Below are 114,101 nucleotides of genomic sequence, written 5' to 3'. Positions count from 1 at the left end.
CGGCTGGTATATCGCGCAGGGCGAAAGTCATTTCCTGGCCGGCAGCGCATTCGACACCATCATGCTCATCGCGGCCGGCCCGGTCACCGCCATACCCCTGGTTCTCTATGCGTTCGGCGCGAAGGGTCTGCGGCTTTCCACCATCGGCGTGCTGCAATATCTGGTGCCGACACTGATCTTCGTGATCGCGGTGTTCGTCTTCGGCGAGCCTTTTGCCCTGCCGCAGCTCATCGCCTTCGCGCTGATCTGGCTGGCGTTGATCATCTACACCTGGACGCTTTTTGCGGAGCGCCGCACGCTGGCGGCGGCGCGAACGTGATCAGACCCGTTCAGCCGCCATCCTTCCAGCGAACCCTGTAAAGGTCGAAACGGCGGTCACGCAGATTGCGCACCGCTCCTTGCGCGCGTGCCCACTGTACAGTCCCGATATTGAGATCGGCAACGGTGACCATCTCGACATTCTCACTCGCTTCAGCCGCGATGCCGTCGCGCGCGAACGGCATGTCGCAAGGCGTCAGGATCGCCGACTGCGCATAGTTGATGTCGAGGTTGTCGACATTGGAGAGATTGCCCGTGATGCCGGACGTGACGACGTAGCACTGGTTTTCGATCGCGCGAGCGGCACTGCAATAGCGCACCCGAAGATGGCCGTGCCGCGTGTCCGTGCAATAAGGCACGAACAGAATACGCGCCCCCTGATCGGCAAGACGGCGCGCGAGTTCGGGAAATTCCGAATCATAGCAGACCATCACGCCGATCGGGCCGCAATCGGTATCGATCACATCGATCTCGTCGCCGCCGACGATACCCCAGTATTCGCGCTCGTCGGGCGTTGGATGCAGCTTTTCCTGCGCGTGGATCGTCCCGTCGCGCAGAAAGACGTAGGACACGTTCTGGATATCGCCATCGTCGGCGATCGTCGGATGCGACCCGCCGATGATGTTGATGTTCGAGCCGAGCGCCAGCGCCTGCATGCGCTCGATGAACTCAGGCGTATACTCGCTCAGCCGCTTGATCGCTTCCGAGGGCGGGCGCTCCGGCTCGCTCGATAGAAGGATCAGGGTGAAAAGCTCGGGAAAGACGACGAAGTCCGAGCCGTAGTCGGCGGCCACCTCCACGAAATAGCGCACATGATCGAAGAACTCGTCATGGTCCTTGACCTTTCGCGCGCCGATCTGAACCGTCGAAACACGCACGGTGTCGCGCCCGCGCTGGGAAAGCGGTTGGGTTGCCGCCTCCGGATCGTAATACGGATTGCGCCAGAGCATCAGCGCGGCATGGCCCCCCGAGGCCTTGTCGTCCGGATGATAGTTCTTGAGCACCCGTTCGGGTTCGAATCCGAGCCGCATCTGGAAGCTTGCGACCGGATCGATGATGTCGCGGTTCTTCACGGCAGCCAGATAGTCGTCCGGCTTGGGGAATTTTCGCTTGTTGCGCCGATAGCCGGGCAGGCGTCCGCCGAAGGCGATGCCCTTCAGGTCCATCTGCTCGCACAGCCGCTGGCGGACTTCATAAAGGCGCTTGCCTATGCGCGCGCGCCGCCGCCCGGGATCGACGCATACCTCGACGCCGTAAAGCCAATCGCCCTTGCCGTTGTGCCGGCTGGCATAACCGCCGCCGGTGATGTCGTCCCAGGTGTGCTGGCGGAAGATCTGCCGCTCGGCCAGTTGCAGCGTTGCCGCATAGCCGACAATCTGATCGTCGAAGACGGCCACGAACTGCCCGTCGGGAAAAGCATTGATCTGGCCCCGGATGATGCCGGGCAGATACGGCTGTTCTTCGGGATAAACGCGCGACGTCAGCGCCAGGATCTGCGGAATGTCCCGTGTCGTGGCGTTCCTGACTTCAAGGATGGGTTTCTTGGCAAGGGTCGTCATTGCGGATCGAGGCTGCCTGTGCGTTCGCATTTTCAGAAGAAGACGTCCGGACGGATGCCGGCCGGCGCGGGAAATTCCGTTCCGATGTAACGAATTTAGGACTCACCGGCACGGCCGGCAACCGCACTGGCCAAAGCCATTACATCCGTTCGATGATGCGGCTCTCGCCGCTGCCGCCGTTCGAGGCGGCTGCAGCGATGATGGCCGGCACGATATCATCGACTTTGGAGATGACGAGCGGCTTGACGAGGTGGGCCGTATGCAAAAAGCCTTCCGCTGACATATGGTCCATCAATCGCACGAGCGGGTCCCAGAAGCCGCCGATATCGGCAAGCACCATCGGCTTTGTGTGACGGCCGAGTTGGGCCCATGTCATGATCTCGACGATTTCTTCCAGTGTCCCGATCCCGCCGGGAAGCGTCACGAACGCGTCGGAACGCTCGAACATCGTGTGCTTGCGCTGGTGCATGTCGGCGGTGACGACCAATTCGTCCAATTGGCCGAGGGCGTGCTTGGTCGCTTCCTTCTCCATGAGAAACTCGGGAATGATGCCGGTCACCGCGCCGCCGCCGCTCATGACGCCGTCGGCGACGGCGCCCATGACGCCGCGCGTGCCGCCACCGTAGACGAGCCGCATGCCGTGCGCGGCGATCGCGCGTCCGAGAGCCTTGCCGGCGGCCCGATAGGCCTCGTCGCGGCCCGGCTGCGATCCGCAATAGACACAGATCGAACGAATCTCTTTGAAGGTCTGGCTCATATGAGCGAGGAAGCATTCGCGCGCGGTCTGCGTCAAGCCGACAGTGCGGCAAATCGCTTATCTTCGAACGGCGCGTGTTTTCCCAAATTGGGACAGGGAAATGCCTGAAAACCGGCTTTTCGCGGGGTGGCACGATACTTGTTACCGATTGGTAAACTCGGTAGTTTGTAGCGTTAATGAACGGGATCGGGGCCCGTTTTGGAGATATTCAATGAATCAGGGAAACGCCGGTCTGCTGGCGCTTTGTATTCTCTTGGGGGGAATTGCCTTCGGTGTGCTGTTCGTTGCGCCGCGCTTCATGGGCGCGAACGAAGCGACGGTCGAGACAAACGAGCGTGCTGCGACCGTGCCGGAGGAGACGACCGAGCCGGCCAGTGAGGCCGCCGATGTCGGACCGGAGCGGACCACCCAGAAGCAGGGCCGTGCCGCCGAGAGCGACGATGGCACCGGGTCGGAAGATGACGCTGTCGCGGACGTTGCGCAGGACGAGCCCGGCCTGACGGACCTGTCGCAATTGGCCGCGTCGGGCAAAACCGATCGTGCCGGCCAACCGGCCGACGGCCCGGCATTCGACGTGCTTCGTGTAGAGCCGGACGGCTCGGCGGTGATCGCCGGCCGGGCGGACCCCGGCAAGCGCCTCGACGTGATGAACGGCAGCGACGTGATTGACTCGACCAAGGTCGGGCCAAGCGGCGATTTCGCGATCGTGCTCAAGGACCGTCTGGCGCCCGGCGACTATCAGTTGACCTTGCGGGTGACGGGAGAGACGGGAACCAGCGAAACGTCCGAAGAGGTCGCAACGATCACCATCCCCGCCGATCGCGGCGGAGACCTGCTTGCCATGGTGACGAAGCCCGGTGAGGCGAGCCGCATTGTTGCAGCGCCGGATCGCTCGGGTGGCGATGCACCCGCGCCAGCGCAGGCCCCCGGTGGGTCGCAAGGGCCGGCGGCCGATGAGCGTTCCTTAGAGGGTGAGCAGGGCGAGATGCCCGCGCAAGGCGACGCTCCAGCCCCGGCAGGCTCGCAAGAGGGAATTCAAGAGGACATCGCATCGCGCGTCATGGCCGACGACGACGCTTCCCCTGATGAGATGGCCGAGCCGGAAAACGACGAAGCGGGCGCGCCGGAAGTGGCCGCGGCGCAGACCGACGCGGACGGTGAGGCGTCAGCGAGCGCGGCAGGGTCCTCGGGTGCCGCTTCTGCAGCGGATGGGAACCGCGAAGCAGGTGTTCGGATCGAGGCCGTTGAGGTCGAGGTCGATCGCCTCTTCGTCACCGGATCGGCGCCGACGGGTGGCACGGTCCGGGTCTACGCCAACGATGCGCTGGTGGGCGACGATGCCGTGGGCGAGGGGGGCCGCTTCCTCGTGGAGGGCCGCGTGCCTCTCGATGTCGGCGAACACGATATTCGCGCTGATTTCATCGACGATGGGCGAGTGGTCGCCCGCGCCATCGTGCCGTTCCATCGACCGGAGGGGCAGAGTGCCGCCGCGGTTGCCGCGCTTGAGGATGACGCAGTTCTCTCGCTTGCCACTCCGGTGGACGAGCCAGGCGAGGGCGAGCGTTCCGAAGCGTCCAGCGTGCCACGTTCGGATGACGAGGGAACCCCTACGACGAGCGCGAGCGCCGACGATGCCGCGATCGTTCCGGCTGACGGGGAGGCTGAAGAGGCACGCGTCGCAGCCTCCCCCACCACTGCCGATCGATCCGCAGCAGAACCACGGGAGCCTGATGTGTCGGAGCCGTCGGCGAACTCGGTCGAGGAGGCAGTCGATTCCATCGAAACGGAAGTCGCCGTGGCCCCGGTCGGTGCCGAATCGAGCGACGAGACCACCCCCGAGGAGCCCGTGACGGTTCAACAAGAGGCTCTGCAGCCCACCGACGCATCTGTGATCATCCGGCGCGGCGACACGCTCTGGCAGATATCGCGGCGGGTTTATGGGCAGGGCGTGCGGTACACCACGATCTACATGGCCAATCAGGAGCAGATCGCTGATCCCGACCGAATCCTGCCCGGACAGATATTCTCCGTGCCGGATGAGGCACTGGAGAATGCCGAAGAACTCCACCGCCAGCGCATGCTGAGTGACCGCTGAGCGCATCGACGTCCAGCACGGCCATTGCCCGGTAAGCTTTCATCGTATATCGTCGATATACGATGAAAGCTGCCTCGCTCGATGATGAAGCCGATGCGGTCTCCGCGCGCAGGTTGCAGGCGCTAGGGCATCCGGCGCGGCTGCGCATCCTTCGCCTGCTGTCACGTCGCGACGCCTGCTGCTGCAAGGATGTGGTTGGCGAAATCGGGCTGGCGCAGTCGACCGTGTCGCAACATCTGAAATGCCTGGTCGAAGCCGGGCTGGTGCGCTATCGCCCGGACCGGCAGGCCTCGCGTTACAGCCTCGACCGCCACGCGCTCTCCGATCTCTCCCGCATCGTCGGAACATTGCTGGAAGACCGTGGGACCGCTGCGAGCGGCAAAGACAACGCAAAGTGAAAGACGAGAACGTGGCGGGCAAGAAAGTCTCGGCTGACGCCGGAAACCCTATCGGTACATTGCGCAACCTCTGGCCCTATATGTGGCCGTCGGCAAGACCGGACCTGAAGGCTCGGGTGGTATGGGCGACGGGCTACCTCGTCCTGTCCAAGCTTGTGCTGATCCTGGTGCCCTATTTTTTCAAATGGGCAACCGATGCGCTGAACGGATCGCTGGAACTGCCGGGCTTCGTCCCGCAGATTCTGCTTGGCGGCGTCGCGCTCGTCGTTGCCTACAATGTCGCGCGGATCGTCCAGTGGGGTTTCAACCAGCTCCGCGACGCATTGTTTGCCAGCGTCGGCCAATACGCGGTGCGCCAGCTTGCCTTCAAGACGTTTGTGCACATGCACCGCCTGTCGCTGCGCTTCCATCTGGAACGGCGCACCGGAGGGCTTTCGCGCATTATCGAACGCGGCACCAAGGGCATCGAGACGATCGTTCGCTTCACGATCCTCAACACCGTGCCGACGCTTCTCGAATTCGCGCTCGTGGCCGTCATCTTCGCCTTTGCCTTCGGCTTCTCCTACTTTCTCGTCACGGCACTGACCGTTCTGGTCTACATCTGGTTCACGGTGAAGGCGAGCGATTGGCGCATCGGCATTCGCCGGGCGATGAACGATTCCGATACCGAGGCCAACACCAAGGCGATCGACTCGCTTCTGAATTTCGAGACCGTCAAGTATTTCGGCAACGAGGCCATGGAGGCGGAGCGCTTCGATCAGTCGATGGAACGTTATGAGCGCTCCGCGACGCAGGTCTGGACGTCGCTCGGCTGGCTGAACTTCGGGCAAGGCCTGATCTTCGGCATCGGCATGACCATCATGATGGTGCTGTCGGCGCTGGCGCTCAGCCGCGGCGAGCAGACCATCGGCGATTTCGTTTTCGTCAACGCCATGCTGATGCAGCTTTCCGTGCCGCTCAATTTCATAGGCTTTGTCTACCGCGAGATACGGCAGGGGCTGACGGACATCGAGCAGATGTTCGACCTCTTGGAAGTGGGACCGGAAGTGGAGGACGCGGAGCATGCCAGGCCGCTCGCCATCGATCGTGGTGCAATCCGCTTCGACAACGTGCACTTTGCCTATGACCCGCAGCGCCCGATCCTGAAAGGCATTTCTTTCCAGGTGCCCGCCGGCAAGACGGTCGCCATCGTCGGACCGTCGGGGGCAGGCAAGTCGACCATTTCGCGTCTGCTCTATCGCTTTTACGACATCCAGTCCGGCGCGATCACCGTCGACGGCGAAGATGTGCGAGAGGTCACGCAGGCCTCGCTGCGCGCTGCCATCGGCATGGTGCCGCAGGACACGGTGTTGTTCAACGATACCATCGCCTACAATATCCGTTACGGTCGCCCTTCGGCCGGCCGCGAGGAAGTGGTCCGCGCCGCTGAACTTGCGCAGATCGGCCCGTTGATCGCCTCGTTGCCGCACGGCTATGAGACGATGGTCGGCGAACGTGGCCTGAAGCTCTCGGGCGGGGAAAAACAGCGCGTGGCGATCGCGCGCACGCTGCTGAAGGCGCCGCCAATCCTGATCCTTGACGAGGCCACCTCTGCGCTCGATACGGCCACAGAGCAGGAAATCCAGGCCTCGCTCGATTTCGTCTCGAAGGGCCGCACGACGCTCGTCATCGCGCATCGCCTTTCGACGGTCATCAGTGCAGACGAGATTATCGTCTTGCAGGACGGCCATATTGCCGAACGCGGAACCCATTCGGCCCTGATCGTCAAAGGCGGGCTGTATGCCGCGATGTGGGACCGTCAGCGTGAAGCGATCGAGGCGGAAGAAAAGCTGAACAAGGTCCGTGAGGAAGACGAAATGGGCATCGTCGTGCGCCGTCGAACGCCCGAAGTCACCTGATCGGAACCGTCCGCCTTCCGCCTCGTTGCCGTAGCACGTGCGAAGCGGTAGAGAGCATGCGAACAGCGGAGAACAGCAATTCATGACCATTTGGCACAGCATCCGGAACGCACTCGTGCCGGTTCGCCGTGAAGGTTATCCCTTTATCGCAGCTTTTTTCATCGCCACGCTCGTCCTCGGCCTGATCGCTGATTGGCTGTTCTGGATCGGTCTGATCCTGACAGCATGGTGTGCTTATTTCTTCCGTGACCCCGAGCGCTTCACGCCCGTCGATGATGATCTGGTGGTGAGCCCGGCCGACGGACGGGTCTCGGCCGTCACGCGCGTCCAGCCGCCCGCCGAACTGGGGCTCGGCGCAGAGCCGATGCTGCGGATCTCGGTCTTCATGAACGTTTTCGACTGCCACGTGAACCGCGCGCCTGTCGCCGGTCTTGTCACGCGGGTGGTGTATCGCAAGGGCAACTTCATGAACGCCGAGCTCGACAAGGCCAGCAGCGAGAACGAGCGCAACGGCATCGTGCTGGAGACGCTTCACGGGGCGGTCGGTGTGGTGCAGATCGCTGGGCTGGTCGCCCGCCGCATCCTGTGCTGGAGCGAAGAGGACGAGCGGCTCGATGCCGGGCAGCGCTTCGGCCTCATCCGCTTTGGCTCCCGCCTCGACGTCTTCCTGCCGGATGGCGCGACACCGCGGGTCGCCGTCGGCCAGACCGCAATCGCCGGAGAGACGGTCATCGCCGCATTCAACGCCTCCAGGGGCCCGGTGGTAACACGCCGCGACTGAGCGAACAGGATGGTTTGATGGACGACACATCGCGAGATGACCGCAGGGACGACGACTTTCTCGATACCCCGTTCTCGTCTTTTGATCTGAACGGTGAGGACGACGAAGAGGTCGATGAAGGCCGCGGCCCGCGCCTTAGCGAAATCTCGTTCCGCATGATGATCCCGACGATCATCACCATTTTGGCGATTTGCGCCGGCCTGACCGGCATACGCCTGGCATTCGAAGGCCGTGTGGAACTGGCGGTCGTCATGGTGTTGATCGCAGCGTTTCTGGACGGTGTTGATGGCCGGGTGGCACGGCTGATGAAATCCTCGTCGCGCTTCGGCGCGCAGATGGATTCGCTCGCCGACATCATCAACTTCGGTGTTGCCCCAGCGCTCGTTCTCTACGCCTTCCTGCTGGACCAGTTGCGTTCGCTCGGCTGGATCGCGGCGCTGATCTACGTTCTGGCGGCCGCATTGCGCCTTGCCCGCTTCAACGTGATGGACGAACGACCGAAAGCGAAGTGGCAGTCCAATTATTTTGTCGGCGTGCCCGCGCCATTCGGGGCCATGCTGGTGCTTCTACCGGTCTATCTCGGGCATCTCGGCATAGAGCCGGGCTCGACCTTCGCCGCTTTGGCGAGCATCTACACGCTCTTGATCGCTTTTCTGCTGGTCAGCCGGCTGCCGGTGTTTTCAGGCAAGTCCATTGGCCGCGTGCGGCGCGATCTCGTGCTCCCGGTCCTTTTCGCCATCGCGATCTATGTCGGGCTCCTGATGAGCTTCAGCTGGATGACGCTGACGATCACGACCCTCGTCTACCTGGCCTCGCTGCCCATGGGCTATCGCGCATGGAAGAAGCGCTATGGGCGGGAGGCGGACGGCGGGATCGCGTCACCTTCAACCCCGCATACCGAAGGTTTCTGACCGAGCCCGCTCATTCCGCCGCCTCGCGGTGATGATGGATCGGTGCGTCGTCTTCCTTCTCGCGCTCGGGCGGTTGAGCCGCCGCTTCCGGCGTGCGCCGGACATGCCGGGTCAAAGAGCCGGCGGCCCGCCAGGTGCGCCCGACATTTGAGGGCAGGGCCAGCATGACCGGTATGAACACCAGCGTGAGCAGCGTCGAGAACGCCAGGCCCGAAATAATCGCCGTGGAAAGCTGGACCCACCAGATCGCGGTAATTCCGCCCACCACGATCGTCTGCGAGAAGAAATCCATATTGATCTGAAGTGCCATCGGCACGAGGCCCAGGATCGTCGTGCCGGTTGTCAGCATGATCGGCCGAAGACGCTGCGCAGCCGTTTTGATCACCGCTTCGCGCATGTCTGTGACGCCTTCTTCCTTGAGACGGTTGAAGGTGTCGATCAGGATGATGGCATTGTTGACCACGATACCGGCAAGCGCGACGACGCCGGTCCCGGTCATGATGATCGAGAAGGTCTGCCCCGTGACCAGCATGCCGGTCAGAACGCCGGTGATCGCCATGATCACCGTCGAGAGCGTCAGAAACGTTTGGTAGAACGAGTTGAACTGGGTCAACAGGATGATGAACATCATGAACAGCGCGCCGAGTGCGGCCCGCCCGAGAAACGCCTCCGATTCCTTTTGCTCTTCATCCGCGCCGCGGAATGTCAGTTGCACGTTCTCCGGCCATTCCTGTGCCTCAAGCCACTCGTCCACGATGCGCACGCCGTCATCGGCAGTCGCCGCGCGTCCCTGATACTGAGCGCCCTCGACAAGGCTTGCCTTGATGTCCATGGCGTAGAGACCGTCGCGCCGGGTGATCGACGAGACCTTCTGCTCGGCGGTTCGGGTGATGAAGTTGGAAAGCGGAACCTGCCCGTTGGCCGTTCTCAGCTTCAGAGCCTCGAACTGGTCAAGCGTTCGCTGCTCTTCCGGCAGACGCGCACGGATTTCCACCTCGTCATCGGAATCGTCGGGCCTGTACTTTCCGATCAGCACGCCATTGGTGACGAGCTGGATCATTCCGCCGACTTCCTGAATGCTGGCGTTGTATCGTCCGGCCTGTTCGCGATCGACAGTCAACTGCCATTCGATGCCGGGCAGGGGGCGACCATCCTCCTGGTCAGTGAAGATATCGATCGTATCGACATGCTCGCGGATGCGTCCGACGGTTTCGACCATCGTGTCGTAATTGGTCGACTTCACTTCGAGGCGAAGATCCTTGCCGGTCGGCGGACCGCCCTCGATCTTGCGGACCTCCACCTTGATGCCGCCGAGATCGGCCGTCCGCACGCGGATGTCCTCGAAGATTTCGCTGGCGCGGCGGCGGCAGCAATAGTCCGCCAGTTCGATCTGCAGCTCGCCGATGGCATCGGCCGGCTTGTCCTGCACGCCGCCGAGCGGACTGCTTGCCCCGGCACCACCGCCTGGCGCAGTCGCTTTCATCACGACGTTGTCCACGCCTTCGACCTGCAGAACCTCGGCTTCGACTTCGCCGACCAGATCGCGGATGTCGTTAGCCGACAGATTGCCGCGCGCTGAGACAAGCACGATGGCAACATCCGGTTCTTCTTCGATGAAGAACTCCACGCCAGCATTGTTCTCGCCGAAATACATGAAGGTGCCGATGGTGAGGCCGATGATGGCGACGATGACGGCGACGTTGCCCACCAGATTTCCGGCGACAAGGTTGAGGAAACGGGCGTAAACGCCGGTTAAGCCGGTGATACGATGGATTTCGAGCTTGGAGCCCGCCGAAAGCATGACGGCTTGCGCGTCGGGTTCATGAACGGCGGGACGTCGGCGCGAGGCCACCAGGCGGAAGAGCCACGCCGCTCCGAGGAAAACGATACCGAAAATCGCAGCGGTAACGAGACCGACCCCGGCGCCGACGGCCTGGCCCGGCCCGAAATGATAGGCAGCCGCGACGCAGCCTGCCGCAACGAGGCCGAAGAACGATGCGCCATGACGCGAGATGGCGGCCGCCAGCCGTGCGATCAGCGCGCCCGTCACTGGAAGGAAGATCAAGGCCGTCAGCAGGGATGCCGACAGCACGATGATCACCATGCGCGGCAGATACGCCATGAACTCGCCGGGCACGCCGGGCCACAAGAGCAGCGGCAGAAATGCAGCGAGCGTGGTCGCGGTCGAGGAGACCACCGGCCAGAACATCAGCCGCGCGGAGCGCTTGTATGCCTCGTCCGGGTGCATCCCCTCGGCGATCTTCCGGTCGGCATACTCGGTCACGACGATGGCCGAGTCGACCAGCATGCCCACCGTGAGCACCAGGCCGAACATGACCATCATGTTCGCGACCATGCCGAGCGCGCCGACGATCATGAAGGCGATCATGAACGAGGTCGGAATCGCCAGGCCGACCAGAAGCCCGGAACGGATGCCGAGCGAGGCGACGACACAGATCATGACGAGCACGATGGCAGTCAGGATCGACGATTCCAGCGAACCCAGAACTTCGTAGATGAAGGAGGATTGATCGAGCAGATAATCGACCTTCACCGTTTCCGGCCATTCGCGCGTATAGGCCTCGACGACTGTCCGCACCTCATCATTGTTCGAGATGATGTTGGTGCCGTTTCGCTTGACGACGTCGATTGAGATCGCCGGATTGCCGTTGACGCGGGTGAAGGAGGACGGCTCCTTGTATGTGCGTTTGATCTCGGCGACATCGCCAAGCGTGACGACGCCTTCCTCGTTCTGCTTGATCGCGATCGAATAGACGTCTTCTGCCGTTTCGATAAGGCCGGGAAGCTTGACGTTGAAGCGTCCTTCGCCATTGTCGAGAAAGCCGGCGGGCACAAGCTGATTGTTGCGATTGAGCGCGTTGAGAAGCTCGTCCTGCGTGATGTCGTAGGACTCCAGCCGCATCAGATCGAGCTCGACCTCCAGCAATTCCTCGCGATCGCCGCTGATATTGGCTTCGCGCACCGTGGAGATCGATTCCAGTTCGTCGGCCAGCCCCTGTGCGAGCGTCGTCAGCGTGCGCTCGGGCACCTGGCCGGAAAGCGTGACGACGATGGTGGGCATCAGAGCGAAGCTCGTTTCGCTGACCACCGGCTCGTCCGCGTCTTCCGGCAGTTCTGCAGCGGCCTGGTCCACCTTGTCGCGAATATCCGCGAGAACGATTTCCTTTTCCGTATCGACGGTGAATTCCAGGACGATCGTCGCATTGCCCTCCGACGCGATCGCCGTGAGCTCCTTCAGCCCGTCAATACCGCGCAGGGCCGTTTCCATAGGGCGCACCAAAAGACGCTCGGCGTCGCGGGGTGAAATGCCCTGCTGGGGGATGTTGACGAAATAGACCGGAACATCGACGTCCGGGTTGGCTTCCTTGGGCACGTTGACGTAGGCCATGATCCCCGCGACGATCATGACGAGCATCAAGGCGACGACCGTCTTCGGTCGTTCCAGAATCGCATCGAGGGCGTTGATCATGACCGCGCCTCGTACGATGCGGCCTCAGCGGCTTCGCCTGCTTCGCTGTCAGCGCGGACCGGCTGAACGGTCTGGCCGCTCTCGACATAATCCTGCCCGACCGTGATCACCCGCATTCCGGGCTCCAGCCCGGTCAGCCATACACCTTCGCTGGTCTGGGCCTGGATCTCGACCGGTACGAATTCCACCTCATCGTCCTTGCCGATGGCGCGCAGGCCGATCGTGCCGTCGTCGGCCAGCGTCAGCCACGACGACTTCACGCGATAGGCGGGCGCGCTCTCAAGCGGAATTCGCGCTGAGGCCGTGATCCCGTCACGCAGCTTGCCATCCGAATTCTCGATAGCGATTTCGATCATGAATGTCCGGGTCTGCGGGTCCGCCGAGCGGGCCACATAACGGATCGTTCCGTCACGCGTTTCGCCAGAGACGAGCGTCACCGTCGCCGAATCCCCGGTGGTGAGTGCCCCCACGCGCCGTTCCGAAACCTGGCCGATGAAGAGCATCGGGTCCGTATCGATCAGCGTAACGCAAACGTCGCCCGTGGCGAGATTGTCGCCAACTTCCACGATCGGATCCTGCACGATCCCATCGGTCGTTGCCTTGATCTGCGTCCGCTCCAGTTCCTGCCGGGCCGCGTCGAGTTCGGCCTTGGCACTGTCGCGGGCCGCCCGCAACGCGTTGAGCTGGGTGGAGGAGGCAAAGCCGCGCTGCTGCAACTGCTCGTTCGCGTCGAAGTCGAACTGCGCCTGGGTCAGCGCGGCCTCTGCCTGGGCAAGCGCGCTTTCGCGGGTGCCCTGATCGAGCCGGCAGACGAGGTCGCCGGCCTTGACAGCATCACCCTTGTCGACCAGCCGCTCGCGCACCGTGCCGGTCGTTTCAGCCCGCACGGACACGATCGTGTCGGCCGCGGTGCGCCCGCGCAGCGTGAGGGCGTCGACCCGCTCTTCGGGCTGGAGCGTGGCATAGCGAACCTTGAAGATCGCATCCTCGCTGGCCTGCCGTTCTGCTGGCGGCGGCGTTGCCTCAGCGGAATCAGCCTGTCCGCCGATCATTACGTCGCCGGTTGCCATCCACCCGATGACGGCGCCGGCGAAAACCATCGCGGCGATGTGGGATCCACGAATCCGAAAGGCCATGACGGCACTCCTGTCATTCAGCGGCCTGCGCGGATTGGGAGGTATCCCGCGCAAGGGCCTGCAATTCGTTTCGGCGCTGTTTCAGGTAGTCGAGATTGAAGCTCATGCAGGCCTTGCCGTAGTCGGCGATCCAGTTCGTGCCGGCGTGCTCGGTGCAGGTCGACGCCTCGCGGATCTGGGTGAGCTCAGCTTCCAGCTGCTTGACGCGAACGTCGATTGCGCGCGTCAACGTTTCCTCGTCGAGCATGTCGGCGCACATGGCGATCAGCAGGAATTCCGATTTGAAGACATCCGGCTTTGGCGGCGACGACAGCCAGTCGCAAAGCTCGCCATGTCCCTTTTCGGTGATCGAATAGACCTTGCGCGCCGGCTTGCCGGCCTCCCTTTCCTCACGGGCGGTGACGCAGCCATCCTTCTCAAGGCGTGTCAGGGCCGGATAGATCGAGCCATAGCTGGCATCGATGAAATAGGAAAAGCGCGACTCCGTCGCCATTTTCTTGATTTCATAGCCCGTCGCATCGCCGAAATTCAGAATGGTGAGGCAAAGAGTGCGGATGTTCATCTGGCCGGATAACCCCTGTCCGGGACACATTCATGCGTCCCTATATATTCGTTCGCTATATGCTGACATTACATATATCGAACGAGAATATATTGCAACGGCATAGGTCGCCGCTGCTGCTTCGAAAATCGCATTGCCTTGATCGTCAAATGAAAAAACCCGCGCCGGATGGACGCGGGTTGATCATTCAGGGTGCTGCCGGGCGCCTATTCGGGCTCGCGGTATCGCAGCATCCGATCTTCGCGTACGTCGTATAGCATCCCGGTTTCCGTCAACGCCGGGTCTGCGAGTTTGATGATCTTTGCCGCGACGTCCCGTGGATCGGGCAGGGTATCGGGATTCTCGCCTGGAACGGCCTGCGCCCGCATCGCCGTGCGAGTGGCGCCCGGGTTGACGCAGTTGATGCGAACCGCGGTGTTGACGAGTTCGTTGGCCCATATGCGCGCCAGCGCCTCGATCGCGGCCTTCGATGCGGCATAGCCGCCCCAGAACGGCCGGCAGGAATGGGCAACGCCCGATGACAGGAAGATGGCCCGGCCGGCATCAGACGCACGGATGAGCGGCTCCACGCTGCGCATCAACCGCCAGGTGGCGTTGACGTTGAGCGTCATCACTTTCTCGAAATCCTTTGCCTTGATGTGGCCGATCGGCGAAATCGTGCCGAGCACTCCAGCATTTGCGACGAGCACGTCAAGCTTGCCCCACCGCTCGTGGATGGAGCCGCCGAGTGCATCGATTGCTTTCATGTCGGTCAGATCGAGGGGGACGAGCGTTGCGCTGGCGCCCACGGCCTTGATGTCGTCATCCAGATCCTCAAGCCCTCCGACCGTGCGCGCGACAGCGATGATATGCGCCCCGCGTCTGGCCAGTTCCAGCGCGATGAAATAGCCAATGCCGCGAGAGGCGCCGGTCACCAGCGCGGTGCGGCCCGAAAGGTCGAACATGAAGGGTCCTTATCCGTTGTTGGCGAGCAGCGACAGCGTGCGCACGTTGTCGACCGCATCCTGGTCGGTCAGCCGCGTCGGGTAATCGCCCGTGAAGCAGGCATCGCAGAACTGCGGCGCTTCGGCGTTGCGACCGGGTTCGGCGACGGCGCGGTAAAGCCCGTCGATCGAAAGAAAGGCGAGCGAATCCACGCGGATGAACTCGGCCATCTCCTCGATCGACATGCGCGATGCAAGCAGTTTGGCCTTCTCCGGTGTGTCAACGCCATAAAAGCATGACGACATCGTCGGCGGCGAAGCGATGCGCATGTGTACCTCGCGCGCTCCGGCCTCGCGCACCATCTGGACGATCTTCTGTGACGTGGTTCCGCGCACGATCGAATCGTCAACGAGGATCACGCGCTTGCCTTCCAGCATCCGCTTGTTGGCATTGTGCTTCAGCTTGACGCCCATGTGGCGGATCGCGGCCGTGGGCTGGATGAACGTGCGACCGACATAGTGATTGCGGATGATGCCGAGTTCGAAGGGAATACCGGAGCCCTGCGCGAAGCCGATCGCCGCGGGCACGCCGGAATCGGGAACCGGAACGACGACATCGGCTTCGATCGGGCTTTCCGCAGCAAGTTCCTCACCGATCCGCTTTCGCGCCTCGTACACATTGCGACCCTCGATCATGGAATCGGGGCGGGCGAAATAGACATACTCGAAAATGCAGAACCGGGGCCGGCTCTTCTCGAAGGGGAAATGGCTTTCGATGCCTTTCTCCGTCACCACGACGACCTCGCCGGGCTTGACGTCGCGCACGAAGCGGGCACCGATGATGTCCAGCGCGCAGGTCTCCGACGCAAGGATATAGGCGCCGTCGAGATCGCCGATGACCAGTGGCCGGATGCCAAGTGGATCGCGCGCCCCGATCATCTTCTTTTCCGAGAGGCCGACAAGCGAAAACGCGCCTTCGAGCTGCGTGATCGCGTCGATGAACTTGTCGATGAGCTGCGTGCCGCTCGATACCGCGATCAGGTGAAGGATCGTTTCGGTGTCGGACGTGGATGAGAAGATGGCACCGCGCTTCTGCAACTGCTTCTGCAACGTCATGGCATTGGTGATGTTGCCGTTGTGCGCAACGGCAAATCCGCCGCCCGCGAACTCGGCGAAGAATGGCTGAACGTTACGCAGACCTTCGCCGCCCGTCGTGGAGTAGCGCGTATGACCGATTGCGCGATTGCCTTGGAGCCGATCGATCACCGATTGCTTCGTGAACGTATCGCCGATCAATCCGACATGGCGCTCTATGAAGAACTGCCGCCCGTCATAGGCGACGATACCGGCCGCCTCCTGTCCGCGGTGTTGGAGGGCGTGCAGCCCGAGCGTGACAACGGCGGAGGCCTCCGGCTTGCCGAATATCCCGAAGACGCCGCATTCGTCGCGGAAGGCATCGGATTCCGATTGGTCTGGCTGAACGGTCGCTGCAGACAAGTCTGCCATGGCTTCGGCCTTTGTGTGTTTTGCCCCTTATACGGGGCGGGTGCATCGTCGATGCGACAACGCGGGGGCTCCCCCGCGCCATCAGGTCGTCTTTGTCCTAGTTGCCGGCGGCACCTGGGTCGGCGGGCGTAGCCTCCTGGCCTTCGGCTTCGCCGGCGCTGCCGCCGCGCAGCCGGTCGAGGATGGTGGCGTCTGCATCTTCCGGCAACATGTTGACGAGCTGGTCACCAAGCTGGTCGAGCAGCGGCTTCGATTTCGCCTCGGTCACCCATGGCGGCTGGCGCGGCTCGTCGACGAGCCAATTGAAGAAGAGCATGCCAACGACCACCAGCAGCACGCCGCGCGCAGCGCCGAAGACGAATCCGAGCGTCCGGTCGAGCGCGCCGATGCGGCTGTCGATGATGAAATCAGCGATGCGCATCGTGATGAAGGAAACGATGATGAGCGCCACGAGAAAGATGACGGCGGCCGATCCGATCGTCGCGACCGTTGCGCTCGTCGTGTAGTCGGAGGCGAACGGTACGAGCAGCGGATAGAACGTATAGGCCGCGAAGGCGGCTGCGATCCATGACGCGACCGAAAGAACCTCGCGGGAAAAGCCGCGCACCATTGCCAAGACGGCGGAAAACAGGGTTATCCCGATCAGGATTCCGTCGAGAATGGTAATTGGCATGCGATTGCTACTCCAGGAGCGCCGCGCGGGTCGCCGCGTTGTTGTCGTGACGAAGACGCGCTTGGCACCTAAGCGTCGTCGTCTGATCCTTGTGTGGCCTTGGCCCCCGCGATCTGAACGACCAGATCGGCCAGCGCCTCCACCTCAGTCAAGCTCTTCGTCGTGCGCGCCGGCATGTCGGCTGACGCTGACGGCAGAACGGCCCGCTGAAACCCCAGTTTTTCGGCTTCTTTAAGGCGCTGAGCGGTATGGGCCACTGGCCGCACGGCACCCGAGAGGCTGATTTCGCCGAAATAGACGCAATCGGCCGGAAGGGCAAGGCCGGCCAGCGATGAAACGAGGGCCGAAGCGACGGCCAGGTCGGCGGCCGGCTCGCTGATCCGGTATCCGCCGGCGATATTGAGATAGACGTCGTGCTGAGCCAGACGGACACCGCAATGCGCCTCCAGCACGGCCAGTATCATCGACAGTCGCGCTGAATCCCACCCGACGACGGCGCGTCGCGGCGTGCCCAGCGGTGAGGGGGCAACCAGCGCTTGCACTTCCACTAGGATCGGGCGCGTCCCCTCCATGCCGGCGAAGACCGCCGCTCCGGGCGATTTCTCGTTTCGCTCGCCGAGAAAGAGTTCGGATGGATTTGCCACTTCGCGCAGCCCCTTGTCGGACATCTCGAACACGCCGATCTCATCGGTCGGGCCGAAGCGGTTCTTGACCGTGCGCAGGATGCGATAGTGGTGTCCGCGATCGCCTTCGAAATAAAGCACCGCGTCGACCATGTGCTCGACCACCCTTGGACCGGCGATCTGTCCGTCCTTGGTGACGTGACCGACCAGCACCACCGTGGCGCCGGTCTGTTTGGCGAATCGGATCAGCGCCTGCACCCCGACACGCACCTGGGTCACCGTGCCCGGCGCGCTTTCGGCCAGATCACTCCAAAGGGTCTGGATGGAATCGATGATGACCAGATCGGGACGCTTGCCTTCCGAGAGCGTTGCGAGGATGTCCTCGACATTGGTTTCCGCGGCAAGCAGGACGTCGGTATCGGCTGCCCCGAGGCGCTGGGCCCGCAACCGCACCTGTGCCACCGCCTCTTCGCCGGAGACATAGATGATACGGTGACCGCCGCGCGACAGCGCCGCTGCGGCCTGCATCAGCATCGTCGACTTGCCGATACCCGGATCGCCGCCAATGAGCAGGGCCGAGCCTCGCACGAAGCCGCCGCCGGTGGCGCGATCGAGCTCGTTCATGCCGGTCGGGATTCGCGGTGCCTCCTCGATCTCGCCCGAAAGTGAAGTGAGTGCGACCGGGCGCCCTTTCTTCGGGGAACGGCCTGGACCGCCGCCAATGCCGGCCTGAGGATCATCCTCGATGATGGTGTTCCATTCCCCGCACCCGTCGCAGCGGCCGGCCCAGCGCGTGTGAACGGTCCCGCAGTTCTGGCAGACGAATTGGGTGCGGGGTTTGGCCATGTCTGTCGGTCTTTCGGAGAAGGCTGCGGAATCGGCTTCTTTCGACTAGCATAGGCAAACGGGCGAGCGACAGGGCGCGCCCATGCAGTCATTGAGGAGAAACGCCGTGCCCCCGTACATTTCCCGCCGCACGTTTCTCGAAGCCTGGTTGTCTGCCCCCATTCTGATCGCGGCCGGCAGGGTCGAGGCGCAGGGTCTTGCGCCGACACCGGGCTGCGGCGAAACGGATGCGGTCACGCCGGCCCAGACGGAGGGTCCGTTCTTCACGCCCGTCACGCCGCAGAAGCGGAATTTTCGCGCGGACGGGGCCGGTCGCCCGGTTGCGCTCCATGGTTTTGTGGTCGACACCGCCTGCCGGCCGCTCAGCGGCATCAACGTCGATCTCTGGCATGCCGACGACGCTGGCAGGTATGACAACGAGACCTACCGGTTTCGCGGCCACCAGGTGAGCGACGCGAACGGTCGCTACATCTTCGAGACGATCGTTCCCGGCCTCTATCCCGGCCGCACACGGCACTTTCACGTCAAGGTGGGCAATGAAGCTGCCAGCCTGCTGACAACCCAGCTCTATTTCCCCGGCGATCCCGCCAATCGATCCGACGGCATCTTCGATGCCCGCCTTGTGATGGACATGAGCGAGGCAGCTGACGGCTTGCTCGCGCGGTTCGATTTCGTGTTGGCGTGAAGAACGCGCCGAACCGTCAGACCTTGCCGGCCTCGGGCCCCCTGTCACGGTAGTAGTAGTTCGCACCCTTGCCGAGGATGAGGCCGCGGATGGCCTTGCGCAACCGTTCCGATCGGCGCAGCGGATCCACTGTCGCGGCGGCCATCTGCATCGCAAGGATTTTCACCTCGTCCCATACGCGATGGACGCCAGGCGCCTTCTGGGGCAGGCCCCGCCGCCGCAGCATCGAATTGGCGACGTAAAGATGGTTGCGCCGCCGCACCGCCTTGCTCTTCCACGTAATCGCCAGCGAGATCGAATAGCTGCCTTTTGTCTTTACGTAATGCGGCCAGAGATAGGGGATGAACAGGCCGTCGCCGGGTTCGAGATGATTGTGCATGCCGCGATCCTCATAAGCGGGATCGAACGTCATGTTGCGGTGCTGCGTCAGCGCGTGCTCGATCTGGTCTTCCGAAACGATGGCGCGATCCTCGTTGTCGTAGACGTTGAACTGCTTGTCGCCGTGGATCTGGACAAAGAAATTGTCCTCGCCATCGACATGGAAAGGCGTCGTGGAGTCAGGCGACGAGACGAAGAGGAAACCCTGGATGTCTGAAAAGCCGGCGGCCATGATGCTGGAATGGCCCCGAGCGCGGGCAACGGACAGAAGGCCCTCCTCAAGAAGCGCACGATAGGCCGGCAGACATTCGATGCGCTTCAGCACCATCCAGGCGCCCGCCGTCTCGATCCGGGCGATCACCGCATCCGGAGACAGGTCGACGAGTGGCGTGGTCGAGGGGTCCTGCGTGATGCCGACCTTGCCGGAATTGTATTCGATTCGGTCGCCGGGCAGCTGTTGCACCAGTTCCAGAATGGCGGGAAGCGTCAGCCTCGGGTCCGCGGCGAGTGAATGCGCGATCCGGAAGGGACGCGCGGGAAAGTGGCTGCGAAATTCTTGATTCTGAACGTGAAGCGTGCCGGTCATCGCGCTGTTCTCCCGTGAACTTGGCGGCTTGAAGACAGAATGGAAAGCGCGGCCTTGGCGGCCCGCTTCAAGAGACCGCGCGTGTCGAAGGCCGCCATGCATATGCGTGGAACGATGCCCTTGCGCGTCGGCAGATAGAGATCACAGATGTCGATGCGATCCTTCCAGATATGATCGATCATCGGGTGGTCGGCGATCGCCACGGAATCGGTGAGGCGAACCTGCGGATCGGCCATGAGGTGACGCGTCAGTTCCACCGTCAGTTGAACCCCTGGCGACATGCGCATGTGGTCTTCGTCGTAAGCGGTCTTGAAGAAGAAGGCGTGGTCGGCCGAGCGAAAGACGATGCCCGATGCGACCGGCTTCTCTTCCAGCAGCAATTCGCAGATCTCCAGGCGCCCCTCGGCGCCGAACGCCTTGCAGGCCGACCGGATGTAGGCGGCATCGCCATCGTTTCGGCCGAGCGCGGTGCCTGTGTCGCCCTTCCAACCGCTCGCTTCGAGAGTCAGGAAGCGCTCCAGCGCGTCATCGAGTTCGGCGGGCGTGCGTGACACACGCCACTCAACCGTGCCCTGATCCTCCAGGCGATGGCGCTGGCGACGCAGTTCCTTGAGTTTCTTCGCGCCGAGACCCCCGCGCAGGTAATTTTCGCTGTCGCCCTTGGCGGAAAGTGCGGCGCGCTGGTGGAGATTGCGCCGTGTGGCGCGCATGCCCCGCGCGGCAAGAGCTTCGCCGAACGCCTTTGCGACTGGGCCGTCGCTTCGCACCAAGGGCAGGGCGATCATTGCAACGCCAGCCTCGCGCGCCATGTCGATCATCGCTCCTGCAATGGCGACGGTATCGTCCCCGCCGATCAGCGGCGTTCCAAGCGGAATATAGGGCTGTCCGATGACAAGGGCGGGAATGGGCAAGAAGAGTGCGGCCCAGGCGCCGACGAGCGGCAGCATCCCGGCCAGCATTCCATCGCGACCGCGAACCGTTACCGCCTTTGCCGGCTTCGCCCTGGAGGCATGGCTATGCAAGGCCAGATAGTGGCTCGGCGAGAGAAAGGCATTGGGTTCGACCGCGCGTTCGCTCAACCAACGCCATTCGATAGCGTCGACCTTGTCGAGGGGGCGCAGATCGGACCGCAGTGGCTCCGGCGGCATGGTGGTTCCGGACGCCAACTGCCCCAAATCATGTGCAAGATACATCGTCCAGCCGCCTTTCACCTAGCTCATGCAGTGCTGATGCTGAGAGGGAAAGTAGAGCGGTCGAACGGGCGCGGCAACTCGCTAGTAAATAGATGGTAAATGCGCGGAATTGATTAAAGTTTAACTGAAAATATTGTCAATTTTCAATGTACTGACGGGCATATCGATCACCGAGGGATGTCAGTATTTCATACCCGATGGTGCCGGCCGCTCGCGCCACGGTATCGAGCGGTAGCTGGTGCCCGAACAGCTCGATGAAATCTCCGACCGCAACATCCGGGCCGACATCGGTGACGTCAAACATTGTCAGGTCCATCGTGATCCGTCCGAAAATGGGCACGTGGCGGCCTGCAAGGTGTCCGACCGGTCGCTCGCCGCTGAGCCGGCGCAGGGGTATCGCCGCCCCGGACAGGCTGCGCAGATAACCATCGGCGTAGCCGACCGCAGCCGTGGCAATGACGCTGTCGCGCGCGAGTGGCGTGGCGCCGTAGCTGACACAGCCGCCATGAGGCACGCGCCTGAGCTGCAAGATGCGCGCCTTTGCGCTCGCCACCGGCTTCATCGGATTGGCGACACCCTCAACGCAGTCTCCGCCATAAAGCGCAATCCCCGGACGTGTTAGATCGCCAACATAAGAGCGGCCGAGGAATATGCCGGCCGAATTGCACAGGCTTGATTCGATCTCTGCAAAGCCTTCCATAACCGTCTGGAAAGATTGCAGCTGTTTCGCATTCAGAGCGTGCGAGGGCTCGTCCGCGCAGGCCAGGTGGCTCATGATCAGTTCCGGGGAGAACCGGCTCTGGCATCGCCCCTCCGCGGCCAGCGCGCATGCTTCGGCCGGGGAAACGCCGAGCCGGTTCATGCCGGTATCGACTTGAAGGGCGAAGGGCAGGGAACCGGCCACGGCGCAATGATCGCGCCAGGAGTGCACCTGCTCGAGGGATGCCAGAACCGGGATCAATCCGGCCGCTGACAGCGTGACCTCAAGCCCTGGATAAAGACCATTGAGGACGAAAATGCGCGCTTGCGGTGCTTCGGCCCTCGCGGCGACACCCTCTTGCGCCGTGGCGGTGAAGAAGTCGCGGCAGCCGGCCTGGTAAAGCGCGCGCACGACCGGCGCGATTCCCAATCCGTAGCCGTTCGCCTTGACCACCGCGGAGGTGCGTGCCGGCCGCGACCTGAGCGCCATGAAGCGCCAGTTTTCGACCAGCGCCGCAAGATCGATCGTGAGCCGCAGCGCGCTCGGGATCTCCTGAACGCCGCTCACTCGTGACTGTACTGAAGATAGGATGAATCGGCCAGATCCGCGAAGCGGGTGAACTCCGACTGGAAGCCCAGCGTGACGGTGCCCGTTGGCCCATGCCGCTGCTTGGCGATGATGACGTCGGCCATGCCTTTGACCTTCAACATCTTTTCTTCCCAGGCGAGATACTGCTCATCCTTGAAGTCGCTGGCGACCTGATCGGGTGAGCGCCGCGGCTCCTGATTCTGGACATAGTATTCCTCGCGGAACACGAAAAGCACAACGTCCGCGTCCTGTTCGATCGAGCCGGATTCACGAAGGTCGGAAAGCTGCGGGCGCTTGTCCTCGCGGCTTTCCACCTGGCGCGACAGCTGGGACAGCGCGATGATCGGAACATTCAATTCCTTGCCAAGTGCCTTCAGCCCCGTCGTGATCTCGGTGATTTCCTGCACGCGGTTCTCGCCGGCCTTCTTCGAACCGGTCATCAGCTGGACGTAGTCGACCACCAGCACATCGAGCCCGCGCTGACGCTTCAGTCGCCGCGCGCGTGCCGCGAGCTGGGCGATCGAGATGCCGCCGGTCTGATCGATATAGAGCGGGATCTTCTGCATCATCTGCGAGCAGGCGACCAGCTTCTCAAAATCCGCTTCGTTGATGGCGCCGCGCCGAATCTTCGAAGACGAGATTTCCGTTTGTTCCGAAATGATACGTGTGGCCAGCTGCTCGGCCGACATTTCCAGCGAGTAGAAACCGACCACACCGCCATTCGCCGTCTTCTGCGAACCGTCCGGCATGATTTCGCCGGGCTGATAGGCTTGCGCGATGTTGAAGGCGATGTTGGTGGCGAGAGATGTCTTGCCCATGCCTGGACGGCCGGCAAGGATGATCAGGTCCGAATGCTGCAGCCCGCCCATCTTGAGGTCAAGCGAATGGATGCCGGTCGAGACCCCCGAAAGGCCGCCATCGCGCTGATAGGCAGCCCCGGCCATGTCAATGGCCAACGCCACGGCGTCGTTGAACGACTGGAAGCCGCCGTCGTATCGTCCGGTCTCCGCCAGTTCGAAGAGCCGCCGCTCGGCATCCTCGATCTGTCCCTGCGGTGGCATGTCGAGCGGTGCATCGAAGGCGATGTTGACCATGTCCTCGCCGATGGTGATCAGTGCCCGGCGCAAGGCAAGATCGTAGATCGCGCGGCCGTAGTCCTCAGCATTGATGATCGTCACGGCTTCGGAGGCGAGGCGGGCCAGATACTGTGCAACGGTCAGCTCGCCGACCTTCTCGTCGGCCGGCAGGAAGGTCTTGATGGTGACGGGATTGGCCGTCTTGCCCATGCGGATGATGTCGCCGGCGACCTCGTAGATCTTTCGATGCAACGGCTCGAAGAGGTGAACCGGCTTGAGGAAGTCCGATACCCGGTAAAAGGCGTCGTTGTTGACCAGAATGGCGCCAAGCAGCGCCTGCTCGGCTTCGATATTGTTCGGCGCCTCGCGATAATGCGCCTGCGCGCTACCTGCTTCCGTCAGTTTCCGTACGACTTCGTTCATCGGCTTTGCCGCCACCCCACCTTCATCTCGGCCCCTAGCTACAGATGTGGCCCCGCCATGGCGACCTTCATTCACGCCTTGTGAGTCTTATCCCCACCGTCCACACGCAAAAATGAGTCCGTCCGCTCGACGGCATTGACCGATCGCGATTGTAGCTGATTCGCCGCCAAGCGCGGTGGCTCCGCTGGAGTTGGCGGTAACGCATGGTCGGGATCGTCTAGCACGCATGTCTGCGATGCTGGCCTCGCGGCGCGGCGAGGTCACGCTCGTCGTCCAGCATGTAATCGCGCGTCACAGGCACCGCCGCCGCATCGTGAGCCAGCTGAATCTGGAAGACCATGAGGCGCTGCCAGCGGAATGCCGATTCCGACGCGGCGAGATAGAACTCCCACATCCGGCAGAAGCGTTCGTCATAAAGCAGCTTGGCTTCGTTCCGCCGTGCCATGAACCGCTCTCGCCAGTGTCGAAGCGTGTCGGCGTAATGCTGCCTCAGAATTTCGATGTCGGTGACGTAAAGACCCGAGCGTTCGATGGCGGGCAGAACTTCCGAAAGGCTCGGAATATGGCCTCCGGGAAAGATGTGGCGGGCAATGAAGGGGTTGGTCCACGAAGGCACGTCGGCACGGCCGATCGCATGAAGCAGCATGATGCCGTCCCGTCTCAAAAGCCGCGCGCAGGCTTTGAAATAGGCGTCGTAATTACCAACACCGACATGCTCGAACATGCCCACCGAAACAATTCGGTCGAATTGTTCCTCGATCGTGCGAAAGTCGCGCAGCAGAAATCGGATACTGCGCTTTATGTGCGCGGGAATGCGGTCGTTCGAATAGAGATGCTGCTCGTCCGAAAGCGTGATGCCGGTGACGTCGGCGTCGAAGGTTTGTGCCATGTAAAGCCCCAGCCCGCCCCACCCCGAGCCGATGTCGAGCAGTTTGAGGCCGGGGTGCTTCATATTGAGCTTTGCGGCGATATGGTCCTTCTTGGCATGCTGGGCTTCCTCCAGGTCCATCTCGGGCCTTCGGAAATAGGCGCAGGAATACTGCCGGTCCTCATCGAGGAAGAGATCGTAAAGCGCAGTGGAGAGGTCGTAATGGTGCTGGACGTTGCGGCGCGCGCGTTGGAGCGTGTTGAGTTGGCGGAGTTGCCGCGTGCTTTGCCGAAATCGGTTCAGCGCGCGCATCCATGGCGCAGTGCTCGTCGCATAAGGGCCGGCATTCATGAAGATCAGTTCGAGAAGGCCAAACATGTCCCCCTCGACCATATCGACTTCGCCGTCCATGTAGCATTCGCCCAGCTTCAGCGCCGGATCGAGAGCGATGGCCCACGCGGCGTGGTTGCTGTTAAAGCGAAGATGAAGGGGCTGGCCCGTGCCGTCCCCGAACTGTTGGGTGCGACGGTCGGCATCGGTGATGCGCAATGTGCCTCTGGAAATGAGGCGTGTTGCCAGACTTTTGATCAAAGGGTTCATGGCGATCCCTTTTTACGCTGCTAACTGTCAAAAATTATTCGCCAATTTGTTGGAATTTTCAATAGAAAAACGGCGCCGGACAGAATCCGGCGCCGCCATGGCAAGCACTTTCTGAAATGCGGCGAAGTCAGCCCTTGTCTTCGTCGCCTTCGTCTTCCTGCGCATCGGCTTCTTCTTCGCCTGCACCTTCGTCTTCAACGTTGTACTCGGCGTCTGGATCGAAGAAGCCATCAGCGGGCAGAGAATCGTCGACGCCGTAGATTGCGTCGGCGGACGTCAGCGTTTCACCGGCGGACTGACGCTCGGCTTCGTCGGCGGAGCGTGCCACATTCAGCTCGATCTCGACGTTGACTTCGCCGTGCAGGGCCAGAACGACCTTGTGCAGGCCGATGGCCTTGATCGGCTGATTGAGCTCGACCTGGTTGCGGCCGACGGAGAAGCCTTCCTCGGCGAGGATCGCGACGATGTCGCGCGCGGCGACCGAACCGTAGAGCTGGCCGGTCTCGCCGGCCGAGCGAACGACGACGAAGCTCTTGCCTTCGAGCTTGTCCGCGATCGTCTGCGCTTCCGACTTGCGCTCTTCATTGCGCGCCTCGAGCTGCGAGCGTTCGGCTTCGAAGCGCTTCTTGTTGTTGTCGTTGGCGCGCAGCGCCTTGCCCTGCGGCAGGAGATAGTTGCGCGCATAGCCGTCCTTGACCTTGACGGTGTCGCCCATCTGGCCGAGCCGGCCGATGCGTTCGAGAAGAATGACGTCCATGATGTTGGTCCTTTCGGTTTGTCTGAGGCAGTCAGTGGTTGTCGTTGTCTGGCGGCCGTTTGGTCTGGCTGACCGGGACGGCCCGCGCCGTGTCGAACATTCCGGAAATCAGGAAGAACACGATCGGCAAGGTGAACAGCAGCACGGCGAGATAGGCGCCCCACAGGACAAGCGGGCGCCAGGGTTTGCCCCGCGTGCGGTGGTGTACGATCGCAAACCCCGCCAGCGTGAAGCCTGCCGCGAAGGCGCCGCAGACCACCGCGCCGATAAGTCCGGCGACGCCTCCGAAGAAGGTGGCGGCTAGGCCGACGCCGAAAATGTAGAGGCTGGTGCGCGACATGCGCAGGCTGGCCGGCAGATCATCCTTGGGCCGCCGTGCCCGTCCGGATATCCGCACGATCGCCAATGCGATATAGAGGCTGGCAAACAGCAGCATCACCCAAAGCGCGCCCTGCACGACCGGCAAGGCGGTCAGGAAGAAGCGCTCATATGCGGCCTGTTCGTCGGCGCCGACGGTGAAGTCGGCGCTTTGTTGCTGCATGATGGCAAAGAATTGTTCGACGACATCGGCGATCATCGCCTCGCCATAGCCCATGACGACGCCGACGATGACGAGGCCCGCGACCACCAGCAGGCAAAGCTGCTGGAGGATGTCCGACATCGGGTACCAGGCAACGCCGCCCTCAGGTCCGCCGAGCTCTTCGGCCGGACGCCCGAGATTGGCAAGATGGCCGATCCAGGCGGCGGGAGCCAGTGTCGTGGCGATGAAGGTGAGGCCGGCGAGCGGCGACAGCGCTGCCGAGACGATCCCGCCAGCGATGGCGGCGGCCACGAAGCCGGCGGTGTTCGACCAGCCGAGACTTGCGATCAGGATGGGAAGCGTCGCCGTCGCGAAAAGGACGATCGACAATGCGGTCGGCTCGCCGGCGCTGATCGACAGCAGCGCCGCGGCGGCACCGGCCAGAATGCCCACCATCAATGCAGAGGAATTGACGTTCATTTTCAATCGCTGTCCTGCCGCTTTGAGCAGTTAGGGAAAGGCCGCGCCTGTCCCAACTCGGGTTTGTCGATGTCGCCGATCGCGCCGATCGCGAAAGGCCCGTCATCCGGTGCCCGTATGGACGCCGGATGACCGATTGTCGAAATTACTTCAGGACGTAAGGCAGCAGGCCGAGGAACCGAGCGCGCTTGATCGCCTTGGCGAGCTCGCGCTGCTTCTTCTGGCTGACGGCCGTGATGCGCGAGGGCACGATCTTGCCGCGCTCGGAAATGTAGCGCTGCAGCAGACGAACGTCCTTGTAGTCGATCTTGGGCGCGTTTGCGCCTGAGAACGGGCAGGTCTTGCGGCGGCGATGAAACGGCCGGCGCGTCGGGATCTGGTTGATATCGACCATGATCTCTTCTCCTTACGAGCGGTCTTCGCGGGGACGACGCGGACGGTCGTCGCGATCGCCACGGCGCGGGCGGTCGTCGCGGTCACGCTTCTGCATCATCGCGGAGGGGCCTTCCTCGTGCGCTTCGACGCGGATCGTCATGTAGCGCAGGATGTCCTCGTTGATCCGCATCTGGCGTTCCATTTCGGTGATGGCGGCAGCGGGTGCCTCGATATCCATCAGCGCGTAATGGGCCTTGCGGTTCTTGTTGATGCGATAGGTGAGGGACTTCAGTCCCCAATTTTCTACACGCCCGACCTTGCCGCCATGCTCTTCGATCAGTCCCTTGAATTGTTCAACGAGACCATCGACCTGCTGGGCGGACACATCCTGCCGGGCAAGGAATACATGTTCATAGAGAGCCATGATTGACTTGCCTTTCTTTTCTAGTTCACCCGATGATCGGCGGCTAAGCCTCAACGACTTGTCCAGGATCGGTACGATCCGAGAAAGGCGCCGGAACGGTCGAGAGCGGAGACACGGGAGGCCAAGAAAGTTCTCTTTCCAGCCGGCTTTCGCGAGCGAAAACCGACCCTCCGTTCAGCCACCAGCCAGATGACCGGGTGTTGCGAACAGCGCGCTTATACGGATTTCGCAGTGAAAGGCAAGCGCTTCGGGAATATGCAGGGGGCGTTGCCTCGAAATAATGCCTGTGTCAGAAGCCTCCACCAGAAAAGCAACCATCAGCGGGTATAGACGCATCATGGCCATCGCGTTCACATTTCCAGGTCAGGGCAGCCAGGTTGTCGGTATGGGCAGGGATCTTGCCGACGCCTATAGCGAGGCGCGCGACGTCTTCAACGAGGTCGACGAGGCGCTCGGACAGAAACTGTCGGCGATCATGTTCGACGGCCCGGAAAGCGAACTGACGCTGACCGCCAACGCCCAGCCGGCCCTGATGGCGGTGTCGATGGCGGTCGTGCGCATTCTGGAAGCCGGCGGCTTCTCGATCCATGACAAGGTGGGATATGTCGCGGGCCATTCGCTTGGTGAATATTCCGCGCTTTGCGCCGCCGGGACCTTCACGGTAGCAGATACGGCACGTCTCCTGAGAACGCGTGGTGACGCGATGCAGGCGGCAGTTCCCGTCGGAGAGGGCGCCATGGCGGCGATCATCGGGCTGGAGCACGAAGCGGTCGAATCGATATGCGAGAAGGCGGCGTCAAACGGCGTCTGCCAGATTGCCAACGACAATGGCGGTGGACAACTGGTGATCTCGGGCGGCAAGGCGGCCGTGGAGCGTGCGGCGGAGTTGGCCAAGGATGCTGGCGCAAAGCGCGCACTGTTGCTGCCCGTTTCCGCGCCGTTCCATTCGGCGCTGATGACACCGGCCGCCGATGCCATGCGCGAGGCGCTTGATAAGGTGGAAATGAAGGAGCCCGTGGTGCCGCTGATCGCCAATGTGCGCGCTGCCCCCGTGGCCGATCCGCGCATCATCGCAGACCTTCTTGTCGAGCAGGTCACCGGGCAGGTCCGCTGGCGCGAAACGGTCGAGTGGTTTGCCGCCAACGAGACGACAACGCTTTATGAGGTCGGGGCAGGCAAGGTTCTGACCGGCTTGGCGCGCCGCATCAACCGTGATCTGGAAGGCAAGCCATTGGGCACGCCGGCTGAAATCGACGCATTTCTCGCCAACCCGCCCGAGATGCCGACCGCACCGGCCAATGCGCCGGATTTCGAATAGCCGCCAGCGACGAAAAGGAATTCATCATGTTCGACCTTACTGGACGCAAGGCTCTCGTCACCGGCGCATCGGGCGGCATCGGCGAGGCCATCGCCCGGATGCTGCATGCTCAGGGCGCCACCGTCGGACTCCACGGGACCCGAGCCGAGAAGCTCGAGGCCCTTGCCAGCGAGCTCTCCGAGCGCGTCAAGGTGTTCCCGGCCGACCTTGCCGACCGCGATGCGGTGAAGGCGCTTGGTGAGAGCGCGGAGAAGGACTTGGAAGGCGTCGATATCCTGGTCAACAACGCCGGCATTACCAAGGACGGCCTTTTCGTCCGCATGTCCGACGACGACTGGGACAAGGTGCTGGAAGTCAATCTCACGGCCGTTTTCCGGCTGACGCGCGAATTGACCCATCCGATGATGCGTCGGCGTCATGGCCGCATCATCAACATCACATCTGTCGTTGGCGTGACGGGAAATCCCGGGCAGGCAAATTATTGCGCGTCCAAGGCCGGAATGATCGGCTTCTCCAAATCGCTCGCGCAGGAGATCGCCAGCCGGAATGTCACGGTCAACTGCGTGGCACCGGGTTTCATTGAATCGGCAATGACCGAAAAGCTCAACGATAAGCAGAAGGATGCGATCCTGTCGGCCATCCCCTCCAAGCGGATGGGCAAGGGAGACGAGGTGGCATCGGCCGTCGCCTATCTGGCCTCGCAGGAAGCCGCCTATGTCACGGGGCAGACGATTCACGTCAATGGCGGCATGGCGATGATCTGACGAATACAGGCGTCTTTTCGCGTCGAGCGCGCCGAATGAGGGCTTTCAGGCGTTCTGAAAGCGTGTTATGGCGCGCTTCCATCCGTCGGGGCTGCCGGACGATACCGGTGAAGGACGAGCCAAGTGTTCGTTTCTGCAATCCACAGCAAACGACGATCGAACGGGCGCCATTGGTGAATTTGGCACCCGCAACTTGATTAGAGCCGTTGCTGCCATTAACGAGGCGGGGACGAAACGAGAAGGTCGAGGAAACCGACATGAGTGATATCGCAGATCGCGTGAAGAAGATCGTTGTCGAACATCTGGGCGTCGAAGCCGAAAAAGTGACGGAAGGTGCCAGCTTCATCGATGATCTGGGCGCGGACAGCCTTGATACGGTCGAACTGGTCATGGCGTTCGAAGAAGAATTCGGTGTCGAGATCCCCGACGACGCGGCCGACACAATCCTGACCGTCGGTGACGCGATCAAGTACATCGAGAAGTCTCAGGCCTGATACGTCAGGCATGGTCGGGTTCCGCCGCTGCTGCTGACATCGGCGGCGGAGATCGTCGTTGGACGATATGGCCCGCTCGCAGCGCCCTCCGGCAACTCATTTGAAGGCGGATCGACAGGCGATGAGACGCGTTGTTGTGACTGGTACGGGAATGGTTTCGCCGCTGGCTAGCGGGACCGAGGCTACCTGGAAACGGCTTGTCGAAGGCCGGAACGCGGCGCGCCGCATCACCGAATTCGAGGTGGATGACCTTCCCGCCCAAATCGCGTGCCGCATACCGGTTGGCGATGGATCCGATGGCACCTTCAACGCCGATCAGTGGATGGAGCCGAAGGATCAGCGCAAGGTCGATCCCTACATCGTCTATGCGGTCGCCGCTGCCGATCAGGCCCTGGCCGACGCCGGCTGGAAGCCGGAGACGGATGAGGACCAGATCGCAACGGGCGTCCTGATCGGGTCCGGCATCGGCGGTATCGAAGGCATCGTGGAAGCCGGTTATACGCTGCGTGATCGCGGTCCGCGTCGGATTTCGCCGTTCTTCATCCCAGGACGTCTGATCAATCTTGCGTCAGGTCAGGTTTCCATCAAGCACAAGCTGCGTGGGCCGAACCATTCCGTGGTGACGGCGTGCTCGACCGGCGCCCATGCGATCGGCGACGCGGCACGGCTGATCGCGCTCGGCGATGCCGATGTGATGGTGGCCGGCGGCACCGAATCCCCGGTGAGCCGCATTTCGCTTGCCGGGTTTGCCGCATGCAAGGCGCTGTCGACTCAGCACAATGACGATCCGCAGCGAGCGTCCCGGCCTTATGATGCCGACCGCGACGGCTTCGTGATGGGAGAGGGCGCCGGCATCGTGGTGCTGGAAGAGCTCGAACACGCAAGGGCGCGCGGCGCGAACATCCTGGCCGAGATCATCGGTTACGGACTGTCCGGCGATGCCTACCACATCACCGCGCCGTCCGAAGACGGAGAGGGTGCCTTCCGCTGCATGACCATGGCGCTGAAGCGGGCCGGCATCGCGCCGTCCGATATCGACTACATCAACGCTCATGGCACCTCCACGATGGCGGACACGATAGAACTCGGCGCCGTGGAGCGTCTGGTCGGTGGTTCCGCTTCGAACGTGGTGATGTCGTCGACCAAGTCGGCGATCGGCCATCTTCTCGGCGCTGCCGGTGCTGTAGAGGCGATCTTCTCGATGTTGGCGATCCGTGACAACATCGCGCCGCCGACGCTCAATCTCGACAATCCGGCTCGCGAGACGGCGGTCGACCTGGCGCCCCACAAGGCGCGGGAAAAGCAGATCGACGTCGCGTTGTCGAATTCCTTCGGGTTCGGCGGCACGAACGCCTCGCTGGTGATGCGCCGTTACGCGGCGTGACAAGCACCGCGCAAGCCACGGGCACTATCCCGCTTTTGACACATTGCTCGCGTTAAGAGCGTTGACGATATCGGCTATTGAAGGTTGGACGTGAGCACAAGCGATCAGGAACACACGAACATGTCCCATCGCGATGCAACGGAGGGTGAGCGTGGCCCGATCATCCCGAAATCGGCAAACGAAGCGCTGAGACCGGAAAAGGCGCCGCAGCCGCCCCGCCGCTCAAGGCGCGCTCGCAGCCAGCCGGTCATCTTCATGAACTTTGTCATGTCCCTGGTCGTGATCTGCGTTCTCGGCGCCGGCGCCATCCTCTATTTCGGCAAGCTCGAATACGACTCGCCAGGCCCCCTGGCACAGAACACCACATTCGAGGTGCGGGAAGGCGCGGGCCTGATCGAGATCGCCAATTCGCTGGAGCGCCGCAACATCGTTTCCGACGCGCGGATATTCCGCTACGGCACGGAAGCGGTGATCGGCGACGATACGCTGAAGCATGGCGAATACGAGATACGCGCCAACGCATCCATGCGCGAGATCATGGATCTGTTCCGCTCGGGCCAGGGCATTCAGTATGCTGTGACCGTTCCGGAAGGACTGACCGTCCACCAGATTTTCGAGCGCCTTGCAGAGCATGAGCAGCTGACCGGGGATCTGCCGGAGACCATGCCGGCCGAGGGTTCCCTCATGCCAAATACCTACAATTTCCGTCGCGGGACGACGCGCCAGGAAGTGCTCGATCAGATGGCGGCGGCCCAGCAGGAGGCCATCGATCAGGTATGGGAGCGGCGCGACGAGGGCCTGCCCATCGAGACCAAAGAGGAGTTCGTCACCCTCGCTTCGATCGTGGAGAAGGAAACCGGTCTTGCGGATGAGCGGCCACGGGTTGCCGCCGTTTTCATCAACCGCCTGCGTGAAGGCATGCGTCTGCAATCGGACCCGACCATTATCTACGGCATGTTCGGCGGCGAGGGGCGGCCGGCTGATCGGCCCATCTACCGCTCCGACATCGACACGCCGACGGATTACAACACCTATACCATCGATGGCTTGCCGCCCGGCCCGATTGCCAATCCGGGACGCGCCGCACTCGAAGCGGTGGCAAATCCTTCGGAAACCGATGATCTTTATTTCGTTGCCGACGGCACCGGCGGGCATGCCTTCGCTCGCACGCTCGATGAGCACAACGAGAATGTTGCGCGTTGGCGCCGCATTCGCGCCGAGCAGGAGGCCGCCGCTGCTGCGGAAGGCGAGGCGGATTCGGGCCAAGGCGAGGACGACGCGGCCCAATCGGAAGAATTCGCGCCGATGGACGATGGCGAAGGCGAGTATGAGGGCGAGGTGGCCGAGTAGACGGCGTACGCCCTGAACGCCGACGCGGGGGCAGAAATCGATCGACAACGGGCTGGGACCAGACGCATGACGCTGCAATCGATGACCGGCTTTGCCCGGAGCGAGGGAACTGCCGGCAGCGTGCGGTGGGTCTGGGAGATTCGTTCCGTCAACGGCAAGGGGCTTGATACGCGGCTTCGCTTGCCGAATGGCTGCGAGCGGCTGGAGCCAGCCGTGCGATCTGCTGCTGCGGCGCGCTTTGCACGCGGGAACATGCAGCTTTCTCTCGGCCTCGGCGGGCTGCAGTCGGCCGGTGTTCCCGTCATCAACGAAGAGGCGCTCGCGGTTGTCCTGAAGCTCGTGGATACCCTGAAATCACGCATCGAGGCCGCACCGCCGACCCTCGACGGATTGCTCAACATTCGCGGCATCGTCGAACTGCGCGAGCCGGAAGAGACGGATGAACAGCGGGCCGCGTTTGACACGGCTGTTCTGGAAGGTCTGCAGCAAGCCTTGGACGGACTGGCCGAGATGCGCGCTGCCGAGGGCGAAGCGCTGAAGACCGTGCTTGAGGGCCATCTGGCGACGATAGAGACGATCACGCAGACCATCGACCAGGATCCATCGCGCCAACCTGAGACCATACGTGAAAGGCTCGCCACCCAAGTAGCGCTGCTGACGGACAACCCAACGCTCGATATGGATCGCCTGCACATGGAGGCCGTGCTTCTGGCGGCAAAGGCTGATCTGCGCGAAGAGCTCGACCGGCTCCATGCCCATGTCGCGCAAGGTCGTGCCTTGCTGGCCAAAGGCGGGGCAGTGGGGCGGCGCCTCGACTTCCTGGCACAGGAATTCAATCGCGAAACCAATACGATCTGTTCCAAGTCGAATGCAGCGTCCGTGACGGCGAAAGGCATGGAACTGAAAGTGATCGTCGACCAGTTTCGCGAGCAGGTCCAGAATCTGGAATAGGACGAAATTCATGGCCGAAACGCTTCTTCCCTCGTCGGCGATCGCGCGGCGCGGTCTCATGCTGGTTCTTTCGTCGCCCTCGGGCGCCGGCAAATCGACCATCGCCAGAAATCTGCTCGAGACTGATCCGGGCCTGTCGCTGTCGGTGAGTGTCACGACGCGCAAGCGCCGTGCGAGCGAAATCGAGGGCGTCCACTATCACTTCATCTCGCAGCGCGAGTTCGAGCGTCTGAGGGACACCGATGCGTTGCTCGAATGGGCCGAGGTGCACGGCAATTTCTACGGAACACCCCGCGAGGCCGTCGAGGTGGCAATGTCCGAGGGCCGTGACATGCTGTTCGATATCGACTGGCAGGGTGCCCAGCAGTTGCAGGAGAAGATGCGGGCCGATGTCGTGTCGGTCTTCATCCTGCCGCCGACGATGGCCGAACTGAAGGCCCGGCTGCATCGCCGTGCCGAAGACACCGAAGACGTGATCGCAACGCGCCTCGACAATTCCCGCGCCGAGATCGAGCATTGGCGCGAGTACGACTATGTGGTCGTCAACGACGATCTCGACCGGGCCTTCCCGGCTGTCCAGGCGATTGTCAAGGCCGAGCGACTGCGCCGCGACCGGCGTCCCGGCCTGTTCGATTTCGTCAGCACTCTGCTCGGTCAGGCAGATTAGCCGAAGCTTTTGATCTTGAAACGAATTGGGCCGGCTGGCTCGCTTGCGTCGAATGGTCAACGATTCCAGGACGCAACCAGGCGCGCGAGCGTGCAGAACTCCTCGATCGACAGCGTCTCCGCACGCCGCGTGGGATCGATTGCGGCCTTGGTCAGAAGTTCTTCGCCACCGAGCGCCTTGAGACTCTGGCGCAGCATCTTTCGGCGCTGGCCGAAGGCCGCCTGCGTCACGCGGGCAAGGACAGGGCCTTCGCATGCGACGGGGTCGGCTCGCGGCACGAGGTGCACGACGGAAGATGTGACCTTGGGCGGTGGCGTGAAAGCCTGCGGCGGAACGTCGAAGACGATCCGCGCCTCCGTGCGCCATCCCGCAAGGACGCCGAGCCGGCCATAGGCACTGTCCCCGGGGCGTGCCACGATCCGCTCGGCCACCTCGCGCTGGAACATCAACGTCAAGGATTGGTAGGCCGGCGGCCAGGGCTCGACCGTCAGCCAATTGACCAGCAGTTGCGTGCCAACATTGTAGGGCAGGTTGGCGACAATCTTGACCGGTCCGGCAATGCCATCGTCATAGCCATGGGTGAGCGCGTCGCCTTCGATCACGCGCAGACGTCCGGGATAGTGAGCGCCGACCTCGGCCAATGCCGGAAGGCATCGGGCATCGCGTTCGATCGCGATGACAGACCCGGCATCGAGCGCGAGCAGTGCCCGCGTCAGCCCGCCGGGTCCGGGCCCGACCTCGATCACCGTTACGCCGTTGAGGAGGCCTGCCGCGCGGGCGATCTTCTGCGTGAGGTTGAGATCGAGCAGGAAATTCTGGCCGAGCGCCTTCTTTGCGTCGAGACCATGCGTGGCGATCACGTCGCGCAGCGGCGGCAGTCCGTCGATTGCACTCATCGCGGCGCCGTCATCGTATCGGCCATGCGCAGCGCCGCTATAAGACTGTCGTCGCGCGCAACGCCCTTGCCGGCGATGTCGAAGGCTGTACCATGATCGGGCGAGGTGCGCACGAACGGCAGACCGAGCGTCACATTCACCGTGTCGTCGAAGCCGAGGGCCTTGGCCGGAATGAGCGCCTGGTCGTGATACATGCAGATGGCCGCGTCATAGGTGGCGCGGGCCGCATCATGAAACATGGTGTCTGCGGGCAACGGTCCGCGCGCATCGATCCCGGCGCCCCTGAGTGCGGCAACGGCCGGCGCGATGATCTCGATATCCTCTCGTCCCATCGCCCCATTCTCTCCGGCATGTGGATTGAGCCCGGAGACCACCAGGCGAGGGTTCTCGATGCCGAACCGTCCGGCAAGGTCGCGCGCCACGATCAAACCCGTCTCGACAATGTCGCTCTCGCTCAGCGAACCGGCAACATCGCGCAGCGCAATGTGGATGGTCACGGGAACCGCGCGCAGCTTTGGCCCAGCCAGCATCATGACAGGACGAATGACATCGCCCGTCGCGCGATGCGCGCGATCGGCAAGGAATTCCGTGTGGCCAGGAAAGGCAAAGCCTTCGTCGTAAAGCACAGATTTCGAGATCGGGTTCGTCACAACGGCTCTTGCCTGACCGGACAGTGCCAGATCGACCGCCGTCTCTATCGCTTCGATGACCGCGCGCGCGTTCTTGCCATCAGGTTGCCCGGCTATGCCGGGCGCTGTGGCCTCAAGCGGGACCACAGGCAGGTGAGTCGCGAAGTCTTGGGTGCTGCGTTCGAGAGTGGTTGCGATCAGCGGAATGTCGAACCCGAGAGCAGCCGCGCGCCGTTCCAGGCAGGCCGCGTCGCCCAGAACGCAGAAGGGCGCAATGCCGGAGCGATCGCGCTTCAGCCAAGCACTGAATGTGATGTCAGGACCGATACCGGCTGGATCGCCCATCGTGAGAACGAGGGGAGCAGAAGGATTGTCTTCAGCCATGCATCGACGCCGACTGTCAGCGATAGCTGACGGCCGCCTTTTCCTTCAGCTCCGCCAGGAACTTGTCCGCATTGTCGCGCATCGTCTGGTTTTCCTGGTCTTCCGCGCGAAAGACCATTTCCGCGGCCAGGTCGTCCGACACCTGTTGAGCCGAGCAGATCGCGATGAATTCGGCGCCGCGCTCGGTCGCCCGCACGGGGGTAGTCCCGCCTTGTGACGTCGCTTCGATCTGTTCCTTCCAGTCGGCAGGCAATTCCGGCTGCATGACGCGGCCGAGGTCGCGCACCGACACGTCGCGCAGCTGCGCGGCAAACTGGCGGGTGCTGCCACAGTCGGTGAAACGTCCGCGCATCTGTTCCGCCTCGCGCTGGCGCTGGCCGAGAATCGCGCTGCGCCGATCGTCGGGCACGACGAAGATCACCTGCTGGAGGACGTATTCCGTCGTCGTTGGCTTTTCGCCGCGTTCCAGCATCCGAGAGACCAGATCCTCCTGGCTCATGCCGCCGGAATTCTGCTGCGAGTAGCGTGCGCTGACCACCCGAGGCCAGGTCATCTGCGCGCGGACGAATCGGCGGAAATGGTCGATACCGACACCGGCGCGGTTCAAGACTTCCTGCAGTTGCGCCTGGGACAGATTGTTGTCGTCGGCAAATCGCTGAACGGACTGGTCGACCTGGTCGTCGCCGACGACGGCGCCGATGCGTTGCGCTTCCTGCATCTGGATGGCTTCGTCGACGAGCTGTTCCCGCGCCTTTGCATTGAGATCGCCGCCGGTGCGCTGCAGGCGAAGAAATGCCGCCCGGCGCTGCACGTCGCCCGTCGTGATCGCCTGGTTGTTGACGACGATCGCCACTTCGCTGGCCGCCTGGACGGGCGAGGCCACCAATGGTGCGGAAAGCGCAACACTCGCGGCCAGTACCAGGCCCGTCATCGTGGTGCGCAGAAGGTTGCGGTTATTCTTGCGTGTCGTCATCATCTCGCTCCAAGCACGAGGTCCGCCTATGCGGATACCGTGAACAGCCATCTTGTCGTTCATGGACCGACAATATCGATACTGCGGGGTCGATTAAAGGGTATTGCCGGCTCCATGCGCGAAACATGGGGCGATTTCAAGGCCTCGACGCCGGTTCGACGGCGCGGCGTCGTCAATCGTTGAACGCAATGTCGCCGAGTGTTCTGAAGCTGAGCGATGCACCGATGCTCCAGTCCGGTCCCGACAGGTCACGCCGATCACGTTCCTCAATGTAGGCAATGCGGAACGAGAAGCATTCGTCGTCATAGCCAAGGCCGATGGATGCGTCGGTCAAGACATGCTCACGCGCGTCGTAGGAGGCAGCGCCGAAGACGCTCCAATTGTCGGTGACGCGCAGCGAAGCATCGCCTCGCACCTCATAGCGGTCACGATCGTAGCTGTATTCCGGCTGGGCGCGAACGAACGTCATGCCGGCCCCGACGCTCAACCTGTCGTTGGCATAGCGAGCGGCGACATCGGCCCGGTCGACATCGAAAGTGTCCTTGTCGAAGCGTGCTCCGGCCCGCAGCGCGATGTTGTTGGGCATCTGGACGCCGACCTGGCCGACGAAATCCGACACATCCGTTTCCAGCCCGGAATTGGCACCCGCATTGACGAAGTCGTCTGTCGCAAAAGAGTTTTCGCCGGCCAGATGGTAGGATTGGCCGACGATCGCGTTCAATCGATAGCCGTTGTCGAACGTGCCTGTGTATCGGAAGCCGACATTGGCCCGCGTGCCGCCTTCGATCCGATCGTAGCCCGAGAACTTGTCACGCTCGAAAAGCGATGTGGCGTCGAAGACGAAACTCTGCGCGTCCTCGTTGGGCAGGCCGCCCGAAAGGGGTTCGTTCGGCCGCACGAACAGTTGGGCGACCGGTTCGATGACGTGCGAGCTGGTCGCCGTTGTCGCAAGGATCGGATAGCTCGCCTCGACACCGGCAGTCACCATCGACCGGGACTGAAAATCGTCGTCCGAGCCGCCGACCGAGGCGAGCGCTGCCGTCTGCTCAAGGTCGTTGGCGTGGAGATCGCCGCGCAGGGCGGCAAGCGGGGTGATGATGATCCCCGCATCGGTGGTGATCCGACGGCGCCACTCCACCTCGCCGGTCAGCCGATTGTTCCAGCCGTCGACCCCGCGCAGCCGGTCGCGCCGGTCGTCCGTGAAGTCGAAGAATTCCTCACGCTCGCGCGAAAGGCTCGTCAGGTTGACATCCAGCGTGGTCTCGCCGCCGAAGATCGGCTGGTCGAGCGTATAGGCATAGTCGATCGTCGGATGAACGATCGGCTGGACCTCTTCGTCGAAATTGTCGGGGAAGGGGGTCTGGATATCGAAGTAGAAGCCCCGCATGTCGAAATAATTTCGATCGTTGAGGCCGGTCAGATAGATTTCCGAAATCTCTTCCTCTTCGGCGAAGCCATCGATCCGGTATGTCTCGCCGAAGTTCTTGTCCGACTGCAGTGTCAGGTCCCAGCCGAATGTCCAGCGCGAATTGATCTCGAAGCGACCGGTCGAATTGACCAGACCGCGCAGGTCTTCGTCCCAGTCCACGGTGCGCTCGTCGAATTCTTCCGGGGACATCTGGTAGATGCCGGCGGCCCGCAAGGTCACGTCGCCATTGCTGAACCGGCGGCGGAATTCCGCTTCCGTCAGAAATCCCTGATTGGAATATCCGGTGACCGATACGGTCGCGTCCATGTGCGGCGACAACGCGAAATAATAGGGAACGGTCACGCCGAGGCCGAGATCGTCCGCATAGGACGCGGATGGAAAGAGAAAGCCGGACTGCCGCTTCTTCTGGTAATCGGGCACGACGAGATAGGGCAGGTAGGCGATCGGCCGGCCGAACAGTTCGAACCGCGCGCCTTCCAGTCGAATCGTCTGGTTCTCGCCGTTCTGGATGACGCGCCGAGCCTTGATCTGCCAGAGCGGCGGACGTTCGGGGTTCTCTTCGCAGACCTCGCACGCGGTGTAGACACCGTTGTTGAGGGTGGTCTCCGTGCCGCCGGTCCGCTCGGCGCTCTCGGCGACAAGCCGGGTGTTGTCGGGCGTCTCGATGCGCAGGGCATTGACGAAGCCGTCACCGAAATCGTCGGTGATGTCCAGTTCCTCGGCATAGATCCGATTGCCGTCCGGCTCGATCAACTCGATGTTGCCGACTGCGTAGAGCCGCCCCGTCTGCTGGTCGTACTCGACCCGGTCGGCGACCATCTGGTAGCCGCCATAGTCGATCTGGACTGCGCCGGACGCGACGACGCGCTCTTCGTCGAGATTGTAGGTGAGTTCTTCGGAGGTCAGCAGCAGGTTGCCTTCGGGCTGCTCGCGTTCGGCAAGCGCCGGTTCCTGCGCGTGAAGACCGTGCGTGAGGGCCATGCCCGACAGCAACAGCACGGACGCCGCCACGCTTGCGCGCAACGCCGACACCCGTCGTTTCTGTCCAAGCCGGAGCACCACGCCCACTAGCCGTCCTCCTTGTGAAGAAGAACCGTCACGCCGAGCGCGAAGGCGACCACGACTGGAAGCCACGCTGCAACGAATGCCGGAATTGCCCCTGAAGCCCCGAAAGTTCTCACCAACACGGAGACGACATAAAGCATGAACCCTGCGACGATGCCACCCAAAATGACCGTGCTTGCCTGCCCGAACCGTACGAATTGGAGGGACACTGTTGCAGCAATGACAACCATTGCGGCGAGCAGGAAAGGTCTGGCCAGAAGAATTTGAAATTGTGTGGAAAACTGCGCTGCGGAAAACCCGAGTGAACGCGCGACTTCGACCTTCTCCGGAAGCGCCCAGATCGATACCGATTCCGGGTCCGTCAGACGCTCCTGGACATAGGCGGGACGAACGCTCGTTGGCACGTCCAGATTGCCCACCTGCTCCGGCTGGGCCCCGGCGCGATAGCGCGTCGCATTCTCCACCTGCCAGAAGCCGTCGCGGAGCGTCGCGCGTTCGGCCTCGATGCGCGAATCGACCGATCCTTCTTCGTCGAAGAAGATCATGGTGATGCCGTTCATGATCAGGCCGCCGTCGAGCGCGTGGTTCGCACCGATGATCATTTCCTGCTCGCCGCTCTTCTGGCGCAGCCACGGCACGATGTTGTCGGTCGAGGGCGCAGCGTTCTGGCTGAAGATTGTCGTTTCGAGCAATTGGGCCTGGGAGAAGCCGGCGGACGCCAGCGGATTGAAGACAGCCACGGCGAAGACGCCGACGCTCAGCGCCGCTGCACAGATCGGCATCATGAACTGCCAGACCGAGACACCGACCGAGCGCACCACCACAAGCTCGTGGCGCCTATTGAGGCTGATCAACACACCGATCGCCGTGAACAGCGCGGCGAAGGGCAGGGTCTGTTCGGCAAAGGCCGGCGCGCGGTAGAGCGCCAGGAGCATCACGTCGAAAACCGAGAACGCCTCGATATCGGGCACTCGCTCGATCAGCAGTGTGAAGTCGATGATGAGGATCAGTGCCACGATCCCCAGCATCAGTGCGGCGATGGATTTGAGGTACCGAAAATAAAAGTAGAGGCTGAGGGTGCGGCCCATCATGACGCAGCCCCCGAACCGCCGCGCCGACTGCCGATACGATGAAGGTTGTCGGCAATTCGTCCAAATGGGCGCAATGCGGTGGACGCCGCTGCCGGCATGCCAGGCGCGCGATCGGTGGCCAGCAGGAATCCGATGGCCGCCACGGCAACAATCGGGACGGCGTAGAGTGAGAATATCCCGAGCAGGGATCCTGTAGCCATGTCCTGCGTCGTGTAGACGAGCAGGAAATAGCCCATGCCAAGAGCCATCGCATTGCCGGTCAGCGCAAAGCTCACCTGGCGTGCGGTCCTGACTTCCCCCGCAAGAAGCAAGGCGATCATCGCGAAGACGACCGGCAGCGTCCAACTCGTCATGCGTTTGTGGAACTCCGCCGTGAACTCCAGCGGATTTTCCTGATAGCGCGGGTTTTCAGGGTCGGGATTGAGAAGGTACGCCGTCGTCTGATCTTTCGGATAGACAATGTACGCCTCGGCCGTCGGTGCGAATGCAGACAGGTCGAATGCGTAGGAATTGAACTTGACGATGGATACAGCGCCGTCATCCGTATCCTTCTGGTGCAGTTCGCCGTCGCGCATGAACAGCAGTTGCCGTCCGTAATCGTCCTCGACGATCGAGGCTTCCGTGGCGAAATAGGACAGTTCGACATCTGTTTCGCGCCGATCGGAGATGAAGAGCCCGCCGAACCCGCCATTGGGCAGACGTTCGGCGATATGCACGGTCAGCCCCGAATCGATCGTCTGGAACGTGCCTTCCTGAAGCAGCGATGTCAGAAGATTGGCGCGAACATCGGCGACAAAGGTGCGGAATTCCTGCCGGCTATAGGGCGTCACGCCATTTTCCAGCGCGAACGAGGCGAGACCGGCGATGAGCGCCAGCAGCAGGACGGGCTTGATGGTCAGCCGTTTCGGCCCGCCGGACGCCTTGATGACCGCGAGCTCGGAATCGGAGTTCATCGCCTTGAATATCTGAACGGTCGCCAGAAGCAGCGCGAACGGCATGATCAGCGGTACGACGGATGGAATGAGCAGCGTCGCGACGTAAAGAAAGCTCACCATGGTGGAGCCGCTGTCCGTGGCGATATTCAGCCGGTTCAGCCCCTGAACGATCCAGACGATCGCCGTAATCGCCGTCAGCATGCCCACGAACGAGACAGCGACACGCCTGAAGATGTACCACTCGATGAGCTTCATGAGGCACGTTTTTCATCACTCGTCGCGCATTTGCAAGCCGCGCGTCATTGTCGATATTTCGGCACGGACGGCGGTCGTTGAACGCTTTAAGAGCGCTTCTCGTCCCCGGAACACCTTCATGGTGCGGGTCGGGGGATAGTGAGCCGAAATGGCTAAAGATGGGCAAAGAAATTTGGTTAACGAAGTGTTGATGCCGATCGCCGCCCGCCGTCGGACGGGTAGTGTTGGACGGCATGCGCGCCTGCCTGCTAAGAGCGTGCAAACGATCATTCCTGACGCATGGAGTTCGCATGTCCCGCAAAGCCAACATCGCCTTCAGTAAACTCGCAGCACCGACCAAGGGCACAGTCGTCATTCTCGCGGGCGAGGACCGTCAACTGGGTGAACTGGCGCTGCAGATCGCTCCCCAGGCGCTCTATGACCGGGCGTTCAAGGCGGCCGATTTCTCCGGCAAGGCGATGAAGACGGTGGAGATTCTGGCGCCGCACGACAGTGATCTCGACCGCATTGTCGTTGTCGGAGCCGGCAAGCGGGAAGCCATGAAGGCGCATGACTGGCTTCGCCTTGGCGGAACGGCGATGGCGAAGACGGGGAAGGGCGGGGCAACAGTCGCACTCGATCTGCCGTCCGGCGTATCTGCCGAAGATGCCGCCGCGTTTGCTCAAGGGATGATGCTGCGCGCCTATGAATTCGATGCCTACAAGACGCGCAAGAAGGACGATGACGACAATGGCGAGGAGACCGGCAAGTCCGTCGACGTCAAGATCGCAGTCGCCGATGCGTCGGCCGCCAAGAAAGCCTTCGCTGCGCTGGAAGCGGTCGGCGAGGGCGTCCTTCTGGCCCGCGACCTCGTCAACGAGCCGGCCAATATCCTCGGGCCGGTCGAATTCGCCGAACGCGCCTCGCAGATGAAGTCTCTCGGGGTGGAGATCGAGGTTCTTGACGCAAAGGACATGAAGAAGCTCGGCATGGGCGCGTTTCTCGGGGTTGCCCAGGGATCCACCCGTCCGCCACGCATCGTCGTGATGAAATGGAACGGCGGGAAGAAGGGCGAGAAGCCGGTGGCGTTCATCGGAAAGGGCGTCGTGTTCGATACCGGCGGCATCTCGATCAAGCCGTCGGCCGGCATGGAGGACATGAAGGGCGACATGGGCGGCGCGGCTGCCGTCACGGGATTGATGCATGCACTCGCCGCGCGCAAGGCCAAGGCCAACGTCATCGGCATCATCGGCCTTGTCGAGAACATGCCCGATGCCGATGCGCAGCGCCCTGGCGATATCGTCACGTCCATGTCAGGTCAGACCATCGAAGTGATCAACACCGACGCGGAAGGCCGGCTGATCCTTTGCGACATGCTCTGGTACTGCAACGATCGTTTCAAGCCTGCGTTCATGGTCAATCTGGCAACGCTCACCGGCGCCATCCTCGTCGCGCTCGGTCATCACCACGCCGGGCTATTCTCCAACGACGACACGCTCGCTGGGCGCTTGTCCGCAGCGGGCGACGTCACCGAGGAGAAGGTCTGGCGCATGCCGCTCGGCAAGGAGTACGACAAGATGATCGATTCCAAGTTCGCCGACATGAAGAACACAGGTGGCCGCTTCGCAGGTTCGATCACCGCAGCGCAATTCCTGAAGCGCTTTGTTGGTGAAACGCCTTGGGCCCACCTCGACGTCGCCGGCACGGCCATGTCCTCGCCGCAGACCGAGATCAATCGCTCCTGGGGTTCGGGCTTCGGCGTTCGGCTGCTCGATGAACTCGTGCGTGGCCATTACGAAAAATAGCCGATCCCGGCATCGCCGATGACCGACATCCTCTTCTATCACCTGACGGAATCGCGCCTAGAAGATGCGATTCCGCCGCTCCTGGAAAAAAGCCTCGAGCGGGGATGGACCGTTGTGGTCCAAGCGGGCAACGCCGAACGGCGCGATGCGCTGGATAACCATCTCTGGACGTATCGCGAGGCAAGCTTCCTGCCGCACGGCCTGGATGGCGAGCCGCATGCACACCTGCAACCGGTCCTCCTGACGACGGGCGAGGGCGCGGCGAATGGCGCAACCGTGCGCTTTCTGGTGGACGGGGTGAGTCCGCCGCCGCTCGAGGGTTACGAGCGTGTCGTCTTCATGTTCGATGGCCATGACCAGCAGCAACTGGATGAGGCCCGCGCTCAGTGGAAGGCATTGAAGGCGAGTGGTCACGGATTGACCTATTGGCAACAATCGTCCGGCGGACGCTGGGAGCGCAAGGCCTGACGGCTCCGTATGCCGAGGGGCGGGAGAGGAACGATGATCACAGTATACGAGGTGGCCGAGGGCAAACTCCGTGCGGTGGACAGCGACGCCATGCCGTCAGCCGAAACCTTGCGCCGTGGCGTCTGGATCGATCTGGACAGCCCCACGGCTGAAGAGGACGCTGCGATCAAGGCGGCGCTGGCGGTCGACATACCGACACGCGATGAGATGGAGGAGATCGAAACCTCCAGCCGTCTCTATACCGACGAAACCGCGGCATTCATGACGGCTATGCTGCCGGCGCTCAACGATGTCGACAATCCCGACATCCTTCCGGTGAGCTTCGTTCTGTCCGGGGAGCGGCTGATCACTGTGCGTTATCATGAGCCGCGCGCATTCCAAGCTTATGTCCAGCGCACGAGCAGGATGAGCAACGGATGCCACGATGGCTTGTCGGTTCTCGCGGGCCTTCTCGATGCGGTGGTCGACCGCATCGCCGATATCCTCGAACTGGCCGGTCAGGGCGTCGATACCATCTCCCGCGACATCTTCCCGAAGGCGACGACTGGCCCGGCAAAGGGGCGCGACTTTCAAAGCGTGCTGCGGCAGATCGGGCGCCGCGCCGATCTCTTGTCGATCATCCGCGACAGCCTTGCCACCTTCGACCGGCTGTTCAGCTTTCTGGCGAATGTCGCGGTGCAAAAGAAGGCAGACAAGGATACCCGTGCACGCATCAAGACGCTGTCTCGTGACGTCACCTCATTGATCGATCATGCATCATTCCTATCGCAAAAGATCACCTTCTTGCTCGATGCGACATTGGGCATGATTTCCATCGAGCAGAACGCAATCATCAAGATCTTTTCGGTTGCTGCCGTTATTTTTCTGCCGCCGACGCTTGTCGCTTCTGTCTATGGCATGAATTTCGAGTTCATGCCGGAATTGAGCTGGAGATTGGGTTATCCATATGCTTTGGCGTTGATGGTAGTATCTGCCGTCATTCCCTATCTTTTCTTCAAGAGGCGCGGTTGGCTCTAGATTTTATCAAGCGTCAATTGTTTATGTCATTTTACGTATACAGAAATTGATTTGATGCTCATCTGCCAGCGGGTGCATGGTTTCTCCCACAATTGGGAGAGCACCATGAAAGCCTCTGCAGATGTTGACCGTGTGGCTGTCGAGAGAGCCATCGCCACCTTTTTTGCCGATCGTCAGTCTGGCAACTGGCCCGTATCCATTTCCGAAGGACTGGCTTCGGTGCGGCGTTGGCATCCCAACGTGTCGCTGAGCGATCAGGAAATCTCAGCAATGGTCGCAAACTATGCAGTGCATCGAGGACTGAATCTGCATTTCGACCGTCCTATGGCGCCGATCGTCGAAGCGCGGGCGGACATCGCATGGAAGATCACGCCCCACTGAGCATCACCAGGCGTCGCTCACGGCGCTGAGAGCGCTTCGTCGTAATCTGCCGAGAGCTCCAGCCAGCGCTCCTCCGCCTCCACCAGCGCGCGTTCGCAGTCGGAGCGTTCCTTACCGAGCGACGCGATCTTGTCAGCGTTACCGTAGCCGGATGGGTCGGCCAACTGCCGGTCGATTTCCCGTATCCGTTTTTCCAGCGACACGGTCCGCGTCTCGAGTGCTGTGATCTGCTTCTTCAGCGGCGCCAGTTCACGGCGCCTGTCGGCAGCCATCTTGCGTTGCACAGCCTTCGACTTCGTCTCTTCCTCGGCCGCTTCCTCCGCAAGCCGACGCTTGTCGGAATTCTTCAGCGGTCCGCCGATGATGAGATTGCGGTAATCGTCGAGATCTCCATCGTAGGCGGTAACGGTGCCGCCACCGACGATCCAGAGCCGATCGACTGTTGCTTCGATAAGGTGGCGATCGTGGGCAATGAGGATCACGGCGCCATCGAACGTGTTCAGCGCCTCGACCAATGCCTGTCGGCTGTCGATATCGAGATGGTTGGTCGGCTCATCCAGGATGAGGAGGTTGGGCCCGTCGAACGTCGCAAGCCCCATCAGGAGACGCGCCTTTTCTCCACCCGAGAGGTCGCGCGCAGGGGTATCCATCTTTTCGGTCGCCAGTCCCATCTGCGCTACGCGCGCACGCACCTTCGCCTCCGGCTGGTCCGGCACCAGCCGCCTGACATGGTAGACGGCGCTCTCGTCTGGAACGAGATCGTCAAGCTGATGTTGCGCGAAAAAGCCGATCTTGAGGCCCGCAAAGACGGTCATCTTGCCGGTTTCGAGCTGCAGACGGTCGGAGAGCAGCTTGGCGAACGTCGATTTGCCATTGCCGTTGGCGCCGAGCAGCGCGATGCGGTCATCCGCGTCGATCCGCAGGTTCAACTGCTTCAGGACGGGCGCTTCCGGCGAATAGCCGACCGACCCGCTCTCTATGGCGATGATGGGAGAGGCGGCCGCCTTGACCGGATCGGGAAACTTGAACCCGTGCACATGCTCGTGCGAGACGGCTGCGATCTCACCCATGCGCTCGAGCGCCTTGATGCGGGACTGGGCCTGACGTGCCTTGGACGCCTTGTAGCGAAATCGGTCGACGAAGGCTTCCATGTGCTTGCGCTGCGCCTGCTGCTTGGAGCGCATCTTCATCTGCAGCTCTTCCGCCTCGGCCTTCTGCCGCGCGAACTGGTCGTAAGGGCCGCGATAGAAGGTGAGCTTGCGATGCTCCAGATTGACGATCGCGTTGACCGCCCGATTCAAAAGGTCCCGGTCGTGGCTGATGATAACCACCGTGTGGGGATAGCGCCGGACATAGTCCTCCAGCCACAGCGTCCCTTCAAGGTCGAGATAGTTGGTCGGCTCGTCGAGAAGCAGCAGGTCAGGCTCTGCAAACAGGACAGAAGCGAGGGAGACGCGCATGCGCCAGCCGCCCGAAAAGCTGGAGGCCGGGCGTCGCTGCGCCGCTTCATCGAATCCAAGGCCGGCAAGAATGCTTGCCGCGCGTGCTTCGGCCGAATGGGCGTCGATATCCACGAGTCGGGTCTGGATTTCCGCGATGCGATGGGCATCGCTGGCATGCTCTGCCTCGGCGAGGAGCCGGGCACGCTCCTTGTCGGCGGCGAGAACGATGTCGATCAGTGCCTCTTCGGTGCCGGGCGCTTCCTGCGCGACCTGTCCGATCCGCGCTTGCCTTGGAACCGATACGGTTCCCGATTCGGGAGAAAGCTCGCCCGTTATGGCCCGAAAGAGCGTCGATTTGCCTGTACCGTTGCGCCCGACGAGACCGGCCTTGGTCCCTGCCGGCAACGTCAGCGAAGCCTGATCGATCAGGAGTCGGCCTGCGATGCGAATGGAAATTTCCGATAGCTGCAACATGTCGGGCGTATTGGCTGAGGCACGCGCGGATGGCAAGCCTCTTGCCTGATGCTGCGGGGGTGAACGGATCAATCTGCGTGGGCAGTCCGCGCAGATTGATCGAGCAAAAGGTTGCGGCAAGATGCAGCTCTGTCAGGCAGCCCTTGCTGGGAGGCAAGCTTCGCAGATCGCTGCCAGATGCCGGTGATCCGTGCCGCAACAACCGCCCATCACCCGCAGCGAGGGCAGGAGACGCATCAACTGACGGTACCGCTCACCAAGGTCGTGCGGATCGCCGGGATCGAGCGTTGGCGATTCGTCAAGCTCCGCATGGCTCTTGGTGGAGGCATTCGCGCGCAGCCCTCCGATGCGTGCTCGCCAACGGCCCGATCTGGCCAACTGATCTGCGAAATGGGTCGGATGCGCGCAGTTGATCATGTAGTAAGCCGGTGCCGCCAGCGTCGCCTCGTCGGTCTGCTCGATCGCTTCGGCAATCGTGGGGCCGGTGATGAGGCGTCCGTCGGTTTCGACCGTGAAGGAGATGACGACGGGCATGGCGCGTGCCGCCGCCGCGCGGGCGATGCCGACCGCTTCCTCGACATTGGTAATCGTGAAGCCGCTCACCATGTCTGCCTCCGTTGAGGCGAACGCGGCGATCTGGGCGGAATGGTAGTCTTCGGCTTCCGCCGCATTCATTCGACCGGCCTTGTAGCCGTCGCCGCGTGGACCGATCGCGCCGCTGATCACGTGCGCGGCACCCGGACGGTCGAAGTCTTCGCGGATCGCGGCCAGCATGTCGATCGATCGCCGGTTCGCGTCGGCCAGCCGTACGGCATCGTAGCCGAGCTTTTCGCCCCAGTCCGGATTCGCCCGCCAGGTCGCACTGTCGAGAATGAAGCCAGTGCCCTGGGCGCGTGCCAGGTTGAGATAGCGGCGATAATAGGCGTCAAGCGCCTGGCGGCCTTCCGCTGTGTCCAGAAGGATGAATGCCGCGAAATGCGGAAGATCGATGCCATCGTGGAATATCAGGGTGGTTTCCATCCCGCCGTCGGTCAGAAACGTGCCGCCAGCAAGCTGTGGCAGATGGTGGCGATACCTCGTCATTGCAGGGTCTCCCGGTTGACGCCCAATTCGGTGGGCGGAGTGCCGGAATTGTGCCCGTTTGCCGGGGCGAAACTAGCAAGCTCATGGTCAAGTCGGCATCACGCCAAGAAAAGCCCTTGTTGCTCCGAAGCTTGCACTTCGCTGAGGCATTCACATGCCGTGGTGTGGTACGATGCCCGCTGCCATAACTTGACCGATGGTACAGTTTTCGGGGAGTGGAGGCATGGCGCGTGGCAGCGAAACGCGTGAGCGCATTCTTGAGATTGCCGAACAGGCGGTCCTTGCGAAAGGCTTCGGCGCGACCTCGATTGAGGAAGTGATCGCGGCGGCCGGCATCACCAAGAGTGGATTCTTCTACCATTTCAAGGACAAGAACGAACTCGCGAAGGCCATGCTGGTCCGATATATCGCCGAGAATGACCGGATTTTCGATGATCTTTTCGGACGAGCCGATGAACTTTCCGACGATCCGCTCCAGTCCTTCCTGATCGGACTGAAGCTTCTCGCAGAGGCGATGGCGGATCTGCCCAACGGCCATCCCGGTTGCCTGATTGCGACCTATTGCTACCAGGAACGTCTATTCGACCGGGAAATTCGGGCCATCTATCAGACGGCCGTGATGCGCTGGAACGATCGTTTTCGCTCGGCGCTGGCGCGCATAGACGCAAGCTACGCCCCTCGCGATGCGATCGAACTTGACCGTGTGGGGGCGATGCTCTCCTGCGTGGTCGATGGCGGGATAATCATGTCAAAGGCGCTGGACGATCCGCGCATACTGGAGCAGCAGATCATGGCCTTCCGCAGCTACATCAAGCTGTTGTTCACGCCGCCCCTTGTGGCCTATGAGCGCGAGCCTGCCTAAACAGCTCTCCTTCTCTCGCAACGCCCATGCACGGCTTCCGTGCATGGGCGAAGGGGTCTATGACGGGTGAGTTCGTATCGAAAGCCTGTTCATGCCCACTTCCGTTCTCATCGTCGTTCTGCTCGCCGCCGTCTTGCATGCGACCTGGAACGCGCTTTTGAAATTCGAGGTCGACAAGACGGCTGGCGCACTGGCCGTATCAATCGGAAGCGCGCCGCTGGCCATCGCTGCCTTGCTCCATGCGGGTTGGCCGCCGGCCGCTGCGTGGCCATTCGTGCTGTCCTCTGCCGTCCTCCATACGGGCTATTTCTGCTTTCTGATGAACGCCTATCGCGTGGGGGATCTGAGCCAGGTCTATCCCATCGCCCGTGGTGTGGCTCCGCTGATCACCGCCATGCTGGCCAGCCTGCTCCTCGGCGAGACCCTTACATTCGTGGAGACGCTCGCCGTGATACTGATCGCGTCCGGTCTTGCCAGTCTCGTACTGACCGCACGAAGCGACGGGCGGCTCGACCTTCTGTCCTGCGGACTTGCGCTGATGACGGGCCTTTTCATCTCGGGCTATTCCCTGAACGACGGTGCGGGCGCGCGCATTGCCGGCGATAGCCTGTCATTTTACGGCGCAAGTTCGCTCATCAACTGCATCATGATGGCCATCGCGCTCACGGTGGTGCGACGCGACGTGGTTCCAAAGGCGCTGACGCGTTGCGCGCGCTCGCTGATGATCGGGGGGCCGCTGTCGTTCGTTGCCTACGCCCTGATTACCTGGGCCTTTACCCAGGCACCGATCGCGCTGGTCTCCGCCTTGCGCGAAACCAGTGTCATTTTTGCCCTCGCCATCGGCGCGGTCTTCCTCAAGGAACGCATCAACCTCGTCAAGATCGTGTCGACCTTCGTCACGCTGTCGGGCGCGGTATTGCTGCGAATGCAGCGTTAGGTATTCGCAAGGCCGGTTTGCCGTTGAAAGTAGACCAGGTCGAGCGAGGGCGGCGTCCTGCCGAGCTGCGAGAGCATCCCATGGACCTGTCCGCGGTGGTGGGTCTGATGATTGAAGACGTGGGCAAGGGCTGGTGCGAGCGGCTGGCTGATCGTTCGCTGGTCCGTGGCTGTGACATAGGTGAAAATGTCGCCAAGGCTTTGCTCATCCAGGGCCGATAGCCAATCACCGATGCGCTCGTCTTCTGCGATGCGTGCCTTGCGCAGCGCAGAACACTCCTCATGAAGGATGGTATCGAGCGCCAAGGGCGCATCGCCTTCGCCGGAAAATCGCTTCATCCAGATCCGGTCGGCCACGAGGATGTGGTTGAGTGTCCCGATGATCGACAGGAAGAAACCCGAAAGGTCGCGGTTTTGTTCTTCGTCACTCAGCGTTCCGACAGCGTCATAAAGGCGAAGATTGGCCCAGGCATTATAGGCCGCGAACATCGCGAAATGGTTCTTCATCGTTCATCGCTCCGGTTGCGCGCCGCCAAAACTAGTCGTGTGCCGCCGGCTGTGCCAGAAGGGGAGCATCAACTCGGGCAATCGAAAGGCTCATGATGACGATCACCCTTTATGAACTCGTGGGCAAGGACGAGACGCGACCTTTCAGCCCGCATTGCTGGAAGGTGGCGATGGCGCTTGCCCACAAGGGGCTCGATTGGACGAGCGTCAAGACGCCATTCACCGGGATCACCGGCATCGAAGGCGCCGGCAAGACCGTTCCGGTCATCCGCGATGGCGAGCGTATCGTGTCGGATTCCTTCCAGATCGCCCTGTATCTGGAAAAGACCCATCCTGATCGCCCCGCGCTTTTCGGCGGGCCGGGTGGCGAAGCGATGGCGCGCTTCGTGGAAAGCTGGACGCAGACCCAGTTGAACGCCGTGCTCGGAATGGCCGCGGTCATGGATATCCACGATTGCCTGTCTCCAACGGACCAGACTTATTTCCGCAAATCGCGCGAAGCGCGCTTCGGGGCTACGCTCAGCGAGGCCAAAGAGCGGGGTGTGGAAAAACTGCCCGAATTGCGCGGCCGGCTGCAACCGCTGCGCGCGATGTTCGCCCACCAGCCATATATCGGAGGCCAGACCCCGCTTTTCGCGGATTACATCGTCTTCGGTTCACTGCAATGGATCCGTATCGTATCGCCAGATCCGCTGCTGGAGCGGGACGATCCCGTGCTCGACTGGTTCGATCGCTGCCTTGATCTGCATGATGGCCTGGGCCGAAAGACGCCGGCGGCGGCCTGAGCGGGACTTGTCATTGCCGGGCGCGGCGGCTATGGAGGCCGCCAATCTTCCCGACACTCCCAAGATCAACAAGGATAGACAATGGCTATCGAACGCACCTTTTCGATGATCAAGCCCGACGCCACCAAGCGTAACCTCACTGGCGCCATTACCAAGATGCTGGAAGACGCCGGCCTGCGCGTCGTTGCGTCCAAGCGCGTATGGATGAGCCTGCGCGAAGCCGAAGGCTTCTACGCCGTGCACAAGGAACGTCCGTTCTTCCAGGAACTGACGGAATTCATGTCGTCCGGTCCGACCGTTGTCCAGGTTCTCGAAGGCGAGAATGCGATCGCCAAGAACCGCGAAGTCATGGGCGCGACCAATCCGAAGGATGCCGCCGAAGGCACCGTCCGCAAGACCTATGCAATCTCCATCGGAGAGAATTCGGTCCATGGTTCGGACGCGCCGGAAACGGCAGCCGAGGAAATCGCCTACTGGTTCTCCGGCACGGAAGTCGTCGGCTGAATCAGAACTGCGGGACAAGCGCGCAAAGTTCTGAAATGACTCGAAAAAAGCCGGGGCGGGTGCTCCGGCTTTTTTGTGAGATCAGTCGTGAAGTCCGATCATGCGTTCTGTCGCGCTGGCAGTTCCGATGCTGCGCCGGCGACGTGCAATCCGCATTCGCGCTGCGTGTCGTTCTCCCACCACCAGCGGCCCGCGCGCTCATCCTCTCCCGGTTTGACGGCGCGGGTGCATGGCGCGCAGCCGATCGAGGGATATCCGCGCGCGTGCAGCGGGTTGATCGGGATCGCGCGATCCTGAACCCGTTGCCTGATCTCGGCAAGCGACCAGTCAGCCAGCGGGTTGACCTTAAGCACTTCGTGATCCGAATCCCACTCCGCAAATGCGACGGCGCCGCGCGCTGCCGATTGACCGCGCCGCAAGCCGGTGATCCAGACATCCGCGCCAGCCAGCGCGCGGCCGAGCGGTTCCACCTTTCGCACGCCGCAGCAGGCGTGACGAGCAGCGACGCTTTCGTAAAATCCGTTCAGGCCATAAGTCGCGACGAACCTGTCGATCTTCTCGGCTTCTGGCTTGAAGCGCTCGATAGCGATCCCGTAATGGCGTTCGGTCTCGGTAATGAGCGCAAGCGTCTCGTCGAACAGCCTTCCGGTATCGAGCGTGACGATAGAAGCGGAAGGCAGGGCGCTTGCCAGTCCATCCGTGACCACCTGATCTTCGATACCAAGGCTGGTGGTGAAAACGATGCGGCGCCCGCTATCGTGAAGCCAGGCCAGACGCTCTTCCAGCGTCCTGGCAGCGAATTGGCTGGCGATTTCATCGATCAGCGTCTGGGCTTCGTCTGGCGTCATGGCTCACCTTATCGGGTCTTCGCTTCAGGCAGCGAGATTGCCGATGGCAGCGCCGAAAGACGAGGCACGGTATGCCGGCAAAGGGTCGGGGTTTGGAAAACTCTTGGGCGGGTTGGCGCCCCACCGAAAAATCAGTCCGCTGCGGAGCCGCGCCAGCGCCGAAGGGCCGCGTCGTCGGTGTCCTTTGCCTCCACCCAGGATCCGCTGGCACCTGAGAGCAGATGCTCTTTCTTCCAGAAGGGTGCGCTGGTCTTCAAATAGTCCATCATGAAATTGGCACCGTCGAAGGCCGCTTGACGGTGCATTGATGCCGCCACGACAAGCACGATGTTCTCGCCCGGCCGTATGAGACCGAAGCGATGAACCGCCGTCAGCCCACTCAACAGCCAACGTTCGCCCGCTTCTTCGGCAATGCGGCGCATCTGGGCTTCGGCCATGCCGGGGTAGTGTTCGAGTTCCAGCGCCGAAAGCGAGCCGCCGTCGTCGCGGCATAAACCGCAGAAGGTCACCACCGCTCCGACATCGGTGCGAGCGTTGGTCATGCGGCGGACTTCTTCAGTCACGTCGAAATCCTCGCGCTGAACGCGGATTTCTGGCCGCATCGCCATCGTCAGCCTCCGGTCATCGGCGGGAAGAGGGCAATCTCGCGCGGCGTACCCAGCGGCTCGCCATGGCCGACATGCTCGTGGTCGATGGCAACGCGGATCGCTTCTGGATATTGAAGCGCCGCTTCATATTCCTCGCCGCGCGCCTTGAGATGATTCAACAATTCGCCAACGGTCACGACGCCGTCGGGAACCTCGATCTCCTCGTCGGATCGTCCGATGCGCTCGCGCACCCAGGCGAAATAAACCAGTTTCGTCTTCATTCGTTCACCACGTGCTTCAGACCGGCACGGAAATAGTCGTACCCTGTATAGATGGTGATGAGTGCCGCAATCCAAAGCATCACGATACCGATCTCTGTCGTATAGGGCAGCACCTTGTCGCCGGCCGGTCCTGCCAGCAGGAAACCAAGCGCGACCATCTGGATGGTCGTCTTCCATTTTGCGATCTTCGTCACGGGCACGCTCACTTTGAGCGCGGCGAGATATTCGCGCAGGCCCGATACGAGGATCTCACGGCAAAGGATGATGATCGCCGCCCAGATCGTCCAGCCGGCGATCGTTCCGTCCGCCGCCATCAGCAGCAGCACCGATGCCACCAGCAGTTTGTCGGCGATCGGATCAAGCATGCGCCCGATGTTGGACGACTGGTCCCACAGCCGCGCAAGGTAACCGTCAAGCCAGTCCGTGATCGATGCGACCGCGAACAGGATCAGCGCCGTCCAGCGCGCAAAATCGGATCCGTGCAGGCGTCCCTCGATGAAGAAGCAGAGCACGATCAGCGGGACCGCCAATATCCGGCCGTAAGTCAGCATGTTGGGAATGTTGTAGACAGGCGAGGCCATCGGCACCTTCTGCATTGCGGTGTGCGCCAAATGAGCGCCCGGACCCTTCCGCGTCAACCGCGATTTTTTCCGGCGGTGTGGTTCGAGGCAGGTTCAATTCTTCCTGTCCTCGTGAAAATGGTTGTAGATCAACTCGGCCATTGCCCGCGAAATGCCCTCGACAGCCGCAAGGTCACTTTGGCCGGCGCGTGAAACAGCCTTCGCCGTCCCGAAATGGTGAAGCAGAGCACGTTTGCGTGAAGGCCCGATCCCACCGATCTCATCAAGGGGATTCTTGACCATTTCCTTCTTGCGCCGCGCCCTATGGGAGCCGATGGCGAAGCGGTGCGCCTCGTCGCGCAGCCGCTGCACAAAATAGAGCACCGGATCACGCGGAGGCAGCGAGAACGGCTCCCGGCCGTCCATGAAAAAGCGTTCGCGCCCTGCTTCCCTGTCCATTCCCTTGGCGACGCCGATCGCCGTTACCCTTTGCCGGATCCCGAGTTCATCCAGAATCGAGCGTACCGCACTCATCTGGCCCTGGCCGCCATCGATCAGGATAAGATCGGGCCAGGCAGGCATGACGGTTTCGTCGTCGTTCTCCGAATCAGGAGCGGACGGTTCGGCGCCATTTTCCTTCAAGAGCCGCGAGAAACGGCGCTGGATGACTTCGCGCATCATGCCGAAATCGTCGCCCGGTGTGATATCGGTCGAGCGGATGTTGAACTTGCGGTAGTGCGCCTTGGTGAACCCGCCGGCGCCGGCGACGATCATTGCGCCGACGGCGTTCGTGCCCATGATATGCGAATTGTCGTAGACCTCGATTCTTCTTGGCACGCGCTCCAGCCCGAATGTTTCCGCCAGACCCTTGAGCAGACGCGCCTGTGAAGCCGTCTCCGCGATCTGCCGTCCATGCGCTTCGCGCGCATTGGCGAGCGCGTGGTCGACGAGTTCGCGCTTCTCGCCGCGCTGCGGCGCCACGACGACCACACGGCGCCCCCCGTTGAGGCTGAGCGCGTCGGCCAGAAGCGTCTGGTCCTCGATCGGTTCGGACAGCAGCACCTGCCGCGCGACCGGCTTGTCGTCGTAGAACTGGGATAGGAAGGAAGAGAGAATCTCCGCGCTGCTCATCTGAGGGTCGACTTTCGGGAAATAGGCGCGGTTGCCCCAGTTCTGGCCTGTCCTGAAGAAGAAGACCTGGACGCACGCGATGCCGCCGCCAAGATGGATGGCGAAGACATCGGCCTCCTCCACGGTGCGCGGATTGATGCCCTGGTGACTTTGCACATGACTGAGCGCGGCCAGGCGGTCGCGAAAGACGGCCGCGCGTTCGAAATCGAGGTCATCGGATGCCGCCTGCATCGCGTCGGCCATGTGCGCCTTCACCGTCTGGCTCTTCCCGGACAGGAAGTTTTCCGCCTCCTTCACCAGGCCGGCATAATCATCGAGGCCGATCTCGCCGGTGCAAGGCGCCGAGCAGCGCTTGATCTGGTAGAGCAGGCAGGGCCGTGTCCGCCCTTCGTAGACCGAATCGGTGCATGTGCGGAGCAGGAAAGCCCGCTGCAACGAGTTGATGGTGCGTCCCACGGCGCCGGCCGACGCGAACGGCCCGAAATAGTCGCCCTTGCGGGCGCGCGCGCCGCGATGCTTGAAGATTGCCGGCGCCTCGTGGTCGCCGGTGATGAGGATGTAGGGAAACGACTTGTCGTCACGAAGCAGGACGTTGAAGCGTGGGCGCAATCGCTTGATAAGATTCGCTTCGAGCAGCAGCGCCTCGGTTTCCGTGCGCGTCGTCACGAATTCCATATGCGCCGTTTCGCGGATCATGCGAGTGATGCGATTGGAATGGCCACGCCCCTGAGCATAGTTCGCGACGCGCTTTTTCAGGCTCCGGGCCTTGCCGACGTAGAGCACATCGCCTTTGGCGTTGAACATGCGATAGACGCCCGGCTGGTTAGGCAGGCGCTTGACGAAGGACTGAATGACTTCCGGCCCGCTCGTGCCGGGTTGTGTCACGCTGATGTTTTCCCAGTCCATTGCTGGCGCCTTCGCGCTGGCGATATCGTCAGCCGGCCCGGGTGCATCCTCTTCATCTCCCGCCTCACTGTCGCCGTCATAGATGATGCCGCCGGCGAGCCCCTCTTCCTCAGGGTTCGCTTCCGGCGGCCCGGCCTTGGGCGAGACACTGGTCTTTGGTGACGAGTTACGGTTGCGGTGGCTCATTCCGTGATGTCTGCAACATCCGGCGTTTCCCACGCAAGGTGCTGCCCTCCATCGAGTGCGATCATCTGGCCGGTGATCGACGGTGTGTCGGCGAGATAGCGGATCGTGCGGCCGAACTCGTCAAGGTCGGGGCCGTGGCCAAGTAGGACGGCGCGGCTCTGACGCTCGAAATCCTCCTCCGATTGACGGTCGTTGGCAAGGGTTGGCCCGGGGCCGATCGCATTGACGCGGATGTGCGGAGCGAGTGCCTGCGCCAAGGTTTGCGTCGCCGTCCAAAGCGTCGATTTTGACAGAGTGTAGGAGAAGAAGCGGGGATTGAGCGCCCAGACTCGCTGATCGATCACGTTGACGATGAGCGCAGACTGACCGGAAGGAAGGGCGCCGACAAGCGCGGCGGAAAGGCGAAGCGGCGCTTTGACGTGGATGTCGAAATGCCGATTGAACGTCGCCTCGTCAAACTCCGTGGCCGTGTCGTCGGCAAAAACGGACGCATTGTTGATGAGAAGGTCGACGGGGCCGAAATTCGACGCTGCCTGGGAGAGTATGCTTTGAGGCGCTTGCCCGTCGAACAGATCTCCGCCGACCACCTGCGCCCGTCCGCCGTTCTTGTTCAGGCAGGCTGCGAGAGCGTCGGCCTCCGCCAGCGATCCGTTGGCATGGACCGATACCGCGTAGCCGCTTTTCGCCAGATCCGAGGCAATTGCCCTGCCGATCCGTTTGGCACCGCCAGTGACGAGTGCGTGTCTGAGCCTTGCCTGCATGGACGCGTCTTCTTTGAAACTTCCAGCCGACTTGGATCAGCCAGGTGTGTGATTGTGGCAACAGTGCCCAATATAGACATCGACGGTGCGGAACAAAGGGGGCGGCGGCGCTTTGTCTTCGCAGTCGCATGAACGAGGGAATTCAGGGACGCAAAGAGGTTTGTTGCATATTTGCCTCACGCCCGGCAAAGCATCGGCCCGTCACTGAATCTCCACATTCCGGCTCGGTCCCTGCCGCATTCGGAAGCGAGTTAGAGCTCGCAAGGGCGGGGTACAAGAACGACAAACGTCCAACCATTCGGGCGAAGCTCGGATGGGTTCGAATTTAGGAGTATGGAAATGCGTGCATTGAAACTGGCCGGTCTGGCAACTGCCATGGTGCTGCCCTTCGCGGCATCCGCTTATGCTGCCGACGCCATCATGGAACCGCCGGCACCGCCGGCTGCCCCGCAGATCGAGCCGGCTCCGGTTCAGCTGTGGACCGGCCCTTACGCCGGTGTCTTCCTCGGCTACAACTGGGGTGACTACGAAGCGATCGAAGACGATGACGCCGAGGACCTCTCGGGTGGCGCCTATGCCGGTTACAACTGGCAGGTCGACAACTTCGTGTTCGGTGTTGAAGGCGACGTCGGCTATTCGGGTGTCGAAGGCGGCAACGACTTCGTTTCCGCAGATCCGGGCGTCTTCGGTTCGGTTCGCGGCCGCGTTGGCTACACCTTCAACCCGTTCATGGTCTACGCCACGGGTGGTGTTGCAGCCGCTGATATCGAGTACGGCAACGAACTCGGCTCCGATTCCAACACGTCGGTCGGTTACACCGTCGGCGGTGGTGTCGAAGGCTTCGTGACGGACAACATCACGGCCCGCGTCGAATACCGCTACACCGACTACGGTGCTGAAGACTACACGCTGCCGGGCACCGGCACGTTCTCTTCGGGTTATGACGAGCACAGCGTTCGCGCAGGTGTTGGCCTGAAGTTCTGATAAGGCGTCGCCGCGATGCCTCCCGTCGCGGCTGGCTTGAGAGCCGGGATCCTTCTGGGTCCCGGCTTTTTTATTGATATGTCTCAGGCCTGCGGCTTGAGCTCGGCATGGGCCGGGAAGAACTTTTCAAATTTTTGCGGCCAGTTCTTCAGCTTCGCCCGACCGCGTTCCCAATCTCCGTCGAAGCGAAGTGCGAGGTAGCCGAGCATCCCGGCAAGCGCGAAGTGGCCGGCGTGCAGCGTCTTGGTTGTCCGCGGCATATTGGCGTTGAGGTAATCCAGCCCGCGCTCGGCCTTGCGCCACTGCTTGTCGATCCATTCCTGGTGAACCTTTTCCTCAGGCCTGAAGCGCCGTTCGTAGACGATGGCCAGCAGGCAATCGCAGATTCCGTCACACAACGCTTCGAGAACCTCTGCTTCCGTGCGTTTGCCCGCATTGCGCGGATAGAGTTTGCGACCGCTTTCACGGTCGAGATATTGCATGATCGCGCGGCTGTCGAAGACGGCCTGTCCCGTATCCGCCACCAGCGTCGGGATCTTCCCAAGCGGGTTGTTGTCGATGAGTTCTGCTGGCTCCTTACCCGTTTCCGTCTTCGTCGACGTAAAGGCGAGACCGGCATAGGTGGCAGCCATGCGGACCTTGGCCGAGTAGGGGGAGGCAGGCGAATAGAGGATGCGCAAGACCGTCGTCCTTTCGAATGGAGTTGATTCGGTGGACGAAGCTTAGACCAATCGACCGATCGCTTCAGCGGCCGGGAAACCCGATGTCGTGGCGCCTGCACCCGTCGGCATCGACCTCCGGACAGGAGCGGAAGCCAAGCTCCTTGGTGAGGCAGATGCGTATCTCACGCAGATTGTCCCGGTCGCACGTCACCGCGATGCCGTTGGCTTCAAGCCCGGGGTTGGCACCGATGAAGGCGGCCTCCACGGCCTGCGGGTCAACCCGCATGTCGCCGCGCATGGATTGCAGGCTCGCTGGGACGTGAACCGCGTCACGGGCTTCGCGCGTTGCTTCGAGATAGCTTTGCGGCGACAGCCCCGTACAACTGCCGTGCTTTCTCCACTGGTGACCGATCAGGCCCATGCCCGGCATGATGTCGAAATAGGGCTTGCCCGTCTCCTCGGGCACCCGATCGGGATGGCGGCTCTCGCAATGTTCGGGATAGCCGTGCTCATGCTGCGGCCACAGCCCGTGCACGACGAATCCGTAGTCCGTCGATTGCTCGCCACATTGAAAGGCGTTTCCGCCGCCTTCGTCGCTGCGGCAGAAGCTGGGCGACCAGGAGAGTGCCAGGACGTAGAAATCGAACGAAGCGGATTGCGCCTGACCAAGTGCAGGCGGGCAGAGGCAAAGGACGGCGATGGCCGCGACTGCTGCGCCGTTATAGCCCGGCGGTGCCGACCGATGTCCGCGCGCAATCACTGCAGCGACTTGCAGTCCGCCCCGTAGACGCGAAGCGGATCGAGGCCGGCGACGCAGAATTCCACGTTGTCGCCGATGATGCCGGCATAACCCATGTCGCCCTCGATCAGGAACCAGATCGGACGCGACCGGTTGTCCGTCATGTTGGCATAGGCGCGGCAATAGTGGCGCTCGACCAGGTTCTTTTCGGTGCGCGGCTCATAGCGCGTCTGCTGAATCGCCGAGAAATCGGCAATGGCGAGGCCAGTGTGAAGCAGATTGTCGTCCGCATAGTCGAATCGCGACACGATGCGGGAAAGAACCCGATGCTCGTTACAGATCGAAGCGGTTGTCGGTGCCACAATGTAGTCGGCCGCCCGGGCCGGTTGCAGGCAGATCGCCGTCAGGCAGAGCGCCAGCAGGGTCGAGGCGGACTTTTTCATGGAACGCGACTCCGATATTCGATCAATCAGGGGGAGAATGCGGTGCCGCTGATGCAAGCGTCAAGGCAGGAAGGCCGCGTTCTTGGCGATTAAACTCTCACTGTTGCCGGCCTGCACGATATGAGGCGAGGTTCCACACGCGGCTGCCGGCCCGGTCATCACGGTTGAGCGCCTGTTCGAGCGCTGGCAGCATGACGGTGAGTTCGTCGGCGAGCGTGTAGGGCGGATTGATGATCACCATTCCCGATCCGCTCAGTCCTGTTGGCGCGGTGCGCTCGCGGACCCAGTGTTCCACGGCCAGAACGTCAGGAAGATCCAGGGCGCAGATGCGTTGGTGAAACGTTTTGTCGGGACTGTCGCTCTTGATCGGATACCAGAGACAATAGGTGCCACCGCGCCAGCGTCGCAGTGCGCGGGCGAGGCCATCGACCATGCGGTCGAATTCGCCCGGCTGCTCGAATGGTGGATCGACGAGTACGAGGCCGCGCTTTTCCTTCGGCGGGACATGCGCCCCGAGTGCCAGCCACCCGTCGAGATGGATGACCCGCGTTTGATAGTCGCCGTCGAAGGCAGCCTGCAGCACACGCGAATCGTCGGGATGCAACTCGATCGCGGACAGACGATCCTGCTTGCGCATCAGCATGCGGGCAAGCTTGGGCGAACCGGGATAGAGCGTCACGCCCCCATCAGGATTGAGATCGCGGATGCAGTCCATATAGGGCGAGAGCAGGGCGGCTGCCTCGGGTGTCGGCGTGCTGTCCATCAGGGCGCCGATTCCGCTGAGCCACTCGCCGGTGCGCTGAGCCTGCGGGGAGGAGAGATCGTAGACACCGATGCCGGCGTGGGTATCGATCACCCTGAATGCCTTATCCTTGCCCTTCAGATAGGTCACCAGCCGAGCCAGGACTGCATGCTTGAGAACGTCGGCGAAATTGCCTGCGTGATAGATGTGCCGGTAATTCATCGGGTGGGTCGCTGACGGTGTTTGATCGGCAAGCCGGATGCTTGCTTCACGGGAATTGTTTGGTTCGCCTGATCGAACTCGACTATAGGAAAAGCATGAATGAAGCGACACCCATCTCGGCCCTGACTCGGATCGGCCATTCGGCCTGTCCGCATGATTGTCCCTCGACCTGCGCGCTGGAAGTCGAACTGCTCGACGATCGCACGATCGGCCGCGTTCGAGGCGATCCAGCCAACAGCTACACCGCCGGCGTCATTTGCGCCAAGGTGGCGCGCTACGCCGAGCGGATCCATCACCCGGACCGTCTGCTTCACCCGATGCGCCGCGTCGGCGAGAAGGGTGAGGGCGGCTGGAAGCGGATCGACTGGAGCGATGCACTCGATCTCGTCGCCGACAAATTCCTGAAGGCCGAGGCCCGGCATGGCTCCGAAGCCGTGTGGCCCTATTTCTATGCCGGTACGATGGGGCTCGTGCAGCGCGATTCGATCCATCGCCTGCGCCACGCGCGCCGGTATTCCGGCCAGTTCGATTCGATCTGCACCAACATGGCCTGGACGGGCTATGTCATGGGTGCCGGCAAGCTGGTCGGTCCTGACCCGCGTGAGATGGCCAAGTCCGACTGCGTCGTGATCTGGGGCACCAATGCCGTCGCAACGCAGGTCAACGTGATGACCCACGCGATCCGTGCGCGCAAGGAGCGTGGCGCCAGGATCGTCGTCATCGACGTCTATGACAATCCGACGATGAAGCAGGCGGACGTCAAGCTTCTCGTGCGGCCAGGCACGGACGGTGCGCTCGCCTGCGCCGTGATGCACGTTCTCTTCCGCGAAGGCTATGCCGACCGCGCGTTCCTCAAGGCCCATACGGACGATCCGGATGGTCTGGAGACCCATCTTGCGACGCGAACTCCCGAATGGGCGTCGGGCATCACCGGGCTGTCAGTCAGCGAGATCGAGGAATTCGCCCGCCTTATCGGTCGGACAAAGCGGACCTATCTTCGCCTCGGCTATGGCTTTACCCGCAGTCGAAACGGGGCCGTCAACATGCACGCCGCGCTGTCGATCGCCTCGGTGACCGGATCCTGGCAGTACGAGGGTGGTGGCGCATTCCACTCCAACAGCGACATCTTCGGGATGGACAAGTCGGAGATCATCGGTGCCGGATTGAAGGATCCGAGCATTCGCAGCCTCGACCAGTCGCAGATCGGCCGCGTGCTGACCGGCGATGCCGAAGCGCTGCGTCACGGCCCGCCCGTCTCGGCGATGCTGATCCAGAACACCAACCCTGCCAACGTGGCGCCCGAACAGCGTCTGGTGCGAGACGGACTTGCGCGAGACGACCTCTTCGTCGCGGTTCACGAGCATTTCATGACCGAAACAGCCGCCATGGCAGACCTCGTCCTGCCGGCGACGATGTTTCTGGAGCACGACGACATTTATCGCGGCGGCGGCCAGCAGCACATCGTACTCGGACCGAAACTGGTCGATCCGCCTGAAACGGTGCGCAGCAATCTTCAGGTCATCGAGGGACTTGCCGAGCGTCTCGGCGTTGCCGACAAGCCGGGTTTCGGCCTTGGCGCCCGAACACTCATCGATCGCATGTTGAAGGCCGGCGGCAGGATCGGCTTCGATGAGCTCACAGGGGAAAAGTGGATCGACTGCCAACCGGACTTCCGCACATCCCATCATCTCGACGGATTCGGTTTCCCAGATGGAAAATTTCGCTTTCGGCCGGATTGGACCGGTACGGCGGCCCCGAACCGGCCTCCTGAGAACGTCGGTATTCTCGGTGACTACCGCCGTCTCCCGGCTTTTCCCGACCATGTGGATCTGATCGAGGTGGCGGATGCGGATCATCCTTTCCGCCTGGCGACCTCTCCAGCGCGTTCGTTCCTGAATTCGACGTTCACGGAAACAAGCGGTTCCTCCAGGCGAGAGGGACGGCCGACGGTCATGATCTCATCGCAAGATGCGAGAACGCATTCGATCAAGGACGGCATGCTGGTGCGGCTCGGCAATGAACGCGGTTCCGTTCGGCTTCAAGCCGTCGTCACCGATGCCGTCAAGCCGGGCGTCCTGATCGCGGAGGGCATATGGCCGAACAAGGCCCATGTCGACGGCGAAGGGATCAACGTACTGACGGGGGCCGATGCTGTGGCGCCCTATGGCGGTGCCGCATTTCACGACAACCACGTCTGGCTGAAGGTTGGTTGAAGGCCGGCTGCACTGCCTTCAGGCGTGCCCTGGCGAGATCAGCAATGCATCACCATCGCTGGCGATGTCACCTGAAAGCTGGACGCGGCCTGCCTTGTCCATTCGCGCCGCTCCAGATGCCAGAAGCCTCAGGGCATGCGGGTAGAGCCGATGTTCGGCCTTGAGGACGCGGGCCGCCAGCGTCGACGAATCGTCGGTTGGCAGGACCGGAACCACAGCCTGCGCGAGCACCGGCCCCTCATCCATGCCGGCTGTGACGAAATGCACGCTGCAGCCGTGAACGAGCGCGCCGGCGTCGAGCGCACGCTGATGGGTGTCGAGACCGGGATAGAGCGGCAGCAAGGAGGGATGAATGTTGATCATCCGACCGGAAAAACGGTCCACGAAATCGGCCGAGAGCAGCCGCATATAGCCGGCCAGGCAGACGAAATCCGGGCGCGCCTCATCAAGAGCCGAGAGCATCGCCGCTTCGTGTTCGGCCTTGCTGGAAAAGCCGCTGCGCGGCACGGCGGTGGCCACCAGTCCTTCCGAACGCGCGAATTCAAGCCCTGCCGCATCTGATCTGTCCGAAAGCACCGCGATGATTTCGGCCGGATGATCGCTCATCGTGCAGGCACGGTAGAGAGCCTCCATGTTCGAGCCGCGGCCGGAGATCAGTACGGCAACGCGTCGTTTTTCGACCGCTGTCACAGTGCCAGATGTCCCGTATAGATCACGCCCTGGCTCTCGCCGCGCTCGACCACGCGCCCCAGCGGCACCACCACCTCGTCATGCGCCGTCAGGCTTGCGATGACCGCGCTTGCGTCTTCTTGTGCGACCACGATGACCATGCCGATCCCGCAGTTGAAGGTGCGCAGCATCTCATGCGGGGCAATGCCGCCAGTTTCAGCGAGCCAGGAGAAGACATCCGACGGCGAGATGCGATCGAGATCGATTTCGGCGGACAGGGTGTGCGGCAATACCCGTGGAATGTTCTCCGGAAAGCCGCCACCGGTGATATGCGCCATGGCCTTGATGGCGCCTGTCTCGCGGATTGCCGCCAGGAGCGGCTTCACATAGATGCGCGTCGGCGTCAAAAGCGCGTCGGCAAGGGTGATGCCTTCGCCGAAAGTCACCGGGTCGATCCAGGCGAGGCCCGATTTCTGCACCACCTTGCGCGCCAGCGAATAGCCGTTGGAATGGAGACCCGACGAAGCAAGTCCGAGGATCACGTCGCCCTTGGCCAGATTGGCACTGGGAAGCAACGAGCCGCGCTCTGCCGCCCCGACCGCGAAGCCGGCAAGATCGTAGTCGCCCGCGGCGTACATGCCCGGCATTTCAGCGGTCTCTCCGCCGATCAGCGCGCAGCCTGCCATGCGGCAGCCTTCGGCGATGCCGCCGACAATGGCGGCGCCTTGCTCGGGGTCGAGCTTGCCGGTCGCGAAATAGTCGAGGAAGAACAGCGGCTCCGCACCCTGAACGACGAGGTCGTTGACGCACATCGCGACGAGGTCGATGCCGACCGTGTCGTGCTTTCCAGCTTCGATGGCCACCTTCAGCTTCGTACCGACGCCGTCATTGGCAGCCACGAGGATCGGGTCGGAAAAGCCGGCGGCCTTCAAGTCGAACAGACCGCCGAAGCCGCCGATTTCGCCATCCGCTCCCTTGCGCCGCGTTGACCGCACGAGCGGCTTGATCTTGTCCACCATCAGGTTGCCGGCGTCGATGTCGACCCCCGCATCGGCGTAGGTCAGGCCCTTCGCGCCCTCGGCCTCGCTCATCGTCGAACTCCCATCACGCCGCTCTGAAATGATGGCGTGGCAATGCCATGGCCGCCGGGCAAGCGCAAGGGAACGCACGAAGCGAAGCCGTGGATTTGCCGCTCACGTTGCAGCGGTGCACTTGCAACGTACCGGAAAAGGCCCGAATTGATGTGCATGAGGCATACCTTGCGCCCGATCGCGTCCGCCTCGTAGAGACAAGCGATGACGATACCCAATTTCATTACGGTCGCCAGGCTGCTGTGCGTGCCGGCCTTTGTCTACGCCATGCTGCTGGGCAATCTCGATCTTGCGTTCGCGCTCTTCCTTGCCGCCGGCATATCCGACGGGATCGACGGCTTCATCGCCCGGCATTTCGATCAGAGATCGGAACTGGGCGCCTATCTCGATCCGATCGCCGACAAGCTCCTGCTCGTCAGCGTTTTCGTCATGCTCGGCTATCTCGGCGAGTTGCCGCTTTGGCTTGTTGTCATGGTCGTCTCGCGCGATCTGCTCATCATGGCCGCGGTCGTCGTCTCCTCGCTGCTGCACAAGCCTGTCGCCATGCGCCCAATTCTCGTGTCGAAGGCCAACACGGCTTTCCAGATCGCGCTCGCACTGCTCGTGCTTGCTGAACTGGCCTTTTCGGCTGAGATCGGCGACCTTCGCTTTATCCTGCTTTGCGCGGTGGCAGTCTTGACCGTGCTGTCGGCAGCGGCCTATCTCATGGACTGGCTGCGTCACATGTCGGGGTCATTCGACGCAGAATAGTGAGGCGAAGCATGGCCACTCAGTTCAATCGAGCTTCGCTGCGCATGCAAGCCACGTTCTGGCTCATCGCACTCGTCGTATCGATCGGATTTCTTGTTCTTTTTCGCGATATTCTGCTGCCTTTCGTCGCCGGCATGGCGCTGGCCTATTTCCTTGATCCCGTAGCGGACCGCCTCCAGCGCTTGGGCGTCAGCCGCTTGATGGCGACCATTCTCATCCTGTTTGCCTTCATCCTTGTCTTTGTCCTGACGCTGATGATCGTCATTCCCGTACTGATCAGCCAGGCGGCCGAGTTCGGCCAGCGTTTGCCGGAATATGTTGCGCAACTGCAGGATCTCATCACCAAGGCCGATGGCAACCTGCTGCCACCTTGGGTGGAGGAGCAGATCGCCGGTCTGCGTGAGAGCTTCACGGGCCTGATTTCGCAAGGCGCCGGTCTGGTCGGCACACTTGCCGGTCAGATCTGGACATCCTCCATGGCGGTGATCAACATCGTCGCCCTTCTCGTGATCACGCCGGTGGTCGCCTTTTATCTCCTGCTCGACTGGGACCGCATGGTCGAGAAGGTCGACAGCTGGGTTCCACGAAACCACGTCGAGGATGTCCGCGAGATTGCGCGCGACATGGATCGCGCCATCGCCGGGTTCGTGCGGGGGCAGGGCACGGTCTGCATTATCCTTGGCCTGTTCTACGCCATCGGCTTGAGTCTTGTCGGCCTCAATTTCGGTCTGCTGATCGGCATGTTTGCCGGCCTGATCAGCTTTATTCCTTATGTCGGCTCGATGATCGGGCTCATTCTCTCGGTCGGCGTCGCGGTGGTGCAGTTCTGGCCGGACTACATCTGGATACTGGCCACGGCCGGGGTGTTCTTTGCGGGGCAGTTCCTTGAGGGCAACATCCTGCAGCCGAAGCTTGTCGGATCGAGCGTCGGTCTGCATCCCGTCTGGCTCATGTTCGCACTCTTCGCCTTCGCCTCGCTGTTCGGGTTTCTCGGCATGCTGATCGCGGTGCCCGCCGCCGCGGCTGTCGGCGTTCTGGTGCGCTTTGCGCTGCGCCGATATCTGGAAAGCGATCTTTTCGCGCCTCGTGCGCCGCTGACCGGGCCGACACCTGTCGAGCCGGTTCAGAAGCGGAAGCCGGAGTAGAACCATGGCCGCCAGCAGGGCGCACACGCGCAAGGGGCCCGAACAACTGCCGCTCGATCTCGGGCATGGCGTTGCCCGCACGCGCGAGGATCTGATCATCTCCGATCCGCTGACGGCCGCCATCTCGATCATCGACAGATGGCCGGACTGGGCGTCTCCGATCATCGTCCTGTGCGGACCGCGCGGTGCCGGCAAGACTCACCTCGCGACCATCTGGCAGCAGCGATCCGATGCCGTCACGCTGAGGGCCGAAGCCCTCGACATCGCGGCCGCTGCGGATCGCCATGTCCTCGTCGAGGACGTCGATCGTCAGCCGCTCGACGAGACGCGGCTCTTTCATCTGCTCAATACGGTGCGCCAGCACGGCACCACCATGCTGATGACCGGACGCCTTTGGCCAGCGGCATGGCCCGTCACCTTGCCGGATCTTCGCTCCCGGTTGAAAGCGGCCACGGTCGCGGAGATCGGCGAGCCAGATGACGATCTCTTGAGCCAGGTCATCGTCAAGCTGTTCTCCGACCGCCAGATTGTCGTCGAACCTCGCGTCGTCGCCTATCTCGTGGCGCGGATGGAGCGATCCTTCGACGCGGCAAGCGCGGTGGTGGCGGAGATCGACCGTCTCGCCCTTGCCCGTCGTCAGAAAATCACGACGCAACTTGCCGCCGAGGCGCTGGCGCTGCGGAACGAGGCTTGAGCCGGCTTCGTTGGTGTTGTCATGTATTCTTCGCTAGTTTCCGATATCGACGACGCACCACGAGGAGACCAGGCCGGGCCACACCGATGAACGAGACAGACGAAGACACGACGTTGAGCGGTATCGAGGCAGACAGTCTGGAGCCAGGCGACAGGGAGGCCGGGTTGTCGGCCAGTGAGCTGGACGAGGCGCTGTTTGCCAGCCCGGAACGTTTCGTCAACCGCGAGTTTTCGTGGCTGCAGTTCAACAGGCGTGTGCTCGAGGAGACCCAGAACGTCTCGCATCCACTTCTGGAGCGGGTGCGCTTCCTGTCGATTTCGGCTGCCAATCTCGATGAATTCTTCATGGTCCGTGTGGCCGGCCTCGAAGGTCAGGTGCGCGAAGGCATCTCGAACCGCTCCGCCGATGGGCGCACGCCGAACGAGCAATTGGAGATGGTGCTGAGCGAGATCGACAAGCTGCAGCTGGAGCAGCAGGCGTCTCTGGCCGTGCTGCAGCAGTATCTCGCCAAGGAGGATATCCACATCGTACGCGCCGACAAATTGTCGGCAGACGACCGGTCCTGGCTCGAAGACGAATTCCTGCGGTCGATCTTCCCCGTCCTAACCCCATTGTCGATCGACCCGGCGCACCCGTTCCCGTTCATTCCCAATCTCGGCTTCTCGATCGGCCTCCAGCTCGTCAGCAAGTCCGATCGCGAGCCGATGACCGCGTTGCTGCGCATCCCAACGGCGCTCGACCGGTTCATAAGGCTGCCCGACAGCACACAGCGCATCCGCTACATCACGATGGAGGACGTCATCGGCCTCTTCATCGGCCGGCTGTTTCCCGGATATGAAGTCAAGGGCTCCGGCACTTTCCGCATCATCCGCGATAGCGATATCGAACTGGAGGAGGAGGCGGAGGACCTTGTCCGGCTGTTCGAGAGCGCATTGAAACGACGGCGGCGCGGGTCGGTCATCCGGATCGAATTCGACTCCGAAATGCCACAGACGCTGCGCCAGTTCGTCGTGCACGAGCTCAACGTGGCAGCGAACCGCGTTGCCGTCCTGCCGGGCCTGCTTGCGCTCAATACGATATCCGAGATCGTCAAGGCGCCGCGCGAGGATCTGCGCTTCGAGCCCTACAATGCGCGTTTTCCCGAGCGTGTGCGCGATCACGCCGGCGATTGCCTGGCGGCGATCAAGGAAAAGGACATCGTCATCCACCACCCATACGAATCATTCGATGTGGTGGCCCAGTTTCTTTTCCAGGCGGCACGCGACCCCAACGTACTCGCCATCAAGCAGACCCTCTACCGCACCTCCAACGACAGCCCGATCGTCAGGGCGCTGATCGACGCGTCCGACGCGGGAAAGTCGGTGACGGCCCTTGTCGAACTGAAGGCGCGCTTCGATGAGGAGGCCAACATCCGCTGGGCCCGCGACTTGGAGCGCGCAGGGGTGCAGGTGGTTTTCGGCTTCATCGAGTTGAAGACCCACGCCAAGATGTCGCTCGTCGTGCGCAAGGAAGACAGAGGCCTCGTCAGCTACTGCCATCTCGGCACCGGCAACTATCATCCCGTGACGGCCAAGATCTACACGGACCTGTCATTCTTCACCTGCGACGAGAGGATTGCCCAGGACGTCGCCCACGTATTCAATTTCATCACGGGTTATGGCGAGCCGCAGGAGAGCATGCGCCTTGCCGTCTCGCCGCTGACCCTGCGCGCACGCATCCTTGAACATATCGAGGGCGAGATCGGCCATGCGAAGGCTGGGCGGCCCGCGGCGATCTGGATGAAGATGAACGCGCTGGTGGACCCCAACATCATCGATGCGCTCTACCGGGCGAGCCAGGCGGGCGTCGAGATCGACCTCGTCATTCGCGGCATTTGCTGCCTTCGCCCGCAGGTGCAGGGGCTGTCGGAACGCATCCGCGTCAAGTCGATCGTCGGGCGGTTCCTCGAGCACAGCCGCGTCTTCTGCTTCGGCAACGGTCATGGGTTGCCTTCGGAAAACGCCTTCGTCTATATCGGTTCGGCCGACATGATGCCGCGCAACCTGGATCGCCGCGTCGAGACGCTCGTTCCACTCACCAACAAGACCGTGCATGAGCAGGTGCTTTCGCAGATTATGCTCGGGAACCTCATTGATAATCAGCAGAGCTACGAGATATTGCAGGACGGGACGTCACGCCGGATGGAGGTGCGCCCGGGTGAAGAACCGTTCAATGCGCAGGTCTACTTCATGACCAATCCGAGCCTGTCCGGGCGCGGAGAAGCCCTGAATTCCAGCGCCCCGAAACTGATTGCCGGATGGGTCTCTGGCAACAAGTCTTGAAGCAAGCACTCTATGGTGGAATCTGAAGCGCGCGGACGCTTGCCGGGCATTCATCCGATTTCGGTCATCGATATCGGATCGAACTCGGTTCGCCTCGTGGTTTACGAAGGCCTCAGCCGTTCGCCGGCCGTATTCTTCAACGAGAAAGTTCTGTGCGGGCTGGGGCGCGGGCTCGCCCAGAATGGCCGTATGGACGAGGAGGGGATCGCGCGCGCGCTCTCGGCGCTGCGTCGTTTTCGCGCGCTCTCCGAACAGGCGAGGGCGACGCGCATCCATGTCCTTGCTACCGCCGCTGCCAGAGAGGCGGAGAACGGACCCGCCTTTGTGGAAGAAGCCGAGGCGATCCTTGGCACGCAGATTCGCATCCTCACCGGCGAGGAGGAAGCGCGCTATTCCGCCTATGGCATAATTTCGGGCTTTCATGATCCTGATGGAATCGCCGGTGACCTCGGCGGGGGCTCGCTCGAACTGGTCGACGTTCTGGCCGACCGCATCGGACACGGCATCACCCTGCCGCTTGGCGGGCTTCGTCTTGCGGAAATGTCCAACAACGACGTTGGCAAGGCCGCCCGGTTCGCGCGCGAGCACATCGAAAAAGCCGACATGCTGGAGGCTGGACACGATCGCACCTTCTATTGCGTCGGCGGCACCTGGCGAAACCTCGCGCGCCTGCACATGGAGGTGACGGATTATCCGTTGCACATGATGCAGGCCTACCAATTGTCGGCGTCCGAGGCCGAAGATTTTCTCGGCGACGTCATTCGCGGAAAATATGCCAAGCATGACGCCATGCGCGTGGTGTCCAAGAGCCGGCGCAACCTTCTGCCATTCGGCGCGGTCTCCCTGCGCGAGACGCTGACAAGGATGAAGCCGAAGTCGGTTGCCTTTTCCGCGCTCGGGGTGAGGGAAGGCTACCTCTTTTCGCTGCTCGACGATGAAGAGAAAGCCCGCGATCCGCTGCTGGCCGCTGCCGGCGAACTGGCGATATTGCGCGCCCGCTCGCCCGAACACGCGCGGGAACTGGCGGACTGGACCGGCGGCGTGTTCGAAGCGTTCGGCATGGACGAGACCGAGGAGGAGGGGCGCTACCGGCGCGCCGCCTGCCTGATGGCGGATATCAGCTGGCGGGCCCATCCTGACTATCGCGGATTGCAGGCGCTCAATATTATCGCTCACGGCTCGTTCACCGGCATCACGCATGCCGGCCGAGCCTATATCGCGCTGGCCAACTACTATCGGTTCGAAGGGCTCAACGACAACGGCTCGACGAGCCCGCTCGCCGCAGTGGCGACGCCGCGTCTGCTTGAATGCGCCAAGCTGCTCGGCGGTCTGCTCCGGGTCGTCTATCTCTTCTCCGCTTCGATGCCGGGTGTCATCCCCCGCCTGAAGGTCGAACGAGGCGAAGATGGCGCGGCGGGATCGCTGGTCTTCGTGGTGCCGAAAGGTTTGGGACCGTTCGAGGGCGAACGTCTTGAGGGCCGGCTTCAGCAACTGGCGAAATTGACCGGCAGAACGCTCTCATTCCGCTTTGAAGATCGGGCTTGATGGCAGTTGCCAGTTGGGGCGTGGCGGGCGGCTCGACAAGCGCGCTATTGACGGGCGGCGCCGGCCGTCTCTGGCCCCGGGGACCTGCCCATTCTATACAGCCTTCACGACGCCAACCATTCGATGCAGGCCTTGATGACAACCACGACGCGCCCGCGAACGCCAGTCTATCTGCTTCTGATCTGCCTCGTGGCCGTTGCATCGGTGGCACCGCTTCTCGTCAAGGAGAACATGTTCCCCGCACATGACGCGCTGATCCATGCCCTGTGGCAGCATCAGTTCGCCCAGATGCTTTTTTCCGGCGATCTCTATCCGCGCTGGCTGTCGGATCTGAACTACGGCTTCGGCAGCCCCGCCTTCTTCATCTATCCGCCGGTGGTGCACTATCTCGGTGCTGCGCTGGGCATAGTCGCTCCCGACCCTGAAGCCATACCGGCACGGCTCGCCTGGGTAATCGCGCTGACCATGGCCATTTCGGGTGCGGCAGCCTATTTCTGGCTTGTGCGGGCGCTGGACGGTCGAATGTTCGCCGCATGTCTCGGCGCCCTGGCGTACGTGCTCAGCCCCTATCACCTCTATGTCGACGCGTATCACCGCTTCGCCCTTGCCGAACTCGCGGCCTTTGTCTGGCCGCCGCTCACCTTGATGCTGCTCCACATCGCGCGAGAGCGGCGGCTCGCCGTCCGCATCGGCTTGCCCCTTTCGATCGCCGGGCTCTTGTTGACGCATGCGCCGTCATCGCTGGTGCTGGTACCGTTCTATGTGGCCTACGCCGGTGTCCTCGATCTGCGCGACAGGCGCGTCGATGCGTTGCGAGAAATCCTTCTCGCCTGCCTGCTCGGCGCATGCCTTGCCGGCTTCTACCTCGGCACGGCCCTTAGCCATCAGGGCTACATCAACAATGCGATGCTGTTCGAGCCGCACTTCTTCAGCGAGGAATGGCTGTTCTTCGGGCAGCCTTGGCGCGATCCCGAGATCGAGCGCAGTCTGACCTACGCCTTTTCGGCGCAGCTTCTGGTTTGTCTTGCCTGTGCCGCAATGGCGCTGTTCGGCGAAAACGCGCTGCACCGCTTCACGGCCCTGGCCGTCCTCGTGGCCGTGCTCGCGGTGAGTTTCCTGATGGCTGCGCCGAGCACCTTCTTCTGGCAGTGGGACACGCCGCTCAACAAGATCCAGTTCCCCTGGCGCATGATGGTCGTGCAGACACTGCTCATGGCCCTGGCCGTCGGCTTGTCGCTCGCTGCATGGCCGCGCGGGCGGCATCTTGGCGCAGCGTTCGGGGCGACGGTCAGCGCTGTGAGCCTCGCGGTGCTGCTCTTCGTCAATATCGGCCTCTTCACGAGCCTGACCGTCCCGCTGCTGCGCGATCTGCCGGCGTGGTACACGCCGATCGAGAAGGTCATCGCCATCCCATTCGACGCGCCGGAATACCGGCTGGCCGCGCCGGATGATCTGGAGACCCTGCTGCCGGACGGCGTCGATGCGGCCGTCGTCGCCGGCGCGGGGACAGTCCAGGTCGAGCGCTGGGAGCCACGGGCGATCGCGTTGGCGGTCACCGCTGATACGGATCTGCGAATTCTCGTGCGCAAATTCGTCTATACGGGGTGGGATGTGGACGAAGGTGGGCCGGCGGCAACGCTCGGTGAACTGTCCGCCGATGTGCCGGCGCTGACGGTCGGCGTTCCGCCAGGGCGTCACCGCATCGCGCTCACCATGACGCCGCTCTGGCAGGAACGTTTCGGCCATGGTGCCAGCCTTGTCGGGATCCTTGCGCTGCTCGCGCTCTCCGTGTGGACACGGCGCCGGCCGGCGCGCCCCGACTGAACTGCTCTATAGCGTCATAGTCTCGATGCGCTTTTCGACGAAACGCAAGGCCAGCCGGCCGGAAATGAGATCGAGTGCGTGATTGCCGAACATCTCGCGTCGCCAGCCCTTGAGCGCCGCGACCTCGGCCTCTTCGCCCTCCGCCGCGATCTGTTCCAGGTCATCCGCATTGGCAATGATCTTGGGCGCGACGCCTTCGCGCTCCGTGATCAGCTTGAGAAGCACCTTGAGCAGTTCGGTTGCCGCGCCTGTGCCTTCGGGCAGCTGTTTCGGCCGTCTAAGCCGTGGCATCTCCTCTTTCGGGATATCCAGCGCCGTGTTCACGGCCGCGACGACTGCCTGGCCGGCCTGCGAGCGTTCCCAGCCGCGCTGGATGGTGCGAAGCCGGGACAACGCCTCCGCGTCGCGCGGTGCCTGTTGGGCGATCTCGTAGATGGCATCGTCCTTGAGGACCCGGCCACGCGGCACATTGCGTCCGCGCGCCTCGCGCTCGCGCCACGCGGCAACGCTCTGCATGATCGCCAGTTCGCGCGGCTTCTTCACCCGCATGCGCAAGCGCTTCCACGCATCGTCGGGGTGAAGGTCATAGGTCTCTTGCGATTCCAGGACGTCCATTTCCTCCTTAAGCCAGTGCGTGCGGCCCTCGCGCTCCAGTTCGGCCTGCAAGTGGCGGTAGACATCTCGCAGATGCGTCACGTCGGCCAGCGCATACTCCAGTTGCTTCTCGCTGAGAGGGCGCCGGCTCCAGTCTGTGAATCGTGAGGTCTTGTCGATCTGGTTGCCGGTAATTCGGTTCACGAGCTGGTCGTAGGAGACGCTGTCGCCGAATCCGCAAACCATGGCCGCGACCTGCGTATCGAAGATCGGGTGCGGAATGAGGTTTCCGAGATGGAAGATGATCTCGATATCCTGACGGGCCGCATGGAAGACCTTCGTCACCGAGGCGTCTCCCATCAGCGCGAAGAAGGGGGCAAGGTCGATGCCCTCGGCGAGCGGATCGACGATCACGGCGCGGTCGGGCGTCGCCATCTGGATCAGGCACAATTCCGGCCAGAACGTCGTCTCGCGAAGGAATTCCGTGTCGATGGTGAGAAAGTCGGAGCGGGCGAAGTCTTCGCAGGCGGCTCGCAGGGCGGCGGTCGAGGTAATGATATCCATCACCGCTCTATATAAGAGGCGCGCCGCTTTGCAACCGGATTGACGGTTGCCCCTGCCTGCTATCCTTGACAAATCGAAGTCATCATGCGCTTGTCCCGCGCGGATTCCAAGGGTGCGTGTCGATCGCGATAGCGCGCCGCAAAACCCAAAAATAACGTTCAGGACATACGATGCACCGTTATCGCAGCCACACCTGCGCCGCTCTTCGCAAATCCGATGTCGGCGCCACCGTCCGGCTCTCCGGCTGGGTCCATCGCGTGCGCGATCATGGCGGCGTGCTCTTCATCGATCTGCGCGACCACTATGGTGTGACTCAGGTCGTCGCCGATCCGGATTCTTCCGCCTTCAAGGACGCCGAAAAGGTGCGCGGCGAATGGGTCATCCGCATCGATGGCCGGGTGAAGGCGCGGACCGAGGAGACGGTGAACGCCAAGATGCCGACGGGCGAGATCGAGATCTATGCCGACGAGATAGAGGTGCTTTCCGCGGCCAGGGAACTGCCGTTGCCGGTCTTTGGTGAGCCAGACTATCCGGAAGACGTGCGCCTTCGTTACCGGTTCCTCGACCTTCGACGCGAGACGCTGCACAGGAACATCGTCCAGCGCTCAAAAATCATCGCCGCGATGCGCCGCCGCATGGCCGACGTCGGCTTCACGGAATTCTCGACACCGATCCTGACGGCTTCCTCGCCGGAAGGCGCACGGGATTTTCTGGTGCCTAGCCGGATACACCAGGGCAAATTCTACGCGCTTCCGCAGGCGCCGCAGCAGTACAAGCAACTGATCATGGCGTCCGGCTTCGACCGTTATTTCCAGATCGCACCGTGCTTTCGGGACGAAGATCCGCGCGCCGACCGGTTGCCGGGCGAATTCTACCAGCTCGACCTCGAGATGAGCTTTGTCGAGCAGGACGATGTGCTGTCGACCATGGAGCCGGTGCTGCGCGGCGTCTTCGAGGAGTTTGCCGACGGCAAGCCGGTGACGGAGGTGTTCCCGCGCATCCCCTACGCCGAAGCAATCCGTAAGTATGGCTCCGACAAGCCCGACCTGCGCAATCCCATCGTCATGGAGGCCGTTTCCGACCACTTCCGCGACTCCGGCTTCAAGGTCTTCGCCAACATCCTGGCGAACGATCCGAAGGCCGAGGTCTGGGCGATCCCGGCCAAGACCGGCGGCTCGCGCGCTTTTTGCGATCGCATGAATTCATGGGCGCAGGGCGAAGGACAGCCGGGCCTCGGCTACATTTTCTGGCGCAAGGAAGGCGAGGAGATTACGGGGGCAGGTCCGCTGGCCAAGAACATCGGCGCCGAGCGCACCGAGGCGATCCGCAGTCAGCTTGGCCTCGACGATGGCGACGCGTGTTTCTTCGTTGCCGGCGATCCGGCCAAATTCTACGATTTCGCCGGCGATGCGCGTGTGCGTGTCGGCGAAGAGCTCAACCTGATCGACCGCGACCGCTTTGCACTCTGCTGGGTCGTCGACTTTCCGTTCTACGAGTGGGATGAGGACAACAAGAAGGTCGATTTCGCCCACAATCCGTTCTCGATGCCGCAGGGCGGAATGGAGGTCCTGGAAGGCGATGACCCGTTGTCGATCAAGGCATACCAATACGACATGGTTTGCAACGGCTTCGAAATCGCGTCCGGCGGTATCCGCAACCATATTCCGGAACTGATGGTGAAGGCATTCGGCCTTGTCGGGCTGGACGCGTCCGTCGTGGAGGAGCGTTTCGGCGGCCTTTATCGCGCGTTCCAGTACGGCGCACCGCCGCATGGCGGGATGGCCGCCGGGATCGATCGCATCATCATGCTGCTGGTCGGCGCGAAGAACCTGCGTGAAGTCACCATGTTCCCGATGAATCAGCAGGCCCAGGACCTTTTGATGAGCGCGCCATCCGAGGCGATGCCCAATCAGCTTCTGGAACTCGGTCTTCGCGTCATTCCTCCAAAGAAGGACGACTGACCAGAAACGCCGCCGGTCTCGTTCACCGGCGGCGTTGTCCTTTTCCGCCTCAATCGTTGGCGGAAACGGTCACGTCGAGAACATCCGGCAACGTTTGCGGCGCCGTGCTGCCCGTCTCGAAAAGCGTCGTGAGAGGCAGCGGTTCCTGCGGATCGGCACGTATCGCCAGGCTTTGCGGGTCGGCGAGAAACGCGCTGACGGCAGTTGAAACCTGCTGCTGGAACGCCGGGTTCTGCAGGCGTCCGAGAAAGAGCGGGAGCATCCCGCTGACGGCCATGGCCATCTCCTCGCCGCCGACACCTTGCTGGCTGCCGAAATAATCGAGAAGCTTGCCGGTCACGCCGTCATCGTCGAAGCGAATGGATGCGGAATTGAGCGTCAACTGCTCAAGCAGCGCCAGCATCGCCTGTCCGTCGGCTTCCTCCGTCGCTTCCGTCATGCGCGCCCCGATCTCCTCGAACTGCGCGGCCATTTCCGTCGTATAGCCGGAAAGACCGATGAGGATCGACATTTGGCCGACCTCGTTGAGATCGATCGTGTAATCGCTGAGCTCGATATCGCCAGCCTCCATGTCCCAACTGGCATTGATCGAGGCGCGGCCCGTCAGCGTCGAATATCCGAGCGTATCGAGTGCGGCGCGAGCCTTTGGGTCCTCGATGGCCTCCAGATTCAGGAAGATGCCCTCAAGCCGCACCATCGAGTCGAAACCTTTCGTTTCGCTCTTGCGGGCGATGTCCATCACGAACTCGTCGGCGCGTAGCAATTGGGCTTCTTGATGATCGACGGTTATCGGGCCCATGTGGGCGCGCTCATAGAGGAGCTGCCCATCGAGATCGGAAGGGTCGGTAGAGGGTGTGGCTGGAATCTGCAGGCCATCGACGGTGATGTCGGCCACCACGACGCGCACCTTTTCGCGTTCGATCTCGATGTCAGGCGTGCGGACCTGGTCGACGGAGTAGCCGCCGCCGTCGGTCTCGGAAACACCATCGAACGTCATGCTTTCGAAGCGATAGCTTTCGCCGTTCGTTATATCGAACGTTACGTCCGAAAGGACGATGGAGTCGCCTTCGACCCTGGCTTGCCCATAGGTGAGGGCGGTGTGGTCCGCCTCCATGGCCGCTTCGAGCTTTTCCATGAACGGTTCGGTTTCAAGCGCCAGCGTCGGCATCGCGGCAGCAAGCAAGGCGCCCGTCGCCGTCATGCTGGTCAGGAGAGCACTGCGGTAGACGTTCATCAGGGGACCTTTCGAATGGAACAGAACACGGCTTTCGCCGCCGGCTACGCGTCATAGTTGGGGCGCAAGAGGGGGCAGGGCAACGGGAAAATGCCAAAGGAGGCCGGATGCTGCGTATTGCACGGTGTGGACAAGGGTGATGAGTGGCCTGCATTTTCCGGCTTGACCTTGTCGCGACTCGCGCGAGCCGCTAAGCCCTTGCCATGGGAAAAAGCCTTGTTCCGCCGGGTTCCGGCCCCAACGACGCCGAGCCGATCGATCTGAAAAAGGCGCTGGAGGAGCGCTATCTCGCCTACGCGCTTTCGACGATCATGCATCGGGCGCTGCCCGATGTGCGCGACGGTCTGAAGCCTGTCCACCGGCGCATCATCTACGCCATGAGCGAGATGGGTCTTCGTTCGGGCGGCTCGTTCCGCAAATGCGCGAAGATCGTCGGGGAAGTGATGGGCAACTTCCATCCTCACGGCGACCAGTCGATCTACGATGCCCTGGTCAGATTGGCGCAGGATTTTGCCGTCCGCTATCCGCTCGTCAACGGCCAGGGCAATTTCGGCAACATCGACGGCGATAACCCGGCGGCGATGCGTTACACCGAATCGAAGATGACGGCCGCCGCCGAACTCATTCTGGAAGGCATAGACGAGGATGCGGTGGATTTCCGCACGACCTATGACGAGGAGAACAGCGAACCCGTCGTCCTTCCCGGCGCATTTCCGAATCTGCTCGCCAACGGCGCCACAGGCATCGCCGTTGGCATGGCGACCTCGATCCCGCCGCACAACGCGGCCGAGCTGTGCGACGCGGCGCTGCATCTCATCGAGAACCCCCATGCCGGCGTCGAGGAACTGGTCGAGTTCGTGCCCGGTCCAGACCTTCCGACGGGCGGCCTTATCATTGAAAGCCGGAATTCGATCATCGAATCCTACCGCACCGGGCGCGGCGGCTTCCGGGTGCGTGCGAAGTGGGAGACGGAGGACACAGGCCGCGGCGGCTACCAGATCGTCGTCACCGAGATCCCCTACATGGTCCAGAAGTCGCGGCTGGTCGAAAAGATCGCCGAGCTGCTTCTGGCACGCAAGCTGCCGCTCCTCGACGATGTGCGCGATGAATCGGCCGAAGACATCCGCCTGATACTGGTACCCAAGTCGCGCTCGGTCGATCCGATGCTGCTGATGGAATCGCTGTTCCGGCTGACCGAACTGGAAAGCCGCATCCCGCTGAATCTCAACGTGCTGAGCCGCGGCCGTGTGCCGAAGGTCATGTCGCTGCCGGAAGTACTGCGCGAATGGCTCGAGCACCGCAAGGAAGTGCTGCAGCGCCGCTCTCGTCATCGCCTCGCGGCCATCGAGCGGCGGTTGGAAATCCTGGGCGGCCTGCTGATCGCCTACCTCAATCTTGATGAGGTCATCCGCATCATCCGGGAGGAGGACGAACCGAAGCAGGAGCTGATGCGCCGGTTCGAACTGACGGATCTGCAGGCCGAGTCCGTCCTCAACATGCGTCTGCGCCAGTTGCGCAAGCTCGAAGAAATCGAGATCCGCAAGGAATTCGACGATCTGGCGGAAGAGAAGGCCAAGATCGAAGGCCTGTTGGCGTCGGACCGCAAGCAGTGGCAGGCCGTGGCCTGGCAAATCCGCGACGTCAAGAAGACCTTCGGCAAGGAAACACAGATCGGCCGGCGCCGCAGCCAGTTCGCGGATGCACCGGAAACCGATATGGAGGCAATCCAGCAGGCGATGATCGAGAAGGAGCCGATCACCGTCGTCCTGTCGGAAAAGGGCTGGATCAGGGCGTTGAAGGGTCACATCAGCGACCTTGGCGCATTGGCCTTCAAGGATGGCGACAAGCTCAAACTGTCATTTTTTGCCCAGACCACCGACAAGCTTCTGCTGGTGACGACCGGCGGCAAGGCCTTCACCCTTGGCGCCGACAAGCTGCCAGGCGGGCGCGGTCATGGCGAGCCCGTCCGCATCATGGTGGAAATGGAGACCGACCAGGACATCGTCACGGCGTTCGTCCACGATCCGCAGAAAAGGGTGTTCCTGGTGTCGAAGGCCGGCAACGGCTTTGTCATCGGCGAACGCGACATGGTCGCCAACACACGCAAGGGCAAGCAGGTGATGAACGTTCGCACTCCGGACGAGACATGCCTGGTCGTTCCGGTCTCAGGCGATCATGTCGCCGTCATCGGCGAAAACCGCAAGCTGCTCGTATTTCCCCTTGTACAGGTACCGGAGATGTCGCGCGGCAAGGGGGTTCGCCTCCAGCGCTACAAGGATGGCGGGGTCGGCGACGTCAAATGCTTCACGATGGCCGATGGATTGTCGTGGAGTGACTCGGCGGGGCGCTCGTTTACGCGGGGCGAAGCCGAACTGCTGGAATGGATGGGCGATCGAGCCCAGGCGGGACGCATCGCGCCCAAGGGCTTTCCGCGAAGCGGACGGTTCGGTTAGGCGGCGTAGCATGCTGCCGCATTTCTGCCGGCTCGACCCGACAGGCTGCGACATGATCAGGATGGAAGCGAGGGGGATCGGCCGATGTTTCGATTTTTGACGGGTCTGTTGGCGGCAACGGCCATCTTCATCGGCGCTCACGCCGCCGCCGCCTCTCAGGACGCGTCTCCCGGATATGCAAGCGCGGTCTACGGCTACACCTGCGCCGACGGGACGGCGATCGACGTCGCCTATATCAACATGAAGGACGGCCTGGCGCTGGCCGTGGTGAAGGTGGACGACGAACTTCTGGTCATGGAGAACGTCGTCAGCGGCTCTGGAGCGCGCTACGCAACCACGTCCGGCGACGAGCGCTATGTGTGGTGGTCGCACCAGAACGAGGGCTTCCTGCAGATGGGCCCCGATGGCGAAGAGGAAATGGTGCACACCGCCTGCCAGTGACCGGGGCCTTCACATCGGTCGGCGCGGCACCTTGGCCCGGATGGGCCGCCAGCCACCCCCAAGCTGCCAGATCGAGTGGGCGACAAGCGCCGTGATCATGATGAGCCCGCCGATCAGCGTTGCAGAGGTCGGCGCCTCCAGGAAGATGATCCAGACCCAGATGGGTGCCATGACCGTTTCGAGCAGGAAGAACATCGCGACTTCCGGTGCGGAGATGTATTTCGGTCCGGTCGCCAGGCACCAGAATGCGACGGGCATGATGACGAGGCCGTTGAAGACGATCCAACCGGGGTGATCGATCGAAAAGCCGGATTGCGAAACGATTGCGAGCGCAACGAGTGCGGGCAGGACATTGGCGACGAGCGGGGCAAATCCCATGTCGCGCTTGACGGCGCGGCTGATCGTGATGGCCCCCGACATGATCAGCGACGAGCAAAGCGCCGCAAGGTCACCGAACGTGTTGCCAAGCCCGATGCCATCCCAAACGATGATCGTCACGCCGACGATCATCGCCGCCATGGCTGCAAAGGTAGCCGGGGCAGGGCGTTCCCCCAGGAAAAGCCATGACAGGATGGCCGCGAACATCGTGTTGAAGGCGAGGATGAAGACGACGTTGGCCGTCGAGGTGTTGAAGACCGCCGTGATGAAGGTGATCGCGGAAACGCCGTAGAGCAGGGCGACGGCCCAGCTTGCCCGTCCCGGCATCATCACCAGCCGGCGCCCCGTCACGAGCCTGTAGGAAGCCCAGGCCACGAGCGCCATCAGCGCCATACCGCCGCTTCTTATCAGGAGAACGGACCACACATCGCCGTCGCCGAGACGCAGGACCGGTATGTCGATCGTGAGGACGAGGCCGCCGATCGCGGTGATCAGCAGGCCCTTGCGGTGATCGGCGCGGGCAGAAGGGGGGATATCGACCAAGAAGAAGACCGTTCGGATGGTGTGGGGATACCGCTCCTTATGGCTGCGATGGAACCGCCGTGCAACCATGGCACCGCGCCAGTCGGGCCTCAGGGCTGATACCGCTCCCAACCGCGCGCGCAAAGGTGTTCTTGCGGCTGGAATTTGGTCTTGTAGTCCATCTTTCGGGATCCGCTGACCCAGTAGCCCAGATAGACGTGTGGCTGCCCGAGGCGGCGCGTGCGCTCGATATGGTCAAGGATCATGTAGGTGCCGAGCGAACGGTCCTCGTAATCGGGGTCGAAAAAGGAGTAGACCATGGACATGCCGTCGCCCATCACATCCGAGAGAGCGACGGCGATCAGCGGGCCGACCGATTTGCCGGTGAAAGCGCTGTCGGGGTCCGGCAGCCGATACTCGATGATTTTCGTCTCGACATGGGAGTCCTCGACCATCATCGCATAATCGAGCACGGTCATGTCCGACATGCCACCCTTGCGGTGGCGCGCATCGAGATACGTGCGAAACAGCGAATACTGCTCGCTGGACGGCTCGGCCGTATATTCGTTCACCACCAGGTCGACGTTGCGATTGATGATTCGCCGCATCGACCGGGTCGGCCGGAACTCTTGTGCCAGGATACGCACCGAAACGCAGGCTCTGCATGTTTCGCAGGCCGGACGATAGGCGATGTTCTGCGAGCGGCGGAATCCACCCTGTGTGAGCAGATCGTTGAGATCGCCGGCCTTTTCACCGACCAGGTGCGTGAAGACCTTGCGCTCGAACTCGCCCTCCAGATATGGGCAGGGCGAGGGCGCGGTGAGGAAGAACTGCGGCGACTGAACAGGCTGGTGGGTCATGTCGAACGGAAACTGCGGACTGCCTCAAAGATCGTAATACCATGGCGCAAGCAGCGAAAACGTCAACCAAATGATGAGCACGAGTGGCCCGCCCGCCTTGAGAAAGTCGCTGAAGCGGTAGTGGCCCGGCCCCATCACGAGGAGGTTCGTCTGGTAGCCGATGGGTGTGGCGAACGATGCGTTGGCGGCAAAAATGACTGCAACGACGAAAGCGTGCGACGGCACCCCGACCCGTTCGGCGATGCCGATCATGATCGGCGTGAAGAGAACCGCGGTCGCGTTGTTGGACAGGATGTTCGTCATGATGGCGATGACGAGGAACATCGCTGAAAGAACGACGGCAGGTGCGCTGTCGGCAAAGAGCGTCACCGCGCCTTCGGCGATCAGTGCCGCACCCCCGGTCGCCTCCATAGCGGTCGCCATGGCGATCGAGGACCCGACGAGCAGGAAGATCTGGCGGTCGAATGCGCGCGAGGCCTGATGCAGCGTCAGACAGCCGGCCGCCAGCATCAACGCCGCACCGATCACCGAGGCGGCGACGATCGGCATCGCCTCGAATGCCGACAGAAGCACGATCCATATGAAGATCCACACGGCGAAAATGGCCTTGCGCGTCTGCGGAACCGGCTCGGCGGAGTGCTCGAGCAGCAGGATGTCGTGATTTCCGCGCAGGTTGGAGATCTCACGAGACGTGCCGCCAAGCAAAAGCGTGTCGCCGGGTTCGAGCCGGATGGCGGCAAGGCCGCTTCGTGCCATGCGGCTCTTGCGCTGTACGCCGAGCACAGCAACGCCGAGCGCCGCGCGGATGCCCGACATCTGGATGGTCCGTCCGGCGAATCGGGAGCCAGGCGCGATCACCGCTTCGGCCAGGTGGTAGTCTGGTCCGGGACGTTGGCCCGGCCGGCTGTCTGGATCGGCGTCGGCAATATCGGCCTCTGTGACGATGCCGATCATGTCCTTGCTGCCGGTTGCCAGCGCTTGCGAGAACGCCTTGCGCGTGCCGGTCACCACGAGCCTGTCGCCCTCCTCAAGTGCGATCGCATCGTATGGCGGCAGGAAGGGCACGTCGCGCCGGATCAGGAGCCGCAGCGTCATTTCACTCAGCGCAGGAAACATCCCGCCCTTGGCTTCCATGCCGATATAGGGATGGTCCGCGCTCAGCGTTATCTCGCCGATGAACTGCGTGCCGCTCGGCTGGGTTTCCCGCACGATCGGGGAGTGCCGTTCCTTCAACAGCCGCGGCATGATGAAGAGCACGTAGGTGCCGCCGACCACGGCCAGCATCGCGCCCATGGCGGTGATATCGAAGAAGCCGATCGGGATGCCGTATTCACGCGCGACGCCTGCCGCAATCAGGTTGGTCGACGAGCCCATCAGGGTCGTCATGCCACCAAGGATGGTGATGAAGGAGAGCGGCATGAAGACCTTGTAGCCTTGATGCGCGCGTTGCGCGGCGATCACGGTGAGGATCGGAATGAAGATGACCACCACGGGTGTATTGTTCAGGAAGGCGCTGAGGACACCGGCCGAAACCAGCACGATGATCATCGCCCGTTCGCTGCTCGCCCCGCCCAGCCTGCCGAGATAGCGCGCTGGCGCCTCCATGGCATCGGTGGCGAACAGACCTTGGCCGACGATCAGAAGTGCAAGAACGGTGATCAACGCCGGGTTGGCAAACCCCACCAGCAGTCTGTCGGCCGACAGAACCGTCCCGTCCGGTGCTGAATAGGGGAAGAGGCCGAACAGCACCAGCAAGGCTGCCAGGCTGGCAATCGCCACGGCTTCGAGCGGCAGGCGTTCGAGCGCATAGCCGATGATGGAGAGGGCGACCACGGCATAGGTCGCCCAGAGATGAATGTCGCCCATGGCTCGGCAGCCCCGTATCCGTTCGGCGCCACATTATGCCGTCACCCTGCCGCGACATAGCACCGGGGTGTCAAATGTGGCGCGCCATCGCGGAATAGTTTTCCGAGCCGACGCCTTCTGCCGCGTTCTTAAACCTGAGAGCGCAGGACCACGGTGCCAAGGAGCATGTCGTGGACGAGTCGCTTGCGGTCCAGAAACAGGCTGGCAAGCAGGATGAGTGGCGTGAGGAACACGTTGAGTGCCCAGAAGACGACAGCGTGTAAACCCGCCAGCATGGAGTCGACCGGCTGCCCATCGGTGCGGGCGATCATGATGCCCATGATCTGCATGCCCGGCGTCGCCTGTTTCGGTCCGCCCATCGTAAAGCCGACATAGGGGAGAGCGACGAGCGCGAACAGGATCCCGTAAAGCGCAAAGCCAAGGCCAAGCGTCAAAAGACCGACGAAGAAGATGATCACCGCGACGGGAATGCAAAGCAGGAGGACGATCGCATAGTCGATGACGAATGCGAGCATGCGCCGGGTGCGTACCCCTTCGTAAGATCGCCGGTCATCCAGAGCAGGAAGCGGCGCTGCTTCTTCGCCGATTGTTTGCGTCGACATGGTCCAATCCCTCGATAATCGTCACCGACGATGTGGGAATACATTAGCAGCTTTGCAATCCCGTCCGGTCTTACGTTCGGGCAAGCCGTTCGGCGACCTCAGGCGCGAAATAGGTCAAAATGCCGTCACAGCCCGCCCTCTTGAAGGCCAGGAGGCTCTCCATCATCACCATCTCGCCATCGATCCAGCCATTGGCTGCCGCGGCGCGGATCATCGCGTATTCGCCGGAGACCTGATAGGCGTATGTCGGCATCGCGAAGGTGTCCTTGAGCCGCTGGACAATGTCGAGATAGGGCAGGCCGGGCTTGACCATCAGCATGTCCGCCCCTTCCTCGACATCGAGTGCCGCCTCCCGTACCGCTTCGTCGGAATTGGCCGGATCGATGTAGTAGGTCCGCTTGTCACCCTTGAGCAGCCCACCGGTACCGATAGCTTCGCGATAGGGACCATAGAAGGCTGAGGCGAACTTCGTCGCATAGGACATGATGCCAACGTCATGGTGTCCGGCGCTGTCGAGAGCGCGACGGATCGCGCCGATGCGTCCATCCATCATATCCGAGGGCGCGATTATGTCGGCGCCCGCATCGGCCTGGACGACCGCGGCCGCCGAAATCTGAGCGACGGTCTCGTCATTGAGGATCCTGCCATCCTTCAGGATGCCGTCATGGCCGTGGCTGGTGAACGGATCGAGCGCGACATCGGTGATGATGCCGATCTCCGGCACCGCTTTCTTGATCGTACGCGTCGCCTCATTGATCAGATTGTCAGCGGCAAGACTGTTCGATCCGATATCGTCGCGCAGGTCGAGCGCGATATTGGGGAAGGTGGCAAGGGCGGGTATCCCGAGATCTGCAGCCCGCCGCGCCTCCTTCACTGCCTGATCGACGGTCAGCCTCTCCACGCCGGGCATCGCCTCGATGCGCTCGCGCCGATTGTGACCGGGAATGAGGAAAATCGGCCAGATCAGGTCGTCGACAGTCAGGCGGTTTTCCTGAACCATCCGGCGTGTCCAGTCGGCCTTGCGGTTGCGCCGCAGACGACGATGCCCCGTGATTTCGTCCACCGACGCCGCGCTGGACGAATTTGCCTGCACATACCTGTTCATCGTCGTCTCCATGCTGGCTGCGTTTCAACCATTCGCGGCGGCTTTATCACCTTCCGCCTCGCCGTTCCAACCTTCACGGAAAATGCCGCCGCTGACGCGTCGATATGCCGGCGCACGGAAAGCCTTGAAGTCGGCGCCGACCTTGTGGCACACGAGCCCTCTCCAATCAGTGCGGGGAAAGCCCAGTGATCACGTTCGAAGCCGAGCGCCGTCCCAAAGAGACACTGGCGTTCCGGTTGTTTCTTTATTTTCAGCGGCTGGTCGCGCTCGGCTGTCTCGTTGCGGGACTGCGCTATTGGGCGCTCCTGAGCGGTATTCAGAACGAAATGTGGCGGTTCGACCTGATGGAGGCACACTGGCAGGTCGCTTCGACCGCGCTGGCGGTTCTGCTGCCGGTTGCTGCGGTCGGGCTGTGGATGCCGGTCTCGTGGGGCCCGGTGATCTGGTTTGTCGCGGCTATCGGCGAAACGGTGATGTATCTGGGGTTTCCAGACCGCTTCGGTGACCATCCGCTGGTCCCCGCAATCCATGCCGCCGTTGCGCTGATCTATGCGACGTTCCGGGTCATTCTCTATGTCGAGAAGCGACGGGCGCGGCGAGCAGTAAGGGTTGATTCACTCTGATCGTCGGTGGGTGATCAGTAAGGCGCTGTTAATGCTAGCTTTTAAGTCCAATTTTATCGGTCCTCGGTAGTGTCACGTTCAAGGCGGCAGAACAAAAGCCGTCACAACGACAACAGTGAGGCACGGGTATCATGGCACAGACGAAGCTGAAGCAGGCAGAAAGCTCCAACGATCCGCGTTCCGACGCGCTGCGCGGTCTCTACATGGAGTCGCTCCAACTGGTCGAAAGGCTGCATCGCCGACTGCTCGACGTCATCAAGGACGAATTCGACCGCAAGGGACGCAGCGACATCAACGCCGTCCAGGCCCTGCTTCTCTTCAACATCGGCAACGCGGAACTGACGGCCGGCGAACTTCGCTCGCGCGGCTACTATCTGGGCTCTAACGTTTCCTACAATCTCAAGAAGCTCGTCGACCTCGGCTTCATCAATCATCAGCGCTCACGGGTTGACCGCCGCTCGGTCCGCGTCAGCTTGACGGAGAAGGGGCAGGATATCGCCACCGTTGTTTCAGCGCTCTATGACCGTCATATCGGATCGATCGAGCAGGTCGGCGGCATCGGCACCGAAGAATTCGAGCGCATGAACAAGCTGATGCAGCGACTGGACCGTTTCTGGAACGACCAGATACTCTATCGCCTCTGATCTCCCATCGACATTCGGCTCGGCCCGGCCGCTCGGCGGCCGGGCCGCCGCAGTTTTATCTGTTGCAATTGTGCGACGCTCCGCGACCGCTCCCTTGCAGCCGTGCCCGCGCACCATTGCCAACATGAATTAGCCATATTGCGATGACATCGCTCGCCTCAGGCGACCCAGGTCCTTCCGGGCCTTGCAACGGTTTGAGCAAACACCGTTCGGTTCGCCAACGCCGTGCACCTCGCGAAAAAGTGAGTTGCGGACTGGGTCGGGGCCGTCCTGGACGTCTCGTTTCGTTAACCATAGCGATGGTAGCATCTCAGGCTCGGGCAGCCGCCCCATCGCAACCGAATCTTGATGGTACAATAGGCATGTCGAAGCAAAGCGAAATTGAGCGCCTCTCACGCAGGGCATTTCTTTCAAGCGCGGCGGCGGTTGGGGCAACCGCCATTGCCGGAGCAGCGCACGGCCAGACGGTGTTGGATACGATCCTGAGTTCCCCGAGGCGGGGCCATTGGGACGACCAGTTCGACGCGCGCGGCACGCGGGCCGTCGAGCAGGTGAGTACCCGTGTTCCGACCTTGAGCGCGCAGACGCTGCAATATGCCCAGGGCGCGCTGGTCGACTATCAGCAGATTGTCCAGAATGGCGGATGGAACACCGTTCCGGCGGTCAACAAGCTGCAACTAGGCGTCGACCATCCCGACGTCACCGCCTTGCGTCGCCGCCTGATGGTTTCCGGCGACCTGCCGCTTGATGCCGGAATGTCGAGCGCTTTCGACACCTATGTCGACGGCGCGGTGAAGCGTTTCCAGGCGCGCCACGGGCTGCCGCCGGACGGCGTGATGGGCGAATTGTCCTACGCGGCCTTGAACGTGCCTGCCGATATTCGTCTCGGGCAGCTTGAAACCAACGTCGTACGCCTGCAGTCGATGGCTGGCGATCTCGGCCAGCGTCATGTGACGGTCAACATTCCCGCTGCCCACATCGAGGCTGTCCAGGACGGACGTGTCGCCTCTCGGCACACTGCCGTGGTTGGCAAGATCGATCGGCAGACACCGATCCTCAATTCCGAAATTCACGAAGTCATTCTGAACCCGACATGGACGGCGCCGCGCTCGATCATCGAGAAGGACATCATGCCGCTCATGCGCAAGGATCCGAACTACCTGACGGACAACAACATTCGGTTGTTCGACGGCCAGGGCAACGAGGTCCCGCCAAGTTCGGTGGATTGGAATGCTGCCGAGGCGCCCGATCTCATGTTCCGTCAGGATCCCGGCAAGATCAACGCGATGGCGTCGACCAAGATCAACTTCCACAACGCGCACGCCGTCTATATGCACGACACGCCGCAGCAGAACCTCTTCTTCAACGAGGTGCGCTTCGATTCGTCAGGCTGCGTGCGTGTGCAGAACGTGCGCGATCTGTCGCTCTGGATCCTGCAGAACAATCCCGATTGGGATCGCCAGCGTATGGAGCAGGTCATCGCCTCGCGCGAGATCACGCCGATCGCGGTCAACAACCCGGTGCCGGTCTATTTTACCTACGTCACTGCCTGGGCAACATCAGACCGCGTCGTTCAGTTCCGCGACGATATCTATCAGCGCGACGGTGCGCCCGAACTGGCGATGCAGGAAGGCTGAGCCTTTTCAATGCCATTGGGAATTCGAAACGGCCGCCTTCGTGCGGTCGTTTCGCTTTACAGGTCGAGCGCGCGGCTCATGTGCTCGCGAAATGGGAACATCGCGAAATAGGGCTCTGCCTCCTTGAGGACCCTTGCGAAGGATGGGCGTTCCATCAACCGCTTCAGATAGGTCCGGCATCGCGGCAATTCAGCCGGGATGGGGCTCACGATATGCCCGTAGAAGAGCGCTGGCCCGGCGGAGCATTCGGCCATGGAGAAGGGGCCGGCAATCCAGCCACTCTGCGGGATTTGGCTCTCCAGATATGTGTAGGCGGTTGCCAACTGCGTGTGCGCCTGTTCCACGCCGAAAGGATCATGCTTGCCTTCAGGCCGTAGCCGGTCGAAGACGATCGTCTGCATCGGCGTTTCGACGTAGTTGTCAAAGATGCGATCGAAATAGCGCGCGTGTCGCGCCGCTTTCTGATCAGTCGGAATGAGGGGCGCCGGACCGGCATGATGGGCATGCAAATATTCGATGATCAAGGTGGATTCCAGCACCGTCTCGCCGCGCTCGGTATCGACCAGAGCAGGCATCTTCATCATCGGTGAAATGCGGGAGAAGGCGGCGGCCTGATCCATGTCGGCAAGGTCCACGATCACCCTTTCGAAGGGGTGATCGTTTTCATGGAGCGCGATCAGCACTTTCTGGCAGTAGGAGGCGAGCGGGTGATGGTGAAGCTGTAACGTCATGGCGGCGTCCTCCGGTTTTCAACCATTCATAGCGCGCACCGAAAGTGCCTTCAGCCGGCACGATCCGGTCGCGCCGGCCCATTGCCTCGGTCTTACCAGCGATCCAGTCCAAGCAGTTTACGCCCAAGCGGCGTCAAGGTAGCGACGGGGTTTGACTTTTCCTTCCCGCGCGGGTCGCCGGGAAAAGGATCGCCATGCGGCGCCTCACGCTCGCGCCAGAGCCGGATGCGTTCGTCTCTGATCTTGGCATTGTCGGGATCGCCGGGAAACATGGAGATATACTGAGCCATTCGCACCTTGTTCTCCGATCGGTTCGGTCTGACGCCGTGCGGCAACAGGCTGTTGAAGATGAGGAGGTCGCCCGGCTCCATGTCGATGTTGACGATGTCGTAGCCCGTTATATCCGGCTTGAACGGATTGCGGTCGGCGGGCTGGCGCTCGCACCATGCTTCGAGCTCTGCAAAAAGATCCGGTACGCATTGGAAGCCGCCGGTCTCCCTGTTCTGGGGTGCAAGAGACAGAACGCCCTGAACGCCGATCGGGAAGGGGCGGGCAGAGCTGTCGACGTCGAAATGGATGAAGCCGTTCTCCTGGGCAGCGGCGCGGGCCGCCTTGTTCGGCGGATTGAGATTGGCGCGGTCGATCGCGACCCAGAGATTTTCCCGGTCCCAGATGTCGACGAAGGCGTTGTAGACCCTCTCGCTCTGGCGGTTCTCCCAGAGCGTCTGGTGATTATAGACCTCCACCATGCCCGCATTGTTCAGCTCTTTCATCTTGTAGTCGCGCAGCTGAGGTCGATACCAGGTGTTTGGATCATTCCGGTCCATCTCCTGGAAATCCCAAAGCATGTCTATGACTGCATCGCATTGGGAACGTGGAACGGCACTCTTGATGATGACGTATCCGCGGGTGATCCAATGGTGCCAGTCGCTTTCGCTGAGCACTCTCAAGGGGAGGCGCTTTTCAATGTCCTTCAATTGGGTCGTCACGCCCATCGCTGTGGGATGATCGCCGTGTCCATCCTGGTCCACCGGCGCTGTCATGTGGGCTGCAGTCTGCATCGTCTCTCTCCCGAAATGCGGTTGTGATGAAAGAGCCTAGATCGGGACGGCGGGGCGATGTTGTCTGATGATTGCCAATAGTGATACGATACTGGTGTCCGTTTCCTTGCTGTTTGCCTGCGATTGGTGGCCGATTGAAACCGTTTCTCGAAAAGATCAGGCAGTCCGATGGGGCGTCTTGGGCATTTCTCGACAGGCGCCTCGATGACGGTATCCCCTTCGAGTGGCATCATCATCCCGAGTTTGAATTGACTTTGACGCTGAACAGTCGCGGGCACCGCTATGTCGGCGACCATATCGGATCCTATGCGAACGAGGATCTGGTGCTGCTCGGGCCGGGTCTTGCCCATAGTTGGGCGTCCAGCGGGACGCTGGATGCCACCGGCCCGCACCGCGCCATTGTCGTGCAGTTCACCAAGGAGTGGGCCGCGTCGCTGATCGAACTCTTCGTCGAGTTCAACGCATTGAATGCATTGCTTGCCGAAGCCGGGCGGGCTGTGCGTTTCTCCAAGAAGACGGCGGCTGAAGTCCGCCCCGACCTTGAAGCCTTGCCGGAACTGCCGGCAGATCAGCGGCTGGTCCGCTTGCTCGCCGTCCTGGCCCAGTTGACGCGGGATGTGCATCGTACACCGCTTGCCAGCCCGCGCCATCAGATGCCGCCTGCGTCGAGCATCGGCGAGCCGCGTATCGAAAGGGTGCTGCAGCATCTCCATACCCGTCACACCGAGCCGATCGCTGTCGGCGATCTCGCCGCGCTCGCCTGTATGAGTGAATCTGCGCTTCATCGCATGTTTCGCCGCCACACGCGCCTGACACCGCTCGAATATCTGACACAGCTTCGTATCGGTCACGCCTGCTCGCTGCTCATTGGCACGGAACGACCGATCCGCGTGATCGCCGGGGATGTCGGCTTTGCCAATCTCGCTTTGTTCAACCGGATCTTCAAATCGCGTCGAGCGATGACGCCGCGCGACTTCCGCAAAAGCTACCGCCTCGGCCATACTGGACCAAGAGCGGCCTGATCCCGCGCCCTCGCGACGCATGGCAGATGGCGAACCGGTTATTGCCCTTGAGGATACTCGGCGCTAAGACGGCGCCACGCCAAATCGAAAAAGGACTGAGCCCATGTCCAACGCTTCTTCGGCTTCGGCCACGCGTTTCTCCGATGCATTCTTCAATCGTCCTCTCTCGGAAGCCGACCCCGAGATCTTCGGCGCCATCACCAAGGAACTTGGGCGCCAGCGCCACGAGATCGAGTTGATCGCATCCGAAAACATCGTCTCGCGTGCCGTTCTGGACGCGCAGGGCTCGGTCATGACGAACAAATATGCCGAGGGATACCCCGGCAAGCGTTATTATGGCGGTTGCCAGTTCGTCGACGTGGCCGAACAGCTGGCCATCGACCGTGCGAAGGAACTCTTCGGCGCAGGCTTCGCAAACGTTCAGCCGAACTCCGGCAGCCAGATGAACCAGGCGGTCTTCCTTGCGTTGCTGAAACCGGGTGACACCTTCATGGGGCTCGATCTGAATTCCGGTGGGCACCTCACCCACGGCTCGCCCGTCAACATGTCCGGCAAGTGGTTCAATGTCGTCTCCTACGGCGTGAGGGAAGACGACAATCTGCTCGACATGGACGAGGTCGAGCGGCTCGCCCACGAGCACAAGCCGAAGCTCATTCTGGCCGGCGGCACGGCCTATTCGCGCGTGTGGGACTGGAAGCGGTTCCGTGAGATCGCAGATGCGGTGGGCGCCTGGCTGATGGTCGATATGGCCCACATTGCCGGTCTTGTCGCCGGAGGCGTGCACCCTTCGCCGGTGCCCCATGCCCATGTCGTGACGTCGACGACGCACAAGTCCTTGCGCGGCCCACGCGGCGGCCTGATCCTGACCAACGACGAGGACGTTGCCAAGAAGATCAACTCGGCCGTCTTTCCAGGCCTGCAGGGCGGTCCGCTCATGCATGTCATCGCCGCCAAGGCCGTTGCCTTCGGCGAGGCGCTGACGCCGGGCTTCAAGGATTATGCCGCCAATGTCGCCGCCAATGCCAAGGTTCTGGCCAAGACGCTGGTCGACAATGGTCTCGACATCGTCTCGGGCGGAACGGACAACCATCTGATGCTGGTCGATCTGCGCAAGAAGAACGCGACCGGCAAGCGCGCCGAGGCCGGTCTCGGCCGTGCCTTTATCACCTGCAACAAGAACGGCATTCCGTTCGACCCCGAAAAGCCCTTCGTGACATCCGGCATCCGCCTCGGCACGCCGGCAGGAACGACGCGCGGTTTTGGTGCCGCCGAGTTCCGGGAAATCGGCGAATTGATCGTGGAAGTCCTGGACGGCCTCAAGGTTGCCAATTCCGATGAGGGCAACGCCCAGGTCGAACAGGCGGTGAAGGAAAAGGTCGTCGCCCTCACGGACCGCTTCCCGCTCTACCCGCATCTCGGTTAGTTGCAGGATGCGCTGCCCCTACTGTTCGTCGGAAGACAGCCAGGTCAAGGATTCGCGTCCCGCCGAGGATGGTACCGCCATCCGTCGGCGGCGCGTCTGTCCCAATTGCGGCGGACGATTCACCACATTCGAGCGAGTGCAACTGCGCGAACTGACGGTCCTCAAGAAGACCGGACGGCGGGTGCCCTTCGACCGCGACAAGCTCATGCGCTCGTTCGAGATCGCGCTGCGCAAACGGCCTGTCGACCGGGAACGGATCGAGCGGGCCGTCTCCGGCATCGTTCGCCGGCTCGAAAGTTCGGGCGAGCAGGACGTGCCCTCGGAACAGATCGGTCTGATGGTCATCGAGGCGCTGAAGGCCCTCGATGACGTGGCTTTCGTGCGCTACGCCTCGGTCTACCGCGATTTCAGCGGCGCCGAGGACTTCGAAAAGGTCATCGCTGAGTTGAGCGCTCAGATAAACGGCGATGCCGGGCATGAGCGAAATGGCTGACGACAGCAAGGCGGGCGATGTGGATCGCCGCTTCATGGCAGCCGCGATCCGATTTTCGCTGCGCCACAGCGGGCTGACCGGATCGAATCCTTCCGTCGCGACGCTGATTGTCCGCGACGATGGCGCCGGACCGCACATCGTCGGACGCGGGATAACGGCGCGTGGCGGTCGGCCGCATGCCGAGGCGGAAGCGCTTGGCGAGGCGGGTGAGCGGGCGAGGGGGGCGACCGCCTATGTCACGCTGGAGCCCTGCGCCCACCATGGCCGCACGCCACCGTGCGCCGAAGCGCTTGCCCGTTCCGGCATCCGGCGTCTGGTCGCGGCCACCATGGACCCGGACCACCGTGTTATGGGCAAGGGATTTGCCATCCTCGAGGCCGCCGGTGTTGAGACGGTATCTGGCGTTTTGTCCCGCCAATCCGAGCACGCCCTGGCCGGCTATCTCATGCAAAGGACGAGAAGTCGCCCGCATGTCACGCTGAAGCTTGCAATTTCTGCCGACGCCAAAATTGGTCGACGAGGCGCGGGGCAGATCGCCATCACCGCTGATATCGCACGTCGCCAGTCGCATCTCCTGCGCAGCGAGAGCGATGCCATCCTCATCGGCATCGGCACCGCATTGGAAGACGATCCCGAATTGACCTGCAGGCTTCCCGGCCTCGAGGAGCGTTCGCCGATGCGCATCGTGCTTGACGACGAGATACGCCTTGCGCGGACGTCACGTCTGGTCCGATCGAGCCGGCAGGTGCCGCTGCTTGTTGCGACCACGGCAGACCGGGCGGCGCAGAAGACGCTGCGGGAGGACGGTGTCGAATTCATCGCCTGCGCGCAGCACAACGGCCGCATCGCGTTGCCGGAACTTCTGGACGACCTGAGCGCGCGAGGGATAGCGACGCTTCTCGTGGAGGGAGGAGGCGCAATTGCTGCCGCTTTCCTGCGTGACGATCTCGTCGACAGGATCGCTCTGTTTACCGGTTCAGGCTCGATTGGCGCGGAAGGCATCGACGCGCCCTTCACGGCGTCCTCCCCTCTGCATGGCTTCCGCTGCGTCCGAAGCGCGCGCTACGGGCCGGACGATTTCATCGAACTGGAGAGGCAGCGCTGATGTTCACGGGTATCGTTACGGACGTTGGCGCGGTCTCGGCCATCACCCCGGTCGCCGGCGGCGTTCGCATTCGCATGGCGACGAGCTACGATACCGATACCATCGACATCGGAGCGTCAATTGCGTGTGGCGGCCCTTGTCTGACGGTGACGGCCCTTCCCGACAACGGGCCGAACGAAGCCTGGTTCGAGGTCGAGGCCTGGGAAGAGGCGCTACGCCTGACCACGATCGGCACATGGCGAGCGGGCACACGGGTCAATCTCGAACGATCGCTTAAAATCGGTGACGAACTGGGTGGGCACCTCGTTTCCGGTCACGTCGATGCCACCGCCACGATCATTTCCGTCACGGGCGAGGGAGAGGCGGCCCGCTTTCTCATTGAGGCGCCAGACAGTCTTGCTCCCTTCATCGCCCGAAAGGGATCCATCTCGCTGGATGGCACGTCGCTGACGGTCAATGGTGTCGAAGGCTCGCGGTTCGACGTGCTCCTCATCCGGCACTCGCTTGAAGCTACCACATGGGGTGAGCGCCGAACTGGTGATCGGGTCAATCTTGAGATTGACCAAATGGCTCGCTATGCCGCGCGCCTTGCCGAATTTGCGCCACGATAAAGCGCGGATCGGCCCGGTCGGGCGCGAAACTGCTTGCCATCGGCGTATCGGCGTGGTTTGTCCCGCGCCACACCCCAGAGCCGCCCGTCGTCCCCCGGAAAGGACCGTATCGTCATGGCGAAAACGTCAAGAACGCATGTGTTGGTCGTCGAAGCACGTTTTTATGATGATTTGTCCGATGCGCTTCTGGCGGGCGCCAAGGCAGCGCTGGACAAGGCAGGCGCCAGCTATGATGTCGTCACCGTGCCGGGTGCTCTCGAAATTCCGGCGACGATCGCCATGGCGCTCGATGCTGAAGACGAAGGCGGGGAGCGATACGACGGCTACGTCGCTCTTGGCACCGTCATCCGCGGCGAGACCTACCATTTCGAGATCGTCGCCAACGAGTCGTGCCGGGCGCTGACCGACCTTGCGGTCAGCGAATCGCTTGCGATCGGCAACGGCATCCTGACGGTCGAGAACGAAGCGCAGGCATGGGCGCGCGCGCGCCAGGATGACAAGGACAAAGGAGGCTTTGCGGCGCGTGCCGCTCTCACCATGATCGCCATGAAGAACAGGCTGAACGACAAGTGAGCACAGACGAAACGCACAGCGGCGGGGAAGCGCCGAGAGAGCCCGAGGTCAAGCCGGCGAACCAGCGCGGTGCCGCACGGCTCGCTGCCGTTCAGGCGCTCTATCAGATGGACGTCGGCGGCACGGGCTTGACCGAGGTCGTGGCCGAATACGAGACCCATCGCCTTGGCCGGGAGATCGATGGCGAAACCTACCGTCAGGCTGATGCGGCCTGGTTCCGCTCGATCGTTTCCGGCGTCGTCGCCGGTCAGCGCCGTCTCGACCCGATCATAGCGTCTGCATTGACCATGGACTGGCCGCTCTCGCGCCTTGATTCCACGCTGCGGGCCATCCTGCGCGCCGGCACGCTGGAATTGTCGGAGCGCAAGGACGTGCCAATCGCCGTGATCGTCACCGAGTACGTCGATATTGCCCGCGCCTTCTATGAGGGCGAGGAACCGAAAATCGTCAACGCCGTACTCGATCGTCTCGCGCGGCGCTATCGTCCCGAAACGAGGCCCGCCAGCGGCCGGATCAAGAAGTCCGGCCGCGACGAATGACGGATGCCGCGGCCAACGTCGAGACCGGCGACCGGCTGCGGACCGGCAGCGTCGGGCGATCGCTAGCCAAGCGCAACGCGCTTGTCCTGTGTGCCGCGCAGGCCGTCGTCGGCGCGGCCGCCCCGATCAGCATATCGATGGGCGGGCTGGCCGGCGATTATCTCCTGAGCACAGACAAGTCCCTGGCGACGGCGCCTGTCACCGGTTTCAACGTGGGGTTGGCGATCGGCGCCCTTGGCGCCGCCTGGATCATGCGCGGCGTCGGCCGCCGGCTGGGATTCATGAGCGGCGCTGCCGTCACTGGCATCGGCGGAGGGCTGGCTGCGCTGGCACTCTTCATGCATGAATTCTGGTTCTTCGCCTTCGGTCTGCTCATCGTCGGGATCGGCGGGGCATTCGTTCAGCAATATCGCTTTGCCGCTGCCGATGGCGCGCCGCCATCCTTCAAGCCCAAGGCCATCTCCTGGGTGCTGGCCGGCGGCGTCTTTGCCGCGATCATCGGGCCGCAAACGGTGATCTTCACCCGACAGGCTTTCCCGACCGTGCCCTTTGCCGGTGTCTATGTCGCCCTGATCGCGCTCGGCCTCATCGGAATGATCATCCTTTCCTTCCTAAGGATTCCGGAAGCTGTCGCGGGCGATGCGTCCGACGAGGCGGAAAGCCCGGCACGACCACTTGTCGAGATCGTATCCCAGCGTCGCTTCCTCACGGCTCTGACATGCAGTGTCGGCTCCTACACGCTCATGACGTTCCTGATGACCGGCGCGCCTCTCGCCATGGTCGCCTGCGGCTTCTCGCCGGACCTCGCGACGCTCGGCATCCAATGGCACGTGATGGCGATGTTCGCGCCGAGCTTCTTCACGGGGCGGTTGATCGTGCGCTTCGGACAGACGGCGGTCGTATCGACGGGTCTGGTTATCCTCATCATCTGCGCCGCCGTCGCCTATGCCGGCATCGAGCTATGGAACTTCTGGCTTTCGCTGATACTTCTCGGTCTTGGCTGGAACTTCGGCTTCATCGGTTCGACGGCAATGGTGACTGCGACCTACAGGCCGTCGGAAAAGAACAAGGTGCAGGGCTTCCACGACACGGTCCTTTTCTCGCTTGTGGCGCTCGCGTCGCTGGCATCCGGCGTGGTCCTCAATGTGTGGGGCTGGGAGAGTCTCGCTTTCCTCGTCTGGCCGGTCGCCGGTGCCTGCCTCCTGGTTCTGGCATTGCAGGTTGCCGCGGATAAACGCCTTCACGGGCAGTGATTGTTCACAATCCGTGACGTTCGATCGCGGAACTGTCGACTCTCGTCCTCCGTTTCCAAGGCGCCCAATGCAGCCGCTAGATGCTGCAAGGCGCAAGCGAGGACAGCGAATTGACCATACACGTAGCAAACGACCCCGGCGATGACGTCGGACTACCGCATGAAGCGGGAGATTGGTGGACCATCCATACCGGCGAAGCGCCCGTTATCGCGACCGCCATCCACAATGGGCATGCGGTCCGCCCGGAGGTCGCCGACGATTTGGCGCTTGGCGAGCAGGACCGCCTTCGCGAAGAGGATCCCTTCACAGAGTACACTACGCGCGATGTCCCCAATCGGATCATCTGCCACCATTCCAGGTTCGAGTTCGACCTGAACAGGGCGCGCGACGAGGCGATCTATGTGCGCCCCGAGCAATCATGGGGCCTCAAGGTCTGGAAGGAGCAGCCGTCGGCTTCCGAAGTCGAGGCGTCGCTGTCATCCTACGATGAATATTACGCCATGTTGCGCTTCACTCTGGAGCGGATGCAGCGCCGTCACGGCCACTTCGTCCTGCTCGACATTCACAGCTACAATCATCGCCGCGATGGACCCGACGCGCCGCCGAGGGACGAAGTCGAAGCCCCGGAAATCAACATCGGCACGTTCTCCATGGATCGGGCGCGCTGGGCAGGCGTCGTCGATCCCTTCATCGAGCACTTGCGGTCGTCTCGCCTGGCCGGACGCGCGCCCGATGTCCGGGAAAACGTGGCGTTCCAGGGCAAGGGAGAGCAGACGCGATTCGTGCACACCAACTTTCCGACCACGGGCTGCGCCATCGCCATCGAATTCAAGAAAATGTTCATGGACGAATGGACGGGGCAGCCGGACCGGGTCGTTCTCGATGATCTGCGCCAGATGATCCGCACGTCGCTGCCGGTGCTGGAGCAAGCTTTGGGTTCGCAATGAGTGCGCGACCTGATGATGGCCGGCCGGCCCGCGTGGACGAAGCTTGGCGCGATGCGTTGGAAGAAGGGTTGAAGTCCGGCAAGCCAGTCCGCCTGGAACTTGAGGACGGCGGCCGCGTCCATGTCGATCGGCCCGTACCCTTCGTGTGTGTCCATGTGATGGGTGAGCACGCGGCGGACGCGGCCCGCCAGATCGCCATGGCAAACGCATCCTATGTCGTTGCCGGCAGCATCGAGCGAGCGGCGGAGGTAATCGACGTAATCGGCGGTGCCATGGCCGAGCGGTTCGGAGCCTTCATTGTCCTCAGCGTAGACGAATTGGGTCAAGACGCGCTCCTGACCGACGACGCGCCATATCTGCCTCCCTTCGAGATCATCCTTTCAGCGCCTCGGGCACCCGCCGCCCAGGCCGCGGCCGATGCCTTCGAGAGCGCGGCCGAGGCGGTCAAGGCGAAGTTCCGCTCGCCACGCATCGAACGCTGCGCGAGCGAGGAGGGGAAAGGTGGTCAGTCGCTCAGTTCCCTGACGCGCTTCGTCTGTCTCTCCGTAAGCTTCGCGCCGATCTACCGGACCCCCGGCGACGGTGGCATCTATCCGGCCCTTCGTGAGCGGGTCGTGGCGAACATCTACGACGCTGGCCTCAAGGCGATCGCCGCATTCATCGAACAGGCATCGCATCTGAAGCTGACCACCCATCGCGCGCTCGGACGCCAGGTGTTTGTCGACGCGGTACGCAGTGCCGACCGCAGCATCGACGAGATCGCGTCGATGTTTGATTTTCTCCTCGCGGCGACACCGATCAATTCCGCTGCGGCCTGGCAGGAGTTTCAGTCGGGAGGATATCAGCGTGAGCCACGGTTGCTCTATCGACCGCTCACGATCCGCATCGACGAAGCGAAGAGGCGGCTCTTCTCCATCCCGTTCGATCATTTCGAGGACCCGGTCCTTCATGCTCTCTATCGCGAGAAACAGCAGGAGTTGGACCTGCAGCTGACCATGCTTGCCGCGCGCGACACGCCGCGGTTTCGCGAGGTCGGACGGGCGCTTTACGGTTCGGTTCGCTCCAGCTTGCAACGCGCTGCCCACGCAATTCTACGCGAAACGGAGGCGCAGGCCGGTGGAACGAGCGAGCCGGTGGATCACGTCGATTGCCACCATGTCGCAAGCGCAGCAGCGAAGATGATCGAGCGTTACAACGCGGCCTGCCCAGGTTTCGACGCGACGATCGAACTCCGCGACGATCTGCCGGCCGGGCTCATGGTGTCGGGCAGGCGTCTCCTGATTGCACGCGATACGATGCTGTTGCGCAACCGCGTCGAGGCCCTTCTCAGTCACGAGATCGGCGTGCATCTCCTGACCTATTTCAACGGCTCATCGCAGGGTCTCTGGATCTTTCGAAGCGGGCTGGCCGGTTATGAGGGTGTTCAGGAAGGGCTTGCCGTTTTTGCCGAGTATCTCGTCGGCGGGATGACTGTCCGGCGGTTGCGTCTTGTGGCGGCGAGGGTCGTTGCCTGCGCGGCGATGCTCGATGGCGCGGCCTTTCAGGAGGTCTACGACCTTCTAGTCAAGGAGCATGGCTTCTCCGCCCGCGACGCCTTCGGCATCTGCGTCCGCGTCCATCGCTCCGGAGGGCTTGCAAAGGACGCGATCTATCTGCGTGGCCTTTATCAGGTGCTGGATCACCTGCGAGCCGGTGGCGCGCTCGAGCCTTTCTGGATGGGCAAGATCGCGGCATCGCATTTTCACATCATGCAGGAGCTTGGCGAACGCGGCCTTCTCAAGGCGCCCGTCCTCACACCGCTCTTTCTCAATCATTCACAGGCCGAAGCGCGTCTTCAGCGTGCGCGGGACGGACTGTCACCGGTCGACATGGCCGCAACCGAGGACTTCTGATGCGCATTGTTTTTTTTATCAATTCGATCGAGGGCGAAGCCCCGCACTTCACCACGACGGTGCTGGCATTGGCAGCACTCAATCGCGGCCACGAGATATACTACGTCACGCCCGGCGATTTCGTCCTGCGCCCGGATGATTCGTTGATGGTGCGGGCCGTCAGTCTGCCGCGTGCCAAATACAAGAAGCCGGAGACCCTGCACAAGGACCTTCACGGCGATGGTACCAAGATCGAGACCATCGACGTCGCCGATCTCGACGTTCTCTTTTTGCGCAACGATCCGTCGGATGACGCTTACGAAAGGCCGTGGGCAGCGCATGTCGGCGCCATGTTCGGGCGACTGGCCAGCGAACGCGGCGTGCTTGTCGTCAACGATCCGGACGGGCTCGCTCTCGCCCAGAACAAGCTCTACTTCCAGGGCTTTCCGGAGCGCGTACGGCCCGAAACCCTGATCTCCAAGAGCATCGACGAGATCAAGTCATTCATCGAGAACCAGCCCAAGGGCGTTATCGTCAAGCCGCTTCAGGGTTCGGGCGGGAAGAATGTCTTCAAGGTCGACACTCCGACCGATGCCAACCTCAACCAGATATTCGAGGCGGTGAGCGGCGAAGGCTATCTGATCGCCCAGGGATACATTCCCGAGGCCAAGTCGGGCGATGTCCGCCTGTTCGTCATGAACGGCAAGCCGCTGGAGCTTGGTGGCAAGTTTGCCGCGCTCCGCCGCGTGCCGGCAAAGGGCGAAGTGCGTTCCAACATCCACGTCCAGGGCACGGCCGAGAAGGTCAAGGTGACGGACACCATGCTGGAGGTTGCCGAACTGGTGCGCCCCAAACTGATCCAGGACGGTATGTTCCTCGTCGGGCTCGATATCGTCGGCGACAAGATCCTCGAGATCAATGTCTATACGCCCGGCGGCTTGTGGAGCATGAGCCAGATGTACGAGGCCGATTTTCCGGGCGCGGTGATCGAGGCACTTGAGCGCAAGCGAGAGGTTCATGCCGCCAATCGGACGATCTCCAACAGAGCGCTTGCGACGCTCTGAACCCCTCCTCCTGAGTGCATTGACTACTTGACGGCCCTCATGCGGTGCAGCAATCATCGCGCCCAATGCGGCAGAGCGTCGCGCTTAGCGGCGCGCTGCGGCATGGTCATCGGCCGGTATTGGGGGATCAAGTCCGGTCCAATCAGGAGGAATTCAGCGAATGACAATTCTTATCGCCGTCATCGCCTGCGGGCTGCTGTCGGTTGCATATGCCATCTGGGCGACGCAATCGGTGCTGGCAGCTGACCAGGGCAATGAGCGCATGCAGGAGATTGCGGGCGCTATTCGAGAAGGCGCGCAGGCCTATCTCACCCGCCAATACACTACGATTGCGATCGTCGGCGCGGTCGTCTTCGCGATCACATGGTGGCTGTTGGGAGGAACCGCAGCCTTCGGCTTCCTGATTGGTGCCGTACTGTCCGGACTGGCAGGGTTCATCGGCATGCACGTCTCGGTCCGCGCCAATGTGCGCACCGCGCAGGCGGCATCGCACAGCCTTTCGGCCGGTCTCGACATCGCGTTCAAGTCCGGTGCGATCACCGGCATGCTGGTCGCCGGTCTCGCTCTGCTGGGCGTTTCCGTCTACTACGCAATTCTCACCGGTGGACTGGGATATGAATCATCCGATCGCGTGGTGATCGATGCCCTCGTTGCCCTTGGCTTCGGTGCATCCCTGATCTCGATCTTCGCCCGTCTCGGCGGCGGCATCTTCACCAAGGGGGCCGACGTGGGCGGCGATCTCGTCGGCAAGGTCGAGGCCGGCATTCCTGAGGATGATCCGCGCAACCCCGCGACGATTGCCGACAATGTCGGCGACAATGTCGGTGACTGTGCCGGCATGGCAGCCGACCTCTTCGAAACCTATGCGGTGACGGTGGTGGCCACCATGGTTCTCGGTGCCATCTTCTTCGCCGGAACGGACATGCTCGAGGCCGTGATGCTCTATCCGCTGGCGATTGGCGGAGCCTGCATCATAACGTCGATCGTCGGCACCTTCTTCGTTCGTCTCGGATCCAATGGCTCGATCATGGGAGCCCTCTACAAGGGTCTGATAGTGACCGGCCTGCTTTCCATCATCGGCCTCGGCGCCGCGACGTCGCTGACTGTCGGGTGGGGCGATATCGGCGAAGTCGACGGCATGGCGATTTCCGGGACGAATCTCTTTATCTGCGGGATCCTCGGTCTCGTCGTCACCGGCCTCATCGTCTGGATCACGGAGTACTATACCGGCACCAACAAGCGTCCGGTCAATTCCATCTCGCAGGCCTCGGTGACCGGCCACGGCACCAACGTGATCCAGGGGCTTGCCGTTTCGCTGGAATCGACGGCGCTTCCCGCCATCGTCATCGTCGGCGGCATCCTGTCGACGTTCCAGCTCGGCGGACTGTTCGGCATCGGGATCGCTGTCACGGCGATGCTCGGCATTGCCGGCATGATCGTCGCGCTCGATGCGTTCGGCCCGGTGACGGACAACGCCGGCGGCATTGCCGAGATGGCGGGTCTGCCGTCCGAAGTCCGTCGTTCCACCGACGCGCTCGATGCGGTCGGCAACACGACGAAGGCCGTGACGAAGGGCTATGCTATCGGCTCCGCCGGTCTCGGCGCGCTGGTGCTTTTTGCAGCCTATTCCAACGACCTCGAATACTTCATGGCGAATGCGCAGACCTACCCGTACTTCCAGGGCATGGAGGACATCTCGTTCTCCCTTTCCAACCCGTACGTCGTTGCCGGTCTGATCTTTGGCGGTCTCATCCCGTATCTCTTCGGTGGCATCGCGATGACCGCCGTCGGACGGGCGGCAGGCTCGATCGTCGAAGAGGTTCGCCGACAGTTCCGTGATGATCCGGGCATCATGGCCGGCACATCCAAGCCGAACTACGCGCGCGCGGTTGACCTTCTGACCAAGGCGGCGATCAAGGAGATGATCGTTCCCTCGCTTCTGCCCGTGCTGGCGCCGCTCGTCGTCTACTTCGGCGTGCTGCTGATTTCCGGCTCGCGTGCATCTGCCTTCGCCGCGCTCGGTGCGTCGCTGCTCGGCGTCATCGTCAATGGTCTCTTCGTGGCCATTTCCATGACGTCAGGCGGAGGCGCCTGGGACAACGCCAAGAAATCCTTCGAGGATGGGTTCATCGACAAGGACGGGGTCAAGCACGTCAAGGGATCGGAGGCGCACAAGGCGTCCGTCACCGGTGACACGGTCGGCGATCCTTATAAGGACACGGCAGGCCCTGCGGTGAATCCGGCCATCAAGATCACCAACATCGTGGCGCTGCTTCTGTTGGCTGTTCTGGCGCACTGACGGCGAACCCATCGCCAAGAAAAAACCCCGCGGATTTGAGTATCCGCGGGGTTTTTTGCGTCTCTGTCGGTCCGGCTCAGTAGGGATTGCCGTCCGTATTGGGGCCGAACGGGTTGGGAATCTGACCCTCTCCAGGTCCGGCCAGCAACTGTCCAAGGAACGTGAGGTCGCGTCCGCCGGTCGGCGTCGTGCGCGAAATCAGGTCGAAAACGCGCCCGTCCTGCAGCGTATAGTTCGCAATCTGTGAAACGGTGCCTTCCTCGTTGAAATAGACGGCAAGGACGCGTTGGTCCACGAGCTGCGGCTTCATGAAGGCCATGCTGCGCGTGCGCGTCTGCGAGATGTAGTAGAACACCTCGTCATTGTCGAAGGTGGCGGTCGTCGAGGGCGTTCCTAGCGACAAAAGCACCTGTTCGCGGCTCGACCCGACCGGCGTCAGCGCCAGTGCGTCCTCGTCGAGCACATAACCCTGCTGCAGAACCTCCGTGGTGGAGCATCCGGCCAGCATGCCACCCGACATGATCACGGCGACCGTGCCTGCGCTGAGCAGGGTGCGGCCGGACTTGAAATACCGTCGCTTCAACGACATCTCCCTCAAATGGCTGGCCTGGCGGCCTTTCCGGTGCGGGCCCGAAGCGCAAAGGCGCTGCCCCTCGACGTTGCTTTTCGCGCCTGCTTCGGTAAACCAGCCGCGATCATGTTGCAACTGCCCCGCCGGGCGAGTGGCTGTCAGAAACGCGGACCAAGGCGATTTCATGGTATTCGGACTATTCGGGCGCAAAAAAAGCAATCGGCGCATCGTCGACGATGTCTATATGGCGTTGACCGAGGCGGCGCGTCAGCCTGTATTCTACGAGCAGATGTCGGTGCCCGACACGGTGATGGGCCGTTTTGAGATGGTTGCCGCCCACATGGTCGTTCTCGTCCGGCGGCTTTCCGGCGCCAGTCCGGCCGGACACGCCTTTGCGCAGGACCTGGTCGACACGTTTTTTCAGGATATCGACCACTCCATCCGTGAGATCGGTATCGGGGATATGGGCGTGCCCAAGCGCATGAAGAAGCTCGCCCGCATGTTCTACGGTCGCTACGAAGCCTACGACGCTGCCCTTGCCGCTGGCGATGACGAGGCGCTCGCCATGGCCCTCACCAGGAATGTCCATCCGGGTGCAGGCGATGCTCCGGGCGTTTCGGAGGGTATGGCGGGGCTGGCCAGCCATCTGCATGCAGCAGCACGCAATGTGGCTGCCCAGCCGGAAGCGGCAATCCTCTCCGGCCGCGTCGAATTTCCCGCACCCCAGCACCGCACAGCTTCGGAGGCGAGCTGATGAGCACGACCGGACCATTTGCCTACAAGATCAATGTCGGTCACGTGTCGGCCAACCCGCTGACCGTCAAGATGGAAGCTGATATGACCGAACGGGAGGCACTGGCCCGCGATTGGGGTGTCAGCGCCGTTCTCGATTTCGCCGCCACTTTCGAGGTGGTTCGGTGGAAGCGCGATGGAGTAAGGCTCACCGGAACGGTGAAGTGCCGTGTCGAGCAGCCTTGCGTCGTCACTTTGGAGCCGGTCGTTCAGAATATCGAGGAGCCGGTGTCGGCGACATTCGTTCCTGACGGCTCCAAGCTCGCCCGTATGACGGATCTGTCGGGAGGCGAGATCGTGATCGATGCGGAAGGACCGGATATGCCTGAACCGTTTGCCGGCGATGTCATTGACGCGGGCGCCGTGGCTGCCGAATTCGCGGCGATGGCCATCGACCGCTATCCGCGCAAGCCGGGCGTTCGCTTTGGTGAACACATCGAAAGCCGGGACGATGATGGCGAAACGGCACCATCGCCCTTCGCCGCTTTGAAGGACTGGAAGGGGGGAGAGAACTGAGGCTGATCGCGGGTTCATTCTTGCGATGAAGCGGCGATGGACCTGCCCACGGCCATCTCATGCCCGCAATTTCCCGACAATAGAGTTGTACGTGAGGCGAAAAGCAGTATTTTCGGCCCGCGCCGGAAGGCACCCGAGCTCGTGACGAAACGGACAGGATAGCGTGATAAGAATTTCTCTCGACGCCATGGGCGGCGACCAGGGACCGGAGGTTGTGATACCCGGAGCGGCCAAGGCACTGGAGCGCTATCCCGACGCGAGGTTCCTGATATTCGGCATCGAGGAACGCTGCCGTCCCTATCTCGAGCGCTTTCCCAAGCTGGCCGCGGCCAGCGAATTCCACCACTGCGAGATTGCCGTGCGGATGGACGACAAGCCGAGCCAGGCCTTGCGTCGCGGCCGCTGGCGCTCGTCCATGTGGCGCGCCATCGAGGCGGTGAAGTCCGGCGACGCCGATGTGTGCGTTTCGGCTGGCAACACTGGCGCGTTGATGGCCATGTCGAAATTCTGTCTGCGCACCATGGCCAACATCGAGCGCCCGGCGATCGCTGCCATATGGCCGACGCTGCGCGGCGAGAGCATCGTCCTTGATGTCGGCGCAACGGTCGGCGCCGATGCCCAGCAACTGATCGACTTTGCGATGATGGGCGCCGCCATGGCGCGCGCACTCTTTGGCATCGAGCGTCCGACAGTCGGTCTGCTCAACATCGGTGTCGAGGAAATCAAGGGGCAGGAAGAGGTCAAGGAAGCAGGCCGGCTGCTGCGCGAAGCGGATTTCCTGAGCCTCAACTATCATGGCTTCGTCGAAGGCGACGATCTGGGCAAGGGCATCGTCGACGTCGTCGTTACCGAGGGCTTCTCCGGCAATATCGCCTTGAAGACAGCCGAGGGGACTGCCCGGCAGATCGGCGGCTATTTGCGCGCGGCGATGACAAGGACCTGGCGCGCGAAACTCGGCTATCTTCTGGCCCGCGACGCGTTCGACCGTCTGCGCGAAAAGATGGATCCTCGCCGCGGCAACGGCGGCGTCTTCCTCGGTCTCAACGGCATCGTGATCAAGAGCCACGGCGGCACCGATGTCGAAGGCTTCGCCGCAGCCGTCGAGGTTGGGTTCGATATGGCGCGCAACGACCTGCGCCAGAAGATCTCGCGTGATCTCGATCTTTATCATGCGCGACGGATGCCGGCGCGTGCCGAGATGCAGGCGAGCATCTAGGATTTCAGACCGTAGCGTCGTGCAATGTGAAGTTTTGCCTGAACAGGAAAAGAAATGATCAGATCAATCGTTCGCGGCGTCGGCTCCGCCTTGCCAAGAAAGGTCATGGCCAACCGCGACTTCGAGAACGTGGTCGAGACGAGTGACGAATGGATCGTGCAGCGCACGGGGATTCGCCAGCGCCATATTGCAGGCGAGGGCGAAACGACCGCCTCGCTGGGTGAAAATGCGGCGCGCGCTGCCCTCGACAATGCAGGCTTGAAGCCCGAGGACATCGATCTGATCGTGCTGGCCACCTCCACGCCGGACAACACGTTCCCCGCAACAGCCGTCAACATCCAGGCGCGCCTCGGCATCACCCATGGGGCAGCATTCGATGTTCAGGCCGTGTGCACGGGTTTCGTCTATGCGCTGACCACTGCCGACCTCTATCTGCGGGGCGGCATGGCGAAGCGGGCGCTCGTGATCGGTTCGGAGACCTTCTCCCGGCTTCTCGACTGGAATGACCGCAGCACCTGCGTCCTCTTCGGCGACGGCGCTGGCGCCCTCGTCCTGGAAGCAGGTGAGGGGGCGGGCAGCGTCGGCGACCGTGGGGTCCTGACCGCGAAGCTCCGCTCGGACGGCAGCCACCGCGAAAAACTCTACGTAGACGGCGGACCCTCCACCACCGGCACCGTCGGACATCTGCGCATGGAAGGCCGCGAGGTGTTCAAGCACGCGGTCGGCATGATCACGGACGTCATCGAGGCGGTCTATGAGAAGACCGGTTACGGATCGACCGACATCGACTGGTTCGTTCCCCATCAGGCGAATGTGCGGATCATCGACGCTTCTGCCCGCAAGCTTGGCATCGCACCGGAGAAGGTCGTCGTGACGGTCGATCATCATGGCAACACCTCGGCTGCCTCGATCCCGTTGGCGCTCGCCGAGGCGGCGGCCGACGGCCGCATAAAGAAGGGCGATCTCGTCCTGCTGGAAGCGATGGGTGGCGGTTTCACATGGGGTGCGGTGCTGGTGCGCTGGTAGGCCGGTTCGGATCGGTCGCGCTTGCAGCGCAGCACGTCTCCTTCCTTGACGGTCAGACGGAACGTCAATAGTCTCAATCTATTGAACATCAAGACATTCGTTTTGAATATTCGGAACGGGGATGATGGGCGGAAAAACGGTGACAAGGGCGGATTTGGCGGAATCCGTTTTCAGGAAAGTCGGGTTGTCCCGCACGGAATCCGCCGCATTGGTCGAGATGGTGATCGAGGAAGTCTGCAACGCCATCGTGCGCGGCGAGACGGTCAAGCTGTCGTCATTCGCCACCTTCCAGGTCCGCGACAAGAACGAGCGCGTCGGGCGTAACCCCAAGACGGGTGAGGAAGTCCCGATATCGCCGCGCCGCGTCATGACGTTCAAGGCATCGAATGTGTTGAAGCAACGCGTGCTCAAATCTCATTTGACGCGACAGGGCCGCGAAAAGGCTGTTCGCACCGCGGTTTGATTGCGCTCTCAAACGCCCCACGCCGTTGAATTTCTGTGCAACTGTGTTTTAGACACTTGAAAAATTGCGTTCAACGCCCTGAAATGCATGAGAATCATCTCCTGTAGTATGGGGTATGGGATGGAAAAGAGTCCGGACGCATTTCGAACGATCAGCGAAGTGGCCGATGACCTGGACCTTCCGCAGCATGTGCTGCGGTTCTGGGAAAGTCGGTTTTCACAGATAAAGCCGATGAAGCGCGGCGGCGGCCGTCGCTATTATCGGCCCGATGATGTCGAACTCCTCAAGGGCATTCGGCACCTGCTTTACGATCAGGGCTATACCATCAAGGGCGTTCAGAAGCTGCTGAAGCAGAATGGCCCGAAATTCGTGATTGCCGTTGGCAGCGGGGACGTTGTCACGTTGGAGGCGTTGACGGCGGAGGCTGCCGCCAATGCGCCAGAGCCGGCAGCAAGCGATGGCGATCAGGTCGTCGGAAAGGCCAAGGCTCCTGCAGGTCGGCGCTTTTTCGGGTTCGGCGGTGACGGCGAAAAAGGCGACGACAAGGCCGTGGACCTGTCAAAGGAAAACCGGGCCTTGCTGCAGGAGGCGCTCTACGACCTGCTGGAATGCAAGAGGTTGCTCGATCAGGTCCGATGATCGGATGTTTTCAAAGGCTGCGCTCTTGCTTTGCCCGAAATGACGGACTAGAGACGGTGCAGCCTTTGGGCAGGTCGGAGCGTAGCGCAGCCCGGTAGCGCACTACACTGGGGGTGTAGGGGTCGTGGGTTCGAATCCCGCCGCTCCGACCATTTTCACCCAAGCCATGGCGCCTGCACTCAGGCACCTTCGACGACCGAAAATCCTTCAAATCGCGGATGTCCGATATAGTCGACCTTCCCGTCGCCCGTATTGCGGTGCGCCTTGCGGAAATTCTCCGAACGGGTCCAGGCAACGAAATCGTCTTCCGACCGCCAGATCGTGTGCGAGGCAAAGAGCGTACAGCCTTCGTCCTCGTCCAGTTTTCCGCGCAGCAGTCGGAACTCCACGAAGCCGGGGACCTCTGTGAGGGACGAATCACGATCCTTCCAGACGCGTTCGAAGGCCTCTTCCGAGCCTTGTTTCACCTTGAATCGGTTCATGGCGATATACATGCCGTGTCGGCTCCCTATTTTTCCGACGCATCGCGGTCGGTGCTGTCGCATTCAACGTCTGGCCCAGAAAAGCCACTACGTCGAAACATAAGGACATTGTCCGACGTGTCGACCGGGTAGGGCGGCAATGGATGCCGGCGCGCCATTTCTCTTCGGAAGATTTCCATGAATTCCGCTGCAAGCCCGTCGCCCTGATTTCCAACAGGCTCGGCCGCGGCCTTGTGCAGATTGATCAGCATGAAGAGGCTGTCGTCGTCTGTCATGATCCGGCCCGATCCGTTTGAGAGGCTGGCGTGGCAAAGCTGCGCCGCTTGACACGCCGGCGATGCTCGGGCAATGGCTATTAAAGATGAGTGTTGTTGTCAAGTTTTTGTACGTGTGTGCGAATCATGCGTTGGCGTCGGCACCAGGGATCGGGAGAAACAATGAGAACGCTTTGGTCAGTGAACGTCGCCGGTGTTCCCGTCATTCAGATTGCCTGCGCGGTTGCCTTGACCGTAGGCCCCTTGCTGCTCCCGGGCCTGCAGGAAACACAGCAAGACTGGATGCGGCAACATGAGGCTCGCGTGGATGCCGATCGTGCCGCGATCATCGGCGAAATGGCCGGCGCTCTTGTCGGACCGCAACGGCACTGAACGAATTGCCGCGAAGCCCTGCCAGGGGCTTGAAAATTGCCTGCTGCTATTGGAGAGAGGAGCTGCCTGAGATAAGTCAGGTAGCCTTACCTTATCGCTCAGCAGGATATCCTCGATGAAGTACCGCAAGCTCGGACGCACCGGACTTGAAGTCAGCGCGCTTTGCCTCGGAACAATGACCTGGGGTACGCAGAACACCCAGGCCGAAGCGCACGAGCAGATGGACTATGCGGTCGGCAAAGGCATCAATTTCTTCGACACCGCGGAGATGTATCCGACCAACCCGACTTCGGCCGAAACGCAGGGCGCGACCGAAGAGATCGTCGGCAACTGGTTCCGCGAGACAGGCAAGCGTTCCGACATCGTACTGGCCACCAAGGCCACCGGGCCGGGACCGAAATGGATTCGCGACGGCGCCAAGCTTGGTCGCGAAGATATCGTTGCGGCAGTGGATGGCAGCCTGAAGCGGTTGGGAACCGACCATATCGATCTTTATCAGATCCACTGGCCGAACCGCGATTCCTACCATTTCCGTCAGTCATGGAGCTATGATCCGAGCACACAGGATCGCGATGAGGTCGTGACCGAGATCCATGACATTCTCCGTGGTCTCGATGACGCGGTGAAGGCCGGCAAGGTCCGCCATGTTGGCCTGTCCAACGAGACATGCTGGGGAACATCGCAATATCTCGCCATCGCCGAGCGCGAAGGTCTGCCTCGCGTCCAGTCGGTCCAGAACGAATACAGCCTCATGCAGCGCCTGTTCGATCTGGACATGGCCGAGCTGGCGCACAACGAGGACGTCGGTTTGCTTGCCTTTTCTCCGCTGGCGGCTGGACTGCTTTCGGGCAAGTATCAGGGTGATGTCACGCCGCCCGGCACGCGGCGCGAAGCAAAGGCCGATCTTGGCGGCCGGTTGACCCCGCTATCTCTCGGCGTCGTGGACGAGTATCTCGCCGTTGCCCGCAAACACCAGCTCGATCCGTGCCAGATGGCGCTGGCGTTCTGCCTGACACGCCCCTTCATGACGGCTGCCATCATCGGCGCCACGTCGATGTCGCAGCTGCGGACCGATATCGCAGCGATCGATCTGACGCTCGACCAATCTGTGCTCGATGATATCCAAGCGGTTTACCGCCGCTTTCCGGTGCCGATGTGATGGCGCGCACCGCCAGCCGTTCCGGAATGGTTCGATGACCTTGCTGCGGCCGCGAAGCGAGACGGCGCAGGCCTGCCTCGCATTGGCGATCGCGGCCGCCGGCGCCATCGTGGCGTCTCTTGTTCACTTCCCGGCGCCGTACCTCACCGGGCCGGCCATCGCCGTCACCGCTGCCGGCCTGATGGGCGCGCGGCTCGCCGTGCCCGGTCGTTTGGCGGACGTCGCGATGATCCTGATAGGCATGAGCATCGGTGCGGGCGTCACGCCAGGGGTGTTGGACACGGCGAGGCAGTGGCCGGCCAGCTTCGTCCTGCTGGCCTTTTCGCTGCTGGCGATCATGATCGTCTCCAGCTATTGGCTCCGGCGGCATTTTGCATATGACCGCAAGACTGCGTTGCTCGCTTCCTCGCCCGGACATCTCAGCTACGTTCTGAGCCTGTCGACCGACACCAACGCGGATATCCGTCAGATCGGCTTGGTGCAAAGCATCCGCGTGCTTGCCCTCACGCTTATCGTGCCGGTCGTGGTGAGCGCGATGGGCGGTGAGATCGATCCAGATCAAGGCCCGGCGGCGGCGATGTCCGTCTTGTCGATCGCCCTGACGTTCATCCTGTCCATCCTGGTCGGTCTGGTCCTCAAGCGCTTCCGACTGCCGGCCGCGCTGCTGGTTGGCGGAATGATCGTTTCTACCGTCAGCCATCTCACGGGAACGATCGAAGGCGTCATGCCGCTCTGGCTGCAGATTCCGGCCTTCCTCATCATGGGCGCGCTGATCGGCTCGCGTTTCGGTGGGGTTACGCTGGCGATGCTGCGCAGCGCGTTTTCGGCCGGCATCGCCATCACCGTGATCGCCAGTGTCTTGGCCGCCGCGTTCGCCCTGCTCGTGGCGGGCCTGTTCGACCTGCCGACGGGGCAGTTGCTCATCGCCTTCATGCCGGGGGGCGTGGAAGCGATGATTGCGATTGCCGTGCTGCTCGATGCCGACCCGACCTTCGTCGCTGCCCATCACGTGATGCGATTGTTCATCCTGACGGCGCTCGTCCCCATAATGCTCGGGCGGCGCCGCACCAGCTGAGCTTCGCGCTGGTGGCGTCGCTCCAGCGCGAAGCAGCCCCATAATACCCCAAGGATGAGATAGAAGTGCCGCCAGTGATCGGTATCGATCACGGTTCCGACGATGACATGGGCGACGAAGACGATATAGGCTGTCATCAGGTAGGGCTGCCAGCTCCGCTCGCGCAGCAGGTAGCGAAAGCCCAATACCAGCGTCCAGACGATCAGCGCGAGGTAGGCGACGAAGCCGAGCCAGCCATAGTCGAGCAGCGCTTTCAGCCAGATATTGTGCGTGTCTTCTCCATAGATCGGACCGAAGGCGAGTGGGCCGATACCGAGCGGCTTTTCCATGGCAAGAAGAAAACCGAGCTTGTGGCGTTCGAAGCGCCCGAAGCGCGCACCGTCATAGTCCTGCACCAATTGGGCCCGGACCGTGAAAAGCTCCGAGACCGCATCGAACTGCAGCGCGAAAATCAGGGCCGCGATGAGGACGAGCAGCCCGATCAGCGCCATGACCAGCACGCGAAGCCGGAAGATGCCGGAACGTTGGCTGACGAGCATGACGAAAACGAGAAGCATCATCGAAAGCGCGGTGGCGCCCCATGCCGCGCGTGAGAACGAAAGGAAGATGCCGAAGGAAAGGATCAGCAGCGCCAGCAAGCGAAAGGGCGCGACGGCCAATCTGCCGTTAAGAATCCCGTGCATCAGGATGAGGGAGGGCAGGATGAGATAGGGCCCGAAGACGTTGGGATCGCCGAATGCGCCGCGGGCACGATCGTAAAGCGTAAAGCGCTCGCCCC

109 protein-coding genes and 1 tRNA gene (2 of these 110 cut by a window edge) are annotated in these 114,101 nt (G+C 62.1%); 57 read left to right on the top strand and 53 right to left on the bottom strand.

What is annotated here, in order from left to right:
- On the top strand, window positions 1-319 hold the 3' portion of the coding sequence (rarD, locus tag CN673_RS11080) for an EamA family transporter RarD (protein WP_099866325.1). 644 nt of this gene lie to the left of the window's left edge; the window shows 319 of its 963 coding nt (coding positions 645-963); its start codon lies off the left edge, out of view; the stop codon is at window positions 317-319.
- 10 nt (window positions 320-329) lie between these two features.
- Here the strand turns inward: rarD and CN673_RS11075 are convergent, their stop codons facing one another.
- Window positions 330-1,877: a bifunctional GNAT family N-acetyltransferase/carbon-nitrogen hydrolase family protein gene (locus CN673_RS11075; RefSeq protein ID WP_099866324.1), complete on the bottom strand. Its 1,548-nt coding sequence runs from the start codon at window positions 1,875-1,877 to the stop codon at window positions 330-332.
- 139 nt (window positions 1,878-2,016) lie between these two features.
- Window positions 2,017-2,634, bottom strand: coding sequence for an LOG family protein (locus CN673_RS11070; protein ID WP_099866469.1), 618 nt, complete (start codon window positions 2,632-2,634; stop codon window positions 2,017-2,019).
- Window positions 2,635-2,845: 211 nt separating this feature from the next.
- Between CN673_RS11070 and CN673_RS11065 the strand changes: the two genes are divergently transcribed.
- From CN673_RS11065 to pssA, 5 genes are all read left to right on the top strand, one after another.
- Window positions 2,846-4,729: a LysM peptidoglycan-binding domain-containing protein gene (locus tag CN673_RS11065; RefSeq protein WP_157928873.1), complete on the top strand. Its 1,884-nt coding sequence runs from the start codon at window positions 2,846-2,848 to the stop codon at window positions 4,727-4,729.
- Between the two features lie 62 nt (window positions 4,730-4,791).
- Window positions 4,792-5,127 carry an ArsR/SmtB family transcription factor gene (locus CN673_RS11060; RefSeq protein ID WP_099866322.1) on the top strand — a complete coding sequence of 112 codons (336 nt, stop codon included), beginning with the start codon at window positions 4,792-4,794 and terminating at the stop codon, window positions 5,125-5,127.
- Between the two features lie 11 nt (window positions 5,128-5,138).
- Complete coding sequence (locus CN673_RS11055) at window positions 5,139-7,025, top strand: ABCB family ABC transporter ATP-binding protein/permease (RefSeq protein ID WP_099866468.1); 1,887 nt, start codon at window positions 5,139-5,141, stop codon at window positions 7,023-7,025.
- Between the two features lie 37 nt (window positions 7,026-7,062).
- The gene (locus CN673_RS11050; RefSeq protein WP_280951177.1) at window positions 7,063-7,806 is read left to right on the top strand and encodes a phosphatidylserine decarboxylase; all 744 of its coding nucleotides are present in this window, start codon (window positions 7,063-7,065) and stop codon (window positions 7,804-7,806) included.
- A gap of 17 nt (window positions 7,807-7,823) precedes the next feature.
- Entirely contained in the window at window positions 7,824-8,717 is an 894-nt protein-coding gene (gene pssA / locus CN673_RS11045; RefSeq protein WP_099866320.1) for a CDP-diacylglycerol--serine O-phosphatidyltransferase, read from the top strand.
- A 10-nt stretch (window positions 8,718-8,727) separates the two neighbouring features.
- Here pssA and CN673_RS11040 read toward each other — a convergent pair whose 3' ends face one another.
- From CN673_RS11040 to radA, 7 genes are all read right to left on the bottom strand, one after another.
- The gene (locus tag CN673_RS11040) at window positions 8,728-12,207 is read right to left on the bottom strand and encodes an efflux RND transporter permease subunit (protein WP_099866319.1); all 3,480 of its coding nucleotides are present in this window, start codon (window positions 12,205-12,207) and stop codon (window positions 8,728-8,730) included.
- Complete coding sequence (locus CN673_RS11035) at window positions 12,204-13,343, bottom strand: efflux RND transporter periplasmic adaptor subunit (RefSeq protein ID WP_099866318.1); 1,140 nt, start codon at window positions 13,341-13,343, stop codon at window positions 12,204-12,206. The genes CN673_RS11040 and CN673_RS11035 overlap by 4 nt, the downstream gene beginning before the upstream one ends.
- A gap of 13 nt (window positions 13,344-13,356) precedes the next feature.
- Entirely contained in the window at window positions 13,357-13,905 is a 549-nt protein-coding gene (locus CN673_RS11030) for a PadR family transcriptional regulator (RefSeq protein ID WP_099866317.1), read from the bottom strand.
- A 206-nt stretch (window positions 13,906-14,111) separates the two neighbouring features.
- Window positions 14,112-14,849, bottom strand: coding sequence for an SDR family NAD(P)-dependent oxidoreductase (locus tag CN673_RS11025; RefSeq protein ID WP_099866316.1), 738 nt, complete (start codon window positions 14,847-14,849; stop codon window positions 14,112-14,114).
- A gap of 9 nt (window positions 14,850-14,858) precedes the next feature.
- The gene (gene purF / locus CN673_RS11020) at window positions 14,859-16,334 is read right to left on the bottom strand and encodes an amidophosphoribosyltransferase (RefSeq protein WP_099866315.1); all 1,476 of its coding nucleotides are present in this window, start codon (window positions 16,332-16,334) and stop codon (window positions 14,859-14,861) included.
- Window positions 16,335-16,431: 97 nt separating this feature from the next.
- Window positions 16,432-17,007, bottom strand: a complete 576-nt coding sequence (locus CN673_RS11015) for a CvpA family protein (protein WP_099866314.1) — start codon at window positions 17,005-17,007, stop codon at window positions 16,432-16,434.
- A 68-nt stretch (window positions 17,008-17,075) separates the two neighbouring features.
- A complete protein-coding gene (gene radA / locus CN673_RS11010) occupies window positions 17,076-18,476 on the bottom strand; it encodes a DNA repair protein RadA (RefSeq protein WP_099866313.1) in 1,401 nt (466 codons plus the stop codon).
- 106 nt (window positions 18,477-18,582) lie between these two features.
- Here radA and CN673_RS11005 point away from each other — a divergent pair, with 106 nt between their 5' ends.
- Window positions 18,583-19,161: a dioxygenase family protein gene (locus tag CN673_RS11005; RefSeq protein ID WP_245409862.1), complete on the top strand. Its 579-nt coding sequence runs from the start codon at window positions 18,583-18,585 to the stop codon at window positions 19,159-19,161.
- A gap of 16 nt (window positions 19,162-19,177) precedes the next feature.
- Here CN673_RS11005 and CN673_RS11000 read toward each other — a convergent pair whose 3' ends face one another.
- From CN673_RS11000 to rpsF, 9 genes are all read right to left on the bottom strand, one after another.
- A complete protein-coding gene (locus CN673_RS11000; protein WP_099866311.1) occupies window positions 19,178-20,125 on the bottom strand; it encodes a cupin-like domain-containing protein in 948 nt (315 codons plus the stop codon).
- The gene (locus CN673_RS10995; RefSeq protein WP_099866310.1) at window positions 20,122-21,318 is read right to left on the bottom strand and encodes a GNAT family N-acetyltransferase; all 1,197 of its coding nucleotides are present in this window, start codon (window positions 21,316-21,318) and stop codon (window positions 20,122-20,124) included. The genes CN673_RS11000 and CN673_RS10995 overlap by 4 nt, the downstream gene beginning before the upstream one ends.
- Before the next feature lie 136 nt (window positions 21,319-21,454).
- Window positions 21,455-22,585 (bottom strand): alanine racemase, encoded by a 1,131-nt coding sequence (gene alr, locus CN673_RS10990; RefSeq protein ID WP_245409861.1) that lies wholly within the window; start codon window positions 22,583-22,585, stop codon window positions 21,455-21,457.
- Entirely contained in the window at window positions 22,582-24,105 is a 1,524-nt protein-coding gene (locus CN673_RS10985; RefSeq protein WP_099866309.1) for a replicative DNA helicase, read from the bottom strand. Before CN673_RS10985 ends, alr begins: the two co-directional genes overlap by 4 nt.
- A gap of 217 nt (window positions 24,106-24,322) precedes the next feature.
- On the bottom strand, window positions 24,323-25,573 hold the full coding sequence (locus CN673_RS10980; protein ID WP_099866308.1) for a cyclopropane fatty acid synthase: 1,251 nt from the start codon (window positions 25,571-25,573) through the stop codon (window positions 24,323-24,325).
- A 127-nt stretch (window positions 25,574-25,700) separates the two neighbouring features.
- Window positions 25,701-26,330: a 50S ribosomal protein L9 gene (gene rplI, locus CN673_RS10975; RefSeq protein WP_099866307.1), complete on the bottom strand. Its 630-nt coding sequence runs from the start codon at window positions 26,328-26,330 to the stop codon at window positions 25,701-25,703.
- A gap of 31 nt (window positions 26,331-26,361) precedes the next feature.
- A complete protein-coding gene (locus CN673_RS10970) occupies window positions 26,362-27,330 on the bottom strand; it encodes a DUF2232 domain-containing protein (RefSeq protein ID WP_099866306.1) in 969 nt (322 codons plus the stop codon).
- A gap of 145 nt (window positions 27,331-27,475) precedes the next feature.
- Window positions 27,476-27,724 carry a 30S ribosomal protein S18 gene (gene rpsR / locus CN673_RS10965; protein WP_007196805.1) on the bottom strand — a complete coding sequence of 83 codons (249 nt, stop codon included), beginning with the start codon at window positions 27,722-27,724 and terminating at the stop codon, window positions 27,476-27,478.
- 12 nt (window positions 27,725-27,736) lie between these two features.
- Window positions 27,737-28,129, bottom strand: a complete 393-nt coding sequence (gene rpsF, locus CN673_RS10960) for a 30S ribosomal protein S6 (protein ID WP_099866305.1) — start codon at window positions 28,127-28,129, stop codon at window positions 27,737-27,739.
- 337 nt (window positions 28,130-28,466) lie between these two features.
- On the opposite strand from rpsF, the gene fabD reads away from it, so the two are divergent.
- The 7 genes from fabD (at window position 28,467) to gmk (ending at window position 35,057) form a co-directional block, all read left to right on the top strand.
- On the top strand, window positions 28,467-29,447 hold the full coding sequence (gene fabD, locus CN673_RS10950; RefSeq protein ID WP_099866304.1) for an ACP S-malonyltransferase: 981 nt from the start codon (window positions 28,467-28,469) through the stop codon (window positions 29,445-29,447).
- A gap of 26 nt (window positions 29,448-29,473) precedes the next feature.
- Window positions 29,474-30,211 carry a 3-oxoacyl-[acyl-carrier-protein] reductase gene (fabG, locus tag CN673_RS10945; RefSeq protein WP_099866303.1) on the top strand — a complete coding sequence of 246 codons (738 nt, stop codon included), beginning with the start codon at window positions 29,474-29,476 and terminating at the stop codon, window positions 30,209-30,211.
- 257 nt (window positions 30,212-30,468) lie between these two features.
- On the top strand, window positions 30,469-30,705 hold the full coding sequence (locus CN673_RS10940) for an acyl carrier protein (RefSeq protein ID WP_099866302.1): 237 nt from the start codon (window positions 30,469-30,471) through the stop codon (window positions 30,703-30,705).
- 121 nt (window positions 30,706-30,826) lie between these two features.
- Entirely contained in the window at window positions 30,827-32,089 is a 1,263-nt protein-coding gene (gene fabF, locus CN673_RS10935; protein ID WP_099866301.1) for a beta-ketoacyl-ACP synthase II, read from the top strand.
- 120 nt (window positions 32,090-32,209) lie between these two features.
- The gene (mltG, locus tag CN673_RS10930; protein ID WP_099866466.1) at window positions 32,210-33,439 is read left to right on the top strand and encodes an endolytic transglycosylase MltG; all 1,230 of its coding nucleotides are present in this window, start codon (window positions 32,210-32,212) and stop codon (window positions 33,437-33,439) included.
- A gap of 66 nt (window positions 33,440-33,505) precedes the next feature.
- Complete coding sequence (locus CN673_RS10925; RefSeq protein WP_099866300.1) at window positions 33,506-34,390, top strand: YicC/YloC family endoribonuclease; 885 nt, start codon at window positions 33,506-33,508, stop codon at window positions 34,388-34,390.
- A 10-nt stretch (window positions 34,391-34,400) separates the two neighbouring features.
- Entirely contained in the window at window positions 34,401-35,057 is a 657-nt protein-coding gene (gene gmk / locus CN673_RS10920) for a guanylate kinase (protein WP_099866299.1), read from the top strand.
- A gap of 56 nt (window positions 35,058-35,113) precedes the next feature.
- Here the strand turns inward: gmk and rsmA are convergent, their stop codons facing one another.
- The 6 genes from rsmA to CN673_RS10890 form a co-directional block, all read right to left on the bottom strand.
- A complete protein-coding gene (rsmA, locus tag CN673_RS10915; RefSeq protein WP_099866298.1) occupies window positions 35,114-35,953 on the bottom strand; it encodes a 16S rRNA (adenine(1518)-N(6)/adenine(1519)-N(6))-dimethyltransferase RsmA in 840 nt (279 codons plus the stop codon).
- Window positions 35,950-36,966 (bottom strand): 4-hydroxythreonine-4-phosphate dehydrogenase PdxA, encoded by a 1,017-nt coding sequence (gene pdxA / locus CN673_RS10910; RefSeq protein WP_099866297.1) that lies wholly within the window; start codon window positions 36,964-36,966, stop codon window positions 35,950-35,952. Before pdxA ends, rsmA begins: the two co-directional genes overlap by 4 nt.
- A gap of 16 nt (window positions 36,967-36,982) precedes the next feature.
- The gene (locus CN673_RS10905; RefSeq protein ID WP_099866465.1) at window positions 36,983-37,939 is read right to left on the bottom strand and encodes a SurA N-terminal domain-containing protein; all 957 of its coding nucleotides are present in this window, start codon (window positions 37,937-37,939) and stop codon (window positions 36,983-36,985) included.
- Window positions 37,940-38,111: 172 nt separating this feature from the next.
- Window positions 38,112-40,364, bottom strand: coding sequence for an LPS-assembly protein LptD (locus tag CN673_RS10900; RefSeq protein ID WP_442417530.1), 2,253 nt, complete (start codon window positions 40,362-40,364; stop codon window positions 38,112-38,114).
- Window positions 40,365-40,435: 71 nt separating this feature from the next.
- Window positions 40,436-41,524, bottom strand: a complete 1,089-nt coding sequence (gene lptG / locus CN673_RS10895; RefSeq protein ID WP_099866296.1) for an LPS export ABC transporter permease LptG — start codon at window positions 41,522-41,524, stop codon at window positions 40,436-40,438.
- Entirely contained in the window at window positions 41,521-42,714 is a 1,194-nt protein-coding gene (locus CN673_RS10890) for an LptF/LptG family permease (protein ID WP_099866295.1), read from the bottom strand. The genes lptG and CN673_RS10890 overlap by 4 nt, the downstream gene beginning before the upstream one ends.
- Window positions 42,715-43,004: 290 nt before the next feature.
- Between CN673_RS10890 and CN673_RS10885 the strand changes: the two genes are divergently transcribed.
- Genes CN673_RS10885 through CN673_RS10870 form a run of 4 tightly spaced genes read left to right on the top strand, consistent with a single transcriptional unit; the run spans window position 43,005 to window position 46,364 of the window.
- Window positions 43,005-44,498, top strand: a complete 1,494-nt coding sequence (locus tag CN673_RS10885; protein ID WP_099866294.1) for a leucyl aminopeptidase — start codon at window positions 43,005-43,007, stop codon at window positions 44,496-44,498.
- An 18-nt stretch (window positions 44,499-44,516) separates the two neighbouring features.
- A complete protein-coding gene (locus CN673_RS10880) occupies window positions 44,517-44,966 on the top strand; it encodes a DNA polymerase III subunit chi (protein ID WP_099866293.1) in 450 nt (149 codons plus the stop codon).
- Window positions 44,967-44,999: 33 nt separating this feature from the next.
- Window positions 45,000-45,983 (top strand): magnesium transporter CorA family protein, encoded by a 984-nt coding sequence (locus CN673_RS10875; protein ID WP_099866292.1) that lies wholly within the window; start codon window positions 45,000-45,002, stop codon window positions 45,981-45,983.
- A 54-nt stretch (window positions 45,984-46,037) separates the two neighbouring features.
- Window positions 46,038-46,364, top strand: coding sequence for a hypothetical protein (locus CN673_RS10870; protein WP_099866291.1), 327 nt, complete (start codon window positions 46,038-46,040; stop codon window positions 46,362-46,364).
- A 17-nt stretch (window positions 46,365-46,381) separates the two neighbouring features.
- Here the strand turns inward: CN673_RS10870 and CN673_RS10865 are convergent, their stop codons facing one another.
- Together CN673_RS10865 and CN673_RS10860 are read right to left on the bottom strand one after the other, a co-directional pair.
- Window positions 46,382-48,280, bottom strand: a complete 1,899-nt coding sequence (locus CN673_RS10865; protein ID WP_099866463.1) for an ABC-F family ATP-binding cassette domain-containing protein — start codon at window positions 48,278-48,280, stop codon at window positions 46,382-46,384.
- Window positions 48,281-48,412: 132 nt separating this feature from the next.
- Window positions 48,413-49,363: a homocysteine S-methyltransferase family protein gene (locus CN673_RS10860; protein WP_099866290.1), complete on the bottom strand. Its 951-nt coding sequence runs from the start codon at window positions 49,361-49,363 to the stop codon at window positions 48,413-48,415.
- 223 nt (window positions 49,364-49,586) lie between these two features.
- Here CN673_RS10860 and CN673_RS10855 point away from each other — a divergent pair, with 223 nt between their 5' ends.
- Together CN673_RS10855 and CN673_RS10850 are read left to right on the top strand one after the other, a co-directional pair.
- Window positions 49,587-50,225: a TetR/AcrR family transcriptional regulator gene (locus tag CN673_RS10855; protein WP_099866289.1), complete on the top strand. Its 639-nt coding sequence runs from the start codon at window positions 49,587-49,589 to the stop codon at window positions 50,223-50,225.
- 91 nt (window positions 50,226-50,316) lie between these two features.
- Window positions 50,317-51,162 (top strand): EamA family transporter, encoded by an 846-nt coding sequence (locus tag CN673_RS10850; protein WP_099866288.1) that lies wholly within the window; start codon window positions 50,317-50,319, stop codon window positions 51,160-51,162.
- Here CN673_RS10850 and CN673_RS10845 read toward each other — a convergent pair.
- A complete protein-coding gene (locus CN673_RS10845) occupies window positions 51,159-51,668 on the bottom strand; it encodes a DinB family protein (RefSeq protein WP_099866287.1) in 510 nt (169 codons plus the stop codon). The two genes, CN673_RS10850 and CN673_RS10845, sit on opposite strands and share 4 nt — an antisense overlap.
- A gap of 95 nt (window positions 51,669-51,763) precedes the next feature.
- Between CN673_RS10845 and CN673_RS10840 the strand changes: the two genes are divergently transcribed.
- A complete protein-coding gene (locus CN673_RS10840) occupies window positions 51,764-52,453 on the top strand; it encodes a glutathione S-transferase family protein (RefSeq protein WP_099866462.1) in 690 nt (229 codons plus the stop codon).
- Window positions 52,454-52,534: 81 nt separating this feature from the next.
- Window positions 52,535-52,957 carry a nucleoside-diphosphate kinase gene (ndk, locus tag CN673_RS10835; protein ID WP_099866286.1) on the top strand — a complete coding sequence of 141 codons (423 nt, stop codon included), beginning with the start codon at window positions 52,535-52,537 and terminating at the stop codon, window positions 52,955-52,957.
- A 98-nt stretch (window positions 52,958-53,055) separates the two neighbouring features.
- Here ndk and CN673_RS10830 read toward each other — a convergent pair whose 3' ends face one another.
- The 6 genes from CN673_RS10830 to CN673_RS10805 form a co-directional block, all read right to left on the bottom strand.
- Entirely contained in the window at window positions 53,056-53,805 is a 750-nt protein-coding gene (locus tag CN673_RS10830) for a phosphoadenylyl-sulfate reductase (protein WP_099866285.1), read from the bottom strand.
- 131 nt (window positions 53,806-53,936) lie between these two features.
- On the bottom strand, window positions 53,937-54,413 hold the full coding sequence (locus CN673_RS10825; protein ID WP_099866284.1) for a molybdenum cofactor biosynthesis protein MoaE: 477 nt from the start codon (window positions 54,411-54,413) through the stop codon (window positions 53,937-53,939).
- A 2-nt stretch (window positions 54,414-54,415) separates the two neighbouring features.
- On the bottom strand, window positions 54,416-54,673 hold the full coding sequence (gene moaD / locus CN673_RS10820) for a molybdopterin converting factor subunit 1 (protein ID WP_099866283.1): 258 nt from the start codon (window positions 54,671-54,673) through the stop codon (window positions 54,416-54,418).
- Window positions 54,670-55,254 (bottom strand): CDP-diacylglycerol--glycerol-3-phosphate 3-phosphatidyltransferase, encoded by a 585-nt coding sequence (pgsA, locus tag CN673_RS10815; protein WP_099866461.1) that lies wholly within the window; start codon window positions 55,252-55,254, stop codon window positions 54,670-54,672. Before pgsA ends, moaD begins: the two co-directional genes overlap by 4 nt.
- Window positions 55,255-55,347: 93 nt before the next feature.
- Entirely contained in the window at window positions 55,348-57,456 is a 2,109-nt protein-coding gene (gene uvrC / locus CN673_RS10810) for an excinuclease ABC subunit UvrC (RefSeq protein ID WP_099866282.1), read from the bottom strand.
- Window positions 57,453-58,217, bottom strand: a complete 765-nt coding sequence (locus CN673_RS10805) for an SDR family oxidoreductase (protein WP_099866281.1) — start codon at window positions 58,215-58,217, stop codon at window positions 57,453-57,455. Before CN673_RS10805 ends, uvrC begins: the two co-directional genes overlap by 4 nt.
- 339 nt (window positions 58,218-58,556) lie before the next feature.
- On the opposite strand from CN673_RS10805, the gene CN673_RS10800 reads away from it, so the two are divergent.
- Window positions 58,557-59,201 carry an outer membrane protein gene (locus CN673_RS10800; RefSeq protein WP_099866460.1) on the top strand — a complete coding sequence of 215 codons (645 nt, stop codon included), beginning with the start codon at window positions 58,557-58,559 and terminating at the stop codon, window positions 59,199-59,201.
- A gap of 83 nt (window positions 59,202-59,284) precedes the next feature.
- Here the strand turns inward: CN673_RS10800 and CN673_RS10795 are convergent, their stop codons facing one another.
- From CN673_RS10795 to CN673_RS10780, 4 genes are all read right to left on the bottom strand, one after another.
- A complete protein-coding gene (locus tag CN673_RS10795) occupies window positions 59,285-59,881 on the bottom strand; it encodes a glutathione S-transferase family protein (RefSeq protein WP_099866280.1) in 597 nt (198 codons plus the stop codon).
- Between the two features lie 64 nt (window positions 59,882-59,945).
- A complete protein-coding gene (locus CN673_RS10790; protein WP_245409859.1) occupies window positions 59,946-60,623 on the bottom strand; it encodes a ribonuclease T2 family protein in 678 nt (225 codons plus the stop codon).
- On the bottom strand, window positions 60,620-61,045 hold the full coding sequence (locus CN673_RS10785) for a hypothetical protein (protein ID WP_099866279.1): 426 nt from the start codon (window positions 61,043-61,045) through the stop codon (window positions 60,620-60,622). The genes CN673_RS10790 and CN673_RS10785 overlap by 4 nt, the downstream gene beginning before the upstream one ends.
- Window positions 61,046-61,142: 97 nt before the next feature.
- Window positions 61,143-62,009: a 23S rRNA (adenine(2030)-N(6))-methyltransferase RlmJ gene (locus tag CN673_RS10780; protein ID WP_099866278.1), complete on the bottom strand. Its 867-nt coding sequence runs from the start codon at window positions 62,007-62,009 to the stop codon at window positions 61,143-61,145.
- Between the two features lie 95 nt (window positions 62,010-62,104).
- On the opposite strand from CN673_RS10780, the gene CN673_RS10775 reads away from it, so the two are divergent.
- Window positions 62,105-64,222: a molybdopterin-containing oxidoreductase family protein gene (locus tag CN673_RS10775; protein WP_099866458.1), complete on the top strand. Its 2,118-nt coding sequence runs from the start codon at window positions 62,105-62,107 to the stop codon at window positions 64,220-64,222.
- 18 nt (window positions 64,223-64,240) lie between these two features.
- Here CN673_RS10775 and purN read toward each other — a convergent pair whose 3' ends face one another.
- Window positions 64,241-64,912: a phosphoribosylglycinamide formyltransferase gene (gene purN, locus CN673_RS10770; RefSeq protein WP_245409858.1), complete on the bottom strand. Its 672-nt coding sequence runs from the start codon at window positions 64,910-64,912 to the stop codon at window positions 64,241-64,243.
- The gene (purM, locus tag CN673_RS10765; RefSeq protein WP_099866277.1) at window positions 64,909-65,982 is read right to left on the bottom strand and encodes a phosphoribosylformylglycinamidine cyclo-ligase; all 1,074 of its coding nucleotides are present in this window, start codon (window positions 65,980-65,982) and stop codon (window positions 64,909-64,911) included. The genes purN and purM overlap by 4 nt, the downstream gene beginning before the upstream one ends.
- A gap of 204 nt (window positions 65,983-66,186) precedes the next feature.
- Here purM and CN673_RS10760 point away from each other — a divergent pair, with 204 nt between their 5' ends.
- The 6 genes from CN673_RS10760 to CN673_RS10735 all read left to right on the top strand — a co-directional run bounded on the left by CN673_RS10760 (window position 66,187) and on the right by CN673_RS10735 (window position 74,261).
- On the top strand, window positions 66,187-66,732 hold the full coding sequence (locus CN673_RS10760; protein ID WP_099866276.1) for a CDP-alcohol phosphatidyltransferase family protein: 546 nt from the start codon (window positions 66,187-66,189) through the stop codon (window positions 66,730-66,732).
- Window positions 66,733-66,743: 11 nt separating this feature from the next.
- Window positions 66,744-67,877 carry an AI-2E family transporter gene (locus CN673_RS10755; protein WP_099866275.1) on the top strand — a complete coding sequence of 378 codons (1,134 nt, stop codon included), beginning with the start codon at window positions 66,744-66,746 and terminating at the stop codon, window positions 67,875-67,877.
- A gap of 4 nt (window positions 67,878-67,881) precedes the next feature.
- Window positions 67,882-68,571 (top strand): DnaA regulatory inactivator HdaA, encoded by a 690-nt coding sequence (hdaA, locus tag CN673_RS10750; RefSeq protein WP_099866274.1) that lies wholly within the window; start codon window positions 67,882-67,884, stop codon window positions 68,569-68,571.
- Between the two features lie 86 nt (window positions 68,572-68,657).
- Entirely contained in the window at window positions 68,658-70,892 is a 2,235-nt protein-coding gene (locus CN673_RS10745; protein WP_099866273.1) for an RNA degradosome polyphosphate kinase, read from the top strand.
- Between the two features lie 12 nt (window positions 70,893-70,904).
- Entirely contained in the window at window positions 70,905-72,437 is a 1,533-nt protein-coding gene (ppx, locus tag CN673_RS10740) for an exopolyphosphatase (protein WP_099866272.1), read from the top strand.
- Window positions 72,438-72,572: 135 nt separating this feature from the next.
- Window positions 72,573-74,261: a putative glycosyltransferase family protein gene (locus CN673_RS10735; RefSeq protein ID WP_157928872.1), complete on the top strand. Its 1,689-nt coding sequence runs from the start codon at window positions 72,573-72,575 to the stop codon at window positions 74,259-74,261.
- Between the two features lie 6 nt (window positions 74,262-74,267).
- Here CN673_RS10735 and rnd read toward each other — a convergent pair whose 3' ends face one another.
- Complete coding sequence (gene rnd, locus CN673_RS10730; protein WP_099866456.1) at window positions 74,268-75,413, bottom strand: ribonuclease D; 1,146 nt, start codon at window positions 75,411-75,413, stop codon at window positions 74,268-74,270.
- A gap of 176 nt (window positions 75,414-75,589) precedes the next feature.
- Here rnd and aspS point away from each other — a divergent pair, with 176 nt between their 5' ends.
- Window positions 75,590-77,380, top strand: coding sequence for an aspartate--tRNA ligase (gene aspS, locus CN673_RS10725; protein ID WP_099866270.1), 1,791 nt, complete (start codon window positions 75,590-75,592; stop codon window positions 77,378-77,380).
- A gap of 49 nt (window positions 77,381-77,429) precedes the next feature.
- Here the strand turns inward: aspS and CN673_RS10720 are convergent, their stop codons facing one another.
- Window positions 77,430-78,614, bottom strand: coding sequence for an aq_1923 C-terminal domain (locus CN673_RS10720; protein ID WP_099866269.1), 1,185 nt, complete (start codon window positions 78,612-78,614; stop codon window positions 77,430-77,432).
- Window positions 78,615-78,817: 203 nt separating this feature from the next.
- Here CN673_RS10720 and parC point away from each other — a divergent pair, with 203 nt between their 5' ends.
- Entirely contained in the window at window positions 78,818-81,067 is a 2,250-nt protein-coding gene (gene parC, locus CN673_RS10715; protein WP_099866268.1) for a DNA topoisomerase IV subunit A, read from the top strand.
- A gap of 84 nt (window positions 81,068-81,151) precedes the next feature.
- Complete coding sequence (locus CN673_RS10710; RefSeq protein WP_099866267.1) at window positions 81,152-81,508, top strand: MliC family protein; 357 nt, start codon at window positions 81,152-81,154, stop codon at window positions 81,506-81,508.
- Window positions 81,509-81,517: 9 nt separating this feature from the next.
- On the opposite strand, the gene CN673_RS10705 is transcribed toward CN673_RS10710, so the two are convergent.
- The 5 genes from CN673_RS10705 to hemB all read right to left on the bottom strand — a co-directional run bounded on the left by CN673_RS10705 (window position 81,518) and on the right by hemB (window position 86,841).
- Window positions 81,518-82,420, bottom strand: coding sequence for a DMT family transporter (locus CN673_RS10705; protein WP_099866455.1), 903 nt, complete (start codon window positions 82,418-82,420; stop codon window positions 81,518-81,520).
- Between the two features lie 98 nt (window positions 82,421-82,518).
- Complete coding sequence (locus CN673_RS10700) at window positions 82,519-83,268, bottom strand: arginyltransferase (RefSeq protein WP_099866266.1); 750 nt, start codon at window positions 83,266-83,268, stop codon at window positions 82,519-82,521.
- Window positions 83,269-83,292: 24 nt separating this feature from the next.
- The gene (locus tag CN673_RS10695) at window positions 83,293-85,134 is read right to left on the bottom strand and encodes an SLC13 family permease (RefSeq protein WP_099866265.1); all 1,842 of its coding nucleotides are present in this window, start codon (window positions 85,132-85,134) and stop codon (window positions 83,293-83,295) included.
- A 128-nt stretch (window positions 85,135-85,262) separates the two neighbouring features.
- The gene (locus CN673_RS10690; RefSeq protein ID WP_099866264.1) at window positions 85,263-85,736 is read right to left on the bottom strand and encodes an RDD family protein; all 474 of its coding nucleotides are present in this window, start codon (window positions 85,734-85,736) and stop codon (window positions 85,263-85,265) included.
- Window positions 85,737-85,806: 70 nt separating this feature from the next.
- Window positions 85,807-86,841 (bottom strand): porphobilinogen synthase, encoded by a 1,035-nt coding sequence (gene hemB, locus CN673_RS10685; RefSeq protein ID WP_099866454.1) that lies wholly within the window; start codon window positions 86,839-86,841, stop codon window positions 85,807-85,809.
- A gap of 185 nt (window positions 86,842-87,026) precedes the next feature.
- On the opposite strand from hemB, the gene CN673_RS10680 reads away from it, so the two are divergent.
- The 3 genes from CN673_RS10680 (at window position 87,027) to CN673_RS10670 (ending at window position 89,745) form a co-directional block, all read left to right on the top strand.
- Window positions 87,027-87,464 (top strand): DUF6163 family protein, encoded by a 438-nt coding sequence (locus tag CN673_RS10680; RefSeq protein ID WP_245409857.1) that lies wholly within the window; start codon window positions 87,027-87,029, stop codon window positions 87,462-87,464.
- A gap of 131 nt (window positions 87,465-87,595) precedes the next feature.
- Window positions 87,596-88,108, top strand: a complete 513-nt coding sequence (ldtR, locus tag CN673_RS10675) for a transcriptional regulator LdtR (RefSeq protein ID WP_099866263.1) — start codon at window positions 87,596-87,598, stop codon at window positions 88,106-88,108.
- Between the two features lie 362 nt (window positions 88,109-88,470).
- Entirely contained in the window at window positions 88,471-89,745 is a 1,275-nt protein-coding gene (locus CN673_RS10670; protein WP_099866262.1) for a L,D-transpeptidase family protein, read from the top strand.
- A 56-nt stretch (window positions 89,746-89,801) separates the two neighbouring features.
- Here CN673_RS10670 and CN673_RS10665 read toward each other — a convergent pair whose 3' ends face one another.
- Together CN673_RS10665 and CN673_RS10660 are read right to left on the bottom strand one after the other, a co-directional pair.
- On the bottom strand, window positions 89,802-90,476 hold the full coding sequence (locus CN673_RS10665) for a glutathione S-transferase family protein (protein WP_099866261.1): 675 nt from the start codon (window positions 90,474-90,476) through the stop codon (window positions 89,802-89,804).
- 92 nt (window positions 90,477-90,568) lie between these two features.
- Window positions 90,569-91,537, bottom strand: coding sequence for a phytanoyl-CoA dioxygenase family protein (locus tag CN673_RS10660; protein WP_245409856.1), 969 nt, complete (start codon window positions 91,535-91,537; stop codon window positions 90,569-90,571).
- A gap of 134 nt (window positions 91,538-91,671) precedes the next feature.
- On the opposite strand from CN673_RS10660, the gene CN673_RS10655 reads away from it, so the two are divergent.
- The 12 genes from CN673_RS10655 (at window position 91,672) to CN673_RS10600 (ending at window position 104,737) form a co-directional block, all read left to right on the top strand.
- Entirely contained in the window at window positions 91,672-92,559 is an 888-nt protein-coding gene (locus CN673_RS10655) for a helix-turn-helix domain-containing protein (RefSeq protein WP_099866259.1), read from the top strand.
- A 103-nt stretch (window positions 92,560-92,662) separates the two neighbouring features.
- Window positions 92,663-93,982: a serine hydroxymethyltransferase gene (glyA, locus tag CN673_RS10650; protein WP_099866258.1), complete on the top strand. Its 1,320-nt coding sequence runs from the start codon at window positions 92,663-92,665 to the stop codon at window positions 93,980-93,982.
- A 7-nt stretch (window positions 93,983-93,989) separates the two neighbouring features.
- The gene (nrdR, locus tag CN673_RS10645) at window positions 93,990-94,475 is read left to right on the top strand and encodes a transcriptional regulator NrdR (RefSeq protein ID WP_099866257.1); all 486 of its coding nucleotides are present in this window, start codon (window positions 93,990-93,992) and stop codon (window positions 94,473-94,475) included.
- A complete protein-coding gene (gene ribD / locus CN673_RS10640; RefSeq protein WP_370853033.1) occupies window positions 94,468-95,580 on the top strand; it encodes a bifunctional diaminohydroxyphosphoribosylaminopyrimidine deaminase/5-amino-6-(5-phosphoribosylamino)uracil reductase RibD in 1,113 nt (370 codons plus the stop codon). Before nrdR ends, ribD begins: the two co-directional genes overlap by 8 nt.
- Window positions 95,580-96,191: a riboflavin synthase gene (locus tag CN673_RS10635; protein ID WP_099866256.1), complete on the top strand. Its 612-nt coding sequence runs from the start codon at window positions 95,580-95,582 to the stop codon at window positions 96,189-96,191. Before ribD ends, CN673_RS10635 begins: the two co-directional genes overlap by 1 nt.
- Before the next feature lie 114 nt (window positions 96,192-96,305).
- Window positions 96,306-96,764 (top strand): 6,7-dimethyl-8-ribityllumazine synthase, encoded by a 459-nt coding sequence (ribH, locus tag CN673_RS10630; RefSeq protein ID WP_099866255.1) that lies wholly within the window; start codon window positions 96,306-96,308, stop codon window positions 96,762-96,764.
- Complete coding sequence (gene nusB / locus CN673_RS10625; RefSeq protein WP_099866254.1) at window positions 96,761-97,303, top strand: transcription antitermination factor NusB; 543 nt, start codon at window positions 96,761-96,763, stop codon at window positions 97,301-97,303. Before ribH ends, nusB begins: the two co-directional genes overlap by 4 nt.
- Complete coding sequence (locus CN673_RS10620; RefSeq protein ID WP_099866253.1) at window positions 97,300-98,556, top strand: MFS transporter; 1,257 nt, start codon at window positions 97,300-97,302, stop codon at window positions 98,554-98,556. Before nusB ends, CN673_RS10620 begins: the two co-directional genes overlap by 4 nt.
- Before the next feature lie 110 nt (window positions 98,557-98,666).
- On the top strand, window positions 98,667-99,503 hold the full coding sequence (locus CN673_RS10615) for an N-formylglutamate amidohydrolase (RefSeq protein WP_245409855.1): 837 nt from the start codon (window positions 98,667-98,669) through the stop codon (window positions 99,501-99,503).
- The gene (locus CN673_RS10610; protein ID WP_099866251.1) at window positions 99,500-101,395 is read left to right on the top strand and encodes a flavohemoglobin expression-modulating QEGLA motif protein; all 1,896 of its coding nucleotides are present in this window, start codon (window positions 99,500-99,502) and stop codon (window positions 101,393-101,395) included. Before CN673_RS10615 ends, CN673_RS10610 begins: the two co-directional genes overlap by 4 nt.
- On the top strand, window positions 101,395-102,438 hold the full coding sequence (locus tag CN673_RS10605; RefSeq protein WP_099866250.1) for a glutathione synthetase: 1,044 nt from the start codon (window positions 101,395-101,397) through the stop codon (window positions 102,436-102,438). Before CN673_RS10610 ends, CN673_RS10605 begins: the two co-directional genes overlap by 1 nt.
- Window positions 102,439-102,598: 160 nt before the next feature.
- Window positions 102,599-104,737 (top strand): sodium-translocating pyrophosphatase, encoded by a 2,139-nt coding sequence (locus CN673_RS10600; protein ID WP_099866249.1) that lies wholly within the window; start codon window positions 102,599-102,601, stop codon window positions 104,735-104,737.
- A gap of 76 nt (window positions 104,738-104,813) precedes the next feature.
- On the opposite strand, the gene CN673_RS10595 is transcribed toward CN673_RS10600, so the two are convergent.
- On the bottom strand, window positions 104,814-105,326 hold the full coding sequence (locus tag CN673_RS10595) for an outer membrane protein assembly factor BamE (RefSeq protein WP_099866248.1): 513 nt from the start codon (window positions 105,324-105,326) through the stop codon (window positions 104,814-104,816).
- A gap of 166 nt (window positions 105,327-105,492) precedes the next feature.
- Between CN673_RS10595 and CN673_RS10590 the strand changes: the two genes are divergently transcribed.
- The 7 genes from CN673_RS10590 (at window position 105,493) to CN673_RS10560 (ending at window position 110,112) form a co-directional block, all read left to right on the top strand.
- Entirely contained in the window at window positions 105,493-106,062 is a 570-nt protein-coding gene (locus CN673_RS10590; protein WP_099866451.1) for a ubiquinol-cytochrome C chaperone family protein, read from the top strand.
- On the top strand, window positions 106,062-106,616 hold the full coding sequence (locus tag CN673_RS10585) for a YceD family protein (protein WP_099866247.1): 555 nt from the start codon (window positions 106,062-106,064) through the stop codon (window positions 106,614-106,616). Before CN673_RS10590 ends, CN673_RS10585 begins: the two co-directional genes overlap by 1 nt.
- Window positions 106,617-106,779: 163 nt before the next feature.
- On the top strand, window positions 106,780-107,832 hold the full coding sequence (gene plsX / locus CN673_RS10580; RefSeq protein WP_099866246.1) for a phosphate acyltransferase PlsX: 1,053 nt from the start codon (window positions 106,780-106,782) through the stop codon (window positions 107,830-107,832).
- A gap of 54 nt (window positions 107,833-107,886) precedes the next feature.
- The gene (locus CN673_RS10575) at window positions 107,887-108,858 is read left to right on the top strand and encodes a beta-ketoacyl-ACP synthase III (protein WP_099866245.1); all 972 of its coding nucleotides are present in this window, start codon (window positions 107,887-107,889) and stop codon (window positions 108,856-108,858) included.
- A gap of 124 nt (window positions 108,859-108,982) precedes the next feature.
- Window positions 108,983-109,321: an integration host factor subunit alpha gene (locus CN673_RS10570; protein WP_099866450.1), complete on the top strand. Its 339-nt coding sequence runs from the start codon at window positions 108,983-108,985 to the stop codon at window positions 109,319-109,321.
- A gap of 120 nt (window positions 109,322-109,441) precedes the next feature.
- Window positions 109,442-109,960: a MerR family transcriptional regulator gene (locus tag CN673_RS10565; RefSeq protein WP_099866244.1), complete on the top strand. Its 519-nt coding sequence runs from the start codon at window positions 109,442-109,444 to the stop codon at window positions 109,958-109,960.
- Window positions 109,961-110,035: 75 nt separating this feature from the next.
- Window positions 110,036-110,112: transfer RNA gene (locus tag CN673_RS10560), tRNA-Pro, on the top strand.
- 27 nt (window positions 110,113-110,139) lie between these two features.
- Here the strand turns inward: CN673_RS10560 and hmuQ are convergent.
- The 3 genes from hmuQ to CN673_RS20895 all read right to left on the bottom strand — a co-directional run bounded on the left by hmuQ (window position 110,140) and on the right by CN673_RS20895 (window position 111,218).
- Complete coding sequence (gene hmuQ, locus CN673_RS10555) at window positions 110,140-110,454, bottom strand: heme-degrading protein HmuQ (RefSeq protein WP_099866243.1); 315 nt, start codon at window positions 110,452-110,454, stop codon at window positions 110,140-110,142.
- A gap of 14 nt (window positions 110,455-110,468) precedes the next feature.
- Window positions 110,469-110,717, bottom strand: a complete 249-nt coding sequence (locus CN673_RS10550; RefSeq protein ID WP_099866242.1) for a hypothetical protein — start codon at window positions 110,715-110,717, stop codon at window positions 110,469-110,471.
- Window positions 110,718-110,894: 177 nt separating this feature from the next.
- On the bottom strand, window positions 110,895-111,218 hold the full coding sequence (locus CN673_RS20895; protein WP_157928871.1) for a hypothetical protein: 324 nt from the start codon (window positions 111,216-111,218) through the stop codon (window positions 110,895-110,897).
- Between CN673_RS20895 and CN673_RS10540 the strand changes: the two genes are divergently transcribed.
- Entirely contained in the window at window positions 111,205-112,248 is a 1,044-nt protein-coding gene (locus tag CN673_RS10540; protein WP_099866240.1) for an aldo/keto reductase, read from the top strand. The two genes, CN673_RS20895 and CN673_RS10540, sit on opposite strands and share 14 nt — an antisense overlap.
- A 34-nt stretch (window positions 112,249-112,282) precedes the next feature.
- On the top strand, window positions 112,283-113,323 hold the full coding sequence (locus tag CN673_RS10535) for an AbrB family transcriptional regulator (RefSeq protein ID WP_099866239.1): 1,041 nt from the start codon (window positions 112,283-112,285) through the stop codon (window positions 113,321-113,323).
- On the opposite strand, the gene CN673_RS10530 is transcribed toward CN673_RS10535, so the two are convergent.
- Window positions 113,254-114,101 carry the 3' portion of an O-antigen ligase family protein gene (locus CN673_RS10530; RefSeq protein WP_370853032.1) on the bottom strand. The gene runs 367 nt beyond the window's last position, so the window shows 848 of its 1,215 coding nt (coding positions 368-1,215); its start codon lies off the right edge, out of view — the gene reads right to left on this strand; it ends in the stop codon at window positions 113,254-113,256. The genes CN673_RS10535 and CN673_RS10530 overlap by 70 nt on opposite strands.

The organism is Neopararhizobium haloflavum (genome assembly GCF_002750855.1).
Lineage (GTDB): Bacteria > Pseudomonadota > Alphaproteobacteria > Rhizobiales > Rhizobiaceae > Georhizobium > Georhizobium haloflavum.
This window is presented reverse-complemented; position numbering and strand designations above follow the sequence as displayed.

Bases quoted from the DNA above. Each gene is read 5' to 3' on its own strand.
- CN673_RS11075 (WP_099866324.1), bottom strand. From the start codon at position 1,877: ATGACGACCCTTGCCAAGAAACCCATCCTTGAAGTCAGGAACGCCACG.
- CN673_RS11070 (WP_099866469.1), bottom strand. From the start codon at position 2,634: ATGAGCCAGACCTTCAAAGAGATTCGTTCGATCTGTGTCTATTGCGGA.
- CN673_RS11065 (WP_157928873.1), top strand. From the start codon at position 2,846: ATGAATCAGGGAAACGCCGGTCTGCTGGCGCTTTGTATTCTCTTGGGG.
- CN673_RS11060 (WP_099866322.1), top strand. From the start codon at position 4,792: ATGAAAGCTGCCTCGCTCGATGATGAAGCCGATGCGGTCTCCGCGCGC.
- pssA (WP_099866320.1), top strand. From the start codon at position 7,824: ATGGACGACACATCGCGAGATGACCGCAGGGACGACGACTTTCTCGAT.
- CN673_RS11040 (WP_099866319.1), bottom strand. From the start codon at position 12,207: ATGATCAACGCCCTCGATGCGATTCTGGAACGACCGAAGACGGTCGTC.
- CN673_RS11035 (WP_099866318.1), bottom strand. From the start codon at position 13,343: ATGGCCTTTCGGATTCGTGGATCCCACATCGCCGCGATGGTTTTCGCC.
- CN673_RS11030 (WP_099866317.1), bottom strand. From the start codon at position 13,905: ATGAACATCCGCACTCTTTGCCTCACCATTCTGAATTTCGGCGATGCG.
- CN673_RS11025 (WP_099866316.1), bottom strand. From the start codon at position 14,849: ATGTTCGACCTTTCGGGCCGCACCGCGCTGGTGACCGGCGCCTCTCGC.
- purF (WP_099866315.1), bottom strand. From the start codon at position 16,334: ATGGCAGACTTGTCTGCAGCGACCGTTCAGCCAGACCAATCGGAATCC.
- CN673_RS11015 (WP_099866314.1), bottom strand. From the start codon at position 17,007: ATGCCAATTACCATTCTCGACGGAATCCTGATCGGGATAACCCTGTTT.
- radA (WP_099866313.1), bottom strand. From the start codon at position 18,476: ATGGCCAAACCCCGCACCCAATTCGTCTGCCAGAACTGCGGGACCGTT.
- CN673_RS11000 (WP_099866311.1), bottom strand. From the start codon at position 20,125: ATGACCGGCACGCTTCACGTTCAGAATCAAGAATTTCGCAGCCACTTT.
- CN673_RS10995 (WP_099866310.1), bottom strand. From the start codon at position 21,318: ATGTATCTTGCACATGATTTGGGGCAGTTGGCGTCCGGAACCACCATG.
- CN673_RS10985 (WP_099866309.1), bottom strand. From the start codon at position 24,105: ATGAACGAAGTCGTACGGAAACTGACGGAAGCAGGTAGCGCGCAGGCG.
- CN673_RS10980 (WP_099866308.1), bottom strand. From the start codon at position 25,573: ATGAACCCTTTGATCAAAAGTCTGGCAACACGCCTCATTTCCAGAGGC.
- rplI (WP_099866307.1), bottom strand. From the start codon at position 26,330: ATGGACGTCATTCTTCTCGAACGCATCGGCCGGCTCGGCCAGATGGGC.
- CN673_RS10970 (WP_099866306.1), bottom strand. From the start codon at position 27,330: ATGAACGTCAATTCCTCTGCATTGATGGTGGGCATTCTGGCCGGTGCC.
- rpsR (WP_007196805.1), bottom strand. From the start codon at position 27,724: ATGGTCGATATCAACCAGATCCCGACGCGCCGGCCGTTTCATCGCCGC.
- rpsF (WP_099866305.1), bottom strand. From the start codon at position 28,129: ATGGCTCTCTATGAACATGTATTCCTTGCCCGGCAGGATGTGTCCGCC.
- fabD (WP_099866304.1), top strand. From the start codon at position 28,467: ATGGCCATCGCGTTCACATTTCCAGGTCAGGGCAGCCAGGTTGTCGGT.
- fabG (WP_099866303.1), top strand. From the start codon at position 29,474: ATGTTCGACCTTACTGGACGCAAGGCTCTCGTCACCGGCGCATCGGGC.
- CN673_RS10940 (WP_099866302.1), top strand. From the start codon at position 30,469: ATGAGTGATATCGCAGATCGCGTGAAGAAGATCGTTGTCGAACATCTG.
- fabF (WP_099866301.1), top strand. From the start codon at position 30,827: ATGAGACGCGTTGTTGTGACTGGTACGGGAATGGTTTCGCCGCTGGCT.
- mltG (WP_099866466.1), top strand. From the start codon at position 32,210: ATGTCCCATCGCGATGCAACGGAGGGTGAGCGTGGCCCGATCATCCCG.
- CN673_RS10925 (WP_099866300.1), top strand. From the start codon at position 33,506: ATGACGCTGCAATCGATGACCGGCTTTGCCCGGAGCGAGGGAACTGCC.
- gmk (WP_099866299.1), top strand. From the start codon at position 34,401: ATGGCCGAAACGCTTCTTCCCTCGTCGGCGATCGCGCGGCGCGGTCTC.
- rsmA (WP_099866298.1), bottom strand. From the start codon at position 35,953: ATGAGTGCAATCGACGGACTGCCGCCGCTGCGCGACGTGATCGCCACG.
- pdxA (WP_099866297.1), bottom strand. From the start codon at position 36,966: ATGGCTGAAGACAATCCTTCTGCTCCCCTCGTTCTCACGATGGGCGAT.
- CN673_RS10905 (WP_099866465.1), bottom strand. From the start codon at position 37,939: ATGACGACACGCAAGAATAACCGCAACCTTCTGCGCACCACGATGACG.
- lptG (WP_099866296.1), bottom strand. From the start codon at position 41,524: ATGATGGGCCGCACCCTCAGCCTCTACTTTTATTTTCGGTACCTCAAA.
- CN673_RS10890 (WP_099866295.1), bottom strand. From the start codon at position 42,714: ATGAAGCTCATCGAGTGGTACATCTTCAGGCGTGTCGCTGTCTCGTTC.
- CN673_RS10885 (WP_099866294.1), top strand. From the start codon at position 43,005: ATGTCCCGCAAAGCCAACATCGCCTTCAGTAAACTCGCAGCACCGACC.
- CN673_RS10880 (WP_099866293.1), top strand. From the start codon at position 44,517: ATGACCGACATCCTCTTCTATCACCTGACGGAATCGCGCCTAGAAGAT.
- CN673_RS10875 (WP_099866292.1), top strand. From the start codon at position 45,000: ATGATCACAGTATACGAGGTGGCCGAGGGCAAACTCCGTGCGGTGGAC.
- CN673_RS10870 (WP_099866291.1), top strand. From the start codon at position 46,038: ATGCTCATCTGCCAGCGGGTGCATGGTTTCTCCCACAATTGGGAGAGC.
- CN673_RS10865 (WP_099866463.1), bottom strand. From the start codon at position 48,280: ATGTTGCAGCTATCGGAAATTTCCATTCGCATCGCAGGCCGACTCCTG.
- CN673_RS10860 (WP_099866290.1), bottom strand. From the start codon at position 49,363: ATGACGAGGTATCGCCACCATCTGCCACAGCTTGCTGGCGGCACGTTT.
- CN673_RS10855 (WP_099866289.1), top strand. From the start codon at position 49,587: ATGGCGCGTGGCAGCGAAACGCGTGAGCGCATTCTTGAGATTGCCGAA.
- CN673_RS10850 (WP_099866288.1), top strand. From the start codon at position 50,317: ATGCCCACTTCCGTTCTCATCGTCGTTCTGCTCGCCGCCGTCTTGCAT.
- CN673_RS10845 (WP_099866287.1), bottom strand. From the start codon at position 51,668: ATGAAGAACCATTTCGCGATGTTCGCGGCCTATAATGCCTGGGCCAAT.
- CN673_RS10840 (WP_099866462.1), top strand. From the start codon at position 51,764: ATGACGATCACCCTTTATGAACTCGTGGGCAAGGACGAGACGCGACCT.
- ndk (WP_099866286.1), top strand. From the start codon at position 52,535: ATGGCTATCGAACGCACCTTTTCGATGATCAAGCCCGACGCCACCAAG.
- CN673_RS10830 (WP_099866285.1), bottom strand. From the start codon at position 53,805: ATGACGCCAGACGAAGCCCAGACGCTGATCGATGAAATCGCCAGCCAA.
- CN673_RS10825 (WP_099866284.1), bottom strand. From the start codon at position 54,413: ATGGCGATGCGGCCAGAAATCCGCGTTCAGCGCGAGGATTTCGACGTG.
- moaD (WP_099866283.1), bottom strand. From the start codon at position 54,673: ATGAAGACGAAACTGGTTTATTTCGCCTGGGTGCGCGAGCGCATCGGA.
- pgsA (WP_099866461.1), bottom strand. From the start codon at position 55,254: ATGGCCTCGCCTGTCTACAACATTCCCAACATGCTGACTTACGGCCGG.
- uvrC (WP_099866282.1), bottom strand. From the start codon at position 57,456: ATGAGCCACCGCAACCGTAACTCGTCACCAAAGACCAGTGTCTCGCCC.
- CN673_RS10805 (WP_099866281.1), bottom strand. From the start codon at position 58,217: ATGCAGGCAAGGCTCAGACACGCACTCGTCACTGGCGGTGCCAAACGG.
- CN673_RS10800 (WP_099866460.1), top strand. From the start codon at position 58,557: ATGCGTGCATTGAAACTGGCCGGTCTGGCAACTGCCATGGTGCTGCCC.
- CN673_RS10785 (WP_099866279.1), bottom strand. From the start codon at position 61,045: ATGAAAAAGTCCGCCTCGACCCTGCTGGCGCTCTGCCTGACGGCGATC.
- CN673_RS10780 (WP_099866278.1), bottom strand. From the start codon at position 62,009: ATGAATTACCGGCACATCTATCACGCAGGCAATTTCGCCGACGTTCTC.
- CN673_RS10775 (WP_099866458.1), top strand. From the start codon at position 62,105: ATGAATGAAGCGACACCCATCTCGGCCCTGACTCGGATCGGCCATTCG.
- purM (WP_099866277.1), bottom strand. From the start codon at position 65,982: ATGAGCGAGGCCGAGGGCGCGAAGGGCCTGACCTACGCCGATGCGGGG.
- CN673_RS10760 (WP_099866276.1), top strand. From the start codon at position 66,187: ATGACGATACCCAATTTCATTACGGTCGCCAGGCTGCTGTGCGTGCCG.
- CN673_RS10755 (WP_099866275.1), top strand. From the start codon at position 66,744: ATGGCCACTCAGTTCAATCGAGCTTCGCTGCGCATGCAAGCCACGTTC.
- hdaA (WP_099866274.1), top strand. From the start codon at position 67,882: ATGGCCGCCAGCAGGGCGCACACGCGCAAGGGGCCCGAACAACTGCCG.
- CN673_RS10745 (WP_099866273.1), top strand. From the start codon at position 68,658: ATGAACGAGACAGACGAAGACACGACGTTGAGCGGTATCGAGGCAGAC.
- ppx (WP_099866272.1), top strand. From the start codon at position 70,905: ATGGTGGAATCTGAAGCGCGCGGACGCTTGCCGGGCATTCATCCGATT.
- CN673_RS10735 (WP_157928872.1), top strand. From the start codon at position 72,573: ATGACAACCACGACGCGCCCGCGAACGCCAGTCTATCTGCTTCTGATC.
- aspS (WP_099866270.1), top strand. From the start codon at position 75,590: ATGCACCGTTATCGCAGCCACACCTGCGCCGCTCTTCGCAAATCCGAT.
- CN673_RS10720 (WP_099866269.1), bottom strand. From the start codon at position 78,614: ATGAACGTCTACCGCAGTGCTCTCCTGACCAGCATGACGGCGACGGGC.
- parC (WP_099866268.1), top strand. From the start codon at position 78,818: ATGGGAAAAAGCCTTGTTCCGCCGGGTTCCGGCCCCAACGACGCCGAG.
- CN673_RS10710 (WP_099866267.1), top strand. From the start codon at position 81,152: ATGTTTCGATTTTTGACGGGTCTGTTGGCGGCAACGGCCATCTTCATC.
- CN673_RS10700 (WP_099866266.1), bottom strand. From the start codon at position 83,268: ATGACCCACCAGCCTGTTCAGTCGCCGCAGTTCTTCCTCACCGCGCCC.
- CN673_RS10695 (WP_099866265.1), bottom strand. From the start codon at position 85,134: ATGGGCGACATTCATCTCTGGGCGACCTATGCCGTGGTCGCCCTCTCC.
- CN673_RS10690 (WP_099866264.1), bottom strand. From the start codon at position 85,736: ATGTCGACGCAAACAATCGGCGAAGAAGCAGCGCCGCTTCCTGCTCTG.
- hemB (WP_099866454.1), bottom strand. From the start codon at position 86,841: ATGAACAGGTATGTGCAGGCAAATTCGTCCAGCGCGGCGTCGGTGGAC.
- ldtR (WP_099866263.1), top strand. From the start codon at position 87,596: ATGGCACAGACGAAGCTGAAGCAGGCAGAAAGCTCCAACGATCCGCGT.
- CN673_RS10670 (WP_099866262.1), top strand. From the start codon at position 88,471: ATGTCGAAGCAAAGCGAAATTGAGCGCCTCTCACGCAGGGCATTTCTT.
- CN673_RS10665 (WP_099866261.1), bottom strand. From the start codon at position 90,476: ATGACGTTACAGCTTCACCATCACCCGCTCGCCTCCTACTGCCAGAAA.
- CN673_RS10660 (WP_245409856.1), bottom strand. From the start codon at position 91,537: ATGCAGACTGCAGCCCACATGACAGCGCCGGTGGACCAGGATGGACAC.
- glyA (WP_099866258.1), top strand. From the start codon at position 92,663: ATGTCCAACGCTTCTTCGGCTTCGGCCACGCGTTTCTCCGATGCATTC.
- nrdR (WP_099866257.1), top strand. From the start codon at position 93,990: ATGCGCTGCCCCTACTGTTCGTCGGAAGACAGCCAGGTCAAGGATTCG.
- ribD (WP_370853033.1), top strand. From the start codon at position 94,468: ATGGCTGACGACAGCAAGGCGGGCGATGTGGATCGCCGCTTCATGGCA.
- CN673_RS10635 (WP_099866256.1), top strand. From the start codon at position 95,580: ATGTTCACGGGTATCGTTACGGACGTTGGCGCGGTCTCGGCCATCACC.
- ribH (WP_099866255.1), top strand. From the start codon at position 96,306: ATGGCGAAAACGTCAAGAACGCATGTGTTGGTCGTCGAAGCACGTTTT.
- CN673_RS10620 (WP_099866253.1), top strand. From the start codon at position 97,300: ATGACGGATGCCGCGGCCAACGTCGAGACCGGCGACCGGCTGCGGACC.
- CN673_RS10610 (WP_099866251.1), top strand. From the start codon at position 99,500: ATGAGTGCGCGACCTGATGATGGCCGGCCGGCCCGCGTGGACGAAGCT.
- CN673_RS10605 (WP_099866250.1), top strand. From the start codon at position 101,395: ATGCGCATTGTTTTTTTTATCAATTCGATCGAGGGCGAAGCCCCGCAC.
- CN673_RS10600 (WP_099866249.1), top strand. From the start codon at position 102,599: ATGACAATTCTTATCGCCGTCATCGCCTGCGGGCTGCTGTCGGTTGCA.
- CN673_RS10595 (WP_099866248.1), bottom strand. From the start codon at position 105,326: ATGTCGTTGAAGCGACGGTATTTCAAGTCCGGCCGCACCCTGCTCAGC.
- CN673_RS10590 (WP_099866451.1), top strand. From the start codon at position 105,493: ATGGTATTCGGACTATTCGGGCGCAAAAAAAGCAATCGGCGCATCGTC.
- CN673_RS10585 (WP_099866247.1), top strand. From the start codon at position 106,062: ATGAGCACGACCGGACCATTTGCCTACAAGATCAATGTCGGTCACGTG.
- CN673_RS10575 (WP_099866245.1), top strand. From the start codon at position 107,887: ATGATCAGATCAATCGTTCGCGGCGTCGGCTCCGCCTTGCCAAGAAAG.
- CN673_RS10570 (WP_099866450.1), top strand. From the start codon at position 108,983: ATGGGCGGAAAAACGGTGACAAGGGCGGATTTGGCGGAATCCGTTTTC.
- CN673_RS10565 (WP_099866244.1), top strand. From the start codon at position 109,442: ATGGAAAAGAGTCCGGACGCATTTCGAACGATCAGCGAAGTGGCCGAT.
- hmuQ (WP_099866243.1), bottom strand. From the start codon at position 110,454: ATGTATATCGCCATGAACCGATTCAAGGTGAAACAAGGCTCGGAAGAG.
- CN673_RS10550 (WP_099866242.1), bottom strand. From the start codon at position 110,717: ATGACAGACGACGACAGCCTCTTCATGCTGATCAATCTGCACAAGGCC.
- CN673_RS10540 (WP_099866240.1), top strand. From the start codon at position 111,205: ATGAAGTACCGCAAGCTCGGACGCACCGGACTTGAAGTCAGCGCGCTT.
- CN673_RS10535 (WP_099866239.1), top strand. From the start codon at position 112,283: ATGACCTTGCTGCGGCCGCGAAGCGAGACGGCGCAGGCCTGCCTCGCA.